This is a genomic window from Magnetococcales bacterium, from assembly GCA_015231175.1.
Lineage (GTDB): Bacteria > Pseudomonadota > Magnetococcia > Magnetococcales > DC0425bin3 > HA3dbin3.
Genome location: JADGBZ010000006.1, coordinates 1 through 92,630, shown reverse-complemented (window position 1 = coordinate 92,630; position 92,630 = coordinate 1). Strand labels below are relative to the sequence as shown.

The window sequence follows — 92,630 nt, the reverse complement described above, 5'->3', positions numbered from 1 at the left end:
ACCGTGGCGACGGGTGGTTTGACGATGGTTTCGACCGGCGTTTTTTCGACCGTGGCGACGGGTGGTTTGATGATGGTCTCGACCGGTGTTTTTTCGACCGTGGCGACGGGTGGTTTGATGATGGTCTCGACCGGTGTTTTTTCGACCGTGGCGACGGGTGGTTTGATGATGGTCTCGACCGGTGTTTTTTCGACCGTGGCGACGGGTGGTTTGATGATGGTCTCGACCGGTGTTTTTTCGACCGTGGTAACGGGTGGTTGCACGGTGGTCGTGATGGGCGTCTGTTGGGTTGAGCCAACCGGAGGTTGGACAGAGGGTGTCGTGGTGGTCTGCCGGGACGTGGTTTCAGATGGTTTGGCCTCTGGCTCGGCGGCAGTTTGCCGGGGTGGAGTTGCCGGAGATATGCCCACAACCTGGGAAGGGGCATGGGGAGCCAGGAGCGAAAAAAAGAAGATCAGAGCACAGAAAAGCAGCATCAGGAACCAGGTCATAATGCCAATGGCACCATCAAGCAGCATGTAAGTGACTGGATCGTGGCGGTTCAGTTTCATGTCAACCCTGGCCATTCAAGGCTTGTCCCGGTTGCAATGCATGGAGTCGATTCGACTCCGGACTCCTCAGCCAAAGTACGTGCGCACCATCACGCGCTCATTTGTAGCGTGACAAAAAATTGTTGAAGAAAGACAACTTGTCCAATTTTGGCACTCTGGGCGTTACGATGCCATCGTGGGGGGCAGGGGGCGTTGGCTCTTGCGTGAAAACTTGATGCAGCTCCAGTTTGGCGACGGCGGGGAGATTCCCGGGCGGTTTGATGAACCACGGACCGCCGACTTTTTCCCCGGACTCTGGATGTATGTTCCCCTTTACCCATCCGCCGGAGCCGTGGATCGCTGCGGACGGCTGGCTCGGCTTTGTCGGCAAAGGAGATGGAGCGTGCCACGGACCTGCGGGTGGCGTGTTGACCGGCGACCCGGCTCTGTGGGTACCCGCTGGCGCTTGGCGCAGCGTGGTCGGCGACGGGGAAGGTGCGTGCCATGGGGCTGAGGGAGTCGTCGCTTTTTGCCGGGGAGTGGACTTTTGCGACTCATCGGGTGGAGGCAGGGCCGCTGTTGGCCCGGGGAGCGTGGCGACGTGTTGCCAGGGACCGGGCGTTGTCCTGGCGGAGGTTTCTCTCCGTGGATCCGTGACCGTGGGGGTGCGTGTTCCGGAGTGGGTGGCAGCGGCAGGCGGCTGTTCCATGGGCATGGGAGCAGGGGGCGGCGTCGTGACCCGGGTGGGCACGAAAGCGGGCGCCTTGACCCGGGTGGGCTTGATGGGCAGCTTCGCGGTCTGATCGGGAACAGGGGTTGGCGTCACCGGAGCGGGAGGTGGGCTGACCGGAGCGGGAGGTGGGCTGACCGAAGCGGGGGGTGGGCTGACCGGCGCCGGCAAAGGGGCTGGGGTAACCTGGGGCTGGTTTGACAACTCCAGCAGCAATTTTTGGGTGTAGGTCTGCAACCCCTGGGCAACCTTCATCAACCCCATGTCGAGCTCCAACAGGACATGGCCGTTCAGATTCCGGTCGAGGATGATCTGGCTGAAGCGCTCGGTCAACTCCAGGAGGAGGTCGATCACCCAGGGGTCACCGAGCGGCGCACCGGTGTGCAGCCGGGTGGTGATATCCCGGATCGTTGCCGTGATGTGTTCATCGTTCTCCCCAAGGAAAGCGGCCACAAAGCGGGAGACATCTTCCAACAGATCCAGCAGGGAGCTGCCATGGATGCGCCAGGGATGCTGGTCAGGAGCACTTTGAGCGGCATCCTGGGTCGGGGAGGCGGAGTCCACCGGTGCTGCTGCCATCTGGGGAAGGGGATCCTCGGCGGCGGAAGGCATCGAGGGTGGCGCCTCCGGTGTTTCGGCGACGACCTCGGTTTGGACCTCATCCGCATCCAGGGTCATCTCGGCGTTGGTTTGGATCTCATCCGCATCCAGGGCCATCTCGGCGTTCAATTCCGCCATCAGTTCCAGGGTGAAATCCTGGAGTCCCTGGGCCATTTTGAGCAGGCCCTGGTCAAGCTCCTGCAACACCTGACCGTTGATCTCCAGGTTATGCTCGAAGATCAACCGGCTGAAGCGTTCGGTCAACTCCAGGATCAGATCGACCATCTTGGGATCGTTGACCGGTACATCGGCCTTCAGTTGGCTGACGATCTCCTCGATGTTGGCGCTGATGCGCTCGTCGTTGCGCTCGAAAAACACCGCCATGAAGCGCGACACATCTTCCAGCAGTGTCAGCAGGGAGTCCCCTTTGATTCGCCAGGGGTGGTGACGGGGGTCATCTTTGGGGGGGGGCACGATGGCAGCGGGTTTTGGCAAAACCTCTACCACCTTGGCAAGGGCATCCGTGACGACCCGGTGCAGGGCGCCCTCCAGTTGTTCACCCTCTTGCCTGGCAAGGGCATCCGTGACGACCCGGTGCAGGGCACCTTCCAGTTGTTCACCCTCTTGCTGGACAATGTGGGTCAGAGTGGTTGCCAACTCCGTGCGGGAGATCCCCTCAGGTCGGTCGGTCACGGCGGTGCGGATGACCCGTTCCAGCCGGTTGACCGTCATCTCCCCTTCCGCATGCAGGGCTGTCAGCACCCCACGGGGCGAGAGTTCCTGGCCCAGACGGCCCTCCATCTCCCGCAACCGATCCAGCAGGGGATCCATGGAAAAGCTCCGGCTCAGCTGTTCAACGAGCCGTTGGCTGATTTGATTCCCCTGGTTGAGGATTGTTCTTTCCAGTTCTTCCCGGCCAAGGTCCAGGCTCAGGCGCCGGGTCAACCGCTCGCTCTCCTCCCGGATGATCTCCTTCAGGGGTTCAAATTCCAATTTTTTGTTGAGGGACTCCATGGCGGGCCCCATGAAGGAGGCCAGCCGTTCCAGTCCCAGCCGCAAACGCTCTTCAAGCTGGCCGATCTCCTGGCGGAATACCTCGGCCACCACCTCGCGGGAGTGGGTGGCGCCGGCCCGGGCCAGGGCGGCGGGGAGGGCTTCGTCCATCATTTGCCGTTGTTGGAGCATCATGCGTCCGGTTTCGGCCCTGACCACGGCGACAACGGGGTCGAGGGTGGATTGTCCCTCCATGCCCTTGACCACGACCGCATCCAGGGCATCGTGCAGGGCGCGGGATTGGTTGATCGAAAAATCCCGGAACAGACCACGGAAGTCGTCGATCATGGCATTCATGACGAGGCTTTCCCGGTTCAGGTTGTCCCGAATCAACCGGTCCATCGCCGGCAGGAGTTCGCCATGGTGCCGATGCATCTGTTCCAGCAGATGGGTTGGCTCGACACGCTCCCCGGCAACCAGTGCGGTCTGCAACTTTTCCAGATCGGGTTTCAGAGTGGCAAAATCATGGAGCAGGGCCTTTTTCAACTCACCCAGGATGGGTTCCAGGGTGGCCCGATCCCGGGCAAAAAGTTCCTCCAGGAGCTTCTCTTGCCTGGCCAGCAGCTGGCTTTCCCACTGTTGCCATTTCTGCTCGGCGAAAGGTTGGGAGGGCTCACCGGTCGGTTGTTGCCGGATCTCCGCCAGGACGGCCAGGAGATGGTTGCGACTCTCCGCGAGGGCGGCGGCCAGAACCTGTTCCAGGTGGGTTCCCATCTCCTGCTGTTGTTGCCGGGCGGCTTGGGCGAATTCTCCCAGGCGTGCGCCAAGTTCCTGGATCTTCTCTTGCAGCAGCTCGCGTTGTTCCTGGCGCAGGGATTGGCCGATACCTGAGAGGTGTCCGGCAACGCCCTGTATTTCCTGTTGCAGCAGCTCGCGTTGTTCCTGGCGCAGGGATTGGCCGATACCTGAGAGGTGTCCGGCAACGCCCTGTATTTCCTGTTGCAGCAGCTCGCGTTGTTCCTGGCGCAGGGTCTGGCCGATTCCGGAGAGGTGTCCGGCAACGCCCTGTATTTCCTGTTGCAGCAGCTCGCGTTGTTCCTGGCGCAGGGTTTGATCCATGTGGGTCAGGCGGTCGGTCAAACCCTGGACCTCCTGGTGCAAAACCTCGCGTTGTTCCTGGCGGAGGATTTGATTCAGGTCGGAGCGGACATAGGCAAAGACGGCGCTGAGCAACTCTTCCTGACGGGCAACGAGGCGTTCCCCTTCAGCGGTGATGGCCGCCAGAATGGGCTCGATGGTCAACTGGCCCGAGCCATCGCGCACGGCGACGCTCTCCAAGGCCTCGTGCAACACCAGGGACTGGTTTTGCGCCAAATGGTCGATTTGTCGGCCCAGGTCGAGCAACCGGGCCTCCTGGTCATGCCATTGGGGGGTCAAGACCTCGGCAACCACCCGTTTTTGTTCTTCCAGTATCTGGGCGTGACCCTGCCGCAAGGCATCTCCCAGGGGGTTCAACACGGTCTGCAACGCCTGCAACTGGTCGTTGCCTTTTTGCAAGGTGGCGTCCAGAGGGTTCAACATGGTCTGCAACGCCTGCAACCGGGTGTTCCCATCCTGCAACGTTGTTTCCAGGGGGTGGAACATCTCCCGCAGGCTGGTTTGCTGGGTGGTCAGATGTTCGGAAAGGCGCCGGGTTTCCGTCTGGATGATGTCGGCGACTTCAGTGCTGGTGAGACCTTGGGCCAGCTTGGCCTCGATGTGGGAACGCAAGCCTTCCAGGGCCTGGATCAGGGTTTCCCTGGTTTGTTTTTGTTCTTCCAAAACATCGAGATTGCTTTGCCGGAGATCCTGGCTCAGGGGAGGCAACAGTTCGTTCAAGGGGAACAACATGGCGTGCAGGCTGGTTTGACTGGTGGCAAACCGTTCGACGAGTTGATGGGTCTCCCGTTTGACGATCTCGGTCACAACTTCGGCGGAGAGGCCCGTGGCCAAACCGGCCTCGACCTGGGTGCGCAACGTTTCCAAGGCCCCGGTCAGGGAGTCACCGGCAGGGAGTTTGGCCAGCAGGCCATCCTGACGGGCCAACTGCTCCTGGACCTCCTGGAGCAGAGAGGAAGGTGAGAGTTCACGGGCCAACTGCTGCACCAAGTTTTCATCCATCTCCTGGATGGCGGTTACGATCCGTTCCAGCAGATCTTCCGGCGGCAGGAGGGCCACGACGCCGCGCAACTCCTCCCGCAGAATGGCCACCAGGGGTTCAAGGCCGAACTCCTGAACCGGGGTGTCGTGATCGAGGGAGTTTGCAGTCGCGGCCCGAACCTGGAGCAGATGCTCCTCCTGCTGGCCCATGGCTTCCAGGATGGGGGTCAACAGACGTTCTTCGATGGTTCGATGCCACGACTCCTGACCTTGTTCCTGTAGGGTCAGCATGCGTTCATGCCCCTCCCTCAGGAGGTTGGCATCTCTCTGTAGCATCTCCTGTAGGGCGGATTGCAGGGCCTGGAATTGGTTGTCGGCCAGATGCTGGCCAAATTTTTCCATAGCCTGCAGGACCGGAGTCAGGGAGATTCTCTCCACGATGGCCTGGGCCAGGGTGGCTTCATCGAAGGTCGTACCGGTGGTGTGGGCAACGGCGCTCCGCGCAGGGGAGAGGTTCAACGTGGTGAGGGACTCCCGCCACTCGGTGTTTTGCCGGGTGATCAACAACTCGGCCCACTCTTGCAGGGCACCCAGCAGGATTTCCGGTTGGGTGCCGAACACCTCCTTCACCATCTCGATCTGTCGTTCCAGGAGTTGGGTGGTTTCCCGGCGGAAAATCTCGAAGACCCACGAAGCGTTGGTGTCGATGCTTTCTGCCGTACCCGAACCCCCTCCCGGTGCTTGGGAAAGGATGCGCACCAGGCTTTCGTTCTGGCGCTCTCCCTGTTCGTACAGGAGGTTGCGTATGGGAGTGAGGATATGGACCACCGCATCTTCCAGGGAGCGTTTTTGTGCCTCGACCATGCTTGCGGCAGAGGCCTGGATGTGCTCCAGGAAGGTCTTTCTTTCGGTCTCTCCAGATTTGCTCAAGGTGTTGATAAAGGCATTCAGCCGTTCACCGATCGCCTGGATCTCCCTGGTCAACGGATCGTTCCAGCTCCTCGATGCCACATCCAGGGCGGCTGAGAGATCATCTTTACCCAGGGTCGTTGTCATCAGCCTGGTCTGGGCTGCGAGCAGTGTTTCGTTTTGGGACTTCAGATCGTCGGCCACACGCGCCAGGGCGTCACGCAGCACCGTCTCCTGGTTGGTGCGCAGGTGTTCCACTTCGTTTTTGACTGCGTGGGTCAGATCCCGTGCCAGATCGTCGCTGCCCACGGCGGCTTTCAGGTCGAAGACAACGTTGCCCATGGCCTGACGGACCAGCTCATCCTGGCGGGAGAGGATGCGTTCCCCTTCGGCCCTGACGGCTGCCAACAGCGGATCCAGATTGACCCCCTCATCGCTACCGCGCACAGCCACGGCGTGCAACACCTCGTGCAGGGTTTTGGATTGCCGCTGGGCCATGTTTTCGCTCTGCTCGCGCAGGGCTGCCAGCAACGGATCCAGGGTGAAGCGATCCTGGGCCAGGGCATGGCGCACCTCCGTCAACACCGGTTCCAGGCTCCGCCGTTCCTGGGCCAGCAACTCGCGCAAGACAGACTCCACGCCAGTCGGACCAGCCCGCTCGGTCAGGCGCTCCTCAAGTTGGGCCAAGGCGTTGCGGATGGTTTGCTCCTGGTCCAGGCGCAGGCGGCTCCCTTCGTCCTTGACGGCGTTGGTCAACTCACGCGCCAGATTGCCGTGATCTGTGACGGTACGCAGGTCATCCAGCACACCCTCCAGGGTTTGTCGGATCAAGGACTCCTGGCGTGTCAGGAGTTGTTCTCCCCTTGCCTTGACCTCGGCAAGCAACGGCTCCAGGTCAAAGCTTCCTGAACCCACTCCGCCCCGAATGAGATCCAGCACCTCTTGCAGGGTCTGGGAGTGTTGTTGGAGCAGGTGTTCCCCCTGGGTGCGCAGGGCCGTCAAGAGGGGATCCAGGTTGAACCGGTCGGTGGCCAGGGCCTCTTGCATCTCTGTCAGGAGTGGATCCAGGGTGGCCCGATCCTCACCGATCAGGTTGCGCAAAGCCTCCTCCTGGGCGGCGAGCAGTGAGGTGCTCCGGTTGTGCAGGGCGTCGAGGAGGGGCTGCCAATCCGGTTCAGGGTCGGGTGTCGTCCATACCTCCTCCAAATGGGCCAGAAGCGGGTCACGTTGGGCAAACTCGGCAGCCAGGATGTCTCGTATTTGTTGCTCATGGGTGGCAAGAAGGATTGCATGTTCGTCCTGCAACTTCTCCAGGAGCGGAGCGAACTGGTTTTCCACCCCGCGCAGCCGTTCGGCCAGGGTTGCGCTCTGTTCCATCAACCTCTCCAGGACCGGTTCGATCCGGTGGCTGACGCTCGTCAACTGTTCGGTCTGAACGTCTTGCCGATCCTGGAGCCTTCCGGCGATGGGTTCGATCTGCTGGCCGATGGTCTCCAGTTGTCCGGTGAGAACCTTGTGATGAGCCTGGATTGTTTCTGCGATGGGTTCGATCTGCTGGCCGATGGTTGTCAAATGTCCTGTCAAAGCCCGGTGATGATCTTGGAGTTTCTCCAGGAGCGGGGTTAGGCGTTTCTCAACGTTTCCAACCTGTTGAGTCAGGTGTTCCTGGAGTTGGGCGGTGTCGCCACCCATGACCACCTTGAGGTTGAGTGCCAGACCCGCAAGCGCCTGATGGATCAATTCGTCCTGGCGGGAAAGGATACGTTCTCCTTCGGCCTTGACGGCGGCCATCAGGGGTTCCAGGCTGACCTCCCCATCGCTGCCGCGCACCGCCACGCTCTCCAACACCTCGCTCAGGGTTCGGGATTGGTATTGGGCCAGGTATTCACCCTGCTCCCGCAGGACGGCCAACAGCGGATCCAGGGTGATTCGGTCCAGTGTCAGGGCGGTGCGCACCTCGGTCAGAATGGGTTCCAGGGTGCGCCGGTCGGTTCCCAGGAGATCCTGCAATACCCTCTCCTGGGCAGCGAGGAGTAGGGTATTCTGTTGGCGCAACTCGGTCAGAAGAGGTTGCAGATCCAATGCCGGTGGATCCCGGGTCAAGACCTCTCCCAGATGGGTCAGGAGTGGATCCCGCTTGCCCAACTCAGCACTCAGAATATCCCGCCATTGCCGCTCCAGGGTGGCCAGCTGGGTTTCGTTCTGGCTGTGCAATATTTCCTTCAAATCTGCCCATTTGGCGACCACGTCGGTGACGGTCTGCCGGGCCACTCGCTCCTGATGGGTACGCAGCTTTTCTTCCGCAGCGGTCAGGGTGGTGCGGATGGTTTCTGCCTGATCCAGCCGCCAGCGTTGTCCCTCTTCGGCCAGGGCCAGGCGGACCGCCTGCTCCTGGGCGGTGCGTTGGCGTTTGCCCTCTTCCTGCACTGTTTCCTGCATGGTCCGGGTCAGATCCTGCGCCAGGTTGGGACTGCCCAGGACGCTCTTCAGATCGGTGACCACTGCGGCCAGCGCCTGATGAACCAACTCGCTCTGGTGGGAGAGCACCCTCTCCCCTTCGGCCTTGACGGCGGCGAGCAGGGGATCCAGGCTGACCGCGCCATCACTGCCCCGCACCGCGACGGCGTCCAGGACTTCGTGCAGGGTTTGTGATTGTCGTTGGGCGAGGCTTGCGCTCTGCTCCCGCAACACGGCCAGCAGCGGCTCCAGGTCAACCCGCCCGGCTGCCAGCGCCGCACGCAGCTCCTGGAGCGCCGGTTCCAGATCCGGCTGGTTGTTGTGGCCATCCAGGAGTTCGCGCAGCATCGTCTCCTGGGAGGCGCCCTGCCGGCGCAGTTCGGCCAAAACAGGCTGTAGATCCGGCGGTTGTGCTACGGTGCGGGACTCTTTCTCATCCAGGATGGCCCGCATGGCCTGAGCGGTGTGGGACTCTTTCTCATCCAGGATGGCCCGCACAGCCTGAACATTGTCCTGCAAAAAGCGTTTTTCGGCGTGCTGGAGGTTTTGCAAAAGCTCCTGGATGGCGTGGTGCAACAACTCCCCGGTCCTGGCCTCCAGCCTGGCCAGGGGACGTTCAAATTGCGTGGCATCGGTCTGGCCCGGCGATGCCGAGAGGTGGGTGTGCAACTCCGTCGTGGTTTCGGCCAACACCTGACGAATGACGCTTTCGTTGCGTTGTGCCAAGCGTTCGCCCTCGGCATGCAGGGTCTCCAGCAGGGGCGTCAAAAACGTGTCGCTGTTCAGCCTCTCCAGGACGGAGGCCAGGGTTTGTTGATAGAGGGGTTCCTGATGGGTGGGCAGGTGTTGGCTTTTCTGGTGAATACCGGCCACCACCCGTTCCGGAGAAACCTCCTGCCGCAGGCGCTCGGTCCATTCGACCACCAGACCCTGTCCCATCTCCCGGATCAAATCTCCGATGCGGGCCATCTCGGTTTGGAGTTGAGCGAGGGTTGTTTCAGGGGTTTGGTTCAGGGTGAGACGATCGGTCATCTCTCGCAACGACTGCCGCAAAAGTGTCTCCCGGCTCCGCAACATTTGTTCGGTCCGGTCTTGATAGGTGTCCAACACCCGCACGGCGGAGTCGCGGGCCATTTCGGCAAAACGTTCTTCCAGCGAGCCGATGACCTGGTCCAGGCGGGTGGTGGCGCGCTGCAACTCCCGGGAGGTATCGGCCTCGCGTGCGCGTTTTTGTTGATCAAGGCGCATCATCAACTCGTTGAGGGAGATCTCCTGGGACTCTGCCTGGCGGGCATTTTCCTGACGCAACTCTTCGAGAACCGGATGCAGGGTGCCCTGGATGCTTTTGACCACCTTCTCCCGCAAGGTATGGATGGAGAGATTGAGACGGGCGGAGATTTGCTCAGCGAGGCCGGTTTCATCGATGGTGGCGGTCATGCCACCGGGGATGGCCAGGGAGTCGGCGCTACCCAGCATGATCCGCATGTTGAGTTCGACGCAGAAAATATCCATCTGGCGGGTGAGGGTACGCACCCGGTGCCGTTCGGCCCACGAAAAGAGCATGCCGGCAAAAATGGCGACGAAGGAGATGAGAAACTTCAGCGAGGCGGTGTTCAGCAATCCGAGCAGGGCATGCCGGAACTGATTGGGATCGGTGGTGACCAGCCCCTGGGTGGTGGTGATCAGGGCGGCGGTCATGGTGGCGAAGGTGATCAACAAGCCTCCCCCGATCATGTAGCCCGGTACCGAGCGGAAAAATTCCAGGTCGATATGTGGCACAACCACCTTGTCGAAGGGAAAATATTCCCGCGCATCCCGCAGGCCGCGCACGGGCTCTGTTGCCTGCACCCGCAGGGTCAGTCGGAACGCAGCCCAGGCATCGGCCAACAGCTCGTTGCGGGCAAAGCCGGCATCGATGGTGGAAAAATTGCGGGAGAACTCCTGGACGCTGCCTTGGCTGTCGAGGAGGGTTTGCGCCGATGCCAACCGGGAGCGGACCCATTGCAGATGGACCCGGTCCAGCCGTATCCACTGGAGAGTGCCCCAGGCCAGAATGACGAGCAGCAGAACCCCGGGAAACCAGGTATGGTTCAAATAGACGGCGAGGATATTGGGCATGAGAACCTCATCCCGACAGATGCAGGCAGAATCCGACGCAGTACACAAGCATCAAGCGAGCCAATTTCTTTGCCACCTTTCGCACTTTAGTAGCTGCCCATGTACCCGGTCACGAATCGGGATCCATGGGGCTGGCCCCCTGGCAGGTCCAGGACAGAGTCCTGGTGGGGTTCGGGGCGAAGCCCTGACAAAGGCTTTCATATCCAAGCTTTTCTTGAAAGGGCGCCGAGTAGTTCCCTCACTTGTTATTTTCTCAGTTTGACAAAATCCGCGATCCGCTGGCCGATCATGAAGGCAAAGGATCGGGTCATTTCGACATTTTCCTGCATGAGGTCGCGAAAGGTCTCCACATCCAGGGTCAGGAGGGTGGCATCGGTGTGCGCAAACACGTTGGCGGCGGCAGGTTTGTTGGAGACGAGGGACATCTCGCCCAGGATGGCCCCGGCTTTGAGAATGACGGGGCGTGGTTCACCTGCGGTGGGAACCTCCACCCGGATTTGGCCGTCGCGCAGCAGATACAAGGTGCCGTTATCGTGGTTTCTGCGCAGGATCTGGTCACCGGTCTGATATGTGACCACGCTCAGCATGGGGATAATCCTGGTCTCGATGACGGTCGGGTCGATCTCGCGAAATCCGGCGACACCTCTGAGAAATTGGACCAGTTCCTGATAGGAGATTTCGTTTTGCATGGCACATGACCTGGAGCTGATGGACGATGTGGTGTCAGAGGGAGATGGTAAACTCCGAGTCCAGGGTCACGAGCCCCCCTACAGCGCCACCCAAAACCCTGTCGCGGACCAGTTTGACAAAACGGTCCTCATCCTTGTTGGCGATGGTCATGGCCGCCCTTTTGCCGGCGACCCGCACCAGGTAACAGGAAAATTCCGATTTGTCGGGATCGATGCCCAAGGTTACGGTTCCCTGCATCTCCTTGGCCCAGGAGGGGTCCGGGGTGTCGCTCTCCACGGCCAGACCAGACTTGCTGATATCTACCGTCTGCCCGGTTATGGTACCCCCCGAGGCCAACGTCAGTTCAAAGGAGCTGTTGACCTGTGTGCGCTCGGCCCGACGTCGGGAACCATGATACGAAGTACCACAGAACTCGTACAGCAGAGAATCTTTGGAGCGCTTGTGGTCAACCTTGGGTGGGTCTCCAGCCGCATTGTTTTCCGCTTGCAGACGGCGGTCGATGACGGGAGAGATGGAGACCTGTGTGTGAATATGCTTCACCCTTTGCAGATAGACCCGGGTTTGTTGATACAAGGGTAACAGGGCGGACTGGATTCTCTCTTCCGGGTCTCCCTGGTCGATCGACGACTGGATGGCGCCAAGCGTTGCCTGTGAATCCTCAATCGACAGGGTGAGATGCTTCAGGAAAGGTTGATGGGTCTTGAAGGTCTTCATCAGTTCCTGCGGGGGGATGGGACACTCCAGGGCTTTCCATTCCAACTGGTTGATGGCCAACAATACGCTGCGTGTCTCCTCCAGCTCACGGCGAATTTGTCCCATGATCTTGGCCAGGGGGACACCAGTCGGCAAGGCATCCTCTTCCAACTCGGGTAGGGTAGGTGATTCTGATCGGAGGGCCCCTCCGACCTGGCTTCCCATTTGGCCTGGATACATTTGGACCAGGGCGGTCGAAAGGCCGACCGAGTCCCGCTTGCCCTGGAGATACTCCAGGCAATTTTTCAGGAAGCTGAACAGTTTGAAGCATTGGGACTCCAGGGCGCGGCACAGGGCCACATTGTGTGGTTCGGCAATGTCGGGATTGTTCAGCAGCAGGTCAAGCCGATCCTTCATGGAGTTGATCTGTAAGGGAATGGAACGCAGGAACAGGCGGTAGTTTTCGAGAAAGACCCGTTTGTCATGTTGGGCTGGGTCGTCCGGGTTATCAGATCCAAAGAGAAACAGGGGTTCGATCTCGTGGATCTCGTGCAGAGATCGCAACGCCTCGTCCATTTGTGTCCGGATTTTGGTGGCGATCTTGTCGACCAGGGTCAGGACAAAGATGGTGGAATTCAAAAGCTCATGGGTTGTCTGACACATCCTTTCAAGATTTTGTACCTGGCGGAGCAAAATGAATTCACCTGTTTCCCGGTCAAAGCTGATAATGGAGATAATTTCGTGGAGAGAGTCTCCGCCGAGGGATTTTTTTGCGGCGGAGCGACCATTTTGTTTGTGGCTGGGGCGCTCCACTATTTTTCGGCTGTCCCAAAGGTCCAGTAAAAAATCTTCGATGGTACTCAGGCTGCACTCCAGCCGGTCGATGCCCAGGGTGACCTCGAATACCTCCCTGAATTTGAGGTGTTCCATGATGGCATGGATGGGGCTCAGATGATCTTTGCGGATGCGGGTCAAGGTGAAGATGAGGGTATCCTGTTGCGAAACCAGGTTGTCGATCAGTTGCAGGATCTGGCTGACACGATCCTCTAGACGGGCAATCTGGCGTTCCATCGGTTTGCTGTCAAATTTTTGGTCAGCATTTTTCAGGATATTTTCCACCTCAGTCAGGTTATTGGCCTTGACTACTTGCAGAAAGACCCCCTCATGGAACAGGGAGCGGTGAAAATGCGCCAGGCCGAGGAGTTCAAAATACCCCCGCTCAAGGTTTGCAAACTCCTTTTGCAACGCCTCGATCTTGAACGCCGAGATCAGACCTTCCGGTTTGGTGATCCGGGTCAAGGATTGTGTCAAGGGGGTCAGAAAACGGCTCCGTATGTCAGGAAAGCGGTCGTTCAATGAGGTGAGAAGGAACGGCAGAAGTTGTTCCAGGACGTTCTTGCGATCCAGAGAGGCGGCCATGCTTTGACTCGTGGAGTACAGCCAGCCCACGCGGGTCAGGGGGAAGGGACGGCGGTCGGGGGGGGTCAAAGGACGCAAAAACACGGTATACAGGGTGTTTTTGACATGACGCCGGATTTCAGCAAAAAAGGAGGAGGATCTGGAGGAGCTGATATGTGTGGATCCCTCCTTGTCCGTGGTGGTCTCCGCCACCACGATTTGGGCCATCCTGGCGTGCTCCGAGTCCAGTGCGGCATTGAACTTATCTCTTGTTTTTGCAATTTTATCAATAACTTCTTCACGGCATGCACCGAAAGTATAGTAGGCGTTGCCGATCGGTCTGAACAGGCCGGGGAAGATACGGTTCAACAGATTGGGCGCGTAGGCCTCATGCCGCCGGTAGTAGTCGCTGATCAGGGTTTGCCGGGCATTGTAGGCCTCCACTGCGGCAACGCGGGCCGTGGTGAAAAGTCCCATGAACCAATAGCGAAGATGTTCGACAAAAGAGCGGGTCGAGGCATCCTTGACGATGGGGTTGGTATCTTCCAAAAGCTCGTGCAGGGCCAGGTGGATGATCTCTTTTTTGGGGCAGGGGACAGAGGGCATCAGCGGGCGCACGTCGGAGCGCACCAGAAAGGTGCGGATTTTGGCGACATGATCTGCCTCCCACTCGATGAAACGCTGGATGTTTTCAGCCAGAAACTCCTGGTCGCGGCGGCCCCAGCGCGCCACCATGGTGCTGTAGAGGATGGGATCGGAGAGATCCATGCTGATGGCGACGACAAGGATCAAGATCAGAAAAGACAGGCCCAGAACGACGCCATAATGGTTCAACAGAAAAGCGTACAACTCGGGGATACTGCGCCGCTTGGCCATGGGGATGCCACCCTCTTTCAACTTGTCGATAGCGCTGATCTGAGGGATGTCAATCTTGATATGGATATCATAGTTGACATTGGAGGGGGTTCCGGCCCGGTCCACGGTGCGGAGCAGTTGCACGTACTCTTCGCTCAAGCTCTCAATTTTTTTGGCGGTTACGCCAAAGCGATTTTTGCTTTTTTCCAGAGCAACGACAATGGTTTGAACCTTTTCGTTGACGTGATAAGGCTCCAGTGCCAGGACAGTTCCGGAGTTTTTCAGGGTCAACGAGTCAAAGTTCATGAGGTTTTCCAGCGACTGCATCTCGTGGCCGACGATGCTTTCCATGTTCCGGAAATCCCGGTCGTATTCGGCCATGATGTGCTTGACGCGATCATTCAGGGAGACTTTCAGGTCCAGTTTGGACGCACGCAGCATGGTATCGATTTCGGTGGCCAGAGCGCTTTTTTTGTCGGATTCCCGACTGACATCGCGTTGCCCGGGCTGATATCCCCCGTGGATGATGTAATGTTTTCCCCAATAGCGGGGGCCTTTCAGCGAAATGCCACTGCTGGCGATGCCGCGCATCTCGTCCTGCGGGACGCTCTGAAACTTCTCCAGAGCTGCCTTGACCTTCCCTTCCAGACCGACACGGATATCGTGGAGGGTGCTGGGTTTTTCCGGGTTGGCTGTCTTGGGGTCGCCTAGGGCGGCGCTGACCTGGTCGCGAATGACAAACCACTGTTGCTGGAGGTCACTGGATTTAGAAGTCAGCAGCACGATGCCGTCAAAGTTGGTCGAAATGGAGACGCCGGTAAGAAAGAAGGCCACGACAAACCAGCGGGGATAGCGGCGAAACGTGGTCAACATGCCCCGGAAGACCGCGCCGGTGGACGCGATCCCCTGAAACAGGCGTGACTTGAAATCCAGAATGACCGAGGAGAGCAGGAGCCCCACTGCCAGGGAGAGGAGCAAGCGGGTACTTTGATGTTCCTGACCGGCCAGCTCTTCGCCGAACAGCTTGATAAACGAGGGATTCTGAAACAGATCGTTGGCTCCCATGGCCGTGGTCAGGGAGGAACCGCAATAGAGAAAAAGACCCAGCAGAAACTTTCCCAGGTTGCCGGTCTTGGTCAGGGTTTCACGAATTTTTCGCCACAAGGAGAGACCTCCGGTTCCTGATCCCCAAATGTTGGCCAAGGACCGCGTGACCTTGATGGGGGGGGGAGGGGGGGCGCTGATATGCCTTTGATGGGCGACAAAAGCGGACCGCAGGGCGACCAGGTTGAGTTCAAACAGGATGCGGGCCAGTTCGTAGAAGGGGTTTTCGGTCACCACCCCTTCGTTGCGCTGCATCAAGGCCAGTCGGAAGAGTTCGAATTGTTGGGTCAGGGGTTTTGTGCTGGGACCGGTGGCGCCCCTCTCCCGGGTGTGCTTCGCCTCTTCCAACAGGGAGGCGCGAAGCTTCTTGACCTTCTGCTGCAATATGCTGACCCGGGTTTCATCCAGGAAAGTGCCAGGTTTGTCACCATGGGTTTCCGGGGATTCGGCATCGCTCCAGGATGTGGAGGGTGTGATCCAGGTTATCAGGTCATCGGAGGATGTCCGGACGCGGCTTCCGTCTGCAAACCAACTGACAACGATCCCCCCATAGTAGACAAAAAAAGGGTTTTCCCGGGATATTGTCTGAGTGTCCATGGATCTCTTCAGGCAAGGGGCTGAGGTTGCGGGAGGCGTTCGTTTTCCAAGGCCGTCTTGACGTGACTGAACTCGGTCTGCACCCGTTTCAAGGCGTTCGTCGCTGCGGAGAGATCCCCGGAACGGGCATGCAGCTCCAATTGTTTCAGCAGATCCGAAAGGGTCATGGCGCCAAAGGTGGCGCTTTGGGATTTCAGGCTGTGGGCCCTGCGCTGTACGAGGGCAAACTCCCCGACAATCAAAGCCTGGTTGATCTCTACGATTTGGGACTCCGATTTGTCAAGAAACTGGCCAACCAGGTCGGCAAAGGCGCCGGGAACACCCGCCAATGCTTGCTTGAGGTCAGCCAGCTTCTTTGCATCCAATATTTTTACGGGATCCTGGTGCTGGTCAACCCTGCCCCCCTGTGCCGGTGCAGCGGCGCCCAATCCCAGCCAAAACATCAATTTTTCCTGAAGTATTCGTAACGTAACCGGTTTTGTCAAACAATCATCCATGCCTGCGGCCAAACAGAGCTGTCTCTCTTTCGCCACGGAGAAGGAGGAGAGGGCCAGAATGGGCAAGGAGGGAGCAGTGGCGCGCCGACTCTCCAGGCGGCGAAACTCCCGGGTAGCCTCATATCCATCCATGCAGGGCATCTGGCAATCCATCAGAACGAGGTTGTAGTGACGCTGCTGTAGCAAATCCAATGCCTCTTTTCCGTTTTCAGCCACCTCGACCGTGATGCCAAGGTGTTTCAACATGGTGGTTGTGACCTGACGGTTGATGGATTCATCATCCACCAGCAGTACGCGGATGTGGTCCGGGAAGTGCGTCCCGCCGACGAGATTCTCTGTATGGGTCATGGATTGATCCCGGCAACGCTTGGGTGGAAAAAGGTCAATAACCGGGTGTCAGGCACATCAGGCGGCGAACGCTTGCCAGAAAGTCGGTGGGTTGCACAGGCTTCATGATAAAATCAGCCGCGCCCATCCGGAATCCTTTGACTCTTTGGACCATGGACTCTTCGCCGGTCAACAGGATCACCGGGATCGAGGCGGTGAGGGGATCCCGGACGATCTGTTCCAGCAGCTCGAATCCATTCATGACCGGCATGGCGATGTCGGTCACGACCAGATCGATACCCGAGCCGTGATGGATGTTGCGGGCTCCCTCACCCAGGGCGACCAGGGCCAGAGGGCCGCTCCTGGCCTTGATCACGTCGATGTTGAGGGAGTCAAGCATCGTGGCCAGAAAATCCAGATCCAGTTGTTGATCATCCACAAGCAGAACCCGGGGTTTTGGGTTGGGCAACCGCATGTGAAATGCACTTCCCTTGCCGACTTCCGACGTTACCTCCAGCATGCCGCCATGCGCTGCCACGATACGGGACGCCAGGGGTAGCCCCAGGCTGGTGCCGCGCTTGCGCCGCCCGCCAAGAGATGACTTGACGGACACTGTGCCTTTTTCCGTAAACAGTTCTTGTTGATCTTCCGCCGCAATACCGTCTCCCTGGTCCCGGACCGAGCAGGTGATCCAGGGCGCCTCTCCCGGGCCACGGTCCACATGTTCCGTCATCTCCAAATCCACCTGACCATCGGGTTTGGTGACGTTGATGGCGTTCAGGAGCAGCTCAAGCGTGACCTCCTTCAACAGGGTGGGATCCCCGAACAGGCGTAACTCACTTGGGATATGGGTGACAATCTTGATCTGGCGCCATTTGGCCTGCGGGGATGCCAGGGTCACGGCGGCATTGACGACCTCCTGGCCGGGTATGAATATGGCATTCGGGGTCAGACCGGCATGACGCGCCCCATACAGGTGGAAAAGGCGTTGAGTGGATTGGGAGAGGCTCCGGGTGATGTCGTAGGCGCGTTGCACGAGGGCGGCCTGGTCGGGCCGCAAGGCGTCCACATCCCGCAAAACCAGGTCCAACAGGCCTGCCATGGCGCCGAGAGGCGACTGTAGATCATTGATGATCAGGGCATTGATTCGATCTGACCGTCCCATCTCCTGCGGCATGACCTGGAGTGCGCCATCCTTGGCCAAGGAGAGAGAATCTGCCAACACAGTTGTTTCCGGAGGCAGAGATTGATTTTTTTCAGGCATGCCTGTGTCTCCTTGTTCTACTCCCCGGCTGGGGTGGAGGCCCGGCAAAAAATATTGAAGCCAAGGGCCTTGCCAGCGTTTTTGTTTTGTTTGATTCCTGGTTTGGAGTCGAGACGTTGAACGGAAAACCCGCTCTGGCGAATCTGTTCCAGCAGGGTATCGGCTGCGGCCAGGCCATCCTTGTTTCGGACATGCACCTCCATGAGGATGGCGGAAAACTTTGCCAGGGAACCATCCTTTGCCGCTGCGGCAACGATGTCATACTCTGCCCCCTCGACATCGCACTTGAGCAGATCCACGGTGTTTTCGCCGGTCCACTGGAGCAGATCCCGCAGGGAGATGGTCTTGACCTGTTTTACCTGGATGGCATCGGAGTCACAGGGTTTGAAACTGCCTGGCAGCAACGTGTTGCAACATTTTTTCCGTTTGTGGGAAAAAAAGTCCACGGTCTGGTTTGACTCTCCCGAGACAGCCATTTGTAGCACTGTGGCGTTTTTTTTTTTGTGCAGGGCCAGATTTTTTTTGATTTGTAGGACGTTGTCGGGGTCAGGTTCGACCAGGAACACCTTGTCGGCTCGTTCCAGGAGGAGGCAGCCGAAGAGGCCGATATTGGCGCCTACGTCCAACACCGTGTGGAGGCGTTCAGGCAACGTGGCCAGCTGGTACTCATCTTCGATGACAATATCCCGGAACATCTCCCCGTCGCTGGTTCCGGGGCGCAGGGCGAAGGTGGGATGCTTATCCTGTCTGATCAGCAGATCCCCCGTGTCGGACATGCCGACCCGGACCGCTTGATGACTGGAGAGCCAGTCCCAAAGGGGGTGATCGGCCCACTCGAACGGGTGGGTCAGGCCGTGAACACATTGAAGCTGGAAAGGATTTTTGGTGAGAAAGGTGAGGAGAAGGGATGCCCGCCAGGGATCGGCGAAACACGCCCCGCAGATGCGTCGACGTTGGGACCATCTCAGGAGCTGGGGCAGGCGTCGCAACTTCATGCTGGCATCCGGTCCTAGAGTAGTGACAGGGGACGCCGCTCAAAGTATCACGCAGGGTGAGGAAAGGGAAGAAGGCTACAACATACGGGCCGCAAGAGGAGGCTCCGAAGTTGTACAGCCCGCCGACCCAAACAGAAACAGGACACTTCCCGACCGCAAAGATTGGTCGGGGCGAGAGGATTCGAACCTCCGACCCCTAGCACCCCATGCTAGTGCGCTACCAGGCTGCGCCACGCCCCGTCCGACCATCTGCTTAAGCCGCCAGCAACCACGGCGGGCCTCAACTGCCCGCGCATCTTGGTGGAGTTTGGGAAGGTTGTCAAGTTGCCAAAATGGCCCCAGCCTTGCGGAGCCCCTCTTTTTTTCTAGCGGGCCCGGGTGTGGAGACGGTCAGGGATGGTTTGATGTCGGCTCGAATGCGCCAGCCGGTCCAGGTTTTGCACCCAGGCTTGCAGGTCACTCTGGGTCAACATGACCATTGTTTGACGGCTTTCCGTCAAAAATTCCGCCATCATGGGGTCGGCCATCTTTTGCGGCGTATTCACGATGTTTCCTCCACTCGAACGAACATTGACGCGGGTGACGTGGCACAGCGACGCAGCGCACCCGTCACACCGCTCCCGCCACCGGAGGGACAGCACGCTTTCCGGTGGCTGTCATGACTGGCCCATCATTGCGGCAAAAAGCCCGACGCACAGCACCAACGTTTCTCCAGCGGGGGCAGGAAACTCTCATCTTCCTCGATGTTTGCACGAGGAATACCGAGGCCAGGTCTGGGTATAGCCACGCCGATCGGCTCACCCTCCAGGATATACCGAATGACCGGCAGGCTTGGGTCGATTTGCAGGGAAAAACCAGTCAATTCCTGCTTGAGAATCTGATTTTGCAACATGGCTTCATCTCCTCTATTGGCGGAGCGACATCTGCTTCGGGTCACCGCCACCCAGGGTGGGTCACTGCATGAGACCCGTCATGATGGGTTGAAGTCATGCAAATAGTTTGCCATGTTGTCGTGCTTTGATGTTCGGCGCTGTGGGCCAAAAAAAGGTCGAGGGCAGCCACGGATCCGCTGTCAGATGCGCCACAGAGGGCCAAGCATCGGACATGCCGCACGCTCTCGGGGTGGCAGCAGCGACCTGTTTTGCGGAGGGGAGAGGATGGCGAGGAGGAGCAGGTCCGGGGGAAAAGCGAACACCGCAGGAACCGTCTCCCATGCTGACCGCAGTCAGCATGGGAGTACGACCGGGACGGCACCGACAGAACCGATCAGGAGAACGGGCAGGGTGCCCATGGCATGCCCTGGCAACACCCTGGCGGGTGGTTTCAGGAGTCCACCCTGCGGCGCATTTCCTTGCCGGCCTTGAAAAACGGTGTGCGCTTTTCAGGGATGGATACCAGGTCACCTGTTTTTGGATTGCGGCCTTCACGCGCTGGGCGCAGGCGCACGCTGAAGGCGCCGAAACCACGCAACTCGACGCGGTCTCCACGTTCCAGTGCCTGGGTGATGTTGCCAAAGACAGACGACACCACGGTTTCAGCTTCTTGTCGGGTCAAATTGTGCTGTTCTGCGACTGACTGGATGAGTTGGGATTTTGTCAACTTTATTCCCCCTTCAGACTTGCTGGCTTGACGGAAAGGGTTTCTGGCATCTCTGCCCCACACTGCTGGGGACGATTTTGGGCGAATTGTGCCCGAAAGCAAGGGATTTTCGCGAAGATCTCCACAGATTGTTGTGACGGATGTTTTTATGGTGGGACAAACTGTCATCTGGATGTGGCTTGTGCTAAAATCAGCTCGGGGTGCGGCTCGGTGGCGTTGCGGCGAGGGTGAGTGGTGGTGCGTGGTGTGGCCCTTTGATACCTCGTGATATTTTCCAGAGTGGTTCTTGCGGTGGGGATGAGAGTGTTGAACAGGCAGCGCAGGGATCTGGTGCGCAACAGCAGGGGAAAGACATGGCAACCCCTGGGCAGCGGGGTGCAGGACACTTTGGCGCGTCCAGTACGCAAGGGCCGTCGTTTGCGCTTGATGGCGTTGTTTTTGATTCTGGCAGCAGCGGCGCTAAGTGCCTTCCTGGTTGAATTTGGCAAACCGAAACGGGACTCGGGACAGAATCTCTTCAATCCGGCGCCGATCCTTGATCATCAGGCATGCCAGTTGCAAGCGAAGCTGGGGGAAGCGGCCCCGGAGATGGTCGAAATTCCCGAAGGGGAGTACGATGTGACCCGTTTGTCGCTCTCTCCGCAGGTAAAGGGATTTTTGAACGCGGTTGGTTTGGCACGGATTTTGGTTAAGAAGCCCTATTTCATGCAGTCGCGCGCAACGAGCCAGGATGAATTTGCCGGTTATGTGGCGCATGTGCAGTCCATGCCGGATGGGGAGGAGAAAAATCGTCTGTTGGTCCAGATTGGGATACATTGGCAAGGCGCTCCGTTGCGCCCTTCTGCTCAGCCGACGTTTTTCGGGAGGCTCTTTGGGCGGGAGAAGGTGATACCGGTGGAAAGCATCTCTCAGGAGGCGGCTCGGGGGTATGCGGAGTGGTTGAGTGATCGTTCCGGATGCCAGTTGTATCTTCCCAGCCGCGAGGAGTGGGCGGCGGCTGTCATGTTTTTGCACGGGGATTCGTTTGGGGGGCGTGGACCTCCTCCCCGGGTCGAGGCCGTGCGGCGCGACCTTCTCCGGGGAGTCAGGGAGTGGAGCCGCTCCCCGTGCCCGGGGGGATTCTATCTGACGGGAGGGGATGAGAAGACGGGAGGGGATGTGAATCGGTTGGGAGTCGAGGCGGACCGGGGTCTTTGCATGCCGGCCATGGTTTCGATTGCCGGTTTTCGGTTGGTCACGAAAAGCAACGCTGCGACATCGCGGTAGTTCTCCGCCTGCGCAATCCTTTCTCAGGTGCTTGTCCGGTATGGGACGCATGGCTGTTCGGTCGCTCTCTCGTGCGTCCCCCGGCTCGTTTTTTTGCAAGCTGCCATTTGTCGGGTGGAAAACGTCAGCGTGAAAGGCGGAATGAACGTGAACATGGGATCCAGATTGACAAAGAGAGAGGGGCGCCGCATGTCGGGATGGCGGAGAGTTCTCCTTGCAGGTATGGCGGGCACATGGTTGATCCCGACTCCGGTGGATGCGGCCATGCAGACCAAATCTGGTTCCGGAAGTTGTGCCGGCGTCGATTTTGCCCCACTTTACCAGGACAAGGCGCTCAAGTGGAGTGGCCCGGTGGTGCGTGTGCTGCGGGGGAAGGCGCCGGTGCTGGATAAACCGCAGTCCGGGACCAGAGTCGGGGAGTTGGTTTTTAATCAGACGGTCGAAATCCTGGAGGAGTCCGGTGATCGGCTCAAGGTGCGTTCGGCCCGCCTTCAGGAGCAACCTTCCCTGACGGGGTGGATGGCCAAATCGGACCTTTTGTGCCGTGACCTGCCCATCAAGGGCGAGTCTGGATTGGAGACCAAATTTTTTGTACGGACCTCTCCCACGGCCCGGGATGAGGAGAACAAGTCAGATCCCGCCATCCGGGTCTTTCAGGATCCGGAGATGACGGAGTGCGTCGGGGGCAACGGACATTGCCGGGAGGGTGCCTCGCGCTTCCACATGTATTTTGTCATGGATCAGCGGGGAAGCTCCCTGCTCCTGGCCGACCGTTTTCGCCTGAAGGATGATGACCTTCTGGTTGGCTGGGTGAACGAACGCGATGGGTTTGCCTGGGATAACGCTTTTGGGTTGCGCCCACGCGAGGATATCAAGGCGCCGGATGGACAGGGTCCAGGCACAGTCTGCACCTACGAACGTTTGGAAGATGCCGTGATGCAGTCGGTCTCCGCCTGTAGTCCGGTGGAGGGCGGCAACAAATGGTTCAGATCCTCGGTGCGGATTCCTGTGTTGGATATGGTCGATACCCGTGGCCGTCATGTGGAGCCTGGTGATTTATCGGACGTGGGCAGTGGGGAGGCGCGCCGTTTTTACAAGGTGGCCTTGGCTCGTCCCGGCCTGGTGGGGCGCCCGATCGGCAATGGCAAGTTTGCCATCTCCCCGGGGTTGGCTCAGCGTATCATGCCCGAGTTCAAGTCTCTCTCCTCCAAGAAAAATGTCGATATATTCTTCGTCCTGGATGCGACTGCCAGCATGGATGCCGTGATTGATGCCGTGCGTGGCACCAGTCAAAAGCCCGGAGTCATCCAGGAGATCATTCAAAGCCTGAAGGGGAGGCCGGGCTTCAAGGAGACGCAGTTTCGTTTCGGTTTCCGGGTTTTTCGGGACAACTATGCAGACAAGTTGGTTCCCAACTCCCCGGGGGATGGTATCGGAGAGGGGTATCCTTTGCCCGAGGCGTGCAACCTGACCCCGGAGCAGCAAACCAGAAGCTATGACGATTTTCAGAAAGCCATCTCCCAGGTCAGGGTGACGGTGGACGATCAGGATGACTACGAGGAGAATCTTTACGGTGGCATCCATCAGGCGCTCGCCGAGGATATCAAGTCGTGCCCGGACCATTTGAAGCTGATGTTTGTCATCGGCGACAGTGGTTATCGCAGCGGCATTCCCTACGTGGATGGAAGGGGCAGGCATTTTGAACGGGCCAAATACCGGCGTCCCGTCGATCGGGAGACCCTGATCGCATTGTTGCGGGGCGGGGAGAAGCCGGGGGTCAAGGCCAACAACGTGCTTTCCTTCATCATTCAGACGCCTGCTCATCCGGAGAGTGCCAAACGTCCTGAACTCTATAACGTGGCCTACGCCAAGTTTGAAAACCAGTTGCGTCATATTTTGCAACAAAGCCTGCCGGGAGACAGTTCGGACAATGAACACTTTTTCCGCATGGATGAAGCGAAGTTGCTCGCCAGGCTGGTCGGTACGGTGGAAAAGTTGGGGGGCAGCACTCTGATCAACGAGATCATCCTGGATATTCATGGTGGTGCCGCGCTCAATACCGTTATCGAGCGGTTGCGTCGGGAGCGGGTGGATATTCCCGGGGTCTATTGGCACATTCTGAAGCAGGGGGCTTGCGGCGATTTGGGTGATCAGTGCGAGCGTCGGGTTTATGACACCACCTCGGTGGGGTATGTGGAGGCCAACGACAAGGTGGTGGAGGATTTGTGGGTGGACAGCAGCACGCTCTCCTCTTGGATTCGCATCCTGAAGGGATTCGAAGGATATCACGAGTTGCCGGAACCCCAGTTGCGGCGGGCATTGATCAGCGCCTTGGTGCTGGGTTTGCAGCAGGAGATTCGGCGGCCTCCCCTGGATGTTTCCGGTGAGACTCCAGCCGAATATGCACAACGCCGGGGGGGGTTGCCTGTGCGGAGGCATAGCCCGCTGTTGAGTTACCAGGTGCCGGCTCTCTCCGCTGAAAGGACCATGCGGGACAAGGACAAGCATCTTGTTGTTGCCGATGCCAACGGTAAACCCATCCTGTACAAGGAGAGGCACCCTATTCAGGCCGTGACCTATTGCGAACTGAAGCGCTTGGCCATGTGGGCCATCAGCTCCAAACAGATGTTGGAGATTGTTGAACGGGATAACCAGAGGCCCGACTATCGCGTGTTGCCCGGCAACAAAGTTTTGCATTGCCCCGATTCGACCGACAATGGTCGGGCGTTGCAGCAGATGATGGGCAATGTGACGGCGGCGCCTCTGGGACCGGATAAGAGTTACCGCTATGGCCATGAGTTTGGCGGTCGGCGGGGCTATTGGGTTCCCCAGGATTTTCTGCCATGACCTGGGGGGTGGAAATCACCGAAGCCGAGGTTGGGTGGGGTGATACGTTCAGGCTGACTGTGGATGATATCCATGTTGAGGCCGAGACCATTTCCCGTCGGTTGCCGGTGTTGGGGCGCAGTGGCAGCGGCAAGAGCACCTTGTTGTATCTTCTGACTTTCCTCAAGCGGCCCCGGCAGGGAGAGGTGCGTTGGGTCTTTCCCAATGGCGCCCAGGTTTACTGGGGCGCCAGAGGTCTGGAGAGGCGGCGATCAGACCTGGATTTGACTGAGTTGCGGCGGCGTTACTTCGGTTTTGCCTACCAGCGCAGCACCCTGACTCCCTATTTGAGCGTGGGGGAGAATCTGCGATATCCCCTCCAGTTGCATGGGGGGTTGCCCCGGCATGAGATCGAGGAGCAGGTTCATATGGCTGTCGAGCAGGTCTTGATTTGTGGTCAGGGGGAGGATATGTACCACAGCGAAAGTCAGGATGTTGTGGGTGCTTTCCTGAAGCGGTATCCGAATCAGCTCTCCGGTGGGCAGTTGCAGCGGGTTGCCTTGGCTCAGGCGATGATTCACAACCCCAATGTGTTGTTTGCCGACGAACCCACAGGCAACCTGGATGCCGCAACCCGCAAAGAGGTCATGTCTGTGGTGGATCGTTGGCTGGATCAGGGTGATCGTTTGTTGATCTGGGTGACGCACCATGTTTCCGACGCTGTCGATCCCCGGGTCACGCATCGCATTTTGGTATCGCACGGTCATTGTCAACTTCAGGGGCGGACGCGCCCGCCGGTCACGGAAGCGGTTGCATGAGGCGCCAGGCGGGTCACTCCATGACTGAAGCGCCTCGTCGGCGTTCCGGCTTTTTCCCCGTTTGGGTCTCGCTGGGGGTGCGGGCGTTTCGCCGCTCGTTCTGGTGTCGTTGTTTTGGCTGTGAAGCGGGGGGCCGGGATTTTGTCTGGTTAACCTTATTGTTGACCCTGGTTATCACCATGACGTTGGTATTTGTCGGAACCCGGGCGGGGTTTCTTGACCGGTTGGCGGATACCTTGATTGGCCATATCGAGCCCAATGGGGTTCCCATATGGGTGACTTCCCATTGGGAAAATCAGCAGGGGATCGATTCCGATCTGCTGCGCAAGCTGACCGAGGTCAAGTTGCCGCTTGCGCCGCATGATTCGCCACCCGGCGAGGCTGCATCGGGCGGCAAGGTTCCGATGACCGTGTTTCCTTACAGGCGATTGGGGGATACGCAACCCGGTGTTCACCTGCCCGTGCAGCAGGCATGGAAGGGGAGTTCTCCCTTTTCCGGCTGGGCTGTCAATCCTGACGATCCACTTTGGAAGCTGTCCAGGGGCGGCTCCGCCCGGTTGGGAATGACCTACGAGGATGAACGCTCCCCCTGGCTTGGTCTTCCCCTTGAGGTGGTGCTCAACGCGGCCCAATTTCGGCGTCATTTTGATTATGTGACCTATCGGGAAGCGGTTGCTCCTCGTCTTGCCGAGCTGAAACGTCCGTCCCTGCCGCCGACGTTGGATTGGGACAATCCAGAGCGGGCCTTGGACTTTTTGTGGATGCGGGTGACCGTTTCTCAGGAAGAGCGGTTGGTGCCTTTCAAGGTTCATTGGGTGAGTCATATTCCCTCCATGGAGCCGATTGCTTTCCTCTTTCCTCTGACGACCTACCATGCCCTGTTGGCCGCGCACCATTTGCCGGATTTGCGTTATCAACCGGAGAACGAGGGACGGGGGGATTCCTTGCAGGACCATCTGTTCTTGACGCGGCCCGATTATCCTCGGGAGGCTATGACCCGATATGCGGCTTGTATACAGAAGGAGATTGGCAGTACGGGTATTGGGGATCTTCCGGACGTATCGCAGAAGAAGTGCCCTTTGCCGCCGGATTTGGTCAAACAGATCGGCAGTGACGCGAAGGCCGGCGAGGCCTCATCCTGGAAGGGGGCGCAGTGGGATACGCTCAACCACGACCGGAACCATCAGGTGTGGGTTCCTTGCCGGAGGCTCTCCCAGGGCGATGCCCTGCGGCATGCCCTGTGCCGGGGATCTGGAGTGGAGTCGGCGGGGCACGTGTTCGTTCCCTGGGATTTGACACATGCTGGCCTGGCTTTCTCCACGGTGCATTTGTTTATCCCCAATGCCAGCCATTTGGCGCGGGTGATCGAGCAGATTCAGGAGATGCGCACCCAGGATGGACGACGGGCTTTCAACATTCACCCCACCTATCTGGATGCCATGAGTCGTTTCAACCTGTTGAGCGACATGTTGGGGTCGTTGATTCCTGCCTTCGCCGGGTCGTTTTTGTTGTTGTTGACTGCTTTGTTGTTTGCCCAGATCGGTGGCGTGATGGATCGGCGGCGCAACCATTTTGGCATCCTCATGAGCAGGGGGTTTTCCTGGTTGACCATCTATGCCAAGGTCATCTTGCAGATGATCCTGGCCACGTTGTTGGGGAGTTTGGTGGCTGTTTTTGGTTTGGTGCCGACGTTACGTTGGTTCATGATGCGTGATTTCAACCTGGTTCTTAGCCGATACTCGGAGTTGCTTCCCCCGAATCACGGGCTTGAGATCATGCCTCTCTCCTGGCAGCCCATTTTTCTGACCGTGGCGGGTGTCGCTGCTGCCGTGATTCTTGTTGTGGTCATCCTCTTGCTGCGTATTCCACTCTGGTGGAAAACCACCCCGTCCGATCTGCTGCATGGCAGTTATGCCAACTCTGAGCGGCATGTGGCATGACCATGTGGGTTGGGGTTGCCTGAAGGTGTTATGGCAGGCATGGCGGGACCGCAGCCCCGCCATGGTATGCCGTCCAGCGTGTTCAGGTTTGGTTGTTGGTTGTGGTCACATCTGCCAGGGTTGGATGGTGCCGCCTTGGGGCACACCCCGCATGTTTTGCCCGAGGGAGAGGTGTTTTTTGAGTTCGGACACCAGGTTTGGTTTGATCCGATTTTCCCAATCGTCGATGCGTGCCTGCCGGTTGTTGGCGGATGGGAGTTGTCCGTTGCCGGGGTTGTTTGTTTCTGGTTGCATGGGTGCCATCGGGCTGTTCATGGCGTTGCTGTCACTCCCGAATGGTTCTTGAGGACCGCCTGGTGCGTTGTATCCCTGGTGAGGAGGGGTTTTTGTGTTTTGTTGAGATGGTTTGCGCCCCATGGCCTGGTCCAGGCGACCGGTGCGCGCCATCTCCTGCAACCGGCTGTAATCTGCCTGCACCTGCTCCGGTTTAAACTTTCCTTGCCTGGCCATATGGGTGCCGGCTATCTCCAAAGTCTTGTAGAAGGCCATCTCCTGTTGCTGGGTGGTCAATTTGACCACACCAACCTGGGCCGCCAAGGAGGCCAATTCACTCAATATTTCCAGGCAACCTTGCATGGCGATCTCGCCGGGTATGGGGAGGCCTCGCATGTTGGCATCCGCCAGGATTCGTTCTGCGACCATATAGGTTGATTCTGCCAGGGCCTGAATGGGATTCTCGTCCTGCATGCGGCTCATGAGGGTCGCTGTAACCTGCATATGGCTGAGAATTTTGATGGCATTGAACACAAACTTGTCATACAGAGCCTGCTCTTCCTCGGATGGTGTGGCATGGTGGTCTCCGTCCACCGGGTCATCCATACCGGGGATGGCGGAACCCCAGGCCGCCGCCGGATCGTCCGGGTAGGTCGAAGTTGACATGGGTATTCCGGCTTGGGCATGGAGTTGTTGATGCGACGCTGACCAGCCTGTATCTCCGGAAAATGGTTGCATCCCTGGCCCGGATGGAGAGTGAGCGCCGGCAGGTTGACGTTCTGGAGGTGCCATGATTCCGGGTGGTGGTGTGGTTTCAACCCGATCTGGTTGCATGCGCAGGGCTTGCAAACGTTGCAACGCAGCCGGATTGTTCGCAAACAAACCGTTTTTCACGTTTATCCCCCTTTCAAATGACAATCGGTTTTGTCGAGTAGCTGTTGCGGAGGGCATCCAGATTGGCTTTGTTCGCAGCGATCTGTTTGTCCAGGATTTTGTTGTTGATATACCCATTGAGAGCCGTATTGGCCAATGTTCCGATGCCTATTGTCTTGAGCCCATTAGGTGGGAACCAATCCTGGTAGGCAGGCGGCAATTGGGGCTGCGGCAATGGAGTGACCAAAGAGCTGTCCGCGACTCTTGATCCGTAGAGAGATGGCTGTGAAGCATCGGACAGCGCATTCGACGTGCCCGACGAGCCAAAGGTTGTACTGTTCTGGGATGTGGCCATGTTTTGGGATGGAGATGTATTCGAGGCCGGGGACCACGCATATGATCCTTCGGTGGGGTTGACTGAGCCCGGGGGGGGTGCGGCATTGAAGTAACCTTGGACGCCACCCGCCGCAGCGCCCATCAGGCCGCCTGTCAGCATCCCACGGCCAATGTCGCCATGGGTCAGGGCCGATACGCCTCCGCCAAACATGGCGCCGGTTGCAGCCCCGGATATGGCCCCTGAAACCATGGATCCAACTGTGGGCCCCATGGCGCTGCTGGCTGCTGCCGCAGCTGTGGAAAACATCCCTGTTGTTGCGGTTGCCCCGGTCAGGCCCGCGCCTGCCGAGGCGATGCCGGACAAGACGCCACTTCCTCCGATGGTTGCGCCGGGCAGAGCCAGGCCAGCTGCTCCGGCAGTAAAATAGGCGGCTCCCACCACCAGGGCGGATTTGAGAATGGAGCTGCCCGTGATGGCTTTTGTCACACTTTTGAATGCTCTTCCAATGGCTCTGCATACACCGCTCATATGATCTCCACTCCTACCAGGAAAGGTTGACGCCATACATCCCTTTGATGGCATTCACGTTTCGTTTCATGATGTCGTTGATGGTGGTATACATGGCATTCCGTGACTCTTCGGACAGGTTTGTATTGCTGTTGATCTGGGCATAGGCCTGGTTCCAGTCGGTGGCAAAGTTGCGCAGGGCAACGGCCATGTTGTTCTGACGATCTGCTGCCAATTTGTCTTGATCCGATTGCCAGGCCGAGTTGAGTTTGGTTTGTTCGATCTCTCTGGTGATGTTCTGCTGTTGGGTATCGAGCGCCTGTTGCTGATGAAACCGTTCCTCTCCCTGTTGCAGGGCATACTTGTTGTTGACATCGGCCAATCCCAGTTGATGTGTGTATCCCTGGTTATCCAGTTGCAAGGCTGCCGCTGCCTGGTCGGCGTTCAACACCCGCTGGCTGCTGAACTGCTGGTTGCCGAGATCCAGGGCATAGCCGTGTTGCTGGCTGGCCAGTCCCAATTGCTGGGTATACTGTTGTTCGCCCAAGTCCAGGGCATATTCGTGTTGTTTGCCGGCCAGACCCAGTTGTTGGCCATACTGTTGTTGCGACAGGTCTTTGTTGAATTCGTGCTGTTTACCCGCCAGCCCCAGTTGTTGACCATACTGTTGTTGCGACAGGTCTTTGTTGAATTGAAATTGCTGACTGGCCAGGTGGGCCTGATTTTGGGTCTGGGCAGAATCCAGTTGCAGTTGTTGCCCAAATTTTTCCCGATTCTGCCCCAGGGTGTATTGATTTTGTTGTGCTGCCAGACCCCGGGTTGCTGTGGCCTGGGCATCTTGGCTGGCCATTTGGGCGGCGGTTTGCAGCGAACCTTCCGTTCCTGCCTGAACGGCCATACTGCTGTTCAGGAGTCCACGTTGGTTGGCCGCCTGTTTGGCCTTGGTTTGCGCCTGTTGGAGCCAAGGATTGGCAGGCGAGAGGTAGGGAGCCACATGTTCTCCGACGGTTGTGGCCCGGCCTCCGTCCGGGTTGGTTGCAGGGGTTGCGAACAGCCCGTTTGGTTGCAGATTCCAATAGGCTTCAGTCATTTGGCACGTCCTTTCGTGCGCAGTTGTTGGCGAAAATAGGCGACTTGTTTGCCAAAGGTATCCGGCAGATTCTCGCCGGTGCCCGGGCCGCGACTGGGAACGGCTGCCCCGGACTGGACCTGAAGTGCCCTGCGTTCCTGCAACTGCTTGTCTTTTTGGTCCTGAGCGGTTTTGCCCTCATCCCGGAAGGCCTTGTACTCCTTCAACAGCCAGATCACATCACCGCTGTTGTTGATCCAGTGGGCATTGCGTTCCACCACCTCGCGAATGGGAGAAGGTTGCCGTTCCAACCAGGCATGAAAATCCTGATCGTTGGCAATATCGCCATAGTCAGGGTGCTCCCGTTCCAGTTTGTTGCACTCATGCTGGGATTTGGCAAACTGGGTCACAGCTTGCAGCCACTCTTCCAGATAGTGCAGCCGCGATTCCAGCGGACCCAGCAGATCCCGGTAGTGCCCTTGTTTTTGCATTTGTTTCCATGCGTCTGCCCAGGGGTAACGATGGTTGCCGGATGGTTGCGCTGACAGGTTGGTCGGGTGAAGGTTTTGGCTTTGTGCGAGTAGTTGGTCGTTTTGTTTGCGCAATCGACCGATATGGGAGTTGTATTTGTGCATCAGGTCGACGTATTCCTGCCGCAGATGATCCAATGCCTCGTCCCAATTATGGAGTGTTTCATCTCCAAGACGTGCCGTGCCGGCTTGGGTGTTGTTTGCCCCATCGTTCGGGTTGTGGTACGCATGGGCTTGATCAGGGACGTTGTTTCCCCGGGATTTGTTTCTTTTTTTGGCGCGGAACTCACCAACCATTTTTCCAAAATCCTGTTCCTGTTCCTCTCCTTGCAGCTGCGGATCCGGCCTATGACTTTGCTTCTGTCCTTGTCCAGACCCTCGATGCGTTTGCGTCTGGTTTTGTGTTTGTGAATGTTGTACGGACACAAGTGCACGTTTTTTGTTGCTCATCTTGACCTGACTCCTTTGTTTTCGGTTTAAACATATGTTTTTAAACGCTTCTCAACTCTCATTTTTGCGACCGGCGCCATGCCAGTGCGCACCTCCTTTCCGGTATGCAACAACCCGCCGTGGAGACAAAATGCACTTGAAAGGGTGCTGAACAGTGATCTGAATTTTTTTGTTTCGGTGCGGGTTGATGACAAAGTGGGCACAAAAAAACCCGCCACGGAACGCTCCGGGCGGGTTTGCAAGAACAGGGACATCCAAGAGGGGGAAAAACACCCCTGGAACAAAAGGCGACTTACAGCATACACAATTCGGAATTCTCTGGAGTTTACTCCTTCACTTTGCGCCCTGCAAGAAATTATTGCAGGGCGGTGCAAAAAAACCGAGAATTCTTATTTTTTCACCAACCCGATTGCAGGCCACTCTGCTCAGTGCTTGGAGGCACCGACCGAGCCAATACCCGTTTCACACCGGACGAGTTGTGCCTCGTAGGCCAACTTTTCGTTCTTGGCGCGCTCGCTGCGATCTGTGATGGAGAAAAACCAGGTGGCCAGGAAGGCCAGGGACATGGAAAATATGGCCGGATCCTTGTATGGGAAAAGCGGCGCCGGATATTTGAACACGTCCACCCATACGGTTTTGGAGAGCAGCACCATGACGACCGTGGAGACCAAACCCAGGGTGCCTCCGATCACTGCTCCCCGGGTGGTCAACCCCCGCCAATGGATGGAGAGGAAAAGGATCGGGAAGTTGGCGCTGGCGGCGATGGCAAACGCCAGACCCACCATGAAGGCCACGTTTTGTTTCTCGAACTGTATGCCGAGATAAATGGCGACACAACCGATGACCAGGGCGGCAATTTTCGAGATCAGTATCTCCTTTTTTTCATCGGCCTGACCCTTACAGATGGCATTGGCATAAATGTCGTGGGAAACGGCGGAGGCTCCGGACAAGGTCAGACCGGACACCACCGCCAGGATGGTGGCGAAGGCCACGGCGGAGATGAATCCAAGGAAGAGGTCGCCTCCCGTGGCGTGGGCCAGGTGAATGGCGGCCATATTGTTGCCACCTACCAGAATGCCCTTGACGCTATCCATGTAGTGCGAGTTCGGCGCAACCAGCAGCACGGCCCCAAAGCCGATGATGAAGGTCAGAATGTAGAAGTAACCGATAAACCCAGTTGCGTAGAATACCGATTTTCTGGCTTCCCTGGCATTCCCGACGGTAAAAAAGCGCATGAGGATATGCGGCAGGCCTGCGGTGCCGAACATGAGGGCCAAACCCAGGGATATGGCGGAGATGGGATCCGATACCAGCCCGCCGGGTGCGAGGAAATTTTTGTCTTGTGCCACCATTTTTTTGTGATCGGCCAGAGGGCTGTGCCGGATGGCCTCCACAGCTTCCCTGAAAAAACGCTCCAGATCGAACTGAACGTAGGAAAGTGCGGCGAAAGCGATGAAGGAAGCGCCGGAAAGCAGCAACACCGCCTTGATGATTTGCACCCAGGTGGTGGCCAGCATGCCGCCAAAAGCCACATAGAGGATCATCAGGGTACCTACACAGACCACGGCGTAGGCATAGGGCAGGCCAAAAAGGGTCTGAATCAACTGACCTGCGCCCACCATCTGGGCGATCAGGTAGAGTGTGATCGTGCTCAAGGTGCCAAAGGCCGACAGCGTGCGCATGGGTACGCGCTGCAAACGAAAAGAGACGATATCGGCGAAGGTGTAACGTCCCAGGTTACGCAACTGTTCGGCCATCAGAAACAGAATGATGGGCCATCCAACCAGAAAGCCGATCGAATAGATGAGACCGTCGTAACCTTTGGCGAACACCATGCTCGATATGCCCAGAAAAGAGGCAGCGGACATGTAATCGCCGGCAATGGCCAAGCCGTTCTGGAATCCGGTGATACCGCCGCCGGCGGCGTAAAAGTCCTTCGTGGTTTTGGTGCGGTTGGCTGCCCAGTAGGTGATGCCCAGGGTGGTGGCGACAAAAATAAAGAACATGACGATGGCCGTCACGTTCATTTTTTGCTGGGGAGGGGTTGGTGGGACGTTTGCAGCCCACGCGGCCCAAGGTATGAAAGAGAGGGTGCCTGCCAGGAGCATGAGAGTGCGCGGAATCATTTCGCCATCTCCTTGATCTCGCTCGTTAACTTGTCAAACAAGCCATTGGCGCGCACGATGTAGATCCAGGTCAGGATGAACGCCGCAACGATGATCCCCGCCCCGACGGGAATTCCGACGGTAATGATCCCCACACCAAAGGGGGCTGCAAGAATTTCGGGTCGGAAGGCAATCAGCAGGATAAAGGTATAGTAGAGAATCAACATGACGATGGAGAGGAGCCAGGCAAAACGCCTGCGTTTGGTGACCAGCTCGTGATACTTCGGATTTGCAAGGATCCGATCAAATTGCGCTGTTTCAAGACCACGTTCTTCCGTCATCTTTTCCTCCGCTGGATTGATGTTGTTCCGACAGGTATCCAGGGATTTTTCCAAACATTTTCCGGCTCGGGAGCCGAGAAAGAATCCGGATCAATCCACGGGATTTGTGTAGACGAAACATGGACCGGAACGAACGCATCAAAACCGTTGATTCGTGTCCCGCCCCCCCCATCCAACGTTTCTACAGGTCAAACGACAGCAAGAAGTTACCCCTCCCGGTACAGCTTCCACGTTTTTTTATCTATGTTTCTTGTAACAATCCAGCACCCGGCAACGGATCGGGATCGCAACGACTCACCCCCCGACTACGCATCGGGAGCCAGGGGGATGACTACCTGACAGAGGCTTTCATGCACAAGCCTCTTTTTTTTGGCAAGGGCGCCCGCCCTTGCCGAATGGAGGTTACTACACAATTGCTGACAAACATTCAAGGGACTGTTCTTGAGACAACCTGGCGTTCCCTTTTGCCGGTCACCGGAGCGGAACGTTCTTTTTGTCTGGGATTTGCGGTTCCGTTGTTGCCGGTTTTTGTCCAGGAGGGACGTTGGCGGTTTTCTTGCGGGTTGCTTTCGACCAAACGTTTTTTTGGTCTTTGCCCATTCCGGGGTGATATCTCCTCCTCCCGATGGCGTTCGGATTGTGCCTCAGCGGTGGCCCGGGTCAAAATTTTGCTGGCGATCGAGCCATCTTTTTTTCCGGTGTGTGCTGTGCGTTGAGGGGAGTTGGTGCGGTCTCCGGGGGAGTCGGCGATGTTGCGGCGGGAAGCGTCCTGCCGATGTCCCTTGTTTTGTGTGGATGGGCGGCCACCACGGGAGAGACGGGCTGGGACGGACACGCCCAGGGAGGCTTTGGCGACGGCATCCGCGTGGTAAGGGTGCTCCTCCTCGACAGGAAGGGTCTGGCGAATAGTGCGTTCGATATCGCGGAGGTATCCGCGTTCGGTGGCGTCACAAAAGGAGATGGCAGCCCCTTCACGGCCAGCCCGGGCGGTACGTCCGATCCGATGAACATAACTTTCTGGTTCATTGGGCAGATCAAAATTGATGACGTGACTCACGCCAGCCACGTCGATGCCCCGGGCGGCGATGTCGGTGGCCACGAGAACCCGGATCTCTCCTGACCGGAACTGTGCCAGGGCGCGTTCGCGGGCTCCTTGTGACTTGTTGCTGTGGATGGCTGAAGTGCCGATATTGGCGCGCTCCAGTTGTTCGACCAATCGGTTGGCGCCGTGTTTGGTACGGGAAAAAATCAAGACCCGGTCGGCGGTTTTTTGTGCGAGAATTTTTTTCAGCAGGTGGATTTTATTGGCTTTTTCCACAAAAAACACTTTTTGTTCGACCCGTTCGACGGTGGTGGCCTGAGGGGTCACCTCGACCCGTGCCGGGTGGTGCAGAATGCCGTTGGCCAGTTCGGTGATGGTTTCTGGCATGGTTGCCGAGAACAGAAGGGTTTGACGTTTGGGGGGCAAGGCGGCGATCACCTTGCGCACGTCGTGGATGAACCCCATATCCAGCATGCGGTCTGCTTCATCCAGGACAAAAACTTCCAGACGATCCAGCCGGAGGTGTTTCTGGGCATACAGGTCCAGCAGGCGTCCGGGTGTGGCCACCAGGATGGCCACGCCCCTGGCCATGGCCTGGACCTGGGCATGTTGTCCGACGCCGCCAAAAATCACCGTACTGGTCAACCCCAGGTGACGGCCATAGGCGATGAAGCTGGCATGGATTTGCGCCGCCAACTCCCGGGTGGGTGTCAGGACCAGAACCCGGGCAGCGCGCGGCCCGGCTTGCCGTTTTTCTCGTGCCAGGCGATCCAGGATAGGCAGGGCAAATGCAGCCGTCTTGCCGGTGCCTGTCTGGGCGATACCCAATAAATCCTGTCCATCCATGAGGATGGGAATCGCCTGTTCCTGGATGGGGGTGGGGGTTTGGTAGCCGGCTTGCTGCAAGGCGCGTTGGATGGGCGGTAATAGATTAAGCGAAGTAAAGTCAGTCACACGATCTCTTTCACGGTAAAGGCAGGAGAGGGAACCCGGATGTTCCCAACTCCACATGGACAGGAAACCTCAATAAATTCCGGGTTCGTGGGTTCTGTCCATGCCGTGTCGCAGCGTTGACGCCCGCACCGGACAGGCTGTGGGGCGCGAGACCTGCAATCAGGGTATGAATCCGCGAAACAGAAGGTGTCGAGATCCCCGAAAACAATGGATCCGGGTCATGGCACAATGACCATGAACGGGCTGTTTGTCAATGTGTGCTACCGACTGTGACTCAATAATCACATGAGGCCGAAATCACCTCCGCATCGAAACTTACGATGGTGGAGACCTTCGTGTCGCTACCAGCAGGACGGCCACGGCCCAAGGTTTGACGAAAGGCTGACTTGCCTTCCTCTGGAGAGACCTGACGGTCACCGATCAGCCAAACTCCTCTTTGAAAATCGCCATCGGTCATCTCGGGAATGTCTTCATATTCCTCTGAGGTCACGATATGCGCATCAACCTTCACCAAGTCACTTCCGATAGCGCGCTTGTTCTCGTTCATTGGCCTTACTCATCGAGAAAATGTGACGGGTCTCTCCACGTTGAACATACCCAACCACGACTAGACGACCCTCCAGGAAGCCATAGCATATCATTCTCTGTTCCCCATAATCATGTCGAATGTCCGCGAGTTGATGGACTTGGCCTGCAAACACCAAAGGCGCGTCATCAAAGTCCAGACCACGTTCTTCAAGGGTCTTGTCCCGTTTGACGGGGTCGTAGGTGATCTTCATTCCGTCTGCTGTCGTGACGTATATTGCCTTCTGGACTCCGACTCCCCTTCCTGCCTCGTCCGATCAAGCGGATGGAGCCATCTGCGCCCCATGAGATTGCCCTGATGCGTCGCCGGCCATGGTGCGATTGGCCATGTCGCGCAGCCCCATTCGGTTGATTTTGCCGTTGGCCAGCAGGGGAAGGGCATCCAGACGTTGCAGGTGGTGGGGGTGTTTGAAACGGACCAGACGTTTGTCGAGATGTTGGCGCAGTTCCCTCAGGGTGACATCCCGTTTGCCAACATAGTAAAGAAAACCGACTTCGGTCCATTTGGGGTCGGGAACAGCCACGACGACCGCCTGGGTGATATCCGGGTGGGTCAGAATGTGTTTTTCCACCTCTCCCGGGTAGACGTTTTCGCCACCGGAGATATACATCTCTTTTTTTCGGCCCACGACAAAGAAGAAACCTTCCTGATCGAACCGGACCAGATCTCCGGTGCGAAAATAGCCTTCCAGGAGGGATGCCTGGAAGAGCGCTTCGTTGCGCCAGTAGCCTTTGCAGAGGTGGGGTCCACCCAGGAGCAGTTCGCCGGTCTGATCGGGACCGACCGGGTTGTCGTTCTCATCCACCACCTTGACCCGGGAGTGGCGCATGGGCTTGCCGATGGAATCCGGTCGTTGCCAACAGGCATCCGTATCCAGCAGAAAGCAGTTTGGACCCACTTCGGTCAGGCCGAACCCCTGCTTGAAGGGGACTCCCCGGGCATGGTAGGCCTGGATCAGGGATACGCTCAAAGGGGCCCCCCCCGACAACAGGCATCGGATATGGGAAAATGGGGTTGTGGGAAAATCCGGGTGATCGTGAATGGCTTGGAACATGGTCGGGACCGCCCAAAAAATGGTGATTCCCTCTTCCCGGACGGCTTGCAGGACGCCACCCGGGTCGAAACGGTCAAACAGCAGCATTGTTCCGCCGATTGAGAGCAATGGCAACAAAAAGACGTGGTAGGCTCCGGTATGAAAAAATGGGGTGTTGACGATACTGACATCGTCAGGTTCCAAAACTCCTGAATCAACGGTGGCGCGAATATTGGCCATGATCATGGCGGCGTGGAACAAAACGCCCTTGGGGTTTCCCGTCGAACCGGAGGTGAAGAGCATCAGCATGGGGTCGTCATCGTTCACGACATGCGTCGGAGGTGGAGATTCCGGGACATAGATGTCGATCGAAGCCAGGTGGATATAGGGGAAATTTTGCCCGGTTGGAGGGTCGATGGCGCCCAGAAACAGTTGTGGCTCGACCAGATCGAGAATGTCGGCCAGTTCCACAGGGGGGAGCCGATGATTCAACGGCACCAGAATGGCGCCCACCTTGGCACAGGCAAAAAACAGCAGGATATGTTCCACACAGGCCGGGGCCAGGAAGACGATGCGGTCTCCCGGACCGATTTTTTGGGCATGCAGGTAGCTTCCCCACCGTTGGATGGTGGTCTCCAGGGTTTGATAGGTATAGGTGGTGTTGCTGATTTTATCGATGATGGCTGGGTGCTGCGGTTTTTTCTTTGCGAATAAACCTACAAAATCTTGCCACATGGTGACATCTTTCCCCCGGAAAGGATGGTGATGGACCCTGACCCGCGCAGCGACGCATCCACGGAAGTCTCCCAAGGGTGCGAACCCTCTGCTCGCGCCCCATGCCAGGGTCGCGGAGGCCTGAGGAAAAGCCTTTGATTGCATGCCACAATGATTCCTGGCATTGAATGCGCGCCCGATGAAGTGTTATACAACTTGTCTGGGAAGGATGGCGAGTGGATTTTTGGGGGGAGAGTGTGGGTGTGATTGCCTTGGACTCTTTTGTCATTCTGGACCGGAATGTCCTTGTGGGTTTGCGGGGCGATCTGGAAGAGGAGTTTGCCAACGTCCTTGAGGTTTCTCTACAGGCCATGACAGAACGAGCGCTTGCTGCCCGGGATGCCATTGCCCGGCAACAGGTCGCTTTTGTTCGTACCGCAGCTCATCAGATCAAATCCAACAGTCGGCAGTTGGGGGCCATGCGTGTGGGCAGGGTTGCCGAGCAGTTGGAAAAGCTTGCGGCCACGGTCCCTCCTCCCGATCTTCGGGAGTGGGGGGGTGTTTTGGTCGATGAGGTTGCACTGGCCAACAGGGAGATTCTCGATTTCGTGGCCTCCTTGCCAGGGGAGTTTGCCATGCCAGAGGCAGAAAGTGTGAGGGATCCATGAGCAGCAAGACGGTTTTGGTGGTGGACGACAGCAGTCTGGCCCGCATGATGATGAAAAACGTTTTTGGCCAGGCTTTTCCTGATTGGAAGATTGTCGAGGCCAAGGATGGCAACGACGGGTTTGCACAGGCTGCCCTGCATGTCGTTGATCTGGCGCTGATCGATTACAATATGCCGGGTATGAATGGGATCGATCTGGCAGCCAAACTCCAGGAACTGAACAAGGAGATGCGCATCTATCTGGTCACGGCCAATGTTCAGGAAAAGATGCGCCAGCGTGCCGATGCCATGGGGGTCGGGTTTATCATGAAACCCATCAACAAGGACAAACTGGCGCAGGCGATGGCAGGCAAGGGCTCGAAGTAAGGTATTTGCGCGGGTGTCTGCCGGGGTGTGATTTTATTTCGTTTCCCCTTCCGGGGCGTTGAAATCCCTGACGAAGGTCTGGTCGGTGATGGGTGGGCGTACATACCCCTCATTAGGTTTACGGGGCGGCAGCTTGAGTGGCTTTGGCGTCAGATCTTTGTAGGGGACCATGCTGAGCAGGTGGGTGATGCAGTTGATACGGGCCCTTTTTTTGCAGTCGGCATCCACCACGTACCAGGGGGCTTGTTTGATGTCGGTGTGGGCGAACATTTCATCCTTGGCGCGGGAGTATTCAACCCAGCGGTTGCGGGACTCCATGTCCATATCACTGAGTTTCCAACGTTTGCGGGGATCTTTGACCCGATCCTGAAAACGTTTTTCCTGGACATCATCGCTCACTGAAAACCAATATTTGATCAAGATGATGCCAGACCGGGTCAACATGCGCTCGAACTCGGGACAGGAGCGCAGGAACTCGCGATATTCATCTTCCGTGCAAAATCCCATGACCCGTTCCACGCCGGCGCGGTTGTACCAACTCCGGTCAAACATGACCATCTCGCCACTGGTGGGGAGGTGGGGTACGTAGCGTTGAAAATACCACTGATTTTTTTCACGGGTGGAGGGTGTTCCGAGGGCGACCACCTTGACGATACGCGGATTCAGCCGTTCCATGATGCGTTTGATGACACCCCCTTTGCCTGCTGCGTCGCGGCCTTCGAAGATCACCACCACCCGCAGACCTTTTTGTCGAATCCACTCCTGGAGTTTGACCAACTCCACTTGCAGCTTGCCCATCTCTTTTTCAAAAAGACCGGTGGAAATATCCTTGCCCTTGTCTGCTGATTCTTTGTGATATTTCAAATATTTTTTCTTGTTTGACTTTTTATCCTTTTTTTTCTTCTTCCCCTCTTTTTCCGCTTGATCGGTTCCTTCGTTGTCCTCTTTGTTATTTCCATGTTCGAAATTGTTTGGCATGATTGTATCCTTGTTGACGTATGGTGGTTTTTGGTCTGCCATTTTTTCTGGTCATGGTTGATGGTTGGTCATGACCCAACGCCCTTGCAGGAAGGGCTGGGCATGGAGGCTTTTATCATGGTTGCGATGGTTGTTCGGTCGAGAGTTGAAAATTCATGGGGTTACCTCGTGTTGCGTCATTTTTGTTGCCAACGGGGGCTGTTTTGTCAGCCACAGCAGGAGCAACAGGCCTGGCAGGGCGGCTACAGTCGACAAGAGAAAGAATTGGCTCCAGCTCATCCGTTCCGCGAGGAACCCTCCCCATGAGGCGAGGATTGTGCGACCAAAGGCCATGAACGACGACAGTAAAGCGTACTGGGTTGCTGTGTATGACACGTTGCACAGGCTGGAGAGGTAGGCCACCAGGGCGGCGGTTCCCATGCCGCCGCTCAAATTTTCGATGGCAATGGAGGCTGCCAGGATGGTGATGTCATGACCCGCGTAGGCCAACCAGACAAATGCCAGGGTGGAGACCATTTGTAGGAGGCCACAGAAGAGCAGGGAAGCCATGATGCCGCGCCGATGGACGACAAGCCCACCGAGAACGGAACCAACGAGGGTTGCGATCAAGCCAAAAATTTTGCTTACGTTGGCGATCTCGATTTTGGAGAAATTCAGGTCGAGATAAAACGGCCCGGACATCACCCCGGCCAGGGCCTCGCCGAATTTGTAGAGGAGGATGAACATCAGGATGGCAAACCAGCGTTGTCGGGCCACAAAGTCAGCCAATGGGGCCACCACGGCCACGGAAAGCCAGCGCAAGACGGTCGCCAGCCAGCTTTGTCCGGCAAAGTGGTGGGTGAGGAAGGAGTCGATTTTTTGTTCTCGTTGGCGGGTCAGGGGTTCTGGGGGGCGTTCGGGTTCGGGGTTGACCAGGAGCGTGATGATACCGACCCCCATGCAGGCTGCCATGACTGCATAAGTGACGAACCAGCCAAAGAAAGTTGCCAGATAGAGTGCGCCTGCTCCGGAGACCAGCATGCCCACGCGGTAGCCCATGACGATCATGGCGGCCCCGGCCCCATATTGGGACTTGTCGAGGCTCTCCACCCGATAGGCATCGATGACGATATCCTGGCTGGCGGAGAGAAAGGCGACCAACAGGGCAAACAGGCCCGTCAGGCGGGGATCATGAGCGGGATCGGCGCATCCCAGGCCAAAGATGGCCAGGGCAAGGAAGATTTGAATGCACAACGCCCATCCCCGGCGTTGTCCCCATCGGTCGGTGAACAAGGGGAGAGGCAGGCGGTCCAGCAGGGGGGACCAAAGAAATTTGACTGTGTAAGGGGCGCTTGCCAGGGCAAACAGGCCGATCGTGGATTTGGCGATGCCGGCCTCCGTCAACCACAGGGAGAGCGTGCCAAAGGTCAGGGCCAGGGGCAGGCCACTGGAAAATCCCAGAAAAAAAATAGCCACCACCCGCGGATGACCATAGAGCTCCCAGGTCCGATCCCACAGGTTCCACCTCGTTGTCATGGAGTGCTCTCAGGTTGAAAAAAAGGGAAACGAACCGGGGTCCAGGGGGCTGGCTCCCTGGCAGGTCCAGGACGGAGTCCTGGTGGGGTTCGGGGCGAAGCCCTGACAAAGGCTTTCATATCCGGGCTTTTCTTGAAAGGGCGCCGGATGGTTGCGTTTTCTTCAAAAAATTCATATCCGCAGGATGACAGACTCGCCTCCCTCAGGTCCAGAGTGAAACGTGATGCCCAATTCGGACATGAGGTCCAGATAGGCCCGGGCCTCCGCAGGAAACTCTTTGGCGGAGGGCGGGTTGCTGTTCCACCCGGTTTCGCGGTAAATGGTCACCCGGTGTTGACAACCGGCCAAGCCGACTGCCAGGCGCAGGGACTCCAGGGTTTCCGTGGATGCAAGATCTGTTCCTAAAGGCACAGCCACTTGTTTATTGCCGGGTGTTCCTGGTTGCAGCGGCCAGGTGGGTAAGGGGAGCGTGGTTGCCAGGGTACACTCGCGCAATAAACGCCCCAGATGGGCCAGGCTGCCGGCGGTCAGGTTGGGAAGGGGTGGGGGGGGGTGGCGCCAATGTTGAAGGAAGGCATGGGTGCAAACCACACGCCGGGCCTGGGACCAGAGGGGGAGGGGTGCGGTGGCCAGGATGGTTCCCTCGCCGGTAAAAAACAGGTGCGGGGTTTGGGCAGGGGGGAGTTGCGCGGGGAGTTCATCCCAGAGGGTGTCCGGAATGTGCCGCCGGGTGATCACGAGGAGGAGCGGGGAAGGAGAGTTCATGGGTGTGTCGAAAGGGGATCCATGTTGGCGACTGGAAGATTTTGACTATACCCTGCCCAGAGAGCGCATTGCCCAGACCCCTGCCGAGCCGCGCGATGCAGCCCGTTTGCTGGTTAGCCATCCCCACGGCATGGAGGATCGCATCTTTCAAGATCTTGTCACCTGTTTGCAGCCAGGTGATCTGTTGGTCCAAAACGACACGCAGGTTTTGCCGGCACGTCTTGTGGGGCGGCGTGTTTCCGGTGGTCGGGTGGAGATTTTGCTGCTACGGCCTGAAACATCCCCCGGTACGTGGCAGGCCCTGCTGGGGGCCAACAAGCCGATTCGTCCGGGATGGCGGATCGAGATCGCCCCCGAATTCCAGGTCGAAGTCCTGGAGCGTCTGCCAGGATGTTTTCGGGTTCATCTGGAGACGCCGGGGGAGATCATGACGACTCTGGCCCGGCATGGTCAGATACCTCTGCCTCCCTACATTGCCTCGGCTGGTCAGGAGATCGATCGGTTGCGTTACCAGACCATGTTTGCTTCTCAGCCCGGGGCGGTTGCGGCGCCCACAGCCGGTCTGCATTTTACCATGGCGCTCCTCGCTCGTCTGGAGAAATCCGGCATTGGCGTCGTGCGACTGACACTGCATGTCGGGCCGGGTACCTTTCAACCGGTGCGGGTTCGTGATCTGCGTCAGCACGTCATGCATCGGGAGTGGTGTCAACTTCCACCCGCCGTGGTCGAGCGTATTCAGGCGACCCGGGCTCGGGGGGGGCGGGTCATCGCCGTGGGAACCACCACGGTGCGCACCCTGGAAAGCGCGGTGGATGAGCGGGGGGAGTTGCGACCTTTTACGGGCGAGACGGCTCTTTTTATTCTGCCCGGGTTTCGTTTTCGTGTGGTGGATGCCATGATCACCAACTTTCATCTGCCCCGTTCCACTCTGCTTATGTTGGTGGCGGCTTTTGTGGGCAAAACGCGCTTGGAGCGGATCTATGCCCATGCCATCGCCCAGGGGTACCGTTTTTACTCTTATGGCGATGCTTGCCTGCTCTTTCCAGAGACGACGAGCCAAACATGAAAAGTGAGGCAAGAAAAACTTTGACACGGCGGCTATTTTTTTTGAGAGGGCGCTGAATGGTCACCTTTCGATTCGATCTGTTGCACACCGATCCAACAGGTGCCCGTCGAGGTCGGCTGTGGACCCGTCACGGGGTGGTGGAGACCCCCGTTTTCATGCCCGTGGGGACTCTGGCTGCTGTCAAAACCGTGGATCCGACCGAGTTGACGGAGATGCAGGTCCAGATCATCCTGGCCAACACCTACCATCTCTATCTGCGGCCAGGGCATGCGACTGTTGCCAAATTGGGTGGTTTGCACCGTTTCATGGGATGGCACGGTCCCATACTGACGGATTCCGGCGGGTTTCAGGTGTTCAGTCTGGGGGCTTTGCGCACCATCGCCGAGGAGGGGGTCACCTTTCGTTCCCATCTGGATGGATCGGCCTGTTTTTTGTCGCCGGAGAGTGTCATGACCATCCAGGAGGCTCTGGGGAGCGACATCATGATGCAGTTTGATGAGTGCCCCCCCTATCCGGCTGAGAGGGACTATGTAGCCCGTTCCATGGAGCTGTCGCTGCGTTGGGGAGAACGTTGTCTGGCCGCCCGCAGCCCTGAAGGCGGCGCCTTGTTCGGTATTGTCCAGGGCGGCATGCATGCTGACCTGCGTCGGGCTTCTGCGGCTGCCCTGACGGAGATGGCTTTCGATGGTTATGCCATGGGTGGTCTTTCGGTTGGCGAGCCCAAGGAGATGATGTTGGAGGTTCTCTCCTATTTGCCGGAGCTGCTTCCTGCCCATAAACCCCGCTATCTGATGGGCGTTGGCAAGCCCGGTGATCTGGTGGCCGCCGTGGCCCGGGGTGTTGACATGTTCGACTGCGTCATGCCCACCCGCAACGCCCGCAACGGACAACTTTTTGTCCACGACGGGGTCATGAACATCAAACGGGCCGAGTATCGCGAGGATCCCAACCCGGTGGATCCGACTTGTGGTTGCCATGCCTGCCGTCATTACAGCCGGGCCTACCTGCATCATCTTTTCCGCAACCACGAAATATTGGGCTTGCGTCTTATGACCCTGCACAATCTTCACTATTATACGGATTTGATGGCCTGTATGCGCTTGGCCATTGCAGATGGCAGCTTTGCCGCTTTTCAGGCCGGGTTTCGGGGGGCAGGGTGATGCGCTGGGGACGGGGGACGGGTAGTGTGATATTTGTGGAAAAACAAAATGATTGATTGATTTGCAGTCAGTTGTTTATTCATTCTGTGGTCTGGCCATTATTTTTTGTGGCTTTAAAATTGATCAAGATCAATTTTAAAGATCTTTTCATTTTGTATTCTGCCCCTCTTTGGGTAGACTGCTGTGAACTTTTGTTGCGGCCTGCAATGCAGTTGGCTGGGGTCGATGGGAGAAATTGCGACAGAACCCGAAAAATAAGTGCGCGAAAATTGATGCAGGTCAAGTTGGCTATTCGAACGATCATGGATCATGTGTGAATGTGCCATGCAGCATACTTGGTCTGCTGGGCTGTGGCGGCAGTGCTGGCGGAGGGGTGTGCGTTCCGTCCCTTTGGGGATTTGGTCGCATGGTTACGCTCGGGCGGCCCTGTGCGGGTATTTTGCTGATGGTTGAGTGCGTTGATGTGTTTGCAAGGTCAAGCATGTGAAACGTGGAGGCGGTGTGCAGGCAACGACTGCATGCGGCGAAAGAAGGACACAGGCTTCGGGAGGCAGACGAAATGAGTTCAGAAACGAACCAGTTGTCGCGGCGGCGTTTCCTGCAGGCGGTTGGCGTGGCCGGCATGGGAACTCTGGCTGTGCCGGGCGAGGTGATGGCGGGGTTCCGCTTTCTTTCGCCGGTCCAGGTGGAGAACCCCCTGGCGGCGTACCCCAATCGTGACTGGGAAAGAATCTACAGGGATATTTTCCGGCATGACAAGACTTTTGTCTTCATGTGCTGTCCCAACGATACCCACAACTGCCTGCTCAATGCCTTCGTCAAGAACGACGTGATTGTGCGCATCGAGCCGACCTACGGCTACGGCAAGGCCCAGGATCTCTATGGCAATCAGGCGACCCATCGCTGGGATCCGCGCTGCTGCCAGAAGGGTCTTGTGCTGGCCCGGCGTTTCTACGGTGACCGGCGCGTCAACGGTTCGTTCTTGCGGAAAGGATTCAAGGAGTGGGCCGACAAGGGATTTCCCCGCGACCCCAACACCGGAGCGGCCCCCCCTGCCCTGATGCGTCGTGGCTGGGACTCCTGGGTGAAGGTGACGGCCAAGGAGGCCTCTGTCTATCATGCCAAGGCTCTGTACAACATTGCCAAGACCTACACCGGCGATCAGGGCAAGAAATATTTGCTGGCCCAGGGGTACGATCCCGACATGGTGGAGGCGGTTGGTGGCGCCGGCACCCGGGTCACGAAGTTTCGCGGCGGCATGGCCATGCAGGGCGCCCTGCGCATCTTCGGCGCCTTCCGCATGGGCAACTCCATGGCGCTGCTTGATGCCCATCTGCGCAAGGTGCCTGAAGCCGATGCCAAGGGCTCCGGCTCCTGGGATTCCTACTCTTTCCATACCGACCTCCCCCCCGGCCATCCGATGGTGACTGGCGACCAGACCAACGACTTCGAGTTGTTCGATGCCGAAAACGCCGGCCTGGTCATCTCCTGGGGCATGAACTGGATCTCGACCAAGATGCCGGATGGGCATTGGCTCTCGGAAGCCCGGCTCAAAGGCGCCAAGACCGTCGCCGTGACTGTGGAGTACTCCTCCACCGCCAACAAGTGCGATGATGTCGTTGTCATTCGCCCCGGTACCGACCCGGCCTTTTCCCTCGGACTGGCCCAGGTGCTCATGGCGGAAAATCTCGTCGACACCGACTTTGTCAAACGATACACCGATCTGCCCACCCTGGTGCGGATGGATACCCTGGACCGGTTGCAGGCCAAGGATGTGTTTGCCGGTCATGTGAACAGCGCCCTGCAAAACTGGACGCAGGTGGTCCCGAAAGGGGAGAAACCGGCGCCGACCACCGCCCAAAGAGGGGTGCAGATTCCGGAGGCTCTGGCGGGCGAGTTTGCTGACTTCGTCATGTGGGACAGCAAACTGAACGCCGCCGTGGCCGTGACCCACGACCAGGTTGGCAGCCATTTCGAGAAACTGGGTCTCGACCCGGCCCTGCAGGGCAGCTTCGAGGTGACCCTGGTCGACGGCAAGAGGGTTGCGTGCCGCACGGTGTACGATCTGACCAAACAGTATTTGGACGACAACATGACGCCGGCTCAGGTCAGACAGATCACCTGGGCGCCGGAGCAGGCTACCCAGACCCTGGCCCGTGATATCGCCAAAAATCGTGGCAAGACCCTCTTTGCCGTCGGCATGGGTCCGAACCAGTTCTGGAACAACGACAACAAGGATCGCGGCATTCTGCTCGTGGCTGCCCTGACCGCCAACCTGGGGCGGCATGGCGGGAACGTCGGCAGCTACGCCGGCGTTTACAAGAACACCCTCTTCTCCGGCGTGCCGAGCTGGACCCTGGAGAATCCGTTCCATCCGCAGCTTGACCCGGACGGGTTGGCCAAACCGCATCTCTATCTGCGTCCCGAGTCGATGCACTACTGGGCCAATGGTGAGCGGCTCATGAAAGCTGGCAACAAGAAGATCACTGCCGGCGCTCATGTACCCACCCCGACCAAGGCGATCTGGCAGGTCAATTCCAACTCCAGCCTGGGCAACCAGAAGGGTATGTACGACGTGGTGTTCAATACCCTGCCCAAGGTGGAGATCGTGGTTTACAACGAATGGTGGTGGACCGCCTCCTGCGAATTTTCCGATATCGTCTACGGGGTGGATTCCTGGATGGAGTTGAAATATCCCGACTTCACCGGATCGAACACCAACCCGTTCTTCCAGGTCTATCCACGCACTCCGATCAAACGGACCTATGCCACCGTCTCTGACAACGAAACCTATCTCTTTGTAGCCCGGGAGATGGCTAAGTTGACCGGTGATGAGCGGTTTAGCCAGATGTGGCATTTCATTGCCGAGGGACGTCCCGAGGTGTACATGCAACGGATGATCAACGGCTCGACATCCCTGAAGGGTTATCGATTCGCCGACCTGGAAGTGCTGGCCAAACAGGGCATTCCCGCCCTGCTCAACACCCGCACCTATCCGCGCATCAACAGCTACGAACAGGTGCAGGAGTCCCGACCCTGGCACACCAAAACCGGACGGCTGGAGTATTATCGTCCAGAGCTTGAATTCATCGAGGCGGGTGAAAACCTGATCGTGCATCGGGAACCTTCCGATGCCACGTTCCACGATCCCTGCGCCATCGTTGCCGCTGCTCATCCGGCGATCAAACCCAAGAGACCGGCGGATTGGCAGATTCCCGACGGGGACCGTACCCATACCACCCGGCAGATGCGCAACACGACCTACACGGTGGAACAGTTGATGGCCACCGCGCACCCATTGAAGGACAGAGGGTGGGATCACGTTTTCCACACCCCGAAATATCGGCATGGCGCCCATACCACCCCGATCGATACCGACTTCATGTCGGCGCTCTTCGGGCCTTTCGGCGACATGTACCGGCGCGACAAGCGCATGCCGAGCGTCGGCGAAATGTATGTGGATATCAATCCGGAAGATGCCAAGGCCATGGGCATCGAGGATGGGGATTACGTCCATGTCGACGGCGACCCGAACGATCTCCCTTTCCGCGGCTGGAACGATCCCAAGCGCAAGGACGAGTACAAGGTGGCTCGTCTGCTTTGTCGTGCCCGCTACTATCCCGGCACCCCCATGGGGATCACCCGCATGTGGTTCAACGGGTACATGGCCACTCCCGGCTCGGTCAAGGCTCACGAGAGCCGCGCGGACGGCATTGCCAAGAACGCCGAGACCCATTACCAATCCCTGTTCCGTTATGGTGGACATCAGAGCCTCACCCGTTCCTGGCTCAAACCCACCCACCAGACCGCCACCCTCATCACCCGGAAGTCTTGGACCAACGAGGTGACCAAAGGGTTCAACGTCGATGTCCACTGCGTGACCAATGCTCCGCGCGAATCCATCGCCAAATTCACCAAGGCAGAGAATGGTGGCATTGGTGGCATCGGCAAGTGGCGACCGGTGGAACTGGGACTGCGTCCCGGTAATGAAAGCGCTGCCTTGAAGCAGTATGTCCAAGGCGGTTTCGTGAAGATCACCAAGGCGTAAGCCAAGCGACGACGCCAGCAAGGAGTCTGACGATGCCGAAAGTACACAACTGGCAGATAGGCCGGGAGATGGAGTACCCCTACGAGGGAGCCCGGCCCAAGAAGCAGTTTGCCATGGTCATGGACACGAACAAGTGCATTGCGTGCCAGACCTGCACTGTGGCCTGTAAAACCACCTGGACCTCCAGTCGGGGCCAGGAATACATGTTCTGGAACAACGTTGAAACCAAGCCCTACGGATACTACCCGCTGGGATGGGATGTGAAAATTCTGGAAAAGCTGGGCGTGCAGGATATCGACGGTCCCAGTTACCAAGGCAAGACTCTGTTCGAAGCTGCGCCCGCCGGCGAGCGGGTGCTGGGCTACCTCCCCGATGACATGGACTATGCCCATCCGAATATCAGCGAGGACGATTGCACCGGCAACATGACCCAGGGGGCTTACATCACTGTTCCCCACATGCAGTGGATGCACTATCTGCCCCGCATTTGCAACCACTGCACCTACCCGGCCTGTGTCGGCGCCTGCCCTCGGCAGTCGGCCTACAAGCGGCCCGAGGATGGCATTGTGCTTGTCGATCAGTTGCGTTGCCGTGGCTATCGGGAGTGCGTCCGGGGTTGCCCCTACAAAAAACCGTTCTTCAACAGCATGACCCGCACGTCGGAAAAGTGTGTCGGCTGCTATCCGGCGGTGGAGGGGGGGAGGCAGACCCAGTGTACCATCACCTGCATCGGCAAGATCCGTTTACAGGGTTTCATCTCCGCTCCCGACAAGGCGCGTGACGACAATCCGTTGGACTATCTGGTCCATGTGTTGAAAATCGCCAAGCCGCTCTTCCCGCAGCTTGGTTTGGAGCCCAACGTCTACTATATCCCGCCGATTCACGTCCCCGCCGCCTATACGCAACAGATGTTTGGTGGTGGCGTGACCCAGGCCGTCGAGATGTACCGCAAGGCAGTCGATGACAAGAAGCTCCTCGCGGCGTTGTTGCTCTTCGGGGCCACTCCCATGATCATCGACCGCTTCCGGGTGGAAGGGGATGCTGCCGTTGGTTTCGATGAGCAGGGGAAGGAACTGGTCCGGGTGCCCATGCGCGAGCCCATATTCCTGCGTGTAGCCTACGACGAGACCTATAAAACTCATCGCAGCAACATCACCTGACGGGGGAGAAGCCATGAACGGATGGAACAGAGCCTTTTGGCTGTCGGCCCTGGTCGCCGGGATGGCGGGGAACGCCACCGCCGCCGGGACCGAGGCCCAAACACCGGCGGCGCCAGCCACAGCCGCTATCCACTATGCCACCGCGCCCACCCAGCCTGCCACGCCTCCTGCCGGGGCACTTCATGCCCTCCGGGTGGTCAGCAAGGAGCCGGTTCTCGACCCCGGCGCCAAAGTTTGGGCACAGACCCAATCGGTTGCCGTCACTTTGCAGCCGCAGAACGTGACCGAGCCACAAAACAATCAACCGGCTGTTACTGCCATGACCGTGCGTTCCGTGCATAACGGTCAATGGCTCTCCCTTCTTCTCGAATGGGAGGATCCCACCCAGAGTGATCGGGTGGTGGTCGATCGGTTTGGTGACCAGGTCGCAGTGGAGCTGCCCGTGCGGTATCGGGCTGATGCCGCCGTCAACCCGATGATGGGTGCCCCTGGTGAACGGGTCAACATCATCCAGTGGCGGGCGGCCTTTCAGGCTGACCTGGCACGCAAACGCGACATGACGATCCGCGATCTTTACCCCTATGCCCAGTCGGATCTCTATCCAGATCAGGTGCTCAACACCTTGGATATGCGCGCTTACATGGGTGCTGGTGGCGTGGATAATCCGGTTGCCAAGCATCGCGACAGTCCGGTTCTCGATCAGGTGGCCGAAGGGTTTGGCACCCTGACCGTCAAACAGCACCAGGAGGCTGATGGCAATGGTGTCTGGAAGGATGGCGCATGGCATGTTGTCATTGCCGTCCCTCTGGCTCCCGACTCCGCCAACTCCCCGCGTCTGGAACCGGGTGGGCAAACCGTGGCCGCTTTCGCCGTCTGGGAGGGGGGCGGCAAAGAGGTGGGGGCGCGCAAATCCTGGTCGGATTGGTTGCCGGTCGCTCTCGCCAAATGAAAGAGGGGTACATATGAACGGGCAAGGACAGACTGTTTCCGGCCCGGATGATCTGGAAGGGCGGCTACAGGAGTTGTTGACTGTAGCCGCCTTCTTGCGTTTTCTCGCTCGGGGTTTCGCATATCCCCATCCAGGTCATCTGGCCCAACTTCTGGCGGATTTCGATACCATCCCCAGAGCGCCCACTCCCGCATCGACCGCCTTGCGTGCCATCTGGGACCAGGTCGATGAGGCGGCCTTCCAGGAGGAGCATGTTCGTTTGTTCCTGGGTAAAGGGGTGTGTTCGTTACACGAAACATCTTATGGTGATGCGCGTCGCATTGGCGGGCAGCCGGTGGAGTTGGCGGACATCAGCGGTTTTTATCGGGCATTTGGCGTGGAGCCCTCTCCCACCCAACCCGATCTTCCCGATCACCTCTGCACCGAACTGGAATTTTACAGTTTGCTCCTGGTCAAAGAGGCCTATGCCTGTAATGAGGGGTGGAGCGAACAGCAGCAGATTGCTGCCGATGCCGGGGTCAAGTTTCTCGAACATCACCTTGGGCGCTGGATCGAACCCATGGTCCAGGGTTTGCGCGAGCACGCCGCTCCTGCAACCCCCTATGGCGCCCTGGCCGAAGTATTGTTGGAAGCCATCCAGCAGGAGTGCATGCGACGCCAGGTGGTTCCACAACCTTTTTCAGGTCGTGTGCCAGCGGACGAATCGATTCTCGGCGACTCTTTCGTCTGTCCCAGAGATGGCATGCCCGACGCCGCTCCTTCTTGATATGGCCGTGATTTCCTGTAACGATTCACCACCCGGCCACGAATCGGGGTCCAGGGGGCTGGTGGCTCAACCGTGTTGATTTGATGTGCAGGCAAGCCATGAATCGGGGTCCAGGGGGCTGGCTCCCTGGCTTGGTCCAGGGCAGCGCCCTGGTGGGGTTCGGGGCGAAGCCCTGACAAAGGCTTTCATGTCCAGGTTTTATTTTGCAAGGGTGCCGAATAGTTACACCAGCCGTTCATGTCTGCCCTTGGCGCTCTCTGAAAAAGGCCAGGCAGGTTTGCAGGCGGGCCAGGGCGGTCTCCCGACCCAGCAGGGCAAGAATCTCGAATACGCTGGGGGAGACATCCGAGCCGGTGATGGCCACCCGGACTGGCTGGGCCAACTGCCCCATTTTGAGCCCGTGGTCGGCGATGGTTTGCTTGAACGCCGTTTCCAGTGCGGTTGCGGACCACTCCGGCAGGCCAGTCAAGGCGACCACCAGGGCAGCAAACGGTTCCAAAATGGGTGGTTGCAGGTGCTTCTGCACCGCTTTTTCGTCATATTCCCGGGGCGTCTGGAAATAAAACAGGCTTTTTTCAGCCATCTCCACCATGGTTTTGGCCCGTTCGCGCACGGTGGGCAGAATGGCCTGTACAAAAACGGGGTCTGGTTGTTCGATCCCCAATCGTTCCAGGTGCTGAATCAATTCAGGCAGCAACTTTTCCGGTGTGGTGGATCGGATATGGTGCCCATTGATCCAATCCAGCTTGGAGAGGTTGAAAATGGCAGCCGAACGCCCCACATCTCGCACCTCGAACAGGTGCTCCATGTCGGCCATGGTGAATATTTCCTGGTCGCCGTGTGACCATCCCAGGCGTACCAGGTAGTTATTGACCGCCTCGGGCAGATAGCCATTGTCCCGGTATTGCAGAACAGAGACCGCGCCATGACGTTTGGATAGCTTGGCCCCGTCGGTCCCGTGTAGCAGGGGCATGTGGGCATAGACGGGCGGGGTCCACCCCATGGCCTCAAAAATATGCATCTGCCGGGGCGTGTTACTGACGTGATCCTCTCCCCGGATGACGTGGGTGATTCCCATGTGGTGATCATCCACCACAACGGCCAGATTGTAGGTGGGAGACCCGTCGGAGCGCAGCAGAATCAAGTCATCCAACTCCGTATTGCTGACGCGAATTTGTCCCTGGATCTCGTCATCCCAGACCACATTCCCCGTGCGCGGTGTTTTCAGACGGATCACAAAGGGCCGGTCTGTTGGCTCCGGTCCGGTGCGTTCCCGGCAGCGGCCATCGTAGCGGGGCTTCTCCTGCCGGAGTCGCTGCTCCTCACGCATGGCGTCCAGCTCTTCTCGCGTGCAGTAGCAACGATACCCCTTGCCTGCACGGACCAACTCCTGGGCTGTCTGTCGGTGCAACTCTGTATTGTCGGACTGGAAAAAAGGCCCTTCGTCCGGCCTAAGCCCCAGCCAGTTCAAACCCTGCAAGATCACCTCCACCGCTTCCGGCGTGGAACGTTCCCGATCCGTATCCTCCACCCGCAAAATGTAGGTTCCCCCTGTGTGACGGGCGAAGAGATAACAAAACAACGCCGTTCGGGCGCCCCCAATGTGCAGAAAACCGGTTGGTGACGGGGCAAAACGGGTACGTGTGGTCATGAACGGCTCCTTTGCCGCAAATCAAAGCGGTCTCTCGTGGCATAAATGGAGATGATAACATCTCCTGGCAAAAGGCAAATATCGACTGGCTCTGGCCAGAAGCAGGGAAAGTCGTTTAATATCGCCCCTGGCTGGCAGATACACCAGACGTTCAGGTCCACTGGCAGATACACCAGACGTTCAGGTCCGTTGGAACTGGCATATCCGGAAAAAAAGGAGTTTTCACCGTGGGTTCCCCAAAAAATCTCAACGAACCACATATTTATGCCGAGGCGTTGGTCCGGGCCGTCCAGGAACCCGATACCCCCCGGCTGGCCGCTTGGCTGGCCGATGATGACAACATCGTCCAGGCCCCCCTTTTCAAGTGGTATCTGTATCTTGCCGAGCGTCTGAAGGATATGGCCCCGCGTCCGGAACTGGGTTTTCTTGCCCGTCCTCAACACACCACACCTGTTCCCAAGGTCGGTCGCAACGATCACTGCCCCTGCGGTTCCGGGAAAAAATATAAACAATGCCACCTTGATAAGGAAGAGCCCGTCACCTGGAAACTGGGATCTCCGACCCCCACCATCCGCAACATGGCCATCGCCACGCTGATTCAATCCATGGGAACCGAGGCGTTGGACAGGGTTCCCTGGGGGAAGGCCTCGGTTCTCGCTCGCAGTGAGATGGCTTCGGCGTACTATCAGGCCGGTCAGCTCGATACGGCGGTTCAACTGCTCAAGACAGTCCTGGATGGCTCCCGCGATGAAGCTTTTATGCTCTACGATTATTGGGTCGCTCGCTATGCCGAGTGGCTTGTCGAGCTGGAGAGGCCCAAGGAGGCTGAAGAGTTTCTTTTGGACGAATACGACCAGTGTCGCGGTGTTTCCGCCTGGCAGGTGGCCCAAAAATTGGCCGCCTTCTACCTGGATCAGGGCGATCCGGACAATGCCGACACCTGGGTCGAAACCTCCCTGGAGGGTGAACCCAATAACCCCTTTACCCACTACCTCAAAGGGTTGCTGCGGCACGGATTGGACCAATGGGATCAGGCCATAGCCTCCTACGAAAGGGCTCTGGAACTCAGTCATCAATTCCGGCCCCAGGAGAAGGCCTACATGACCCAGATGGTCAACGACTCCCTCTCCCGCGCCCGGAATCACCTCCCGGTGGAGGAGCTTCCTCTGGAGATTTCTGCGTCCGAGGAGCCGGATCCAGACGATGTGGTCACCCAGATCGCCTCACCCATCGTTACCCCTGCTGCATCCGAATCGGCACCATGAGCCGGCCCAGGCAACCGGTCGCAAGGAGAATGGCATGAAACGCAGCCACTACTGCAACACAGTTCGAGAAAACCTGCTCGGTCAGCGTGTGCAATTGTGCGGATGGGTCAATCGCCGCCGGGACCACGGCGGCGTCATTTTTGTCGATCTGCGGGACCGTACCGGCCTCGTCCAGGTGGTGTTCAGCCCGGAACGGGAGAGCCAGGTCCACCTCCAGGCGCACGATTTGCGCAGCGAGTTTGTCATCCGGGTGGAGGGAGAAGTGGCCCGTCGCCCCAAGGAGACGGAAAATCCCAACCTGGATACCGGCATGATCGAAGTCAACGTCGATCGCCTGGACATTCTCAACACCTCTCTTTCCTTGCCGTTCCAGTTGGATGACCCTGACATCGGCGAGAGCACCCGTCTCACCTGGCGGTTTCTCGACTTGCGCCGGCCTGCGATCCAACACAACCTGATGTTTCGTCACCGGGTGATGCAGACCATCCGGCAGGATCTGGACCAGGCCGGGTTCCTGGAGATCGAAACGCCCATGCTCACCCGCAGCACCCCCGAAGGGGCGCGGGACTATCTGGTTCCCTCCCGGGTCAATCCTGGCCAGTTTTACGCCTTGCCGCAATCACCGCAACTTTTCAAGCAATTGCTGATGATTTCCGGCTACGACCGCTATTTCCAGATCGTCCGCTGTTTCCGCGATGAAGATCTGCGCGCCGACCGGCAACCTGAATTCACCCAGGTCGATCTGGAGATGTCTTTCGTCGCGGTCAACGATGTCATCACCCATGTGGAAGGGATGGTCGCCCGCGTCTTCAAGGTGGCCATGGACCTGGATCTTGCGCTGCCTATTCCCCGGATCACCTATACGGAAGCCTTGGAGAAATATGGCCTGGATGCCCCGGACCTGCGCATCCCCATGCAGTTGGCCGATATAACCGAGGCCATGCGCCAAACCGGCTTCAAGGTGTTTGCCGAGACGGCCAATCTTCCCGGTGCCCGGGGCTTGAATGGCGTCATCAAAATTTTGCGGGTGCCCGGTGGCGGGAAGCTCACCCGTAAGCAGATCGACGATTATGGCGCTTTCGTCGCCGTTTACGGGGCCAAGGGGCTTGCCTGGATCAAGGTCAACGGCCCTTGGCAGGAGGATGGCTGGCAATCGCCCATCGTCAAATTTTTCTCCGATGGCGAAAAGGCCGCCATCCAGGCCGCCTCGGGCGCCGAGCCGGGTGATTTGATCTTTTTCGGGGCGGATCGTGCGGGTATTGTCAACGAAGCCCTGGGGCGCCTGCGGGTCAAGGTGGCGCACGACATGAACCTGCTCGACAACCGCCGCTTTGCCCTGGTGTGGGTCACCGATTTTCCCCTTCTGGATTGGGACAAGGAGGCCAAGCGGTATACGGCGGTGCATCACCCCTTCACCGCACCGCACCCGGACGATCTGCCCGCGTTTCGCCAGGCCACCGGTGTGCAACTGACCGGCGGGATCGCCGATCCCACCCTGATGAACATGCGTGCCCAGGCCTATGATCTTGTCCTCAACGGCACCGAGGTGGGTGGCGGCTCCATTCGTATCCACAACCCTGATGTGCAGTTGCGCATGCTCGAACTTTTGCACATCGGCAAGGAAGAAGCCGAAGCAAAATTTGGCTTCCTCCTCAAGGCCCTGGATTATGGCGCCCCTCCGCATGGTGGCCTGGCCTTGGGTCTGGATCGCCTGATCACCCTCATGCTCGGCCTGGACTCCATCCGCGAGGTCATCGCCTTCCCGAAAACACAAAAAGCCGCCTGTCCTCTCACCCAGGCCCCCTCGGTTGTAGCCATGGAGCAGTTGCGCGAGCTTAATCTGCGCTCCACCTTCCGACCCAAGGAAGGTGAGCCCAACTCCCCGGCGGCCAAGACGGAGGCGCATGGCTAATCCCGGACCCGCATCCCATCTTGATCCGCGACAGGTCAAGATTGAAATCAGACAGATGGTTCTGGCTTCCCTCATCAAGCGCATGCGTGAGGGGAGAGTGGACCTTTCGCCGGGTCAGCCGCCCCGTGAGGTGTGGAGTCACGCTGACCAAAGCCGTTTGATCGAGTCCGTCCTGATTCGCATTCCGTTGCCTGCCTTTTGTGTCGATGTCGAAGACGAGGAGAAGTGGATCGTCGTCGATGGTTGGCAACGGTTCGAGGCAGTGCGGGATTTTGTTCTTCCCCAGGATCCCGACAACGGATTGCTGCCGCAAAAATTGGAGTTCCTGAAGGAATTTGAGGGGAAGGGCTTCACCGACCTGCCACGCCATGTGCAACGCCGTATCGAGGAGACCGAAATGACGCTTTTCATGATTGAAAAGGGTACCCCTGAGGCTGTCCGGTTGAATCTTTACGGTCGTATCAATCCAACCAGGAGGGTTGTCGAGAAGGAGCCCGGAGCGTGATCCGATTCATCCATCTGACGAATTTCAAGTGTTTTGCATCCGCTTCAATCTCTCTGGCCAATCTGACGCTCTTGACGGGACTGAACGGAACGGGGAAGTCGTCTGTTATTCAGGGGTTCTTGCTTTTGATGCAAACATACTATTTGAACCCAATAAACCAACAGATTGGCAATATTGCATTACCATTAAATGGAGATATTGTCAATTTTGTAGATTTCAAATCTGTATTGTACGATTACGCACAAAAAAATACATTTGAAGTTTGTATGGAATAGACGATCTTCTCTCTTTCCGTCTCTGGCGTTTTGCGCAGAGGTTGAAAAACAGATGCAAAACCTGCCCCGTGAGACGGTAAAGTGGTTTCTGGTTGGCTTGCGTTGTCTGGAGGAATATTGTCAAAAATGGTCAGGTGGTCACTTCGATCAAAAATCCTTGAGATGCCGTTCGTCCCCAGAATCTCAGGCAACCTTGGACAGATATGGTAAAGAGAGAACTTTCATTACACCTGAAGGTGGCAGCCTTGTTTTCAATCACCACGTCAAAATTGGCGACAAATGGCGCATTTACTACGATCCAACCCCGGGACCGGGTAAAATCCTGGTTGGCTATATTGGACCACAATTAAAGACTGTGAGATTCTAAAACCAGGTTAAGATGTACTATTGACTCCGCCGTTTTTTTGACTCTCTTTTCGACACATGTGCCACCACGGGAGACACCCATGTCCCAACATGTGACAATCGATGATATCTGGAAGCTGTTTGAAGAAACCAACCGCATGTTCAAAGAGTCGGAGGCCAGGGCTGAAGCCAGAGCCAAAGAAGCAGAGGCCAGGGCTGAAGCCAGAGCCAAAGAAGCAGAAGCCAGAGCCAAAGAAGCAGAAGCCAGATTCAAAGAAGCAGAAGCCAGATCCAAGGCAATGGAACGTGACTGGCAGGAGACCAGGCGGGCCATGCAGGAGAGCAGCGCCAAAACCGACAGGCAGATGCAGGAAACCGACCGCAAGCTCAAGGAGGTTTCAAAGTTGGTTGGCAACCTGGGTGGCCGCTGGGGGGAGTTTGTCGAGGGACTGGTGGCGCCAGCCTGCGAGACCATGTTCATGGAGCGGGGTATACCTGTCCACAAGGTGCATCCGCGTACCAGGGCATCCCTGCCCGGCAACCGGCACATGGAGATCGACCTGTTGGTGATCGACGGGACAGCCGTCGTGATCGTGGAGGTCAAAAGCGAGTTGAAAGTGGACGATGTGCGCCGGCATATGGAGAGATTGGGTGAATTCAAGGAGTTTTACCCGGAGTATGCCGACAGGCGGATCATGGGGGCGGTCGCCGGCATCGTCATCGACCAGGGGGTCGAGCAGTTTGCCATGAAACAGGGCCTGTTCGTCATTGTCCAGGCTGGTGAAAGCGTGCGTCTGGCCAACGATATGGCTTTTGTTCCCCGTCTCTTCTGATGTGACCGTTCAGCGCTCTTCCAAAAAAAGTTTGGTGTGGAAGAGTTTGTCTGACAGTCCTTTCAACAATTATACCATCAGGGGTGGATCCATGTCCCAACATGTGACGATCGATGACATCTGGAAGATGTTTGAAGAGACCAACCGCATGTTCAAGGAGTCGGAAGCCAGAGCGGAAGCCAGATCCAGAGAACGGGAGCGTGAATTCCAGGAAATCAGGCGGGCCATGCAGGAGAGCAGCGCCAAGACCGACAGGCAGATGCAGGAAACCGACCGCAAGCTCAAGGAGGTTTCAAAGTTGGTTGGCAATCTGGGTGGCCGCTGGGGGGAGTTTGTCGAGGGACTGGTGGCGCCAGCCTGCGAGACCATGTTCATGGAGCGGGGTATACCTGTCCACAAGGTGCATCCGCGTACCAGGGCATCCCTGCCCGGCAACCGGCACATGGAGATCGACCTGTTGGTGATCGACGGGACAGCCGTCGTGATCGTGGAGGTCAAAAGCGAGTTGAAAGTGGACGATGTGCGCCGGCATATGGAGAGATTGGGTGAATTCAAGGAGTTTTACCCGGAGTATGCCGACAGGCGGATCATGGGGGCGGTCGCCGGCATCGTCATCGACCAGGGGGTCGAGCAGTTTGCCATGAAACAGGGCCTGTTCGTCATTGTCCAGGCTGGTGAAAGCGTGCGTCTGGCCAACGATATGGCTTTTGTTCCCCGCCTTTTCTGACGCCTTTCGCCAGGGGTTGGGAAATCGGCCATTCCGGGATTATACTGACGAAATCAGGATCCTGAAGAGCGGTTTGCCCCGTACCCTACCCCGTCGCGAGAGGAAACCATGACTGTCAAGAGCGTCTCCACCACCCCCTTCACCGATCAAAAACCCGGAACATCCGGCTTGCGTAAAAAGGTCACCGTATTTCAGGGGGCCAACTACCTGGAAAATTTTGTCCAGTCCATTTTTGATTCCCTGGAAGGATTTCAGGGCCAAACTCTAGTCGTGGGGGGAGATGGCCGCTATCACAACCGGCAGGCCATCGCCACCATCCTGCGCATGGCCGCCGCCAATGGCTTTGGTCGCGTCCTGGTGGGGCAGGGTGGGGTGCTTTCGACACCGGCAGTCTCCTGCATCATTCGCAAGCGCAAGGCGTTTGGGGGTATTGTCCTCTCCGCCAGCCACAATCCAGGCGGCCCGGATGGGGATTTTGGCATCAAATACAACACCGGCAATGGTGGTCCGGCCCCGGAGAAGGTGACCGATGCCATCTACGACCACAGCAAGCGCATCAAGACCTACAAAATTTTGGAGGATGCCGCCCCTGTGGATCTGGATACCCTTGGTGATCGGAAGTTGGGCAACATGACCATCTCCGTCATCGACTCCGTGGCCGATTATGCAGAATTGATGGAGTCCCTGTTCGACTTCCAGGCCATTGGGGATTTGTTCCGCAGCGGCGCCTTTGGCATGCGTTTCGATGCCATGCATGCCGTGACCGGTCCCTATGCCAAGGCCATTCTGGAGGGACGCCTGGGCGCCCCGGCTGGGACGGTCATGAATGGTGTGGTCAAGGAGGATTTCGGCGGCGGGCACCCCGACCCCAATCTGACCTACGCCGAAGAGTTGGTTGAGATCATGCTTGGCGCTCACGCCCTGGAGTTCGGGGCGGCCTCCGACGGCGATGGCGATCGCAACATGATTCTGGGCAAACGTTTCTTCGTCACGCCGAGCGACAGCCTTGCTGTCCTGGCCGACAACGCCCATCTGGTTCCGGGGTACCAAAAGGGGTTGGCCGGTGTGGCCCGCTCCATGCCTACCAGCGGCGCTGTGGACCGTGTCGCCAAGGTCAAGGGTTTTGGTTGTTATGAAACGCCCACCGGTTGGAAATTCTTCGGCAACCTCCTGGATGCCGGACGCGCCACCCTGTGCGGCGAAGAGAGTTTCGGCACCGGTTCCGACCACGTTCGGGAGAAGGATGGCCTGTGGGCTGTTTTGTTCTGGCTCAATATCCTCGCCAAACGGCGGGAGTCCGTGGAGTCCATCCTGTGCGCCCATTGGCAGCAGTATGGCCGCACCTTCTATTCGCGCCACGATTATGAGGAGGTCGATTCCGCCGCCGCTCAGGGGCTGATGGATGACCTGATCAAACGTTTCGACTCCCTCCCCGGACAAAGCTTCGAGGGACGCAAAATCACCCTGGCCGATGATTTCAGCTATACCGATCCTGTGGATGGCAGCGTCTCCACCAAACAGGGCATCCGCATTGGGTTTGCCGATGGGTCGCGCATCGTCTTCCGGCTTTCGGGAACCGGCACCAAAGGGGCCACCCTGCGCATCTACCTGGAGCGTTATGAGCCCGATACGGCTCGGCATGGCCTGGATGCCCAGGAGGCGTTGGCCGACTTGATCCGTATCGCCGACTCCCTGGCCGGCATCAAAAAACGCACCGGACGGGAACGCCCCACCGTGATCACCTGACCTTCAGCCCGGCAATCCCTGCCGGATCCGGCAAAATTTGCCGGATCCGGCAAAACCTTCTTGCCGGGTCGCTGCTTTCACGGATCGGGTGTTTTCCGATTTTAAAAAATAACTCGTTTATTTTCATGTCGTTATTTAATATGAAACCTGCAAGGGTCGCGTGGCATACAGGTTGATATTCCCGTAGGTGTCCCGGTCGCTCATCCAGCTGCAAAACCAGAAGGACCGGGCAACGCCAACGAGGAGAGTGAGCCATGCTGAGACAGACATTTGTCCTGGGAAATTCCAATCTGGATCGCCTCGGTGAAGCAACGGATTACAACTCCTACAAAAAGATTTTTTCCCGCCTGAGCGATGGTGAGGTCGAACAGCTGGCCCACATGGCGGAAAAAGGCCTTCTGAGCGTGTCGCATCGCCGCCGCATGAAACAGCTCATCGAGGACCATAAATTTTTGCTGGTTCCCCGTGCCATGGCCCGGGAACCGGCCCAAAAACGGGCTTGATGGGGGTAAACTGTCTCAGGGAAGGATGCCCCGGCTGTCGGCAACGCTTTTGATCTCTTCTTCCAGGGCGGGGCGGACACGGGAAAATTCTGCCAATATGGTTTGGTAATACCCGGTGAGATCCTGGAGATTTTTTTTCTCCCGGACGCTCTCCAACTCCCGGCAATAGCGGGAGAGTTCTACCGCGCCAACGGAGAGACTCTGGGATTTCAAAGTGTGGGCAGCCCGGTAAACGGCTTCTGCATCGTCATTTTCGAACCCAGCGCTCATGTCGTCGAGATATTTGGGAACCCCTTCCAGATATTTTTCCAGGACCAGAGCAAAGCGCCCCGGCGCCCCGGCCAGAATATCGCGCAAGGTTTTGAGGGTGCCCATATCCAGGCCGCCGGTCTTTTTCCGGGCTGGTGAGGTCACGGTCGCCGGGGTGCCGGATGTGGTGAAAACGGCAGTGGGTTGTTGGGGAATGTGCGGGTCATTTGACGGAGAAGAAACGCTTGGCCGGATCGTTCCGGGGAGCCATTTGCCCAGGACACCGGCCAAGTCGTTCCAGCGTACCGGCTTGGCGAGGTAGTCGTCCATGCCGGCCTCCAGGCACCGTTCCCGATCACCCGTCAGGGTGTGGGCGGTCATGGCCACGATGGGAATGCGTCGATCGGTCATGGTTTGGCGAATATGGCGGGTCGCCTCGATGCCATCCATTTCCGGCATCTGGACATCCATCAGGACCAGATCGAAGTGAATGGCGGCGATTTGTTCCACGGCTTCGCGACCGTTGTTGGCAATGTTGGTCTCCAGGCCCATGCGGGAGAGCATGCCCTGGGCTACCTCTCGATTGACAAAGACATCTTCGACCAGCAGCACCCTGCCTTTGAAGTGTGGTATATCACTCCCCGGTTGGGGTGGGGTCATCTCCCGTCTCTGGTCGGCCACGACCATGGATATGGCATCGAGCAACCGGGATTGTCCAATCGGCTTGGCCAGACAGAAGCGGATGCCTGCTTCCTGGAGCGTCCATGCATCGGGTTGTTCACCCGAGGTCAGCATCAGCATGGGGGGTGAAGCTGTGCCGCACATGCCGCGAATGCGCCGCGCCAATCCCAGGCCGTCCAGACCCGGCATCTGCATATCCAGGATGATCAGATTGTAAAACTCGCCGGAATGCCTGTTCTTTTGGATCAGATCCAAGGCGCGATCCGCCCCCGAGGCGCTTTCAAAGTGGGTGCCCCAGGAGGCCAGATACTCACCGATGAGGATACGGTTGGTTTCATTGCCATCCACCACCAGGGCCCGCAATTCGCGCACGGCATCAAGATTTCCCGCCTCGATCCCCTCGCGAATTTCAAAAGGAAGCGAAAACCAGAACGTCGATCCACGTCCCAACTGGCTGGTCATGCCGATGTGTCCGCCCATCGCCTCGACGAGCTGTTTGGAAATGACCAATCCCAGACCGGTGCCCCCATATTCACGGGTGGTGGAGCTGTCCGCCTGGGTAAAGGGGTTGAACAAACGGTTCTGGGTTTCATGGTCGATGCCGATGCCTGAATCCAGCACCTGGAAGCGAACCTGAATCGACTCCCGGCTTCGCCACTCGGTCTCGACGCGAATGGAAACCTCCCCTCTGGCGGTAAATTTGATGGCGTTGCCGATCAGGTTGATCAATACCTGGCGCAGGCGCATGGGATCACCGACCACCCGATGGGGCAGGTCGGGAGCGATAAAACAATTGAACTCCAACCCTTTGTCATGCGCCCGGGCGGAAAGGATCCGGGTCACCGCATCCACAGCATCGACCAGCGAGTAGGGGGCCCGTTCCAAATCGAGCTTACCGGCCTCGATTTTGGAAAAATCGAGCAGGTCATTGATGATATTGAGCTGCATGTCGGCAGAGCTGACCGCGACATCCAGGTAACGACGTTGCGTGGGGTCCAGTGCGGATTTGCCCAGCAATTCGAGCATGCCGATGACGCCGTTCATGGGAGTGCGGATTTCGTGGCTCATGTTGGCCAGAAAAGTGGATTTGGTCCGACTGGCCCGTTCAGCGGCATCTTTGGCGCGGCGCAGGGCCGCCTCCACCTCTTTTTCCTGGGTGATGTCGTCCAAGATCCAGATGGCCTTGTTGCGCAGGCTGTCATCCTCGACGGAGTTGCCCACCAAACGGCACCAAAAGCGTCCCCCATCCTTGCGTTGCATCATGTGTTCGGCGCGAAAGGTACGTCCTTTCCGCAAGACACGCAGCGCTGTCCGGGCCAACGTGCGGAACTCGGTATGCGAGGCAAAGAGTATCTCGGCTGTTTTGTCGCGCAACTCCTGATCGGTCCAGCCAATCAACTCCACCAGCCGCATGTTTGTGCGAATGAAACGCCCCTCCTGCACATAGGCGATCCCCACGGCGGTATTGGCCAGAATGACATCCTGCTCGGCGGCGATGCGTTGCAGGGCCATTTCAAAGCGTTTGCGCTGGATCATGTTGGCCAGGGTCTGCCCAACCGAGGTCAAAAAGGACTCTTCCTCCGGCGTGCGTCGATGTCCCTTTTGGGTGGAGATGCAAATCACCCCCAAAACCTTCATCTCCCCAATGATGGGGACGCAGTAGTGGCCATGGGGTTTCTGGACCGGATCATGGAACTCGGGATAGTGTTCCAGTGAACCGTCTGCATAAACGATCTCTCGCAGTTGGGCTGCCTGGCCACACAGGCAATGTCCCACGGTCACTCGCGTGCAACGTTGGGGCAGCGCGGAGGGAAACCCGCGTTGCACCTCCATGACCAGTTCGGAAGTGCGATCATCCATCAACATGATCGCCCCATGCACCATGGTGGTGAGGGTGGGAGCTGACAACAAGATCTCCAACACCTGATCCAATTGCCGTTTCAGGGGAAGCGCCTCCACAGCCGTCTTCAACAAGGCATTGATGACTTTTTGGGACTCCTGACTCCACGTCACCTTCGCTTCGGCGATCTTGCGTTCGGTGATGTCCGAAGAGGTGGCCACAAAATGGGTGATCTCCCCTGCCTGGCCAAAGATGGGGGCCTTGGTGACGCCGGCCCAAAAGTGTGTTCCATCCTTGCGGCGATTCAATGTTTCGCCACGCCAGACATCTCCGCTCCGCAGCGCATGCCACATGTGCGTCAGGGTGTTCTCTGCCTGTTCATCACTTTGGAGCATATCGGCATGTTGACCGAGGAGATCCTGCACGGCATAGCCGGTCACCGTCAGAAATCTTTTATTGACGTATTCGATGATGCCATCCGGGTCGGTCATCATGATCATGCTGGGGCTTTCTTCAACCACCCGGGCCAGTTTTTGGATCTCCTCTTCAGCGGCCTTGGCGTGGGTCATATCGCGGAGAATGCCGGTAAAATAAACCCGTCCGCCAACTCGCATGCTGTTGATGGCCACGTAAAGCGGAAAGATGCCACCATTTTTACGGCGCCCCTGCAACTCCCGCCCGTGTCCTACAAATCGGGTCTCACCCACCTGCAAATAACGTTGCAGGTAACCGTCATGTTCGTCCTGGTATGGTTGAGGCATGAACATGCGGACATTCTTGCCAAGGACTTCATCGGGTTCGTAACCGAATATGCGTTGTGCCCCGGGATTGAAGGATTGAATGATCCCCCGGGTGTCGATGGTGATGATTCCATCCACTGTCGATTCCAGGATTTGCCGCAGGCGGGTCTCCTTTTCCTGGAGAACCCGTTTTTCCTGGTGACCCTTCACCAGACGCGCCAGGCGGTGCCGCAAAATATCCGGATTGACCGGTTTGTAAACGAACTCCTCCGCCCCCACCTGGTACACGTTGCGCAACGTCTCTCCTTCGCAGGGATAATCGGCCATGAATACCACGGGAACGTCGTACTCCCCTTGCAAGTGTTTGATGCGGGTGCAGGCATCGAAGGCGCTCATCCCGGCCATGTTGGCATCCATCAGTACCAGATCCGGGGAACACTCCTGAAACAGCTCCACCGCCTGCTCGCCGGAGTGGGCCTCACGCATTTGATACCCCTCCGGCGACAGAACGTTCCACAACAGACGGCTGGTGTCCGGATCGTCGCCTACCAGCAAAATCAATGGTTTTTCACTGGATGAAGTGATCATGGCTTCTTCTCATTCCCCAAGAGGGTGTTTCGTTCTGGATCGGTGAGAGAGCTTGCAATTGGTGACCAATCGCCTTGCCAAAATGTGGCAACAAGTTCACTATGAAATCTGGATTCTGGGGAAAAATTTGGTTGGCATGAGCGGTTCGAGAAGAAACTTGGTTCCCCTCCGGAGTCGGAAGTTGCTTTTTCCTTATTGATTGTGAGTGCGCCTAAAAATATACTCATATACTTCATGTTTAAGGGGAGATTGTGTCCGGCAGGAGTTGTGTTAGGCAGGGTATTCCCATAAACCGTTTTTTGGAACTCACGCTTCCACAGAATCAAGAGGATTTGCATGACCTCGTGCGGCAGGACAGATCCTAAACAGTATAGTACCATTTCGCTTTTTTCGGGCGCAATGGGTTTAGATATTGGCCTGCATGAGACAGGTCGATTTAATATTTTGGCTTGCGTTGATAAGGAACGATCATTTTGTGATACCATCCGTGCCAACAAGGAGGCAGGAAAACTCCATACACACTTGGCTATCTTTGAGGAAGACATCACCAACCTTGATCCGAAAAAGGTGCTTGCCGCAGCTGGTCTGAAACCTGGGGAGCTTGACTTATTGGTTGGCGGACCACCGTGTCAGGCATTCAGTACCGCTGGCAAACGTGGGACCATCCAGGATCCACGGGGAACTTTGCCATGGGATTTTCTCCGTTTTATAGAATGCATGAAACCTCGCATGTTTTTGATGGAAAACGTGAGGGGGCTTTTGTCGGCTGCATTGCGTCACAGGCCTATCGCAACCAGGCCTGAGCGAGGGGGTTCTCCACTGGAGACTGAAGAGGAGCCAGGATCCGTTGTACGCCTATTCGCCGAAGATCTGACATGTGTTGAAGGGTGCGGGTATCATATGGACTGTTTCGAGGTTAATGCCGTTAATTATGGTGCGCCTCAATTGCGCGAGCGCGCTTTATTTATCGGTAATCGCCTCGGCATCCAGTTTGATTTTCCAAATCCAACTCACGGGTCTCCGTGCGCACCAAACAATGGTCGATCATCATCCGAATTTGTTAAAGAGGATGGCAGAGTCAAGCCGTGGCGGACACTCCGTGACGCAATTGGCCATCTAGATAACCCCGGCGACGTTATCATGGATTTCAGTCCGCGCAAGAAATCCTATTTGGCTATGGTTCCTGAAGGATCGAACTGGCGCAGTTTGCCGCTGGAAATTCAGAAAGAGTCCATGGGGCGTGCTTGGTTTGCCAAAGGAGGTCGGTCAGGTTGGTGGCGCAGGCTCACCTTCGACCTGCCATGTCCAACTCTGGTAACAATGCCAAATCATGCCGGCACGTCACTTTGCCATCCCACAGAAGTACGGGCACTCAGTTTGAAAGAATATGCGTTGATCCAGGAATTCCCGATTGACTGGGCGTTTTGCGGTACGGCTGCCCAGCAGTACGCTCAAGTAGGAAATGCCGTCCCTGTGCGTCTCGGAATCGTCTCTGGGAATGCGATTGCCGAATTTCTCGACCGCATAGATGGAAATGATGACCATTTAGTTGACGCACCGAAAAACCATAGGATCATTTACCTCCAGTCACATATCAGGACAAGGCAATGGTTTAAATCTGGCAAGACGTTTGTCTGGAAGGATGGCGAAGACAATTCAAAAAATACATATGAATCACCGCAAACATTGCGGCGCACACGTGTTATTGGTTAAGGATGGATAATGGCTAAAAGATTAAAAAATCCGTTTTTCGACATATTGAAAGCCAATTGTCATCGGTTCGATCCCGGTGAGGTTTATACCCTTTTCAAAAAGGTAAACCGCAAGCGAATAAATAACCTCTGCGGACTTTTGTCCGAATACATCAGTAAGAATGTGCCTGCTGCTTTTGAAAGACGCGACGGACTTTCGGATTATCGTGCAAACCCATATGTGCTCATGACTGCTGCCAGTGTCACAAATCTCGATGATCCAACAGCATTTGGCAGATTCCTGTTTAACAGTAAGTTATATATGGCATTGGAAACTTCATTCGGAAAATCTGTCGAGGCGGCATTCGTAGGACAATACCCAATTCGAGCCGACGTCAGGTGGACTGACCCTCCGGAAAAACAGACTGAATTTGATGCTCTCAATGGATTGTCGCGTGAGAATCGTGCCCGTCAAAGAACAACTTCTCAATGGCGGGAGATTGATCGATCATGCGTTGTTGGCAAACGTCGTTTCATGACATCTATCAAGAGTGGTCCAAACACAATTAATGATACCCAGGTACAGGGCATGACAGCCGCAATCCGCGACAATATTGAAATTTGGGCGTCTCAAACAAAATCATCATATCCTGGAGTTGATAATATTGATATTGTGCTTGGGCTTACTTATGGGACAGATCGAACCACAAACAATAAAGAAAACCAAATTTTGGTGAAACTGCTTGAGTACGGTTTTGTCGAGGAAGACCGCGTCAAATACCCAGGTGTTCTTATTGACAAGAAGACCAAAAAAATCAGGGTCTACCGTCGAATTGGTCGAGATTTTTGGTCGTTTATCGGTCAACCAGATGATCCAGCATCAGCCAAATTTGTATTTCTCGAGATTCTTCTTGGATTGGCGCGTGCCCTTGCGCTTGGGGTTGAAAATGCAGCTATAGAAGATCGTATTAACGCCAAGATTAGACAACTTGCAGTTGCGCTTCAGAATCTTCAGTTTTCCAGGAGCACCCTTCCAGAATGGATCAGTACTGACTTTAATGATGATCAACTTTTCTGGTTTGCCACTGCACTGACCGCTTTTTATGATGAAGGTGTCTGAAATGGGATCGAATCGACCGACTCGGAATGCAAAAGTGCCCATAACTTGGGAAAAGTATGGACCAGGGAAGAACCACGGGTCACCTTCACTGCAACGATGAAAACTCTGGCTCTTCACATTTACCAACGCAATTTCATCAAATCTCCATATCAAAGGGGATCCGTACACAACAACCGCCTGGTCAAATGCAACCGAACCCGCCCCTCTCGCGTCAGGCGGTGAAAGAGGTGGTGGGGGCCGGTGGCGCGCTCCAGGAGGGTGGGCAGGTCATCTTGAACTTCGGCATAGAGGTCGAGCAGGGGTGCGGCAAATTTTTCCAATGCCCGACAGAGGGGATCCTTGCGATGTCGGGCCAGAATGGTGGCTGCCGCATCGTGACGCCAATCTCCCAGGGTGTAGTGGAGGGCAGCGAAGAGGGTCACCGGTCCGTGGTAGTGAAACATGAGATCGGTATCGAAACGTTCGGTGTCGGGCGGACCCTGGGCAAGAATGCGCTGCATGTAGGCGCGTTCGTTGATGTATTCGCTGGGATCCAGGCGCTCCGCACGCCCGTGGGCATCAATGGTGGAACTCGTCATTTGAATGATGCGCTGCGGCTGATCGGCGAGAACCAGAAGGACATCGCGAATGACGGACCCCGCATGGGCAGGATTGACCGGATCGGCCTTGAGGCGCGGGGAGGCGGAACAGGCGCGCACCTCAAGACGATGGCCAAGCTGACCCAGCTCACGCGCCAATCGGGAGAAGACACCGCGCCGGAACAGTTCATTGGCAAAATTGAGGCGGTTCTGCTTGTGCAGCAGGGTCAATTGGATGTCGGGAAACGCCAGGGATGCCACCATGATGTGGGCAATACGCGCCACCGGAATGCGCTCGGACAGGTTGCCATGCCGATCGGCCAGAATCTCCTGGTGAAATTCGTCAAAACTGATCTGCACCATCACCTCTGCCGGAGAGGCGTGGCGGGGCCGGGAGGCCAGGGCCTGCCGCAACTGCGCAAAAAATTCTGTGGCGGCTGCCAGACTCTCGGCAAAATCGCCATTCAGGAGCACGGCAAAGTAGCTGACCCGGTCCATGGTGCGCAAGGCACGCAGCAGGGAGTCCATATGGCCGCTCAGATCGCCACCCGTAAAAAGAATTTTGTTGGACAGGGTATTGACCAGATCGAAGAGTGGTCCGGGATCGGGAGCATGCCGCGTCGGGGGCCGCCAGACAAACATGCAGTGCCGGCAACTTTGGCGGCAAGCCAGACCGGGTACCAGGCCTGCTTTGGCCAAACGTGTGGAACCCGGAGCCGGATCGGGCAATCGGTCAAGCAGATCCAGGCGTTCACGATCGAAGGCGTCGTCGAAAGCGCCAAATTCACGTTTTTGTTCTGCCTGGATACGTCGATAGGTCGTTTGGCGGGTCTCCCGGAACGGGTCCATGGCCTCCCAACGTCCCAGAATGCGTTGCACCAGGCTCTCCCGGTCAGGCAGCCCCTCTGGCCACCAACAGGTCAAAAACCGATCGACAAAATGGGGGATGGTCGAGTTTTCCGCATGCTGGAGCAGGTCAACCAGCCAGGAGAGTTGACGATTGCGGGAGACGGCCAGAACGTCGGCGTGATAACGCGGGTGGACATGTTCCAACAGCCACCCACGGGCAAACAGGGCGCCGGCAATACCCTGGGTGGGGCCAGGAAAACAGGCTGCCGGCCAAATGTACTCCGGCAAGCGATTCACCCGGGCCATCGCTTCTTTGAAAGCGTGGCGTTTTCCCTCCAGGTAATCGACATGCAGTGCGTTGACCGGATCAAACTCCATCAGAATTTTTCCTCGCAACTGTCCAGCGTCTGGTAACAATCGGGGTCCAGGGGGCTGGCTCCCTGGCGGGTCCAGGGCAGCGCCCTGGTGGGGTTCGGGGCGAAGCCCTGACAAAAGCTTTCATGTCCAAGCTTTTCTTGCAGGGGTGTTGAATAGTTACTTTTTCTCAACATATGCCTTGACAGCATACCATCCCCAAAACAGACGGCAGGCAAGCCAGACGATCACCATGGCCACGCCATCGAACGGCCAGCGTTGAGTCCAGCGTGCCCACACCCGGTCATAAAAATCCAGGCAGGGGTGCGGGGTGCGCCGCCACTGGGGTGGCAGGATCAGATCCAAAAGAAAAAACGGTTGCCACATGGCTTGCCGGGCATACCGTCCCACGGCTTGCCAGCGTTGCCACGTCACCCGCAGCCCGGCCTCGCGGTTGAGTTGCCCAAGCAGGCGGAAGAAGGGGGCCAGTTGCAAAGGGCGGGTACGATCCTGCTGCCGGTACAGTTCCGGCGCTCGTTGAAAAAACGTGTCCCAGCCGGTGTGGTAACAGGTCATGATGAGGGCATTCAGGAGCGTGCGCCGGAAATATCCCTCCTGTTGAAAACGGCGCGCCGAAGTGGCCAACACCCCGGGCAAGGTGATCCACACTCCGGAGCGGCGGATGCGCCCGGCCAGTTCCTGATCTTCCATGAAGGCCAGATTGGCATTGAAACCACCCAACCTCTGATAAAAACGTTGCGACATCATCCAACCCTGATCACCATGGGTACACCCTTCACGATTCAGGGCGCTCTTGGCGGCATGAAAGCCCAATCGTCGTGCCAGGGCCCCTTTGGCATCATGGAAGTGGAGGGCAAAATGTCCGGCCACGCGGTCATGTCCCAGACGTTGCCTGGCCTGTTCCAAGGCCTCCAGGGCTGTTGCCAACTGTTCGGGATCCGTCAACGAGGAGTCGGCATGCAGAAAAAGGAGTTCTTTTCCCTGCGCCACGGCAGCTCCGGCCTGCAACTGCGCCCCACGACCCTGCGGCGCCGCCACGCAACGCGCCCCACCCGCCTCTGCCACCGTGCGGGTCGCGTCCTGCGAGCCCCCATCGGCGACAATTACCTCCATGTCGACCTGTCGCTGCCCGGCCAACTGTGTCAACAATCCGGGCAGGGCATGCGCCTCGTTCAGGGTGGGAATGATCACCGACAGCCGTGGTTCAAGCATGTTTGCACGCCTGGGCAAATGGTGGCAAGATAATTGCGACCTGATCACCTCGGCCACCAGACAAAGGGACATCCGGTGAAAAAACTGATCGCCATAACAGGCACTCTTTGCCTCATGCTGTTGACCATGACGATGACAACCCGACAGGGGATGACCGCGACCCAGGAGGCTGAAATTCTTGGCCGGGTCGTGGTTTTTGTCAACGAAGGCTGCCATTATTGCCAGGCCTTCGACCGGGAGATCGCCAAAGCTTACCCTAAAACCGACATCGGTCAGCATCTTCCCATGGTGCGGGTGGATACCTTTGATCCTCCCAAGGAGTATGCCGTTCTGGCCAAGGAGATGTGTTTCACCCCCACCATTTTGGTGTTGGACTCCTCGGGGGTGGAACGGGCCCGTTTTCGGGGCTATCGGGGCAACGAATTTTTTTGGGCTGACCTGGAGGCCGTGGCCGCCAAGTTGGGGTTTGTGGCAAAACATGAACACTGAAACAGTCGCAAAACGCAAACCTTGACAAGGATGGTCGGGAGTTGACATGGCGTTGTTGGAACGTTTGCGTTCAGGGCTGAGCCGAACGCGCGAGGGATTTGTCAAAAAATTGGACGTGTTGCTGGCCAAGGGCCAGGTCAACGCGGAGCTTTTGGAAGACCTGGAAGCGTTGCTCATCACCGCTGATTTCGGTGTGGAGATCACGGAGCGCGTTCTGGAGGAGGCGCGCCTCCGCCTGAAAGAAAAACGCCAGGCCGATGGGACATCCCTGCGGCTGGTGGTCCAGGCGGTGATCCGCGAGCGACTGGAACGGATCCAGGTTCCCCTGGTTCTCGGTCGCGCCAAGCCCCACGTCATTTTGGTGGTCGGTGTCAATGGTGTTGGCAAGACAACCACGATCGGAAAACTGGCTGCCCAGTTTACCCGTTCCGGTCAACAGGTGATTTTGGCTGCGGGCGACACCTTCCGGGCAGCGGCGGTCGATCAGTTGCGCATTTGGGGCGAACGGGCCAAAGTTCCCGTGATTGCCCAGGGGCAAAATGCCGACAGTGCTTCGGTCATTTTTGATGCCCATGCCGCTGCCATCGCTCGCGGGGCCGACCTGTTGCTGGCCGACACCGCCGGGCGCCTGCACACCAAATCCAACCTTATGGAAGAGCTGAAAAAGGTCAAAAGAATTCTGGGACGCAAGGATCCCCATGCGCCCCACGACATCTGGCTGGTCATGGACGCCACCACCGGTCAGAACGCCATCAACCAGGTCGCCCAGTTTCATGACGCCTTGGGGTTGACCGGCCTTGTGATCACCAAACTTGACGGCACGGCCCGAGGCGGGGTGGTGGTCGGCATTGCCGAAAAGTTTAAACTTCCCATCCATTTTATCGGTGTCGGCGAGGGGTTGGACGATCTCAAACCCTTCTCTGCCAACGATTTCGTCGAAGCCCTGTTCGGCGCCTGAGAGACAGTGGATTTTGCCATGCTGCCAACTCGATCGTTCTCCCGTCTGTACCTTCTTCTGTTCGTCGTCTGTGCCTTTGTGCTGGTTGACCTGGTCACGGCGCATCCCACCCGCGCCGACAACGACGACAACAACAACGGCGTGGAAGCCTATCGCCGACTGTTTGATGTGCTGGACGCGGACGTTCCCATCACCTCCGAGGTGCTTGACCGCTCCCGCTGGCCCAGCAACGATCTTTTGGCCTCGTACCTGGAGTTGGAGTTGCTCCAGCATCCCAGAATGATGCGCCCCTTGACCTCGGATCTTCGCCATTTTACCCGCCGGTGGCCCAATCATCCTCACGTTGGCAAAGTGCTGAACATGCTCGATGAGCGTATCGTTCTTGAGGGTACGACGGCTGACATTCTGGCCTGGTTCGACCGTCGCCCGCCGCGTACAGCCGACCAACAAAAAAATTACCTGGAGGCGCTCCTGGCCAACCGGCGAATCGAAGATGCCTGGCGAATCTGGCGCGACTACTACCGCAATGGCTACGACATTCCCCCCGCCCTGGAACAGGTCACCCAGACCATCTCCCGCCAACTGACCAGGGATGACCACGAAACCAGGGCCAGGGCGCTGATCGAAAAAGGCAAGGGAAACGCCCTGCCGGAGGTGTTGTACGCCTTGCACGATCCGGCGCTCCAAAACTACTTTCTCACCCTGGCTGCGGCGAAAAATGGTGACAAACAGTTCGATGCCATGGTCGCCCAACTTCCCACCCAGATGGCGCAAAGTTCCGAAATCTGGTTTGAACGCCTGGAGAACCTCCGACGCCGTGGCCATCACTCCCAGGCCATCAGCATGCTACAGGGGCCATGGGGTGGTTATCTGAATGCGGAGGATGGTTCGCGGGTTCGCTATCGGTTGGCCAAGGATCTGGTCTATCCAAAAAAAGATTACAGAAATGCCTGGCTGGTTCTGCAACCCAGTCTCAAGCTGAAGGAGGGCAAGCTGTCGGACACTTTCTGGTTGGCCGGTTGGTGCGCCTACAAACTGGGCGACAAGAGCGCTGCCGTGGAAGTGTTCCAACGACTCGGTGAAGAGGGGGATGATCTTCGCTTGCGCAGTCAGGGGGCCATCTGGGCTGCCGTCTTTCTGGGTATCGACAAACCCGAAGCCACCAGGTGGCTGGAGTTGGCGGGGCGCTACCCGGAGACGTTTTATGGTTTCCTGGGTGCGGAGATGAGCCACCCGGGCACATTGGCGGAGTTGACACAATCGAAGACGGAGTGCAGCCCTTCCTTGTTGGAACGACAGGATCTGCAACCCGGTCTGGCCCGGATGGCCATCTTGAAATCCATCGGACGCAGCTATCATAACGGATTGGAAGTTCAGGCCTTGGCGGATCCATTCGGTCTCTCCCCCCAGGAGCAGATATGTCTCGCCACAACCTACGGCGATCCGAATCATGCCATCCGGGTGGCAACGCCTCTTTACCACAAACAGGGGATTCGGAATTGGACCGGACTCTTTCCCATTCCGCCCTGGCGGCCTGCCACAGGTTGGATTCTCGATCCAGCCCTGGTCTGGGGAACGGGCCGGCAGGAGAGTCTGTTCTCCCCCACCGTTGTCTCACGCAGCGGCGCTTTGGGTCTGCTGCAACTCATGCCACCCACGGCCCGCGAGGAGGCTGGCAAACTCAAGATGGAGGCATCCACACCTCTCCGTCTGCGCGAACCCGGCTACAACCTGGCCCTGGGGCAATCCTACCTTTACCGCATGCTTAAACGGTTCGATGGTGATGTGGTCATGGCGCTCATTGCCTACAACGCCGGCCCGACGCGGGCGGAAAATTTGCGCACCGACAGAAGGCTCAAGGATACCCTGAACTTTATCGAAGATATCCCGATTCAGGAGACCCGGGACTACGTCAAAAAGGTCACCCACGGTTTGGCTGTCTATCGGCAAATCCAGTATGGCGACGGCAGCGTCATGGGGGTGATCTCCCCGGGTCAGCCTGGCATGCAAAACCTTGCCCCGCCCCATGCACTTATGAGTCAAAACCGGATGCCGTGATCCGTGCATAAGAAGGGCTGGGACATGAAAGCCTTTGTCAGGGCTTCGTCCCGAACCCCACCAGGAGGAAGGGTGCAGCCCTTTCTCCTGGACCTCCATCCCACTCTTTCAATCGTTCTTTTCACGCACGGCCTGACAGGCGGTTTGGCACTCTTTTTTCAGCGTTTGCAGCGTTTGCCGGGCCTCTTCCCAGTCCGCTGTCTCCACGTTGCCTCGGAGACGCATGCTGTGGGTGAGAACCCGTATGGCGCCGATGTTTTCGGCCACGGTGCGCAGCCATTTGTTCTCTTTTTCGGCCCGGACTGGATCTCTCTTTTCCAGATATTTTTCCAGGTTGTCCACTCTTTGCGGTGTTTCCTGGAGAAACATCTCCATCGCCTCCGCCAGGGTTTGTGGGTCTGTCTCGACAGGTTTCAGGATGACACTTTGCCGGGTTGCCGGTTTGGGCTGGGGTGCGGCAGCGCGTTTTTGGAGGAAGGGTTCGATAGCCTGGAGAAGATCTTTGGTCCGGTAGGGTTTGCGCAGAAAGCCGTCCATACCGGCCTCCAGGCAGATTTTTTCGTCATTTTCCGAAGTTCTGGCGGTAACGGCCACAATGGGCAGGCGCGGGTTGGGCATGGCCTCGGGGGATGCCGAGCGGATGCGCCGCGTCGTTTCGAGTCCGTCCAGGTGGGGCATGTGCAGATCCATGAGGACCAGATCGAAGGGGGTTTGTTGCAGCAGAGTCAAGGCTTCCTGGCCATCGTTGGCGAGGGTGACCTGGTGTCCGGCCCGCTTGAGAATGGTGTCAGCCAACATCCGGTTGGTTTCTTGATCCTCGACCAACAGAATGTGCAGGGACGGGGTGTGATGTCTGGGATTTTTTGACAACCTGGTGGGCGAGGCAGGTTGGGTGGCACACTCCTTGCCCAGGGCAAGGCACATGGCCTGAAGGAGTTTGGTTTTTGGTGGTGGTTTTTTGACGGGGATGGCATGTTTCAACCAGGGCAGGTGTGCCAGGGTGTTCATGCTGACCTGAGTCGGCAGCAGCACCACGCATTTTCCCAGCCATCCCGGGGAGGTGGCCATCTGATCGGGGTCGGGTGGGGCCTCATCCAGCAGGCGATGATCCAGCAGCAGCAAATCGAAGGGTCGTTGGGCGGTCTGGGCTTGTTGCAGGGATGCAAGCAGGGACGGTCCATCGGTGACCACCTCCGCCACTGCGCCGAAGCTGGTGACAAGCTTTTGTTGAACAACGCCTTTCGTCCTGCTGACTTCGCCAATAAGCACGTTTGTTCCGACCAGTTTACGGTAGGCATCAGGTGGTACGGGCGCCTTGTCTCGGTCGATACCGAATTGGGCTGTGAAGTGAAAGAGGGTTCCTTTCCCCGGTTCGCTCTCGATCCAAATCTCTCCTCCCATCATCTGAACGAGGTGTTTGCTGATGGTCAACCCCAGGCCGGAGCCACCATATCTTCGTGTGATGGAGTTGTCTACCTGGGTAAAGTGTTCAAATACGGCAGAAAGTTTATCTTTTGGGATACCGATTCCCGTATCGGCCACCGTGACATGCAAGCGGACGGCATCACTTTCCCTGCTGCGGGAGAGGGTTTCGACCCGCACCACAATCTCGCCTTCTTCGGTAAATTTTGTGGAGTTGTTGACCAGGTTGGTGATGATCTGTTGCAGGCGCAGGGGGTCGCCGCGCAATCCTGTTGGCACATCGTCGGCCACGTGGCAACACAACTCCAACCCTTTGCGGTGTGCCTGGCCGGCCACCCTTTCGCAGACCCCTTCAACTTGTTCACACATGTCAAAGGGGATGTTTTCCAGGGTGAATTTGCCGGACTCGATTTTGGAGAGGTCGAGAATGCTGTTGATCAGCGTCAACAGGGTGGTTGAGGATTGTTGGACGATTTCGAGATGCTGGCGTTGCTCTTCGGCTGACATGGGCATGGTCAACACCAGGTCGGTCATGCCGATGATGGCATTCATGGGGGTGCGGATTTCGTGGCTCATGTTGGCCAGGAAGGCGCTTTTGGCCTGATTGGCGGACTCGGCCACCGTAAGGGTATCTTGAAGGGAACGCAGCAGTTGTTTCCGGTCGGTCACGTCGTGCGCGAATGCGGTAAAGCAGGGCTTCCCATCCCGAATCGTCGAGATGATGTTGAATTCAAGGTCAACCTGCTGGCCATCCTTCCGAAGGCCGACAACCTCCATATGGCGTTGCAGGGGGTGTTTTGCCAGATCCCTGCCGGCCATGCCTGCCAAGGCGGCGAGGTGGCGTTGCCTGAATTCCGGAGGGATGAGCATGGGCGCCATCGGGTTGCCGACAGCCTCCTGTCGGGTCCAGCCAAAAAGGGCCTCCGCCGCAGGGTTGAACTCCACGATCCGGCCTTGCGCGTCGATGGTGATGATGGCATCCAGGGCATTGTTCAGGGTGGCGCTTAAATGGGCCTTGCGATCCATGAGCAGTTGTTCGCGCTTTTTTTGTTCACTGACATCCCGAAAGATACCTTGAATGATTTTCCGGTCGCCAAGGTCAATCACTCTGGAGTTGATTTCGACGGGAATGATCCCCTTTTGGCGATTCAGTACAAAATATTCGGTGATTTTGTTTTCGGATGCGACAGCACGCTGAAATTTATGTGAAGCTTCACCCGTTTCAGTATCCGGGTGAAGCTCTCTCTGGTGCATGCCGACAATTTTTTCCACGGGAAGCCCCAGAAGATCGCCGGCTATCTGGTTGGCTTCCTCGATCAGGCCGGTTTCAACGTCCGCCACCATGATGGCATCACCGGCAAAATTCATGAGTTGATGGTACCTGTATTCAGATTTTTTAAGAAGTTTTTCTTGTTTTTCACGTTCGATGTTTCTATATAGATCACGTTTGACCATATCGACAAGAAGCAAAATGCCGAGCAACCAAAAGATTGTATGAGAAATAAAAGCCAGATATATTGTATGGTTTTCCCATGGCTCGTATGGAGTCATTGACATATGAACACTGATGCCGCCCCGGACATCTCCAAGTTTGTTGCCTTGTTGTTCATGACAATCAAGGCAACCTTTCTCCATCATCAGGGGGAGCATCAGGCGCAAAAATCTTGCTCCATCTTCGACAGTGATGATCTCCTTGGCCTCCCTGGCGCCCTTCTCGAACGATTCCAGGGCGGATCTTTCCCAGGGATCAGCCTTGTTGGCTGGATTCAGGGGTTTCAGACTTGTGATGTGTTCATGGTTGCCATAAGGGTCGGGAAAATATTTTGTCAGTTGACGCAGCAGGTAGGCTGGGTTCATCAGGGTCAGTTGTCTTCCCGACGGCGTTTGGATGTCACGTTCCGGAACCTTCGTCAGGAATGGGTTGGGCGGGGTGCGCTCATCAATCGGGACGTAGACGCCGCCATGGCTGGCAGCCCAGTTCCGAAAGGCTATATCTTTTTGGATCATGGCCCGGGCCACAAAAACGGCAACCTCCTCGGTGTGACGCCTCTCTTCCACCACGTTCCAGGCCAAAAGCAGAGAAAACATCGCCGTCCAACCCAGGGCCGGGGGCCACAGGCGGCTGAAGAAAAGACGGGGGGGCAGCGTTGCAGACATGACACCCACTTTGTTGAAAAATATTTGACTTGAGAATAATCATTCTTCTACCTTCTTCGTATTGCCTACCGCTGTTTCTTAAAAAAGTCAATTGTTATCTTGTGTCGGATCAGTTAGAATAATATGTGAAGATTCTGAAAATATCGAAGATTATCCAGAAAATTGACAAGGGAGTGCTGGTCTTTTCCTGCCACGACATGAGGAGTCGATGATGAAGTGCCTGATCGTTGACGATGTTCTTGAGAACAGGAAACTTCTGCATGGTATCCTGTCGCCGCTCTTTTCATGCGATCTGGCCGTCGATGGCCTGGAGGCCATCCGTTTTGTCGAGATGGCTCTGGAGAGCGGGGAGCCCTACGATGTCATATTCCTGGACATCATGATGCCCAGGTTGGATGGGCAAAGCGCCCTGATAAAAATACGGGAGATGGAGAAAGAGCGTGGCCTGGAAGGAAGCAGGGAGTCCGTAGTCATCATGGTGACCGCCAACGACTCCCCTCTGGCGGCTTTGGAGGCCTATTTCAAAGGATATTGCACGGATTATTTATTGAAGCCCATCACCAGGCAGACTTTGTTGGATAAACTCAGGGAGTATCGTTTGGTTCAAGACAAGCCTTGAAACGCCGCGATGCATGGCATGGAAAGCGGAAATCAGCCAAACAGGTGCCTGACGGCAGGAAGAACAGTGACGCCAATAACCAGCGCCAACATCCACCGATTGAGCCTGATTTTACCCAGGACTCGGGCATCCATGGCGCGCAAGTCACTCTGAAAATCCTTGATGAGGGAGACAAGGGGCGCAATATCCCCCTTGGTGGCCAACTCCTTCAGTTGGGAGTCCTGGACATCCTTGAAAACCTCACTGAATGCCTCGGCTTGTTTCTCTTCAAAACCGGCTTCCCGCAGGCGCAGGACGAGCTTGTGGGTGTCGTAGGTGACGGCAGACATGGAAGTGACTCCTTGGCTGAATAGTTGTTGAGGTTCAAACCACCGGTTTCAGTGGCCGCCGCGACGCATGAAAATGGGGGTTGCCCAGGCGGCGCATGAGAACCTGGCCGGTGTGGGTGAAAAACAGGATCTGTCGTCCCTGGTGACCGCCGACATGGGTGGCCGAAAGGAACAGTCCGGCTGTACGGACTTCGTCTTCTGCCATATGAATGTTTTGACGTCCGATGGTACGAGCCGGATCGTGGGTGGGATACATGTCGGCGCCGCCGAAAAGTTTGGTAGCCAGTTCACGTCGAGGTATGCCACGCCGATCAAAATGTTCCAGCATATGCCGGATGGCGCAATTCACAAACCGGAAGCAGGGATCTTGACTGCCATGGGTAACGATTTTGCTCGCCGGATGGTCGTGGCCTGGCTGCACCCCATGACAGATCGCCCCTGTTCGTGTGGCCGGGTGATAGAGGGTCAGGGCCACACAGGAACCAAGGATCGTATCCACGACGACGGGCGACGCGGTGATCAACAGATGCCCCGGCGCCAGATTGAAGGGGCGTGGCGAGAATTCCCCAGTATGGGACCGAAGCCGGGCTCCGGGATAGGGTGATCGCATGGGCAGATGGTGGGGAACGACAGAAAGGGGAGACCAGGATCCCCAGGATATTCAACGACCACCGTGGCGCAGAACCTCCTGGGCGATTTGGTTCAGCGGCTTGACCACATCCACGCCTTGGTGCTTGATGGCCTCCTTGGGCATGCCAAAGACCACACAGCTGTTTTCATCCTGGGCTATATTGAAAGCGCCGGCATCTTTCATCTCTTTCATGCCGCGTGCGCCGTCGTCACCCATGCCGGTCATGATGACCCCAATGGCATTTTTCCCGGCATAACGGGCCGTGGAGCGAAACAGCACATCCACCGAGGGACGGTGGCGGCTGACCAGAGGGCCATCCTTGACCTCCACAAAATAGCGGGCGCCACTTCTTTTCAACATCATGTGCCTGCTGCCTGGGGCGATCAACGCCCGCCCCCGCACGACGGAATCGTTGTCTTCGGCCTCTTTGACGGTCATCTGGCACAGCGAGTTGAGGCGGTTGGCAAAAGCCTTGGTAAAATTTTCCGGCATATGCTGCACGATGACGATACCGGGCGAATCCCCCGGCATCTCTTCCAGGAACTCACGCAAAGCTTCGGTTCCACCTGTCGAGGCGCCGACGGCGATCACCTTTTCCGTGGTCTGAATCATGGCGCGGCTGTTGCCGGATGGGGGTGGCATCATGGCATCGGCGGTCAATTTGGGGGCCACCTTACCGGCCTTGGCCAGGTTGGCAGCGCGCGAGGCGCGCGTGGCTACGGCTGCTGCTGCCGTGTTTGGGGATGGCAGGCGGTTGATCCGGCACATGGCAGCGGCCTTGACCGTATCGCAGATGGAGATGCAGGCCTCCTCCAGGAATTGCTTGGTTCCCATTTTGGGCTTGGTGATGATATCGACCGCACCGTACTCCAGGGCCCGCAGGGCGGTCTCGGATCCTTCCACGGTCAGGGTGCTGCACATGACGACCGGGATGGGGTGCTGGGTCATGATTTTGCGCAGGAAGGTCAAGCCATCCATGCGGGGCATTTCCACATCGAGGGTGATGACATCCGGCACCAACGTCTTGATGCGTTCTGCGGCCACGAAGGGGTCCGGCGCGTGGCCGATAACTTCGATCATGGGGTCCGACGACAACACCTTGTCCATGGTTTGGCGAACCACAGCCGAATCGTCCACGATAAGGACACGAACTTTTTTATTGGTCAACACCCGCAGGCTCCTGCTATTCAACCAAATCTAAGTCACAATCGACGGTAAAAACACAGAAACCCGAGCTTCACACCCCGCCGGAACAGAGCAGGGACGTGAACTCAGGCAGAGTACTCAACAGGCCATCTTTTGCAACCGTCCCGGGGAGTCTGGGTGTACTCTCCACCGCGCAGGAGCCGACAACCAGGGCGGCATGATAACGTGCGGGCGTCATGAGGTAAAGGGGGCGGACCGGAGGAACTTCAGTGGACGGTCTGCTGGACTGCGGAGAGCTCCTCGGTGGAAAAGATACGATTGATGTCGAGAATCATGATGAACTGGTCATTATGTTTGCCCATGCCCTTGAGAAAGTCACTGCGCAGCTTGGTACCGATTTTAGGGGGTGGCTCGATTTTGTTATGCTCAAGCTCCATGACCTCCTTGACGGAATCGGCCAGGGCGCCGATTTCCGTGATCTCATCATCCTGGACGATCTCAACGATGATAATGCACGTATTGACGGTTCGTTCGGATTGGTCCATGCCGAACTTCAGGCGCATGTCCACCACCGGCACGACGCTTCCCCGCAAATTGATGATGCCGCACATGAACTCCGGCGTGCGAGGAACCTTGGTGATGTTGGTATACTCCAATACCTCGCGCACCTTGGCAATATCGACGGCGAAAACCTCATTGTCGAGCATGAAAGTCAGGTATTGCGTCGTTGCCGACGAGGCGGCGGCCTGTGAAGCCGGGGTCTCCGTTGGTGCAGACGATTTCAGCGTTTCTTCTCTCATGAAGCCCCCCTTTTTATTCCGTCCATCCCTACCCTGACACGCTGACCGCGCTGTTCAGGACACGGTCGTTCCGGATTCGACAAGCTCCAAATCTTCCACGAAGCGAACCATTTTTTGCAGATCGAGGATCAGGGCAACGGTTCCGTCGCCAAGGATGGTTGCCCCGGAAAACTCTTCCGAATTTTTGAAGGTCTTGCCCAGTCCCTTGATGACGGTCTGGTGCTGGCCGATCACATCGTCGACGACAAAACCGACACGCTTGTCTTCCACCTCGGAGATGACGATCTGCTCCACCTCGGGTGGCTGGCCGGAAATTTCAAAGTGGTCTCGAATGCGGATGTAGGGGACGATGGTGCCCCGGACGTTGATGACATGCCGCCCATGTGTAGCCGCGACATCGGAGCGGGTCAATTCGACGCACTCCTCAACGGCGGCCAGGGGCAGAACGAAATATTCGTTGCTGATCTTGACCAGGAGTCCCTCGATGATGGCCAGGGTGAGGGGAAGTTTCAGGGTGATGGTCGTCCCCTTGCCGATTTCGCTTTGCACATCGATGGAGCCCCGCAACCCCTCGATGGAACGACGCACGACATCCATGCCAACGCCACGTCCAGAGACGTTGGTCACCTTCTCGGCGGTGGAGAAACCGGCGGCAAAGATCAGTTGGAACGCCTCTTTGTCGGTCAACTCGGCATCAGGGGGGACGAGCCCTTTTTCGATCGCCTTGGAGATCAGTTTTCCCGGATCCAGGCCTTTGCCGTCATCGGTCACCTTGATCAGCACGTTGGCGCCGGAGTGTTCGGCAGAGAGATGGATACGGCCCACCTGGGACTTGCCGGCGTCCAGGCGGCCATCGGGAGACTCCACGCCGTGGTCGATGCTGTTGCGGATGATGTGGACCAGGGGATCGTTGAGCTGGTCGATCACGGTTTTGTCCAGTTCGGTTTCGGCGCCGGCGGTGGTCAACTCGATCTGCTTGCCCAACTCGCCGGAGAGATCCCGGACCAGGCGTTTGAATTTGTCGAAGGTGGTGCCGATGGCCAACATCCGGATGGACATGGTGTTGTCCCGAAGCTCACCGGTCAGGCGCTCCACTTCTTCGGCAATAAGCTGAAGGTCGTGGTCGCCCAGTTTTGCGGAGGTTTGGGTCAGGCGGGCCTGGACGGTGACCAGCTCGCCGACCAGGTCGACAAGGTGGTCGAGCTTGTCCGACGGCACCCGGACACTCTGTGCCACCACCTGCTGTTTTTTGGTTTCTCGCTTCTGCTTGCCGACCTCTTGTTCCGCCAGCGCTGCCTGCACCTTGGACTTGTTGACCAAGCCGGCATCAACCAGGCGTTCGCCCAGGGGCTGGAGGACTTTCTGGAGGTCTTCGCGCTTGATATCCCCTCGTTCCACCAGAATTTCGCCCAGGGGCTTTTCCGGGGGAACTTCTTCCAGGGAGGCCTCGGCGGCTTCGGCCCTGTCCAGCATGCGGATGTTCAGCTCGCACTGGTCGTCGACGAAGATAAAAATATCCTGGATCGCGTTTTCACCCTGATCCGTGGTGAGAAAGATTTCCCAGGAGGTATAACACTTCTCCGGGTCGATATCGTCGACTTCGGGGATGGTATCGGAGAAGGTGATGACCTTGGCCTCACCGAGTTGTCGGACTTCGTCGAGGAGCAGGAGGGGGTTGGTGCCGTTCTCGAAGATTTCGGCTTTGGGACGGAAGCGGATACGGAAGGTATGGGTCGAACCTTCCTGATCGACCGGGAGAGGGGCTTTGTCGGCGGTCTGGGTGCCACCGGTCGGCGCCGGAGCGGCGCCCGGGAGCAACCCTTTCAACCCGGAGATGATGCGCTCGGCGTTGTTTTTATCCGGTTCTTCGCCGCCCGATGCAGCATCCAGCATGGCGCGGATCTGGTCGCGGGCGGCGAGGGTCAGGTCGATCAACCCCTTGGTGATCGGGATGGTGCCGTTGCGGGCCAGGTCAAACACCGTCTCCACGTTATGGGTGAATTCGGCGACGGCGTCGAAACCGAACATGGCCCCGGAGCCCTTGATGGTATGCATGGCCCGGAAGACGCGACCGATCAGCTCCTGGTCTTTCGGAGACTCCTCCAACTCAAGGAGGGAATCTTCCAGTTCGGCCAACAGTTCGTACGCCTCTTCCGTGAACGCACTGGTATCGATTTCCACAGCCATGAGCGGTCCCCCGTCTTTGCGATTAACCCAGAACCTTCTTGATGACCTGGATCAGCTGTGCAGGTTTGAAAGGTTTGACGATCCAGCCGGTGGCGCCGGCATCCTTACCTTCGGACTTTTTGTTGGCCTGGGATTCTGTGGTCAACATGACGATGGGGGTAAACTTGAAGGCAGGCAGGGCACGCAACTCTCTGATCAGGGTGATGCCGTCCATGTTGGGCATGTTCAGGTCGGTGATGACCATATCGACAGGGTTGGCTTTCAGTTTATTCAGGGCGTCTTTTCCGTCCACCCCCTCGACGACGTTGTAACCCTCGCCCTTCAGGGTCAAAGTGACCATTTGCCGGACGCTGGACGAGTCGTCAACGGTCATGATGGTTTTGGCCATTAGTTCCCTCCCCTCCACAACCCACTGGGATCTTCCTGTTCGATACAACGATCATACCCGGCCACCTTGACGGCAGCCTTGAAGGCATCCGGAACCTGGCTGACAATAGCCAACGTCTTGCTCCTGCCAAGGAGGGAGCGGTGCGCGGCACAGAGGATCTGAAGGCCGGCCAAGTCAACGCGCTCCACATCCTTGAAATTGAGGTTCAGATGCATGGACTGGGTGACCGCATCGATCAAAGCCTCTTTCAACTCTCGAGCGTGCTGAATCGTCAGATCCCCGGCGAGAGTCAACGTCCCGGTCCCGGAATCCTCAACGGCCAACGTATACATTTTCCGTTCTCCAATTGGAAGGAACATGCAGATTTCATTTTTTTTCTCCCCCCCCCCTAGCTGACCGCGATAATGATCATTTTTCATCCTTGAATGCAAGTCAAAAAAGTCAGTCTTTTCCGTCATGCTGTTTTTTTCGTAACCATATCATCGCCCGGCAACAAATCGGGGTCCAGGGTGCTGGTTCCCTGGCAGGTCCAGGTCAGCGTCTTGGTGGGGTTCGGGGTGAAGCCCTGACAAAGGCTTTCATGCCCAGGCTTTTCTTGCAGGCGTGCAAAATGATTATTTTTTTTCGTTGCCATCGACATGGGGAGGAAAGACCTCCAGCATGCTGCGTGTAGCCAGGGCGGGATTGGCGGCGCGCAGGATGCCACGGATGACAGCCAGGCCTGCCACCCCCGTGGTCAGGGCCGCAGCCGCATTTTCCGGTTTGATGCCACCCAGGGCGATGACCGGTCCGGGAATGGAGCGCACCATGTCGGCCAGGCGCGTCGTTCCCAGTGGTACGGCATCGGGGTGGGATGGCGTGGCAAAGAGCGGCGAGAGGGTGACATAATCCGCCCCCTCGGCCAGGGCTTGGGTGGCGGCATCCGGGTCATGGCAGGAGCGTCCGACGAGAAGATCGTCGCCCAGGAGGCGTCGGGCCACGGCGGTGGGCAGGCCGGATGCGGGGAGATGGACGCCATCCGCGCCCGTTGCCAGGGCGATGTCAACGCGGTCATGCACCAGGAGACAACCGGGTGGTGCGACGCAGGTGCGCAGGAAAGCTGTCAGCGCAAAAAAATCCCGACCGCACCAGCCGGGTGTCCGCACCAGGAGGTGGCAGGGTCCACCCTGCAAGGCGGCGTGGATCCGCAGAAACAACGCATCCCTCTCAGCGGGGGCAACCGGCTCGGTGATCAACAACAAACGGGGCAGGGGCCGTTTCATGGCACGCCGATCCATTTGTGAGTTTGCAGGGAGAGCCGCAGCCGGGCGCCTTTCTGCATGACCAGGTTGTAACAGAGGGCTACGGCGCCAGGGTCTGGCAAAGCGCCTTGGGCACATGGTTGCACCCAGACCCGGGGGTGCCGGGTGGCCCGATGCAAAATCTCCTCGATCCAGGCTGGACTGGGATGGGCATCGACGACATATTTGATCTCATCGGCCCGTTCATACCACTCGGGAGGGAGCGGCGTTTTGGGGGAGAGGGTGATCCAATCCACCCCTCGGGGAGGCTCCCCTCCGACGCCACTGGTCTCCATAGCCACCCAGAGTCCGGCTTGCTTCAATGCCGTGATCAATGCGTCCAACCCGGGGGCGGCGAGGGGTTCACCACCGGTGAGCAATACATGGGGGATCTCCGGGGCCAAACGTTCCCGGGTGGCGAGGATCTCCGCCGTGGTCAGCAACCGCGCTGCCTCCGGATCGCGATGCAACGGCTCGTCGCACCAGACACAGTGCAGGGGGCAGCCAGAGAAACGGATGAAAAACATGGCCCGGCCACTCCACCCGGCCTCCCCCTGCACGGAAGCGAACAGGTCGCAGATGGCATGGCGGGCAACGCTCACTGCACCCTCTACATGTCGACGGGGATGGCGTCTTCCCGGGTGGCCTCGGCCCAGGATTCCGAGGACTCCCATACCCGCACCGCCAGCATGTGGGCATCACCCAACTCCGGTCGTCCCTCCAGAAAACGCAAACACCACCCCATGATCCAGGCGGCCAGATATTCGGTCGATGTATAGGGGATGGCCGGAAGGGCATCGTTCAGGAAGTGGTGATCCAGGAAAGGGTCGATCAACTCTTGCTGCACGATCTGGCGCAACAGGCCAAAATCGGTCACGAAACCCGATTGGGGATCTTCCGCCACAGGCAAACGGGGCGTGCCGACCAGCACCAACTCCAGGCCGTAGGAGTGACCATGGAGGCGTTGGCACTTGCCATCGTGGTGCCCAAGGCGGTGGGCGGCATCGAACTGGAAACGACGCGCAATCCTCATACGGAAATGCTGGCATGGTTTCTCTTTGCCGTCAATGTCCGTGCATGGTTCATGGGGCTCTCCCGGTCGGTTTTTTTGGCATGCCGCATGGTTTGACCGGCGGGATCGGTGTGCTGTATCCTGCCGCACGGGTTGCGAACAACGTATGGAATCGCGAATCCCGGAGTGGTGGATGGGGAACCGGCAAGGAGAACACCGGCGTGGCAGTGGGGGATGCGTATATCCTTGACCTTTTCGGTCCGACGAGCCGGTTGGCCAGGGAGATCCCTGGTTACGAGGTGCGGGCTACGCAACAGCGCATGGCCGGACGGGTGTTGGATGCGGTACGGGAGAACAAATTTCTCCTGGTGGAGGCGGGAACGGGAACCGGCAAGACTCTGGCCTACCTTCTGCCCCTGTTGACACTGGGTGAACCGGTGGTGGTCTCCACGGCGACCAAGGCTTTGCAGGACCAGATCGTCGCCAAGGATTTGCCCCTCCTGCGTCGGGTGGTGGAGCGCCCGTTCCGGGCTGCGGTCCTCAAGGGGCGGGGCAACTATGTCTGCCGGTATCGTTTTCTCCAGGCGGAACAGGATCCGGCCCAACACGCCTCCCGCGCACGGCCTGAATGGGGGCGTGTCGCTGCCTGGATCCAGGATACCCGCACCGGCGACAAGGATGAACTGCCCGGTTTGCCGGAGAATATCTCCTTCTGGAGCGTCATCACCTCCACCACGGACAACTGCCTGGGGCAACAGTGCGCCGAATACGATGTCTGTTTTTTGATGCGTGCCCGGGAGCGGGCGCGGCATGCCCACCTGGTGGTAGTCAATCACCATCTGTTCTGCGCGGATCTGGCGGTGCGGGAGGGTGGTTTTGGCGAAATTTTGCCCGATTATGACCGGGTGGTGTTCGATGAGGCCCACCAGTTGCCGGATGTGGTGACCCGGTTTTTTGGGTGGGAGATCAGCAACCATCAGTTGCGGGAACTGGCTCGGGACGGCACATCCGAGTTTGCCGAGGTGGGCGCGGACGACCCGGAAGTGACCCGCGCCTTGCAGAATCTTGAGGATGTGGCCAACCTTCTGCGGGGCTATTTCCCGGCTGAGGATTGCCGGGATGGCTTGACGCAGGAGGCGATGGAGGAGGGCGCCGGGCGTTCTTTGCTCTCCGTGGAGAAGAGTTTGCACCAGTTAGCGGAGATTCTCGAACCACATCGCCCGCGCAGCGCCGGGTTGGCGGCATGTGCGCGGCGTGTCACGGAACTTTTGACCGTGGCAGGTCGCATCCGCACCCTTGACGACCCGACACGGGTCTATTGGTTTGAAACCCGTGGCCGGGGCATTTTTATCCAGGCCTCGCCCCTGGAGGTTGGGCCGCTTCTGTCCGAGATTCTCCATCCGCTGCTCAAATCGGCGGTTTTTACTTCCGCCACCCTGGCTACGGATTCTGGCCAGGATCCGTTCCGCTACCTGCGTCACCAGTTGGGGCTGGCCCCGGAGCAGATCCTGACCGAACAGTTGCCGCCTGCCTTTGATTTTGCGCGGCAGGCGCGTCTTTATTTGCCCCAGGATCTGCCGGATCCGGATGCGCCGGATTTTCCCCAACGGGCTGTCCAGGAGACCCTTGCCTTGCTGGAGGCATCGACTGGACGCGCCTTGTGCCTTTTTACCAGCCGCCGCATGCTGGAGAGGGTGCATGCCGGTTTGAAAGGGCGTATACCCTATACCCTTCTCGTGCAGGGGTCGACCTCCAAACAGGCCCTTTTGAAGGCCTTTCAGGATGAACCCTCTTCGGTGCTCCTGGGTATGGCGAGTTTTTGGGAAGGGGTCGATGTTCCCGGCGAAGCCCTCTCCATGGTCATCATCGACCGGCTTCCTTTCGCTTCGCCGGCGGACCCTTTGCAGGTGGCGCGGGGTCGGCATCTCTCCGGCCAGGGGGGCAACCCTTTTGCCGATCTGTCGCTGCCGCGTGCGATCCTGACCTTGAAGCAGGGGTTGGGGCGTCTGTTGCGGCGCACCGATGATCGGGGGGTCATGGTGGTGCTGGATATGCGTTTGACCCGGCGCAGCTACGGTCGGCGCTTTCTGGAAAGCCTCCCCTCCATGCCGATCATTCGCCGACTTGCCGACGTTCGGGAGTTTTTTGCATGAATATTCTGGCCATGGACACCTCGGATCGGGAAGGGTGTGCCGCGTTGTTGGCCGAGGGGCGGCTGGTGGGCCAGCGACGTTTTCAGGGAGTGGAGGGGCACATGCTCCTCCTGCCCCAGGCCGTCGAGGCTCTGCTCGCCGCTGCCGCCTGGAGGCCGGCATCTCTTGACCTGATCGTGGTGACGGTTGGTCCCGGCGCGTTTACGGGTTTGCGCATTGCCCTTGGTTTTGCCAAAGGTTTGGCCATGGCCTGCCATAAACCTCTGCTCGGCATATCCACCCTGGATTGGTTGGCGGCAACTGCTCTTTCCACATTTCCCCCTCTCTCTCCGAGCCGCCCCTTGTTGGTGACTATGGATGCCCGGCGCGGGGAGATTTTCGCGGCACTTTATCATCCGGATGGCCGACCGCTATGGCCCCCCAGGCGTTGGTTGCCCGCTGCCCTGGCTGCCGAAATCGCCTCTATTCCGGAAGGGGTGGAGGAGGTGAAGGACGGACAACGCGAACCGGTGGTCCTGGGTCAATTGGGTTGGCAGCGCTTTCTCCGGACGGGCTCCGACGACCCCCTGACCCTGGAACCTCTCTATCTGCGCCGGTCCGACGCGGAAAAAGCAGTCATGTCGCCTCCACAGACTCCATGATCGGCTCCCGTCCGATGGACCCATCCGATCTGGAGAGCGTGGCGGCTTGTGAAGCCGAGCTGTCGCCATTCCCCTGGAACGTGACCATGCTGGCCGATGAGCTGCGCCATGGCTCGTTCTGTCGGGTTTTGCTCTCCGAAGAGAACGAGCGGATTGGGTACATGCTCCTGCGCCCCATTCTGGACGAGTGGCACCTGATGACCATCGGTGTCACGCGGTCGCACCAACGCCAGGGGTGGGGTCGATATCTCCTGCTGGAGGGGATCCGGCATGCTGTTCGGCAGCAAGGCAGGGTGTTGCTTCTGGATGTGCGGGCGTCCAATCTGCCGGCCCGGCGGCTGTATGACTCTTTGGGTTTCAGGCTCTTGCACCGGCGGCGGCATTATTATTCATCCTGCCGGCCAGCCTCCGCATCCGGATGCCTTCCTTGCCCTGCCCCCACCGAGGATGCCCTGGTCATGGAACTTTCCCTCGCCTCGATCCACTCAGCCGTGGGACCGGATGGGGATTGATGTGGCGGACCGGGTGTCAATTTACCTCCCGGTTTCGGATGAAATCTGTCATGATGCATCCTTGAGATTTTCTGTCCTGGAAATGGGGCGGGGATTCTGTTATAAACTGAATTTTGAGTCACTAAACCCATTTTTGGATATCCCGGACCCGGAAAAAGCGGTATCCGCACGAGAGTGACTGATATTCCATCACGCGGAGGGAGGTAAGGCCATGTTGGTTCGTGAAGTCATTGTGAAGGCCGTGCGCACGGTCAAGGCCACGGATTCGGTGCGTTCCGTTGCGGCCATCATCTGCACAAACAAGATCAGCGGATTGCCGGTTGTTGATGACCAGATGAAGCTTATCGGCATGATTTCGGAAAAGGATATCTTGAACAGCCTGCTGCCGAGCTATCATGACTTTCTGGAGGATCCTATCGGCGCCAGGGATTTTGTTGGCATGGAGCAGAGCTATTCCGCTGTTCTACAGAAAGATGTCTCCAGTCTTATGACCAAGAGGTTCTTTTTTGTCTCGCCTGATGATCCCGTGATGAAGGCGGCATCCCAGATGGCGTTGCACAATTTTCGTCGCATGCCCGTGGTGGAGAGTGATGGCACACTGGCTGGTATTGTCAGCCTGGGTGACATTCACAAGGCCATTTTCAAGCGTGAACTGGGCATTTGACCGCCATGCCGATCCTTTCTACCGGGCATTTGACCGCCATGCCGATCCTCTCTACTGGGCGTGTGACCGATGGGTCGGGAGATTGAGCGCAAATTTTTGGTGCGGGGAGACGCTTGGCGTTCCCTGGGGGTGGGAGTCTCCTATCGGCAGGGTTTTTTGTCGGCTGACCGGGAACGGGTGGTGCGGGTCCGGATTGCCGGCGGAGCTGCGACCCTGACCGTCAAGGGACCGACCCGGAATTTTACCCGCGCCGAGTTTGATTATGCCATTCCCCTGGAGGATGCCCGCTTCATGTTGGACCATTTATGTGTCCGCCCGTTGATCGAGAAGCTTCGTTATCGCATTGCGGTGGGGGATTTGCTGTGGGAGGTGGATGAGTTTGCCGGGGAAAATCGAGGCTTGATTCTGGCCGAGGTCGAGTTGACGGCAGAGGATCAGATCGTTGTCCCTCCTGCCTGGATTGGGGAGGAGGTGTCGGGTGACCCACGCTATTTCAATTCCAATCTGATCGTACATCCCTATTGCCGTTGGCAAGAGGGGTGTTCTGCAACGGGGGGCTGAGGCATGGCGGTTTATGCAATCGGCGATGTGCACGGTTGCATCGCGGAGTTGGAGTCGCTCCTCAGGCGGATTCGCTTCGATTGGCAACAGGACCAGTTGTGGTTTGTGGGGGATCTGATCAACCGCGGTCCCGACTCGCTGGGGGTGCTGCGGATGGTACGGTCAATGGGCAAGCGGGCCACGGTGGTGATGGGCAACCACGAATTCCGGGCCATCCTGGGCATGTGCCGCGGGGGTTCTCCCTATTTTCGTGAACACATGGCTTACCTCACGCAGGCGCCGGAAGCCGACCAGATTCTGGATTGGTTGTTCCATCTTCCCTTGTTTCACTGGGACCGGGAGCTGGGGTGTGCCCTGGTGCATGCCGGACTTTCGCCGCTGTGGAGTCTGGCCTCATCTCTTCGCCGTGCCGAGGAGGTGAGTTCGGTATTGACCGACACCCCGGCCCGTGTCGAATTTTTCCATCACAATGAGAACCGCTCATTTCCCACCTTTGAAACCGAAGCCATGTTTGCCATGGATCGGTACTGGTTGGAGTTGACGGTCTTCACCCGTCTGCGACGCTGCACCACCGATGGCCGTTTTCTTTGGCCGGGCACGGAGATGGGGCGCGGTGACAACCCTTTTTTACCCCCGAATGCAAACTCTCCCTTTCAAGCCTGGTACGATGTACGTCCATGGGAACCCGGCGACAAGGTCGTCTACGGGCACTGGGCTTCCGCCGGGTTGACCATCCGTCCGCACTCGTTTGGCCTGGATTCCGGGTGTGTCTACGGAAAGGGTCTCACCGCCATTCGCCTGGATGACCCCAAGCATCCGATCTATCAGGTGGAGAGCAGGGCCTATGCCCCCCATGATTGACGACGCAAAGAAGAGCCTTGTGCTCTACGAACATGATTTCTACGCTTGGGCCAACGAACAAGCGGCCTTGCTGCGGGCCGGCAAGCTGGCGTTGGTGGACATCGACAACATAGCTGGGGAGATCGAAAGCATGGGACGGGAGGAAAAACGGGAACTCGTCCACCGTCTTGCCATTTTGCTGCTCCACCTACTCAAGTGGCAGTTTCAGCCGACGCACCGTGGGCAGTCATGGCGGCTCTCCATTGCCAACACGCGCGATGACATCACAGACCATCTCGCTGACAACCCGAGTCTCAAATCACATCTTGCCAACGCTGTGGGTTCGGCTTATCGTCGCGCCTGCCGTGTTGCTGCTGCCGAGACAGGGTATTCCGAAAACACCTTCCCTGAGGTTTGTTCATGGCCATTTGAGCGATTGATGGATAGTGGCTCAACCGACATGATTTGAAGTGTTCACTTTTCGTGACTATTCCGCACT

General features: G+C 57.7%; 71 protein-coding genes and 1 tRNA gene. 33 read left to right on the top strand and 39 right to left on the bottom strand.

Going from position 1 to position 92,630, the window contains the following annotated elements; genetic code table 11:
- From HQL63_02515 to HQL63_02465, 11 genes are all read right to left on the bottom strand, one after another.
- Positions 1 to 551: hypothetical protein (locus HQL63_02515; protein MBF0175712.1), on the bottom strand; the 551-nt coding region annotated here is incomplete at its 3' end.
- A gap of 97 nt (positions 552 to 648) precedes the next feature.
- Entirely contained in the window at positions 649 to 10,476 is a 9,828-nt protein-coding gene (locus HQL63_02510) for a hypothetical protein (GenBank protein ID MBF0175711.1), read from the bottom strand.
- Between the two features lie 245 nt (positions 10,477 to 10,721).
- Positions 10,722 to 11,165: a cyclic nucleotide-binding domain-containing protein gene (locus HQL63_02505; protein MBF0175710.1), complete on the bottom strand. Its 444-nt coding sequence runs from the start codon at positions 11,163 to 11,165 to the stop codon at positions 10,722 to 10,724.
- 34 nt (positions 11,166 to 11,199) lie between these two features.
- Positions 11,200 to 15,813: a PilZ domain-containing protein gene (locus HQL63_02500; GenBank protein MBF0175709.1), complete on the bottom strand. Its 4,614-nt coding sequence runs from the start codon at positions 15,811 to 15,813 to the stop codon at positions 11,200 to 11,202.
- Between the two features lie 8 nt (positions 15,814 to 15,821).
- Positions 15,822 to 16,658 (bottom strand): response regulator, encoded by an 837-nt coding sequence (locus HQL63_02495; protein ID MBF0175708.1) that lies wholly within the window; start codon positions 16,656 to 16,658, stop codon positions 15,822 to 15,824.
- Between the two features lie 34 nt (positions 16,659 to 16,692).
- Positions 16,693 to 17,901: a hybrid sensor histidine kinase/response regulator gene (locus HQL63_02490; protein ID MBF0175707.1), complete on the bottom strand. Its 1,209-nt coding sequence runs from the start codon at positions 17,899 to 17,901 to the stop codon at positions 16,693 to 16,695.
- 17 nt (positions 17,902 to 17,918) lie between these two features.
- On the bottom strand, positions 17,919 to 18,896 hold the full coding sequence (locus tag HQL63_02485; GenBank protein MBF0175706.1) for an FkbM family methyltransferase: 978 nt from the start codon (positions 18,894 to 18,896) through the stop codon (positions 17,919 to 17,921).
- Positions 18,897 to 19,059: 163 nt separating this feature from the next.
- Positions 19,060 to 19,136, bottom strand: a tRNA-Pro gene (locus tag HQL63_02480).
- A 125-nt stretch (positions 19,137 to 19,261) separates the two neighbouring features.
- A complete protein-coding gene (locus HQL63_02475; GenBank protein MBF0175705.1) occupies positions 19,262 to 19,441 on the bottom strand; it encodes a hypothetical protein in 180 nt (59 codons plus the stop codon).
- 125 nt (positions 19,442 to 19,566) lie between these two features.
- The gene (locus tag HQL63_02470) at positions 19,567 to 19,788 is read right to left on the bottom strand and encodes a hypothetical protein (GenBank protein ID MBF0175704.1); all 222 of its coding nucleotides are present in this window, start codon (positions 19,786 to 19,788) and stop codon (positions 19,567 to 19,569) included.
- A 431-nt stretch (positions 19,789 to 20,219) separates the two neighbouring features.
- Positions 20,220 to 20,495, bottom strand: coding sequence for an integration host factor subunit beta (locus HQL63_02465; GenBank protein MBF0175703.1), 276 nt, complete (start codon positions 20,493 to 20,495; stop codon positions 20,220 to 20,222).
- Positions 20,496 to 20,798: 303 nt separating this feature from the next.
- On the opposite strand from HQL63_02465, the gene HQL63_02460 reads away from it, so the two are divergent.
- The 4 genes from HQL63_02460 to HQL63_02445 all read left to right on the top strand — a co-directional run bounded on the left by HQL63_02460 (position 20,799) and on the right by HQL63_02445 (position 27,345).
- Positions 20,799 to 21,761, top strand: coding sequence for an SUMF1/EgtB/PvdO family nonheme iron enzyme (locus tag HQL63_02460; GenBank protein ID MBF0175702.1), 963 nt, complete (start codon positions 20,799 to 20,801; stop codon positions 21,759 to 21,761).
- Positions 21,762 to 21,914: 153 nt separating this feature from the next.
- Positions 21,915 to 24,608 (top strand): hypothetical protein, encoded by a 2,694-nt coding sequence (locus HQL63_02455; protein ID MBF0175701.1) that lies wholly within the window; start codon positions 21,915 to 21,917, stop codon positions 24,606 to 24,608.
- Entirely contained in the window at positions 24,605 to 25,405 is an 801-nt protein-coding gene (locus HQL63_02450) for an ATP-binding cassette domain-containing protein (protein MBF0175700.1), read from the top strand. The genes HQL63_02455 and HQL63_02450 overlap by 4 nt, the downstream gene beginning before the upstream one ends.
- Positions 25,406 to 25,425: 20 nt before the next feature.
- Entirely contained in the window at positions 25,426 to 27,345 is a 1,920-nt protein-coding gene (locus HQL63_02445; protein ID MBF0175699.1) for a hypothetical protein, read from the top strand.
- 105 nt (positions 27,346 to 27,450) lie between these two features.
- Here HQL63_02445 and HQL63_02440 read toward each other — a convergent pair whose 3' ends face one another.
- From HQL63_02440 to HQL63_02395, 10 genes are all read right to left on the bottom strand, one after another.
- On the bottom strand, positions 27,451 to 28,512 hold the full coding sequence (locus HQL63_02440; GenBank protein MBF0175698.1) for a hypothetical protein: 1,062 nt from the start codon (positions 28,510 to 28,512) through the stop codon (positions 27,451 to 27,453).
- Between the two features lie 13 nt (positions 28,513 to 28,525).
- Entirely contained in the window at positions 28,526 to 29,356 is an 831-nt protein-coding gene (locus tag HQL63_02435) for a hypothetical protein (GenBank protein ID MBF0175697.1), read from the bottom strand.
- Positions 29,357 to 29,369: 13 nt separating this feature from the next.
- Positions 29,370 to 30,425, bottom strand: a complete 1,056-nt coding sequence (locus HQL63_02430; protein MBF0175696.1) for a hypothetical protein — start codon at positions 30,423 to 30,425, stop codon at positions 29,370 to 29,372.
- Complete coding sequence (locus HQL63_02425) at positions 30,422 to 31,231, bottom strand: hypothetical protein (GenBank protein ID MBF0175695.1); 810 nt, start codon at positions 31,229 to 31,231, stop codon at positions 30,422 to 30,424. The genes HQL63_02430 and HQL63_02425 overlap by 4 nt, the downstream gene beginning before the upstream one ends.
- Before the next feature lie 578 nt (positions 31,232 to 31,809).
- Positions 31,810 to 33,492 carry a cation acetate symporter gene (locus HQL63_02420; GenBank protein ID MBF0175694.1) on the bottom strand — a complete coding sequence of 561 codons (1,683 nt, stop codon included), beginning with the start codon at positions 33,490 to 33,492 and terminating at the stop codon, positions 31,810 to 31,812.
- Between the two features lie 14 nt (positions 33,493 to 33,506).
- Complete coding sequence (locus HQL63_02415; GenBank protein MBF0175693.1) at positions 33,507 to 33,830, bottom strand: DUF485 domain-containing protein; 324 nt, start codon at positions 33,828 to 33,830, stop codon at positions 33,507 to 33,509.
- A 427-nt stretch (positions 33,831 to 34,257) separates the two neighbouring features.
- The gene (locus HQL63_02410) at positions 34,258 to 35,883 is read right to left on the bottom strand and encodes a DEAD/DEAH box helicase (GenBank protein ID MBF0175692.1); all 1,626 of its coding nucleotides are present in this window, start codon (positions 35,881 to 35,883) and stop codon (positions 34,258 to 34,260) included.
- A 217-nt stretch (positions 35,884 to 36,100) separates the two neighbouring features.
- Complete coding sequence (locus tag HQL63_02405; GenBank protein MBF0175691.1) at positions 36,101 to 36,373, bottom strand: hypothetical protein; 273 nt, start codon at positions 36,371 to 36,373, stop codon at positions 36,101 to 36,103.
- On the bottom strand, positions 36,342 to 36,605 hold the full coding sequence (locus HQL63_02400) for a BrnT family toxin (GenBank protein ID MBF0175690.1): 264 nt from the start codon (positions 36,603 to 36,605) through the stop codon (positions 36,342 to 36,344). Before HQL63_02400 ends, HQL63_02405 begins: the two co-directional genes overlap by 32 nt.
- A 63-nt stretch (positions 36,606 to 36,668) precedes the next feature.
- Entirely contained in the window at positions 36,669 to 38,180 is a 1,512-nt protein-coding gene (locus HQL63_02395; protein ID MBF0175689.1) for an AMP-binding protein, read from the bottom strand.
- A 215-nt stretch (positions 38,181 to 38,395) separates the two neighbouring features.
- Here HQL63_02395 and HQL63_02390 point away from each other — a divergent pair, with 215 nt between their 5' ends.
- A complete protein-coding gene (locus HQL63_02390) occupies positions 38,396 to 38,827 on the top strand; it encodes an Hpt domain-containing protein (GenBank protein MBF0175688.1) in 432 nt (143 codons plus the stop codon).
- Positions 38,824 to 39,192 (top strand): response regulator, encoded by a 369-nt coding sequence (locus tag HQL63_02385; GenBank protein MBF0175687.1) that lies wholly within the window; start codon positions 38,824 to 38,826, stop codon positions 39,190 to 39,192. Before HQL63_02390 ends, HQL63_02385 begins: the two co-directional genes overlap by 4 nt.
- 33 nt (positions 39,193 to 39,225) lie before the next feature.
- Here the strand turns inward: HQL63_02385 and ppk2 are convergent, their stop codons facing one another.
- The 3 genes from ppk2 to HQL63_02370 all read right to left on the bottom strand — a co-directional run bounded on the left by ppk2 (position 39,226) and on the right by HQL63_02370 (position 42,450).
- Positions 39,226 to 40,170 carry a polyphosphate kinase 2 gene (gene ppk2, locus HQL63_02380; GenBank protein ID MBF0175686.1) on the bottom strand — a complete coding sequence of 315 codons (945 nt, stop codon included), beginning with the start codon at positions 40,168 to 40,170 and terminating at the stop codon, positions 39,226 to 39,228.
- Between the two features lie 153 nt (positions 40,171 to 40,323).
- Positions 40,324 to 41,685 carry an AmpG family muropeptide MFS transporter gene (locus HQL63_02375; GenBank protein ID MBF0175685.1) on the bottom strand — a complete coding sequence of 454 codons (1,362 nt, stop codon included), beginning with the start codon at positions 41,683 to 41,685 and terminating at the stop codon, positions 40,324 to 40,326.
- Positions 41,686 to 41,856: 171 nt separating this feature from the next.
- On the bottom strand, positions 41,857 to 42,450 hold the full coding sequence (locus HQL63_02370) for a hypothetical protein (GenBank protein ID MBF0175684.1): 594 nt from the start codon (positions 42,448 to 42,450) through the stop codon (positions 41,857 to 41,859).
- On the opposite strand from HQL63_02370, the gene queA reads away from it, so the two are divergent.
- The 6 genes from queA (at position 42,449) to HQL63_02340 (ending at position 51,599) form a co-directional block, all read left to right on the top strand.
- The gene (gene queA / locus HQL63_02365) at positions 42,449 to 43,516 is read left to right on the top strand and encodes a tRNA preQ1(34) S-adenosylmethionine ribosyltransferase-isomerase QueA (protein MBF0175683.1); all 1,068 of its coding nucleotides are present in this window, start codon (positions 42,449 to 42,451) and stop codon (positions 43,514 to 43,516) included. The two genes, HQL63_02370 and queA, sit on opposite strands and share 2 nt — an antisense overlap.
- Before the next feature lie 56 nt (positions 43,517 to 43,572).
- A complete protein-coding gene (tgt, locus tag HQL63_02360; protein ID MBF0175682.1) occupies positions 43,573 to 44,676 on the top strand; it encodes a tRNA guanosine(34) transglycosylase Tgt in 1,104 nt (367 codons plus the stop codon).
- A gap of 559 nt (positions 44,677 to 45,235) precedes the next feature.
- Positions 45,236 to 48,724: a molybdopterin-dependent oxidoreductase gene (locus HQL63_02355; protein ID MBF0175681.1), complete on the top strand. Its 3,489-nt coding sequence runs from the start codon at positions 45,236 to 45,238 to the stop codon at positions 48,722 to 48,724.
- A 32-nt stretch (positions 48,725 to 48,756) separates the two neighbouring features.
- Positions 48,757 to 49,884 (top strand): dehydrogenase, encoded by a 1,128-nt coding sequence (locus tag HQL63_02350; protein MBF0175680.1) that lies wholly within the window; start codon positions 48,757 to 48,759, stop codon positions 49,882 to 49,884.
- A 13-nt stretch (positions 49,885 to 49,897) separates the two neighbouring features.
- The gene (locus HQL63_02345) at positions 49,898 to 50,833 is read left to right on the top strand and encodes a hypothetical protein (protein MBF0175679.1); all 936 of its coding nucleotides are present in this window, start codon (positions 49,898 to 49,900) and stop codon (positions 50,831 to 50,833) included.
- Positions 50,834 to 50,846: 13 nt separating this feature from the next.
- Positions 50,847 to 51,599 carry a molecular chaperone TorD family protein gene (locus HQL63_02340; GenBank protein ID MBF0175678.1) on the top strand — a complete coding sequence of 251 codons (753 nt, stop codon included), beginning with the start codon at positions 50,847 to 50,849 and terminating at the stop codon, positions 51,597 to 51,599.
- Between the two features lie 235 nt (positions 51,600 to 51,834).
- Here HQL63_02340 and gltX read toward each other — a convergent pair whose 3' ends face one another.
- Positions 51,835 to 53,250, bottom strand: a complete 1,416-nt coding sequence (gltX, locus tag HQL63_02335) for a glutamate--tRNA ligase (GenBank protein ID MBF0175677.1) — start codon at positions 53,248 to 53,250, stop codon at positions 51,835 to 51,837.
- Between the two features lie 227 nt (positions 53,251 to 53,477).
- Between gltX and HQL63_02330 the strand changes: the two genes are divergently transcribed.
- The 8 genes from HQL63_02330 to HQL63_02295 all read left to right on the top strand — a co-directional run bounded on the left by HQL63_02330 (position 53,478) and on the right by HQL63_02295 (position 61,361).
- Positions 53,478 to 54,515, top strand: coding sequence for an SEC-C domain-containing protein (locus tag HQL63_02330; protein MBF0175676.1), 1,038 nt, complete (start codon positions 53,478 to 53,480; stop codon positions 54,513 to 54,515).
- Positions 54,516 to 54,549: 34 nt separating this feature from the next.
- Positions 54,550 to 56,427, top strand: a complete 1,878-nt coding sequence (gene aspS, locus HQL63_02325; protein ID MBF0175675.1) for an aspartate--tRNA ligase — start codon at positions 54,550 to 54,552, stop codon at positions 56,425 to 56,427.
- Positions 56,420 to 56,932, top strand: a complete 513-nt coding sequence (locus tag HQL63_02320; GenBank protein MBF0175674.1) for a DUF262 domain-containing protein — start codon at positions 56,420 to 56,422, stop codon at positions 56,930 to 56,932. The genes aspS and HQL63_02320 overlap by 8 nt, the downstream gene beginning before the upstream one ends.
- Positions 56,929 to 57,207 carry an AAA family ATPase gene (locus tag HQL63_02315; protein ID MBF0175673.1) on the top strand — a complete coding sequence of 93 codons (279 nt, stop codon included), beginning with the start codon at positions 56,929 to 56,931 and terminating at the stop codon, positions 57,205 to 57,207. The genes HQL63_02320 and HQL63_02315 overlap by 4 nt, the downstream gene beginning before the upstream one ends.
- A gap of 446 nt (positions 57,208 to 57,653) precedes the next feature.
- The gene (locus HQL63_02310) at positions 57,654 to 58,385 is read left to right on the top strand and encodes a DUF3782 domain-containing protein (GenBank protein MBF0175672.1); all 732 of its coding nucleotides are present in this window, start codon (positions 57,654 to 57,656) and stop codon (positions 58,383 to 58,385) included.
- A 91-nt stretch (positions 58,386 to 58,476) separates the two neighbouring features.
- Positions 58,477 to 59,112, top strand: coding sequence for a DUF3782 domain-containing protein (locus HQL63_02305; GenBank protein MBF0175671.1), 636 nt, complete (start codon positions 58,477 to 58,479; stop codon positions 59,110 to 59,112).
- A 108-nt stretch (positions 59,113 to 59,220) separates the two neighbouring features.
- Positions 59,221 to 60,858 carry an alpha-D-glucose phosphate-specific phosphoglucomutase gene (locus tag HQL63_02300; protein MBF0175670.1) on the top strand — a complete coding sequence of 546 codons (1,638 nt, stop codon included), beginning with the start codon at positions 59,221 to 59,223 and terminating at the stop codon, positions 60,856 to 60,858.
- A 254-nt stretch (positions 60,859 to 61,112) separates the two neighbouring features.
- Positions 61,113 to 61,361 carry a hypothetical protein gene (locus HQL63_02295; protein ID MBF0175669.1) on the top strand — a complete coding sequence of 83 codons (249 nt, stop codon included), beginning with the start codon at positions 61,113 to 61,115 and terminating at the stop codon, positions 61,359 to 61,361.
- A 15-nt stretch (positions 61,362 to 61,376) separates the two neighbouring features.
- Here HQL63_02295 and HQL63_02290 read toward each other — a convergent pair whose 3' ends face one another.
- Positions 61,377 to 65,459: a PAS domain S-box protein gene (locus tag HQL63_02290; protein ID MBF0175668.1), complete on the bottom strand. Its 4,083-nt coding sequence runs from the start codon at positions 65,457 to 65,459 to the stop codon at positions 61,377 to 61,379.
- A 336-nt stretch (positions 65,460 to 65,795) separates the two neighbouring features.
- Between HQL63_02290 and HQL63_02285 the strand changes: the two genes are divergently transcribed.
- The gene (locus tag HQL63_02285) at positions 65,796 to 67,172 is read left to right on the top strand and encodes a DNA cytosine methyltransferase (protein ID MBF0175667.1); all 1,377 of its coding nucleotides are present in this window, start codon (positions 65,796 to 65,798) and stop codon (positions 67,170 to 67,172) included.
- Between the two features lie 9 nt (positions 67,173 to 67,181).
- The gene (locus tag HQL63_02280) at positions 67,182 to 68,270 is read left to right on the top strand and encodes a hypothetical protein (GenBank protein ID MBF0175666.1); all 1,089 of its coding nucleotides are present in this window, start codon (positions 67,182 to 67,184) and stop codon (positions 68,268 to 68,270) included.
- A gap of 149 nt (positions 68,271 to 68,419) precedes the next feature.
- On the opposite strand, the gene HQL63_02275 is transcribed toward HQL63_02280, so the two are convergent.
- Entirely contained in the window at positions 68,420 to 70,075 is a 1,656-nt protein-coding gene (locus HQL63_02275) for a hypothetical protein (protein MBF0175665.1), read from the bottom strand.
- Between the two features lie 156 nt (positions 70,076 to 70,231).
- The gene (locus HQL63_02270) at positions 70,232 to 71,284 is read right to left on the bottom strand and encodes a TIGR04283 family arsenosugar biosynthesis glycosyltransferase (protein MBF0175664.1); all 1,053 of its coding nucleotides are present in this window, start codon (positions 71,282 to 71,284) and stop codon (positions 70,232 to 70,234) included.
- 75 nt (positions 71,285 to 71,359) lie between these two features.
- Here HQL63_02270 and HQL63_02265 point away from each other — a divergent pair, with 75 nt between their 5' ends.
- Genes HQL63_02265 through HQL63_02255 form a run of 3 tightly spaced genes read left to right on the top strand, consistent with a single transcriptional unit; the run spans position 71,360 to position 74,789 of the window.
- Positions 71,360 to 71,773, top strand: a complete 414-nt coding sequence (locus HQL63_02265; protein MBF0175663.1) for a thioredoxin family protein — start codon at positions 71,360 to 71,362, stop codon at positions 71,771 to 71,773.
- Positions 71,774 to 71,819: 46 nt separating this feature from the next.
- A complete protein-coding gene (gene ftsY, locus HQL63_02260) occupies positions 71,820 to 72,731 on the top strand; it encodes a signal recognition particle-docking protein FtsY (GenBank protein MBF0175662.1) in 912 nt (303 codons plus the stop codon).
- An 18-nt stretch (positions 72,732 to 72,749) separates the two neighbouring features.
- Positions 72,750 to 74,789 carry a lytic transglycosylase domain-containing protein gene (locus tag HQL63_02255; protein ID MBF0175661.1) on the top strand — a complete coding sequence of 680 codons (2,040 nt, stop codon included), beginning with the start codon at positions 72,750 to 72,752 and terminating at the stop codon, positions 74,787 to 74,789.
- Positions 74,790 to 74,897: 108 nt separating this feature from the next.
- On the opposite strand, the gene HQL63_02250 is transcribed toward HQL63_02255, so the two are convergent.
- Positions 74,898 to 78,368 carry a PAS domain S-box protein gene (locus HQL63_02250; GenBank protein ID MBF0175660.1) on the bottom strand — a complete coding sequence of 1,157 codons (3,471 nt, stop codon included), beginning with the start codon at positions 78,366 to 78,368 and terminating at the stop codon, positions 74,898 to 74,900.
- A 211-nt stretch (positions 78,369 to 78,579) separates the two neighbouring features.
- On the opposite strand from HQL63_02250, the gene HQL63_02245 reads away from it, so the two are divergent.
- On the top strand, positions 78,580 to 78,987 hold the full coding sequence (locus tag HQL63_02245; GenBank protein MBF0175659.1) for a response regulator: 408 nt from the start codon (positions 78,580 to 78,582) through the stop codon (positions 78,985 to 78,987).
- 32 nt (positions 78,988 to 79,019) lie between these two features.
- On the opposite strand, the gene HQL63_02240 is transcribed toward HQL63_02245, so the two are convergent.
- The 10 genes from HQL63_02240 to HQL63_02195 form a co-directional block, all read right to left on the bottom strand.
- On the bottom strand, positions 79,020 to 79,316 hold the full coding sequence (locus HQL63_02240; GenBank protein ID MBF0175658.1) for a hypothetical protein: 297 nt from the start codon (positions 79,314 to 79,316) through the stop codon (positions 79,020 to 79,022).
- Between the two features lie 34 nt (positions 79,317 to 79,350).
- Positions 79,351 to 79,839, bottom strand: a complete 489-nt coding sequence (locus tag HQL63_02235) for a chemotaxis protein CheD (GenBank protein ID MBF0175657.1) — start codon at positions 79,837 to 79,839, stop codon at positions 79,351 to 79,353.
- Between the two features lie 138 nt (positions 79,840 to 79,977).
- Positions 79,978 to 81,114, bottom strand: coding sequence for a chemotaxis response regulator protein-glutamate methylesterase (locus HQL63_02230; GenBank protein MBF0175656.1), 1,137 nt, complete (start codon positions 81,112 to 81,114; stop codon positions 79,978 to 79,980).
- A gap of 245 nt (positions 81,115 to 81,359) precedes the next feature.
- Entirely contained in the window at positions 81,360 to 81,893 is a 534-nt protein-coding gene (locus tag HQL63_02225; protein ID MBF0175655.1) for a chemotaxis protein CheW, read from the bottom strand.
- Positions 81,894 to 81,947: 54 nt separating this feature from the next.
- Positions 81,948 to 84,080 carry a chemotaxis protein CheA gene (locus HQL63_02220; protein MBF0175654.1) on the bottom strand — a complete coding sequence of 711 codons (2,133 nt, stop codon included), beginning with the start codon at positions 84,078 to 84,080 and terminating at the stop codon, positions 81,948 to 81,950.
- Between the two features lie 22 nt (positions 84,081 to 84,102).
- Positions 84,103 to 84,468 carry a response regulator gene (locus HQL63_02215; GenBank protein ID MBF0175653.1) on the bottom strand — a complete coding sequence of 122 codons (366 nt, stop codon included), beginning with the start codon at positions 84,466 to 84,468 and terminating at the stop codon, positions 84,103 to 84,105.
- Entirely contained in the window at positions 84,468 to 84,800 is a 333-nt protein-coding gene (locus HQL63_02210; protein ID MBF0175652.1) for an STAS domain-containing protein, read from the bottom strand. The genes HQL63_02215 and HQL63_02210 overlap by 1 nt, the downstream gene beginning before the upstream one ends.
- Positions 84,801 to 85,082: 282 nt before the next feature.
- Positions 85,083 to 85,730 carry a thiamine phosphate synthase gene (locus tag HQL63_02205; protein ID MBF0175651.1) on the bottom strand — a complete coding sequence of 216 codons (648 nt, stop codon included), beginning with the start codon at positions 85,728 to 85,730 and terminating at the stop codon, positions 85,083 to 85,085.
- The gene (locus HQL63_02200; protein ID MBF0175650.1) at positions 85,727 to 86,350 is read right to left on the bottom strand and encodes a 7-carboxy-7-deazaguanine synthase QueE; all 624 of its coding nucleotides are present in this window, start codon (positions 86,348 to 86,350) and stop codon (positions 85,727 to 85,729) included. Before HQL63_02200 ends, HQL63_02205 begins: the two co-directional genes overlap by 4 nt.
- A gap of 8 nt (positions 86,351 to 86,358) precedes the next feature.
- Positions 86,359 to 86,781 carry a 6-carboxytetrahydropterin synthase gene (locus HQL63_02195; protein MBF0175649.1) on the bottom strand — a complete coding sequence of 141 codons (423 nt, stop codon included), beginning with the start codon at positions 86,779 to 86,781 and terminating at the stop codon, positions 86,359 to 86,361.
- Between the two features lie 80 nt (positions 86,782 to 86,861).
- Between HQL63_02195 and HQL63_02190 the strand changes: the two genes are divergently transcribed.
- From HQL63_02190 to HQL63_02160, 7 genes are all read left to right on the top strand, one after another.
- Positions 86,862 to 88,913: an ATP-dependent DNA helicase gene (locus HQL63_02190; GenBank protein ID MBF0175648.1), complete on the top strand. Its 2,052-nt coding sequence runs from the start codon at positions 86,862 to 86,864 to the stop codon at positions 88,911 to 88,913.
- A complete protein-coding gene (gene tsaB, locus HQL63_02185; protein MBF0175647.1) occupies positions 88,910 to 89,554 on the top strand; it encodes a tRNA (adenosine(37)-N6)-threonylcarbamoyltransferase complex dimerization subunit type 1 TsaB in 645 nt (214 codons plus the stop codon). The genes HQL63_02190 and tsaB overlap by 4 nt, the downstream gene beginning before the upstream one ends.
- Before the next feature lie 14 nt (positions 89,555 to 89,568).
- Complete coding sequence (locus tag HQL63_02180) at positions 89,569 to 90,066, top strand: GNAT family N-acetyltransferase (GenBank protein ID MBF0175646.1); 498 nt, start codon at positions 89,569 to 89,571, stop codon at positions 90,064 to 90,066.
- A 211-nt stretch (positions 90,067 to 90,277) separates the two neighbouring features.
- Positions 90,278 to 90,730 carry a CBS domain-containing protein gene (locus tag HQL63_02175; GenBank protein MBF0175645.1) on the top strand — a complete coding sequence of 151 codons (453 nt, stop codon included), beginning with the start codon at positions 90,278 to 90,280 and terminating at the stop codon, positions 90,728 to 90,730.
- 69 nt (positions 90,731 to 90,799) lie between these two features.
- Positions 90,800 to 91,291 (top strand): CYTH domain-containing protein, encoded by a 492-nt coding sequence (locus HQL63_02170; protein ID MBF0175644.1) that lies wholly within the window; start codon positions 90,800 to 90,802, stop codon positions 91,289 to 91,291.
- A gap of 3 nt (positions 91,292 to 91,294) precedes the next feature.
- On the top strand, positions 91,295 to 92,152 hold the full coding sequence (locus HQL63_02165) for a symmetrical bis(5'-nucleosyl)-tetraphosphatase (GenBank protein ID MBF0175643.1): 858 nt from the start codon (positions 91,295 to 91,297) through the stop codon (positions 92,150 to 92,152).
- Positions 92,145 to 92,600, top strand: coding sequence for a DUF29 domain-containing protein (locus tag HQL63_02160; GenBank protein MBF0175642.1), 456 nt, complete (start codon positions 92,145 to 92,147; stop codon positions 92,598 to 92,600). The genes HQL63_02165 and HQL63_02160 overlap by 8 nt, the downstream gene beginning before the upstream one ends.
- Positions 92,601 to 92,630 lie beyond the last annotated feature (30 nt).

Bases quoted from the DNA above. Each gene is read 5' to 3' on its own strand.
- HQL63_02455 (MBF0175701.1), top strand. From the start codon at position 21,915: ATGGGATCCAGATTGACAAAGAGAGAGGGGCGCCGCATGTCGGGATGG.
- HQL63_02505 (MBF0175710.1), bottom strand. From the start codon at position 11,165: ATGCAAAACGAAATCTCCTATCAGGAACTGGTCCAATTTCTCAGAGGT.
- HQL63_02450 (MBF0175700.1), top strand. From the start codon at position 24,605: ATGACCTGGGGGGTGGAAATCACCGAAGCCGAGGTTGGGTGGGGTGAT.
- HQL63_02175 (MBF0175645.1), top strand. From the start codon at position 90,278: ATGTTGGTTCGTGAAGTCATTGTGAAGGCCGTGCGCACGGTCAAGGCC.
- HQL63_02430 (MBF0175696.1), bottom strand. From the start codon at position 30,425: ATGACTGAAGCCTATTGGAATCTGCAACCAAACGGGCTGTTCGCAACC.
- HQL63_02400 (MBF0175690.1), bottom strand. From the start codon at position 36,605: ATGAAGATCACCTACGACCCCGTCAAACGGGACAAGACCCTTGAAGAA.
- HQL63_02295 (MBF0175669.1), top strand. From the start codon at position 61,113: ATGCTGAGACAGACATTTGTCCTGGGAAATTCCAATCTGGATCGCCTC.
- HQL63_02275 (MBF0175665.1), bottom strand. From the start codon at position 70,075: ATGGAGTTTGATCCGGTCAACGCACTGCATGTCGATTACCTGGAGGGA.
- HQL63_02190 (MBF0175648.1), top strand. From the start codon at position 86,862: ATGCCGCATGGTTTGACCGGCGGGATCGGTGTGCTGTATCCTGCCGCA.
- HQL63_02240 (MBF0175658.1), bottom strand. From the start codon at position 79,316: ATGTCTGCCGTCACCTACGACACCCACAAGCTCGTCCTGCGCCTGCGG.
- HQL63_02500 (MBF0175709.1), bottom strand. From the start codon at position 15,813: ATGGACACTCAGACAATATCCCGGGAAAACCCTTTTTTTGTCTACTAT.
- HQL63_02300 (MBF0175670.1), top strand. From the start codon at position 59,221: ATGACTGTCAAGAGCGTCTCCACCACCCCCTTCACCGATCAAAAACCC.
- HQL63_02340 (MBF0175678.1), top strand. From the start codon at position 50,847: ATGAACGGGCAAGGACAGACTGTTTCCGGCCCGGATGATCTGGAAGGG.
- HQL63_02180 (MBF0175646.1), top strand. From the start codon at position 89,569: ATGGACCCATCCGATCTGGAGAGCGTGGCGGCTTGTGAAGCCGAGCTG.
- HQL63_02320 (MBF0175674.1), top strand. From the start codon at position 56,420: ATGGCTAATCCCGGACCCGCATCCCATCTTGATCCGCGACAGGTCAAG.
- HQL63_02290 (MBF0175668.1), bottom strand. From the start codon at position 65,459: ATGATCACTTCATCCAGTGAAAAACCATTGATTTTGCTGGTAGGCGAC.
- aspS (MBF0175675.1), top strand. From the start codon at position 54,550: ATGAAACGCAGCCACTACTGCAACACAGTTCGAGAAAACCTGCTCGGT.
- HQL63_02410 (MBF0175692.1), bottom strand. From the start codon at position 35,883: ATGTGGAGTTGGGAACATCCGGGTTCCCTCTCCTGCCTTTACCGTGAA.
- HQL63_02445 (MBF0175699.1), top strand. From the start codon at position 25,426: ATGACTGAAGCGCCTCGTCGGCGTTCCGGCTTTTTCCCCGTTTGGGTC.
- HQL63_02170 (MBF0175644.1), top strand. From the start codon at position 90,800: ATGGGTCGGGAGATTGAGCGCAAATTTTTGGTGCGGGGAGACGCTTGG.
- HQL63_02245 (MBF0175659.1), top strand. From the start codon at position 78,580: ATGAAGTGCCTGATCGTTGACGATGTTCTTGAGAACAGGAAACTTCTG.
- HQL63_02255 (MBF0175661.1), top strand. From the start codon at position 72,750: ATGCTGCCAACTCGATCGTTCTCCCGTCTGTACCTTCTTCTGTTCGTC.
- ppk2 (MBF0175686.1), bottom strand. From the start codon at position 40,170: ATGCCAAACAATTTCGAACATGGAAATAACAAAGAGGACAACGAAGGA.
- HQL63_02280 (MBF0175666.1), top strand. From the start codon at position 67,182: ATGGCTAAAAGATTAAAAAATCCGTTTTTCGACATATTGAAAGCCAAT.
- HQL63_02195 (MBF0175649.1), bottom strand. From the start codon at position 86,781: ATGAGGATTGCGCGTCGTTTCCAGTTCGATGCCGCCCACCGCCTTGGG.
- HQL63_02375 (MBF0175685.1), bottom strand. From the start codon at position 41,685: ATGACAACGAGGTGGAACCTGTGGGATCGGACCTGGGAGCTCTATGGT.
- HQL63_02225 (MBF0175655.1), bottom strand. From the start codon at position 81,893: ATGAGAGAAGAAACGCTGAAATCGTCTGCACCAACGGAGACCCCGGCT.
- HQL63_02160 (MBF0175642.1), top strand. From the start codon at position 92,145: ATGATTGACGACGCAAAGAAGAGCCTTGTGCTCTACGAACATGATTTC.
- HQL63_02355 (MBF0175681.1), top strand. From the start codon at position 45,236: ATGAGTTCAGAAACGAACCAGTTGTCGCGGCGGCGTTTCCTGCAGGCG.
- HQL63_02405 (MBF0175691.1), bottom strand. From the start codon at position 36,373: ATGAACGAGAACAAGCGCGCTATCGGAAGTGACTTGGTGAAGGTTGAT.
- HQL63_02210 (MBF0175652.1), bottom strand. From the start codon at position 84,800: ATGTATACGTTGGCCGTTGAGGATTCCGGGACCGGGACGTTGACTCTC.
- ftsY (MBF0175662.1), top strand. From the start codon at position 71,820: ATGGCGTTGTTGGAACGTTTGCGTTCAGGGCTGAGCCGAACGCGCGAG.
- HQL63_02415 (MBF0175693.1), bottom strand. From the start codon at position 33,830: ATGACGGAAGAACGTGGTCTTGAAACAGCGCAATTTGATCGGATCCTT.
- HQL63_02220 (MBF0175654.1), bottom strand. From the start codon at position 84,080: ATGGCTGTGGAAATCGATACCAGTGCGTTCACGGAAGAGGCGTACGAA.
- HQL63_02435 (MBF0175697.1), bottom strand. From the start codon at position 29,356: ATGAGCGGTGTATGCAGAGCCATTGGAAGAGCATTCAAAAGTGTGACA.
- HQL63_02470 (MBF0175704.1), bottom strand. From the start codon at position 19,788: ATGTTGCAAAATCAGATTCTCAAGCAGGAATTGACTGGTTTTTCCCTG.
- HQL63_02370 (MBF0175684.1), bottom strand. From the start codon at position 42,450: ATGAACTCTCCTTCCCCGCTCCTCCTCGTGATCACCCGGCGGCACATT.
- HQL63_02345 (MBF0175679.1), top strand. From the start codon at position 49,898: ATGAACGGATGGAACAGAGCCTTTTGGCTGTCGGCCCTGGTCGCCGGG.
- HQL63_02485 (MBF0175706.1), bottom strand. From the start codon at position 18,896: ATGAAGTTGCGACGCCTGCCCCAGCTCCTGAGATGGTCCCAACGTCGA.
- HQL63_02310 (MBF0175672.1), top strand. From the start codon at position 57,654: ATGTCCCAACATGTGACAATCGATGATATCTGGAAGCTGTTTGAAGAA.
- tgt (MBF0175682.1), top strand. From the start codon at position 43,573: ATGGTCACCTTTCGATTCGATCTGTTGCACACCGATCCAACAGGTGCC.
- HQL63_02425 (MBF0175695.1), bottom strand. From the start codon at position 31,231: ATGGTTGGTGAGTTCCGCGCCAAAAAAAGAAACAAATCCCGGGGAAAC.
- HQL63_02165 (MBF0175643.1), top strand. From the start codon at position 91,295: ATGGCGGTTTATGCAATCGGCGATGTGCACGGTTGCATCGCGGAGTTG.
- HQL63_02205 (MBF0175651.1), bottom strand. From the start codon at position 85,730: ATGAAACGGCCCCTGCCCCGTTTGTTGTTGATCACCGAGCCGGTTGCC.
- HQL63_02420 (MBF0175694.1), bottom strand. From the start codon at position 33,492: ATGCTCCTGGCAGGCACCCTCTCTTTCATACCTTGGGCCGCGTGGGCT.
- HQL63_02490 (MBF0175707.1), bottom strand. From the start codon at position 17,901: ATGCCTGAAAAAAATCAATCTCTGCCTCCGGAAACAACTGTGTTGGCA.
- HQL63_02305 (MBF0175671.1), top strand. From the start codon at position 58,477: ATGTCCCAACATGTGACGATCGATGACATCTGGAAGATGTTTGAAGAG.
- HQL63_02385 (MBF0175687.1), top strand. From the start codon at position 38,824: ATGAGCAGCAAGACGGTTTTGGTGGTGGACGACAGCAGTCTGGCCCGC.
- queA (MBF0175683.1), top strand. From the start codon at position 42,449: ATGGGTGTGTCGAAAGGGGATCCATGTTGGCGACTGGAAGATTTTGAC.
- HQL63_02250 (MBF0175660.1), bottom strand. From the start codon at position 78,368: ATGTCTGCAACGCTGCCCCCCCGTCTTTTCTTCAGCCGCCTGTGGCCC.
- tsaB (MBF0175647.1), top strand. From the start codon at position 88,910: ATGAATATTCTGGCCATGGACACCTCGGATCGGGAAGGGTGTGCCGCG.
- HQL63_02510 (MBF0175711.1), bottom strand. From the start codon at position 10,476: ATGCCCAATATCCTCGCCGTCTATTTGAACCATACCTGGTTTCCCGGG.
- HQL63_02495 (MBF0175708.1), bottom strand. From the start codon at position 16,658: ATGACCCATACAGAGAATCTCGTCGGCGGGACGCACTTCCCGGACCAC.
- HQL63_02215 (MBF0175653.1), bottom strand. From the start codon at position 84,468: ATGGCCAAAACCATCATGACCGTTGACGACTCGTCCAGCGTCCGGCAA.
- HQL63_02395 (MBF0175689.1), bottom strand. From the start codon at position 38,180: ATGTGGCAAGATTTTGTAGGTTTATTCGCAAAGAAAAAACCGCAGCAC.
- HQL63_02350 (MBF0175680.1), top strand. From the start codon at position 48,757: ATGCCGAAAGTACACAACTGGCAGATAGGCCGGGAGATGGAGTACCCC.
- HQL63_02270 (MBF0175664.1), bottom strand. From the start codon at position 71,284: ATGCTTGAACCACGGCTGTCGGTGATCATTCCCACCCTGAACGAGGCG.
- gltX (MBF0175677.1), bottom strand. From the start codon at position 53,250: ATGACCACACGTACCCGTTTTGCCCCGTCACCAACCGGTTTTCTGCAC.
- HQL63_02285 (MBF0175667.1), top strand. From the start codon at position 65,796: ATGACCTCGTGCGGCAGGACAGATCCTAAACAGTATAGTACCATTTCG.